The sequence below is a fragment of the Lentzea miocenica genome (assembly GCF_033949945.1).
GTDB lineage: Bacteria > Actinomycetota > Actinomycetes > Mycobacteriales > Pseudonocardiaceae > Lentzea > Lentzea miocenica.
Window position 1 is genome coordinate 1 of the sequence record NZ_JAXAVW010000010.1, and the last position, 115,343, is coordinate 115,343.

At 70.2% G+C, this 115,343-nt stretch carries 90 protein-coding genes and 2 pseudogenes (1 of these 92 running past the window's edge); 38 read left to right on the forward strand and 54 right to left on the reverse strand.

Annotation, left to right across the window (positions count from 1 at the left end):
• Both SK803_RS13550 and SK803_RS13555 read right to left on the reverse strand, forming a co-directional pair.
• Positions 1–1,590, reverse strand: a 1,590-nt coding sequence (locus SK803_RS13550; protein WP_319966314.1) for a PEP/pyruvate-binding domain-containing protein, incomplete at its 3' end; no start/stop codon positions are given.
• Positions 1,587–2,582 carry an Acg family FMN-binding oxidoreductase gene (locus SK803_RS13555; protein WP_319966315.1) on the reverse strand — a complete coding sequence of 332 codons (996 nt, stop codon included), beginning with the start codon at positions 2,580–2,582 and terminating at the stop codon, positions 1,587–1,589. The genes SK803_RS13550 and SK803_RS13555, both read right to left, overlap by 4 nt.
• A 261-nt stretch (positions 2,583–2,843) precedes the next feature.
• Between SK803_RS13555 and SK803_RS13560 the strand changes: the two genes are divergently transcribed.
• The 5 genes from SK803_RS13560 (at position 2,844) to SK803_RS13580 (ending at position 6,363) form a co-directional block, all read left to right on the forward strand.
• Positions 2,844–3,530, forward strand: coding sequence for a CBS domain-containing protein (locus SK803_RS13560; protein ID WP_319966316.1), 687 nt, complete (start codon positions 2,844–2,846; stop codon positions 3,528–3,530).
• 8 nt (positions 3,531–3,538) lie between these two features.
• On the forward strand, positions 3,539–4,159 hold the full coding sequence (locus SK803_RS13565) for a CBS domain-containing protein (protein WP_319966317.1): 621 nt from the start codon (positions 3,539–3,541) through the stop codon (positions 4,157–4,159).
• Positions 4,160–4,255: 96 nt separating this feature from the next.
• Complete coding sequence (locus SK803_RS13570; protein WP_319966318.1) at positions 4,256–4,432, forward strand: hypothetical protein; 177 nt, start codon at positions 4,256–4,258, stop codon at positions 4,430–4,432.
• 3 nt (positions 4,433–4,435) lie between these two features.
• Positions 4,436–4,768 (forward strand): ArsR/SmtB family transcription factor, encoded by a 333-nt coding sequence (locus tag SK803_RS13575; RefSeq protein ID WP_319966319.1) that lies wholly within the window; start codon positions 4,436–4,438, stop codon positions 4,766–4,768.
• Positions 4,765–6,363, forward strand: a complete 1,599-nt coding sequence (locus SK803_RS13580) for a SulP family inorganic anion transporter (RefSeq protein WP_319966320.1) — start codon at positions 4,765–4,767, stop codon at positions 6,361–6,363. The genes SK803_RS13575 and SK803_RS13580 overlap by 4 nt, the downstream gene beginning before the upstream one ends.
• An 83-nt stretch (positions 6,364–6,446) precedes the next feature.
• On the opposite strand, the gene SK803_RS13585 is transcribed toward SK803_RS13580, so the two are convergent.
• Positions 6,447–7,385 (reverse strand): LysR family transcriptional regulator, encoded by a 939-nt coding sequence (locus tag SK803_RS13585; RefSeq protein WP_319966321.1) that lies wholly within the window; start codon positions 7,383–7,385, stop codon positions 6,447–6,449.
• Positions 7,386–7,557: 172 nt separating this feature from the next.
• Between SK803_RS13585 and SK803_RS13590 the strand changes: the two genes are divergently transcribed.
• The 3 genes from SK803_RS13590 to SK803_RS13600 all read left to right on the forward strand — a co-directional run bounded on the left by SK803_RS13590 (position 7,558) and on the right by SK803_RS13600 (position 8,981).
• On the forward strand, positions 7,558–8,340 hold the full coding sequence (locus SK803_RS13590; RefSeq protein WP_406601529.1) for an aldo/keto reductase: 783 nt from the start codon (positions 7,558–7,560) through the stop codon (positions 8,338–8,340).
• A gap of 88 nt (positions 8,341–8,428) precedes the next feature.
• On the forward strand, positions 8,429–8,614 hold the full coding sequence (locus tag SK803_RS13595; protein WP_319966323.1) for a hypothetical protein: 186 nt from the start codon (positions 8,429–8,431) through the stop codon (positions 8,612–8,614).
• A gap of 10 nt (positions 8,615–8,624) precedes the next feature.
• Positions 8,625–8,981 carry a hypothetical protein gene (locus SK803_RS13600; RefSeq protein WP_319966324.1) on the forward strand — a complete coding sequence of 119 codons (357 nt, stop codon included), beginning with the start codon at positions 8,625–8,627 and terminating at the stop codon, positions 8,979–8,981.
• Between the two features lie 98 nt (positions 8,982–9,079).
• On the opposite strand, the gene SK803_RS13605 is transcribed toward SK803_RS13600, so the two are convergent.
• Positions 9,080–10,123, reverse strand: a complete 1,044-nt coding sequence (locus tag SK803_RS13605) for an AraC family transcriptional regulator (RefSeq protein WP_319966325.1) — start codon at positions 10,121–10,123, stop codon at positions 9,080–9,082.
• A 126-nt stretch (positions 10,124–10,249) separates the two neighbouring features.
• Between SK803_RS13605 and fabG the strand changes: the two genes are divergently transcribed.
• Both fabG and SK803_RS13615 read left to right on the forward strand, forming a co-directional pair.
• Positions 10,250–10,954 carry a 3-oxoacyl-ACP reductase FabG gene (fabG, locus tag SK803_RS13610; RefSeq protein WP_319966326.1) on the forward strand — a complete coding sequence of 235 codons (705 nt, stop codon included), beginning with the start codon at positions 10,250–10,252 and terminating at the stop codon, positions 10,952–10,954.
• Positions 10,954–11,583, forward strand: a complete 630-nt coding sequence (locus tag SK803_RS13615; RefSeq protein WP_319966327.1) for a response regulator transcription factor — start codon at positions 10,954–10,956, stop codon at positions 11,581–11,583. Before fabG ends, SK803_RS13615 begins: the two co-directional genes overlap by 1 nt.
• A gap of 95 nt (positions 11,584–11,678) precedes the next feature.
• On the opposite strand, the gene SK803_RS13620 is transcribed toward SK803_RS13615, so the two are convergent.
• The gene (locus SK803_RS13620) at positions 11,679–12,923 is read right to left on the reverse strand and encodes a beta-ketoacyl-[acyl-carrier-protein] synthase family protein (RefSeq protein ID WP_319966495.1); all 1,245 of its coding nucleotides are present in this window, start codon (positions 12,921–12,923) and stop codon (positions 11,679–11,681) included.
• A 181-nt stretch (positions 12,924–13,104) separates the two neighbouring features.
• On the opposite strand from SK803_RS13620, the gene SK803_RS13625 reads away from it, so the two are divergent.
• Both SK803_RS13625 and SK803_RS13630 read left to right on the forward strand, forming a co-directional pair.
• Positions 13,105–14,787 (forward strand): fatty acyl-AMP ligase, encoded by a 1,683-nt coding sequence (locus SK803_RS13625; RefSeq protein WP_319966328.1) that lies wholly within the window; start codon positions 13,105–13,107, stop codon positions 14,785–14,787.
• Entirely contained in the window at positions 14,787–16,556 is a 1,770-nt protein-coding gene (locus tag SK803_RS13630; protein ID WP_319966329.1) for a fatty acyl-AMP ligase, read from the forward strand. Before SK803_RS13625 ends, SK803_RS13630 begins: the two co-directional genes overlap by 1 nt.
• 15 nt (positions 16,557–16,571) lie before the next feature.
• On the opposite strand, the gene SK803_RS13635 is transcribed toward SK803_RS13630, so the two are convergent.
• Positions 16,572–17,441, reverse strand: coding sequence for a helix-turn-helix transcriptional regulator (locus tag SK803_RS13635; RefSeq protein WP_319966330.1), 870 nt, complete (start codon positions 17,439–17,441; stop codon positions 16,572–16,574).
• A 127-nt stretch (positions 17,442–17,568) separates the two neighbouring features.
• Here SK803_RS13635 and SK803_RS13640 point away from each other — a divergent pair, with 127 nt between their 5' ends.
• The 3 genes from SK803_RS13640 to SK803_RS13650 all read left to right on the forward strand — a co-directional run bounded on the left by SK803_RS13640 (position 17,569) and on the right by SK803_RS13650 (position 19,713).
• Positions 17,569–18,264: an SDR family NAD(P)-dependent oxidoreductase gene (locus SK803_RS13640; protein ID WP_319966331.1), complete on the forward strand. Its 696-nt coding sequence runs from the start codon at positions 17,569–17,571 to the stop codon at positions 18,262–18,264.
• Positions 18,265–18,386: 122 nt separating this feature from the next.
• Positions 18,387–18,842: an Hsp20/alpha crystallin family protein gene (locus tag SK803_RS13645; RefSeq protein ID WP_319966332.1), complete on the forward strand. Its 456-nt coding sequence runs from the start codon at positions 18,387–18,389 to the stop codon at positions 18,840–18,842.
• A gap of 76 nt (positions 18,843–18,918) precedes the next feature.
• Positions 18,919–19,713 carry a coiled-coil domain-containing protein gene (locus SK803_RS13650; protein WP_319966333.1) on the forward strand — a complete coding sequence of 265 codons (795 nt, stop codon included), beginning with the start codon at positions 18,919–18,921 and terminating at the stop codon, positions 19,711–19,713.
• Between the two features lie 43 nt (positions 19,714–19,756).
• Here SK803_RS13650 and SK803_RS13655 read toward each other — a convergent pair whose 3' ends face one another.
• The gene (locus SK803_RS13655; protein WP_319966334.1) at positions 19,757–20,584 is read right to left on the reverse strand and encodes a class II glutamine amidotransferase; all 828 of its coding nucleotides are present in this window, start codon (positions 20,582–20,584) and stop codon (positions 19,757–19,759) included.
• Positions 20,585–20,627: 43 nt separating this feature from the next.
• On the reverse strand, positions 20,628–22,025 hold the full coding sequence (locus SK803_RS13660; protein WP_319966335.1) for a DUF2252 domain-containing protein: 1,398 nt from the start codon (positions 22,023–22,025) through the stop codon (positions 20,628–20,630).
• Positions 22,026–22,228: 203 nt separating this feature from the next.
• Between SK803_RS13660 and SK803_RS13665 the strand changes: the two genes are divergently transcribed.
• Positions 22,229–22,777: a hypothetical protein gene (locus SK803_RS13665; RefSeq protein WP_319966336.1), complete on the forward strand. Its 549-nt coding sequence runs from the start codon at positions 22,229–22,231 to the stop codon at positions 22,775–22,777.
• Between the two features lie 138 nt (positions 22,778–22,915).
• Here SK803_RS13665 and SK803_RS13670 read toward each other — a convergent pair whose 3' ends face one another.
• A complete protein-coding gene (locus tag SK803_RS13670) occupies positions 22,916–24,247 on the reverse strand; it encodes a diacylglycerol/lipid kinase family protein (protein ID WP_319966337.1) in 1,332 nt (443 codons plus the stop codon).
• 140 nt (positions 24,248–24,387) lie between these two features.
• Here SK803_RS13670 and SK803_RS13675 point away from each other — a divergent pair, with 140 nt between their 5' ends.
• Positions 24,388–25,221, forward strand: coding sequence for a glutaminyl-peptide cyclotransferase (locus SK803_RS13675; RefSeq protein WP_319966338.1), 834 nt, complete (start codon positions 24,388–24,390; stop codon positions 25,219–25,221).
• A 57-nt stretch (positions 25,222–25,278) separates the two neighbouring features.
• Here the strand turns inward: SK803_RS13675 and SK803_RS13680 are convergent, their stop codons facing one another.
• Positions 25,279–26,079 (reverse strand): RICIN domain-containing protein, encoded by an 801-nt coding sequence (locus SK803_RS13680; RefSeq protein WP_319966339.1) that lies wholly within the window; start codon positions 26,077–26,079, stop codon positions 25,279–25,281.
• Between the two features lie 129 nt (positions 26,080–26,208).
• On the opposite strand from SK803_RS13680, the gene SK803_RS13685 reads away from it, so the two are divergent.
• Both SK803_RS13685 and SK803_RS13690 read left to right on the forward strand, forming a co-directional pair.
• A complete protein-coding gene (locus SK803_RS13685) occupies positions 26,209–28,350 on the forward strand; it encodes a DEAD/DEAH box helicase (RefSeq protein ID WP_319966340.1) in 2,142 nt (713 codons plus the stop codon).
• A gap of 211 nt (positions 28,351–28,561) precedes the next feature.
• On the forward strand, positions 28,562–29,569 hold the full coding sequence (locus tag SK803_RS13690) for an RNA polymerase subunit sigma-70 (RefSeq protein WP_319966341.1): 1,008 nt from the start codon (positions 28,562–28,564) through the stop codon (positions 29,567–29,569).
• An 87-nt stretch (positions 29,570–29,656) separates the two neighbouring features.
• Here SK803_RS13690 and SK803_RS13695 read toward each other — a convergent pair whose 3' ends face one another.
• The 4 genes from SK803_RS13695 to SK803_RS13710 form a co-directional block, all read right to left on the reverse strand.
• On the reverse strand, positions 29,657–30,220 hold the full coding sequence (locus tag SK803_RS13695) for a dihydrofolate reductase family protein (RefSeq protein WP_319966342.1): 564 nt from the start codon (positions 30,218–30,220) through the stop codon (positions 29,657–29,659).
• 194 nt (positions 30,221–30,414) lie between these two features.
• Positions 30,415–31,623: a hypothetical protein gene (locus SK803_RS13700; RefSeq protein ID WP_319966343.1), complete on the reverse strand. Its 1,209-nt coding sequence runs from the start codon at positions 31,621–31,623 to the stop codon at positions 30,415–30,417.
• Between the two features lie 300 nt (positions 31,624–31,923).
• Positions 31,924–32,097: a hypothetical protein gene (locus tag SK803_RS13705; RefSeq protein ID WP_319966344.1), complete on the reverse strand. Its 174-nt coding sequence runs from the start codon at positions 32,095–32,097 to the stop codon at positions 31,924–31,926.
• Positions 32,094–32,738 carry a class I SAM-dependent methyltransferase gene (locus tag SK803_RS13710; RefSeq protein ID WP_319966345.1) on the reverse strand — a complete coding sequence of 215 codons (645 nt, stop codon included), beginning with the start codon at positions 32,736–32,738 and terminating at the stop codon, positions 32,094–32,096. The genes SK803_RS13705 and SK803_RS13710 overlap by 4 nt, the downstream gene beginning before the upstream one ends.
• Before the next feature lie 86 nt (positions 32,739–32,824).
• Between SK803_RS13710 and SK803_RS13715 the strand changes: the two genes are divergently transcribed.
• Together SK803_RS13715 and SK803_RS13720 are read left to right on the forward strand one after the other, a co-directional pair.
• Complete coding sequence (locus SK803_RS13715; RefSeq protein WP_319966346.1) at positions 32,825–33,427, forward strand: TetR/AcrR family transcriptional regulator; 603 nt, start codon at positions 32,825–32,827, stop codon at positions 33,425–33,427.
• Between the two features lie 55 nt (positions 33,428–33,482).
• A complete protein-coding gene (locus SK803_RS13720) occupies positions 33,483–34,529 on the forward strand; it encodes a HupE/UreJ family protein (RefSeq protein WP_319966347.1) in 1,047 nt (348 codons plus the stop codon).
• On the opposite strand, the gene SK803_RS13725 is transcribed toward SK803_RS13720, so the two are convergent.
• Positions 34,423–35,706, reverse strand: coding sequence for an MFS transporter (locus SK803_RS13725; protein WP_319966348.1), 1,284 nt, complete (start codon positions 35,704–35,706; stop codon positions 34,423–34,425). The genes SK803_RS13720 and SK803_RS13725 overlap by 107 nt on opposite strands.
• A 221-nt stretch (positions 35,707–35,927) precedes the next feature.
• Positions 35,928–36,284, reverse strand: coding sequence for an ArsR/SmtB family transcription factor (locus SK803_RS13730; protein WP_319966349.1), 357 nt, complete (start codon positions 36,282–36,284; stop codon positions 35,928–35,930).
• A gap of 20 nt (positions 36,285–36,304) precedes the next feature.
• On the opposite strand from SK803_RS13730, the gene SK803_RS13735 reads away from it, so the two are divergent.
• On the forward strand, positions 36,305–37,642 hold the full coding sequence (locus SK803_RS13735; RefSeq protein WP_319966350.1) for an MFS transporter: 1,338 nt from the start codon (positions 36,305–36,307) through the stop codon (positions 37,640–37,642).
• 175 nt (positions 37,643–37,817) lie between these two features.
• Here SK803_RS13735 and SK803_RS13740 read toward each other — a convergent pair whose 3' ends face one another.
• The 11 genes from SK803_RS13740 to SK803_RS13790 form a co-directional block, all read right to left on the reverse strand.
• A complete protein-coding gene (locus SK803_RS13740) occupies positions 37,818–38,357 on the reverse strand; it encodes a GNAT family N-acetyltransferase (protein ID WP_319966351.1) in 540 nt (179 codons plus the stop codon).
• A gap of 35 nt (positions 38,358–38,392) precedes the next feature.
• A complete protein-coding gene (locus SK803_RS13745) occupies positions 38,393–39,811 on the reverse strand; it encodes an ABC transporter ATP-binding protein (RefSeq protein WP_319966352.1) in 1,419 nt (472 codons plus the stop codon).
• Positions 39,808–40,581 (reverse strand): ABC transporter permease, encoded by a 774-nt coding sequence (locus SK803_RS13750; RefSeq protein WP_319966353.1) that lies wholly within the window; start codon positions 40,579–40,581, stop codon positions 39,808–39,810. Before SK803_RS13750 ends, SK803_RS13745 begins: the two co-directional genes overlap by 4 nt.
• On the reverse strand, positions 40,578–41,522 hold the full coding sequence (locus SK803_RS13755; RefSeq protein ID WP_319966354.1) for an ABC transporter permease: 945 nt from the start codon (positions 41,520–41,522) through the stop codon (positions 40,578–40,580). Before SK803_RS13755 ends, SK803_RS13750 begins: the two co-directional genes overlap by 4 nt.
• Positions 41,519–43,045 carry an ABC transporter substrate-binding protein gene (locus SK803_RS13760; protein ID WP_319966355.1) on the reverse strand — a complete coding sequence of 509 codons (1,527 nt, stop codon included), beginning with the start codon at positions 43,043–43,045 and terminating at the stop codon, positions 41,519–41,521. Before SK803_RS13760 ends, SK803_RS13755 begins: the two co-directional genes overlap by 4 nt.
• A gap of 11 nt (positions 43,046–43,056) precedes the next feature.
• Positions 43,057–43,842 (reverse strand): class I SAM-dependent methyltransferase, encoded by a 786-nt coding sequence (locus SK803_RS13765; protein ID WP_319966356.1) that lies wholly within the window; start codon positions 43,840–43,842, stop codon positions 43,057–43,059.
• The gene (locus SK803_RS13770; protein WP_319966357.1) at positions 43,839–45,011 is read right to left on the reverse strand and encodes an MFS transporter; all 1,173 of its coding nucleotides are present in this window, start codon (positions 45,009–45,011) and stop codon (positions 43,839–43,841) included. Before SK803_RS13770 ends, SK803_RS13765 begins: the two co-directional genes overlap by 4 nt.
• A 103-nt stretch (positions 45,012–45,114) precedes the next feature.
• Positions 45,115–46,197, reverse strand: a complete 1,083-nt coding sequence (locus SK803_RS13775) for a dipeptide epimerase (RefSeq protein WP_319966358.1) — start codon at positions 46,195–46,197, stop codon at positions 45,115–45,117.
• Positions 46,194–47,252: a PLP-dependent cysteine synthase family protein gene (locus SK803_RS13780; RefSeq protein WP_319966359.1), complete on the reverse strand. Its 1,059-nt coding sequence runs from the start codon at positions 47,250–47,252 to the stop codon at positions 46,194–46,196. Before SK803_RS13780 ends, SK803_RS13775 begins: the two co-directional genes overlap by 4 nt.
• A complete protein-coding gene (locus tag SK803_RS13785) occupies positions 47,249–48,043 on the reverse strand; it encodes a Rossmann-like domain-containing protein (protein ID WP_319966360.1) in 795 nt (264 codons plus the stop codon). The genes SK803_RS13780 and SK803_RS13785 overlap by 4 nt, the downstream gene beginning before the upstream one ends.
• Positions 48,040–49,290, reverse strand: coding sequence for an ATP-grasp domain-containing protein (locus tag SK803_RS13790; protein ID WP_319966361.1), 1,251 nt, complete (start codon positions 49,288–49,290; stop codon positions 48,040–48,042). Before SK803_RS13790 ends, SK803_RS13785 begins: the two co-directional genes overlap by 4 nt.
• 214 nt (positions 49,291–49,504) lie before the next feature.
• Between SK803_RS13790 and SK803_RS13795 the strand changes: the two genes are divergently transcribed.
• Together SK803_RS13795 and SK803_RS13800 are read left to right on the forward strand one after the other, a co-directional pair.
• Positions 49,505–50,329: an SAM-dependent methyltransferase gene (locus SK803_RS13795; protein ID WP_319966362.1), complete on the forward strand. Its 825-nt coding sequence runs from the start codon at positions 49,505–49,507 to the stop codon at positions 50,327–50,329.
• A gap of 55 nt (positions 50,330–50,384) precedes the next feature.
• Complete coding sequence (locus SK803_RS13800; RefSeq protein WP_319966363.1) at positions 50,385–51,281, forward strand: oxidoreductase; 897 nt, start codon at positions 50,385–50,387, stop codon at positions 51,279–51,281.
• Between the two features lie 41 nt (positions 51,282–51,322).
• Here the strand turns inward: SK803_RS13800 and SK803_RS13805 are convergent, their stop codons facing one another.
• Positions 51,323–51,484, reverse strand: coding sequence for a cupin domain-containing protein (locus SK803_RS13805; RefSeq protein WP_319966364.1), 162 nt, complete (start codon positions 51,482–51,484; stop codon positions 51,323–51,325).
• Between the two features lie 238 nt (positions 51,485–51,722).
• On the opposite strand from SK803_RS13805, the gene SK803_RS13810 reads away from it, so the two are divergent.
• Positions 51,723–52,373 (forward strand): hypothetical protein, encoded by a 651-nt coding sequence (locus tag SK803_RS13810; protein ID WP_319966365.1) that lies wholly within the window; start codon positions 51,723–51,725, stop codon positions 52,371–52,373.
• Here the strand turns inward: SK803_RS13810 and SK803_RS13815 are convergent.
• Positions 52,363–53,529, reverse strand: a complete 1,167-nt coding sequence (locus SK803_RS13815) for an epoxide hydrolase family protein (RefSeq protein WP_319966366.1) — start codon at positions 53,527–53,529, stop codon at positions 52,363–52,365. The two genes, SK803_RS13810 and SK803_RS13815, sit on opposite strands and share 11 nt — an antisense overlap.
• A 63-nt stretch (positions 53,530–53,592) precedes the next feature.
• Here SK803_RS13815 and SK803_RS13820 point away from each other — a divergent pair, with 63 nt between their 5' ends.
• From SK803_RS13820 to SK803_RS46510, 3 genes are all read left to right on the forward strand, one after another.
• On the forward strand, positions 53,593–54,552 hold the full coding sequence (locus SK803_RS13820; protein WP_319966367.1) for a helix-turn-helix transcriptional regulator: 960 nt from the start codon (positions 53,593–53,595) through the stop codon (positions 54,550–54,552).
• 35 nt (positions 54,553–54,587) lie between these two features.
• Positions 54,588–54,899, forward strand: coding sequence for an HD domain-containing protein (locus tag SK803_RS13825; RefSeq protein ID WP_319966368.1), 312 nt, complete (start codon positions 54,588–54,590; stop codon positions 54,897–54,899).
• A 160-nt stretch (positions 54,900–55,059) separates the two neighbouring features.
• Positions 55,060–55,329, forward strand: coding sequence for an alcohol dehydrogenase catalytic domain-containing protein (locus SK803_RS46510; RefSeq protein ID WP_406601530.1), 270 nt, complete (start codon positions 55,060–55,062; stop codon positions 55,327–55,329).
• Here the strand turns inward: SK803_RS46510 and SK803_RS46515 are convergent.
• Together SK803_RS46515 and SK803_RS13840 are read right to left on the reverse strand one after the other, a co-directional pair.
• A pseudogene (locus SK803_RS46515) lies at positions 55,274–55,396 on the reverse strand (sigma factor); the annotation flags it as partial. The gene SK803_RS46510 and the pseudogene SK803_RS46515 sit on opposite strands and share 56 nt — an antisense overlap.
• Before the next feature lie 60 nt (positions 55,397–55,456).
• The gene (locus SK803_RS13840) at positions 55,457–55,648 is read right to left on the reverse strand and encodes a hypothetical protein (RefSeq protein ID WP_319966370.1); all 192 of its coding nucleotides are present in this window, start codon (positions 55,646–55,648) and stop codon (positions 55,457–55,459) included.
• A 326-nt stretch (positions 55,649–55,974) separates the two neighbouring features.
• On the opposite strand from SK803_RS13840, the gene SK803_RS13845 reads away from it, so the two are divergent.
• Both SK803_RS13845 and SK803_RS13850 read left to right on the forward strand, forming a co-directional pair.
• Entirely contained in the window at positions 55,975–56,553 is a 579-nt protein-coding gene (locus SK803_RS13845; RefSeq protein WP_319966371.1) for a TetR/AcrR family transcriptional regulator, read from the forward strand.
• An 11-nt stretch (positions 56,554–56,564) separates the two neighbouring features.
• A complete protein-coding gene (locus tag SK803_RS13850) occupies positions 56,565–58,805 on the forward strand; it encodes a molybdopterin-dependent oxidoreductase (RefSeq protein WP_319966372.1) in 2,241 nt (746 codons plus the stop codon).
• 66 nt (positions 58,806–58,871) lie between these two features.
• Here the strand turns inward: SK803_RS13850 and catC are convergent, their stop codons facing one another.
• Genes catC through SK803_RS13875 form a run of 5 tightly spaced genes read right to left on the reverse strand, consistent with a single transcriptional unit; the run spans position 58,872 to position 63,222 of the window.
• Positions 58,872–59,159 (reverse strand): muconolactone Delta-isomerase, encoded by a 288-nt coding sequence (catC, locus tag SK803_RS13855; RefSeq protein ID WP_319966373.1) that lies wholly within the window; start codon positions 59,157–59,159, stop codon positions 58,872–58,874.
• Between the two features lie 2 nt (positions 59,160–59,161).
• Positions 59,162–60,280 carry a muconate/chloromuconate family cycloisomerase gene (locus SK803_RS13860; RefSeq protein ID WP_319966374.1) on the reverse strand — a complete coding sequence of 373 codons (1,119 nt, stop codon included), beginning with the start codon at positions 60,278–60,280 and terminating at the stop codon, positions 59,162–59,164.
• A complete protein-coding gene (gene catA / locus SK803_RS13865; RefSeq protein ID WP_319966375.1) occupies positions 60,277–61,104 on the reverse strand; it encodes a catechol 1,2-dioxygenase in 828 nt (275 codons plus the stop codon). The genes SK803_RS13860 and catA overlap by 4 nt, the downstream gene beginning before the upstream one ends.
• Positions 61,105–61,111: 7 nt before the next feature.
• Entirely contained in the window at positions 61,112–62,656 is a 1,545-nt protein-coding gene (locus tag SK803_RS13870; RefSeq protein ID WP_319966376.1) for a 4-hydroxyphenylacetate 3-hydroxylase family protein, read from the reverse strand.
• Positions 62,657–62,658: 2 nt separating this feature from the next.
• The gene (locus tag SK803_RS13875; RefSeq protein ID WP_319966377.1) at positions 62,659–63,222 is read right to left on the reverse strand and encodes a flavin reductase family protein; all 564 of its coding nucleotides are present in this window, start codon (positions 63,220–63,222) and stop codon (positions 62,659–62,661) included.
• A 110-nt stretch (positions 63,223–63,332) separates the two neighbouring features.
• On the opposite strand from SK803_RS13875, the gene SK803_RS13880 reads away from it, so the two are divergent.
• Positions 63,333–64,130 carry an IclR family transcriptional regulator domain-containing protein gene (locus SK803_RS13880; RefSeq protein WP_319966378.1) on the forward strand — a complete coding sequence of 266 codons (798 nt, stop codon included), beginning with the start codon at positions 63,333–63,335 and terminating at the stop codon, positions 64,128–64,130.
• 52 nt (positions 64,131–64,182) lie between these two features.
• Here SK803_RS13880 and SK803_RS13885 read toward each other — a convergent pair whose 3' ends face one another.
• Positions 64,183–64,755: a TetR/AcrR family transcriptional regulator gene (locus tag SK803_RS13885; RefSeq protein WP_319966379.1), complete on the reverse strand. Its 573-nt coding sequence runs from the start codon at positions 64,753–64,755 to the stop codon at positions 64,183–64,185.
• 213 nt (positions 64,756–64,968) lie between these two features.
• Here SK803_RS13885 and SK803_RS13890 point away from each other — a divergent pair, with 213 nt between their 5' ends.
• Positions 64,969–65,784, forward strand: a complete 816-nt coding sequence (locus SK803_RS13890) for an oxidoreductase (protein ID WP_319966380.1) — start codon at positions 64,969–64,971, stop codon at positions 65,782–65,784.
• On the opposite strand, the gene SK803_RS13895 is transcribed toward SK803_RS13890, so the two are convergent.
• The gene (locus SK803_RS13895; RefSeq protein ID WP_319966381.1) at positions 65,734–67,401 is read right to left on the reverse strand and encodes a SpoIIE family protein phosphatase; all 1,668 of its coding nucleotides are present in this window, start codon (positions 67,399–67,401) and stop codon (positions 65,734–65,736) included. The genes SK803_RS13890 and SK803_RS13895 overlap by 51 nt on opposite strands.
• Positions 67,402–67,744: 343 nt before the next feature.
• On the opposite strand from SK803_RS13895, the gene SK803_RS13900 reads away from it, so the two are divergent.
• Positions 67,745–68,239: a hypothetical protein gene (locus SK803_RS13900; RefSeq protein WP_319966382.1), complete on the forward strand. Its 495-nt coding sequence runs from the start codon at positions 67,745–67,747 to the stop codon at positions 68,237–68,239.
• 53 nt (positions 68,240–68,292) lie between these two features.
• On the opposite strand, the gene SK803_RS13905 is transcribed toward SK803_RS13900, so the two are convergent.
• Positions 68,293–69,162, reverse strand: a complete 870-nt coding sequence (locus tag SK803_RS13905; protein ID WP_319966383.1) for an alpha/beta fold hydrolase — start codon at positions 69,160–69,162, stop codon at positions 68,293–68,295.
• Positions 69,163–69,255: 93 nt separating this feature from the next.
• Between SK803_RS13905 and SK803_RS13910 the strand changes: the two genes are divergently transcribed.
• A complete protein-coding gene (locus SK803_RS13910) occupies positions 69,256–69,855 on the forward strand; it encodes a TetR/AcrR family transcriptional regulator (protein ID WP_319966384.1) in 600 nt (199 codons plus the stop codon).
• Positions 69,856–69,924: 69 nt separating this feature from the next.
• Here the strand turns inward: SK803_RS13910 and SK803_RS13915 are convergent, their stop codons facing one another.
• Positions 69,925–70,500: a ferritin-like domain-containing protein gene (locus SK803_RS13915; protein ID WP_319966385.1), complete on the reverse strand. Its 576-nt coding sequence runs from the start codon at positions 70,498–70,500 to the stop codon at positions 69,925–69,927.
• A gap of 146 nt (positions 70,501–70,646) precedes the next feature.
• Here SK803_RS13915 and SK803_RS13920 point away from each other — a divergent pair, with 146 nt between their 5' ends.
• Positions 70,647–72,446, forward strand: coding sequence for an ABC transporter ATP-binding protein (locus tag SK803_RS13920; protein WP_319966386.1), 1,800 nt, complete (start codon positions 70,647–70,649; stop codon positions 72,444–72,446).
• Between the two features lie 444 nt (positions 72,447–72,890).
• Here SK803_RS13920 and SK803_RS13925 read toward each other — a convergent pair whose 3' ends face one another.
• The 6 genes and pseudogenes from SK803_RS13925 to SK803_RS13950 form a co-directional block, all read right to left on the reverse strand.
• Positions 72,891–73,088: an MbtH family protein gene (locus tag SK803_RS13925; RefSeq protein WP_266032438.1), complete on the reverse strand. Its 198-nt coding sequence runs from the start codon at positions 73,086–73,088 to the stop codon at positions 72,891–72,893.
• Positions 73,085–74,290: an MFS transporter gene (locus SK803_RS13930; RefSeq protein ID WP_319966387.1), complete on the reverse strand. Its 1,206-nt coding sequence runs from the start codon at positions 74,288–74,290 to the stop codon at positions 73,085–73,087. The genes SK803_RS13925 and SK803_RS13930 overlap by 4 nt, the downstream gene beginning before the upstream one ends.
• The gene (locus SK803_RS13935; protein WP_319966388.1) at positions 74,287–92,313 is read right to left on the reverse strand and encodes a non-ribosomal peptide synthase/polyketide synthase; all 18,027 of its coding nucleotides are present in this window, start codon (positions 92,311–92,313) and stop codon (positions 74,287–74,289) included. Before SK803_RS13935 ends, SK803_RS13930 begins: the two co-directional genes overlap by 4 nt.
• Positions 92,314–92,327: 14 nt before the next feature.
• Positions 92,328–99,839, reverse strand: a pseudogene (locus SK803_RS13940) (amino acid adenylation domain-containing protein); the annotation flags it as partial.
• 36 nt (positions 99,840–99,875) lie between these two features.
• Positions 99,876–101,150, reverse strand: coding sequence for a serine hydrolase domain-containing protein (locus tag SK803_RS13945; RefSeq protein ID WP_319966390.1), 1,275 nt, complete (start codon positions 101,148–101,150; stop codon positions 99,876–99,878).
• Positions 101,151–101,659: 509 nt separating this feature from the next.
• Entirely contained in the window at positions 101,660–103,084 is a 1,425-nt protein-coding gene (locus SK803_RS13950; protein ID WP_319966391.1) for an FAD-dependent monooxygenase, read from the reverse strand.
• 102 nt (positions 103,085–103,186) lie between these two features.
• On the opposite strand from SK803_RS13950, the gene SK803_RS13955 reads away from it, so the two are divergent.
• Entirely contained in the window at positions 103,187–103,768 is a 582-nt protein-coding gene (locus SK803_RS13955) for a TetR/AcrR family transcriptional regulator (RefSeq protein ID WP_319966392.1), read from the forward strand.
• A gap of 43 nt (positions 103,769–103,811) precedes the next feature.
• Here the strand turns inward: SK803_RS13955 and SK803_RS13960 are convergent, their stop codons facing one another.
• The 3 genes from SK803_RS13960 to SK803_RS13970 all read right to left on the reverse strand — a co-directional run bounded on the left by SK803_RS13960 (position 103,812) and on the right by SK803_RS13970 (position 105,826).
• Complete coding sequence (locus tag SK803_RS13960) at positions 103,812–104,474, reverse strand: carboxymuconolactone decarboxylase family protein (RefSeq protein WP_319966393.1); 663 nt, start codon at positions 104,472–104,474, stop codon at positions 103,812–103,814.
• A gap of 61 nt (positions 104,475–104,535) precedes the next feature.
• Positions 104,536–105,354 carry an SDR family oxidoreductase gene (locus SK803_RS13965; protein ID WP_319966394.1) on the reverse strand — a complete coding sequence of 273 codons (819 nt, stop codon included), beginning with the start codon at positions 105,352–105,354 and terminating at the stop codon, positions 104,536–104,538.
• A gap of 16 nt (positions 105,355–105,370) precedes the next feature.
• Positions 105,371–105,826 (reverse strand): SAM-dependent methyltransferase, encoded by a 456-nt coding sequence (locus SK803_RS13970; protein WP_319966395.1) that lies wholly within the window; start codon positions 105,824–105,826, stop codon positions 105,371–105,373.
• Positions 105,827–105,957: 131 nt separating this feature from the next.
• On the opposite strand from SK803_RS13970, the gene SK803_RS13975 reads away from it, so the two are divergent.
• Positions 105,958–108,666, forward strand: a complete 2,709-nt coding sequence (locus SK803_RS13975; protein ID WP_319966396.1) for an ATP-binding protein — start codon at positions 105,958–105,960, stop codon at positions 108,664–108,666.
• A gap of 13 nt (positions 108,667–108,679) precedes the next feature.
• Here SK803_RS13975 and SK803_RS13980 read toward each other — a convergent pair whose 3' ends face one another.
• Together SK803_RS13980 and SK803_RS13985 are read right to left on the reverse strand one after the other, a co-directional pair.
• Positions 108,680–109,648 (reverse strand): alpha/beta fold hydrolase, encoded by a 969-nt coding sequence (locus SK803_RS13980; RefSeq protein WP_319966397.1) that lies wholly within the window; start codon positions 109,646–109,648, stop codon positions 108,680–108,682.
• A 99-nt stretch (positions 109,649–109,747) separates the two neighbouring features.
• Entirely contained in the window at positions 109,748–110,653 is a 906-nt protein-coding gene (locus SK803_RS13985) for an alpha/beta hydrolase (RefSeq protein ID WP_319966398.1), read from the reverse strand.
• Positions 110,654–110,747: 94 nt separating this feature from the next.
• On the opposite strand from SK803_RS13985, the gene SK803_RS13990 reads away from it, so the two are divergent.
• Positions 110,748–111,473: a TetR family transcriptional regulator gene (locus tag SK803_RS13990; protein WP_319966399.1), complete on the forward strand. Its 726-nt coding sequence runs from the start codon at positions 110,748–110,750 to the stop codon at positions 111,471–111,473.
• A gap of 189 nt (positions 111,474–111,662) precedes the next feature.
• Here SK803_RS13990 and SK803_RS13995 read toward each other — a convergent pair whose 3' ends face one another.
• The 3 genes from SK803_RS13995 to SK803_RS14005 form a co-directional block, all read right to left on the reverse strand.
• Positions 111,663–112,412, reverse strand: a complete 750-nt coding sequence (locus SK803_RS13995) for a GH12 family glycosyl hydrolase domain-containing protein (RefSeq protein ID WP_319966400.1) — start codon at positions 112,410–112,412, stop codon at positions 111,663–111,665.
• A gap of 277 nt (positions 112,413–112,689) precedes the next feature.
• Positions 112,690–115,053 carry an AMP-binding protein gene (locus SK803_RS14000; RefSeq protein WP_319966401.1) on the reverse strand — a complete coding sequence of 788 codons (2,364 nt, stop codon included), beginning with the start codon at positions 115,051–115,053 and terminating at the stop codon, positions 112,690–112,692.
• Positions 115,050–115,343 carry the 3' end of an ABC transporter ATP-binding protein gene (locus tag SK803_RS14005; RefSeq protein WP_319966402.1) on the reverse strand. It continues 708 nt past the right edge of the window, so 294 of the gene's 1,002 nt are visible here — the last part of the coding sequence; its start codon lies beyond the right edge, outside the window — the gene reads right to left on this strand; the stop codon is at positions 115,050–115,052. The genes SK803_RS14000 and SK803_RS14005 overlap by 4 nt, the downstream gene beginning before the upstream one ends.

Below are 115,343 nucleotides of genomic sequence, written 5' to 3' on the forward strand. Positions count from 1 at the left end.
TCGGTAGATGACCGGACGTGGCGCGAACGCGTGGGTGATCTGCAGCAGCGACGACGCCATGGCGCCGATGAAGTCCTCGGGACCGCGCCGCGCCAGGAACCGGCGTGGGTGCTCGGCACCGAGCGCTTCGGTGAGCATGAACTCCGCCCGCAGCAGACCGACGCCGTCCACCGGCATCGCGGCCACCTCGGCAGCGTGTTCGGGCAGAGCGAGGTTCACGTACACGCGCGTGCCGAGGGCTTCGTTCGCCTGCACCACCGGGGCGACGATGCGCGGTGCGGTGGTGATCGGCGCCGAGCCCGCACGGACCTCTCCGGAGCTGCCGTCGACCGTGATCAGCTGGCCTTCCTTCAACACCGTGGTCGCCGAACCGGTGCCGACCACGCACGGCACACGCAGTTCGCGCGCCACGATGGCGGCGTGGCAGGTGATGCCACCGCCATCGGTGACCACGGCGGACGCCCGGCGCATCGTCGGCACCCAGTCGGGGTTGGTCATCTCGGCGACCAGCACCTCGCCGTCCCGCAACCGGCCACCTTCGTCGGGGGAGCGCAGCACCCGGACGCGGCCTGAGGCGATGCCTGGAGACGCGGCTAGCCCGGCGACCAACGGACCAGTCGACGTCGGTGCCTCGTCCGGCAGGGTTGTGATCGGCCGGGACTGCACGAGCCATGTCTTGCCGTCGGCGACAGCCCACTCGGTGTCCTGCGGCTCGCCGTAGTGCCGCTGCACGCGCATGCCCAGCTGCCCGATCGCGACGACCTCGGCGTCGGTGAGCACCTGAGCGTGCGACTCCTCGGCGGTGAGTTCGATCCGCTCGTCGTTGCCGTTCGCGCCGCGCACGATCTTGTGCGTCTTGCGGCCGACACGAGTGTCCACAAGGGAGACGGCATCACCGTTGCGGCGCAACACGTACGTGTCCGGCTCGACGGATCCGCTGACCACCACCTCACCAAGTCCGAACGAGGCTTCGACGAGCATCTTGTCGCGGTCACCGCTGGAGGGATCGGCGGTGAACATGACACCGGAGCGTTCGGAGTTCACCATCCTCTGCACGACGACGGCGATCGCGGGTTCGTCGGTGATGCCCTGCTCGGCCCGGTAGGCGATCGAGCGGGTGCCGAACAACGAGACCCAGCAGTCCAGCAGCCGGTCCAGCAGGGCGTGCGCGCCTCGGGTGTTGGTGAACGTGCTGTTCATCCCCGCGAACGACGCACCGGCGGTGTCCTCCGAGGTGGCCGAGGACCGGACTGCCACGGACTCGTTCTGGCCGAGGTCGCGGTACGCCTGCAACACCGCGTGCCGCACGTCGTCGGAGACACCCGCCTTGCGCACCAGCTCACGCATCCGCTCGGCGCACTCCTCCAGCCGCTGCGGCGAAGTACCGCGGTCGAGCGCGATGGTGAGTTCCGCGGCGATGTCCTCGCGAACCTGCTTCATGGACGTGCGGAACGCCTCGGCGGTGACGACGAAGCCGGGCGGCACCGGCAGCCCCGCACGGGTGAGTTCACCGAGATTGGCGCCCTTGCCACCGGCGACGGCGGTGTCGCTCTTGCCGAGCGTGCTGAAGTCGCGGAGGTAGGTGGTCACTTCGGCTCCTGGCCGCGGAGGAGGTCGATGACGGGACGGCGGGGCGTGGCGGGCAGCGGGTCGGCGTTGAACGCGGTCCAGCCGACGCGGATCACCAGCTGCGGGCAGGAGGCGCCGCCGAGGACCTCGTCGCGCACCAGGTCCCTGGTCTCCAGGACCTCCAGCGGCTGGCTGAGCGGGCAGCTCGCCAGACCCGCGGCGGTGGCTTCCAGCAGCACCGCGCTGGTCGCTTCGCCGGCCCGCAGCCGGGACAGGTCGTCGTCGGACGAGGTGCTCAGCACGAGCAGCGTTCCCGCGTCCTCACCCAGCAGGCTGGGACCGCCTTGCGGCAACGATCCCGGCGCGAACTCGCGCATCCGGAGGTCGCCGTACTGGTGGGACCCCGCGGGGATGTTGGCGGCGGGAACACCGGCCGACGCACCGGGATGGACGCCGCTCCATTGCCGGATCTCGGCCTGGTAGGCGGGGTCGGCCTCCTGGATGCCGGCGGCCTTGCCGATCGCGATCAGCAGTTCGTCGTGCGCCTTGCCGGTGAGGATGTGGGCGTCGACTCCTTCGGCGCGGGCGTTCATCACGAGTTGCTGGAGGATCTCGTCGGGGGCGGGCCAGGACGAGAAAGCGCGCCGATCGCTGCGCCTGCGCGGGATCGCGGCGGCGAGAGCGACGTGCGACTCCTTCGGTTCGAACGGCTGGAACTCGATCGCCGCGAGGTGGTCGGGCAGGGCGGGGTTGGGCAGCCGGTGGACCCTCGCACGCCAGCCGAGCGCCGCGAGCCCGACCCGCAGGTGGTGCAACGCCGCCCCGCAGCTGATGATCAGGTCTGCGCCCAGCGGATCGGTCGCGGGCAGGCCGCGCGTGCGGTCGGCGTGCAGGTGCAGGCTGCGCGCACCGACTTCCCAGCGCCACGGCTGGGAGTTGTGCACGGACGGCGCCCGTCCTGCCAGCGCTACCGCCGCTCGTACCGTCGTCTCGTCGGGCTGACCGCGGTCCATCCCGCTCACCTCCACGTTGAAGTCCTGCCTTGAAGCTCGCAGCACGGGCGCCCGCTGGAGAGGGGCCTACGTCCCGGCCTGGCCGGGACCCGAGGCACTCACCCGAGCTGAACACCACGAGATCCCGCTTACGCAGGGTCCTTCGGTCCTCTCGCCAGGATCGGAACGTCCCGTCCCGCCCACGCCCTTGGCGGGTGTTTGACCGCTACGTCGCCGACAAGGCTTGGTCACACAACGAACCGAGGATCGCCGGAGGGTGTCATGCGTGAACCGACAGTCGCCTCGCTGATGACACACGAGGTGATCACCGCAGACGTCGAGTGCCCGTTCAAGGGCCTCGTGCGGCTGCTGGAGGACAACGGGATCAGCGCGGTCCCCGTGCTCGACGGCGGCTGTCCGGTCGGTGTCGTCTCGGAAGCCGATCTGCTGCCCAAGGAGGAGTTCCGCGGCGGCACCGCGGAAGCGCCCGGTGTGTTCGCGGGCCGCGCGACGAAGCACCGCTGGGAGCAGGCGAGCGGGGTGACCGCCCGCGACGTGATGACGTCGCCGGTCAGGACCATCTCGCCGGACCTCGCCGCCAGCGCGGCCGCCCGTGAACTGCCAGCCGCCGGCGTGCGCAGGCTCTTCGTCGTGGACTCCGACGGCGCGCTGGTCGGCGTGCTGTCCCGCCGCGACCTGCTGAAGCTCTTCGTGCGTGAGGACGACGAACTGCGCACGACGATCCGCGACGAGGTCTTCGGCCGGATGCTGTGGGTGGATCCCGACCCCCTCTACATCGCGGTGACCGGCGGTGTGGTGACGCTGCAAGGGAAGTTGGAGCGGCAGAGCGAGGTCGAGATCGCCGGACACCTCGTGCGCGCCCTGCCGGGCGTGGTGGAAGTGCACAACCGACTGCGGGCTGGGTGGAACGACACCACGCACACCCGTCAGACCGAGATTTTCGGCTGAGGAGCGTCATGAGGACTCGAGATGTGATGACGACGGACGTCGTGGTCGTCGAACAGGGCACGCCGGCGCGCGATGCGGCCCAGCTGCTCGCCGAACGTGGGTTCACCGCCCTGCCCGTGGTCGACGCCTCGGGCACGCTGGTCGGCATGGTCAGCGAGGCCGATCTGCTGCGAGATCGCCTGCCTCAGGATCCGAGGGGGCTGGTGCACGGCGAACCCGTCAAAGCCAGGCAGGTGCCCGCGGACGCGGTCGCCCAGGTGATGACGAAGTCCCCGGTGACCGTGAGCCCGAACACCGATCTGGCCGAGGTCGCCGCCCTGATGCTCGACCACGGTGTGCGCAGCGTGCCGGTCGTCCGTGAGGGCCACCTCGCCGGCATCGTGACCCGCCGCGACATGCTGCGCTCCATCACCCGCGCGGACTGGGTCGTCGAGGCCGAGATCCACAACCGGCTCGGCATGGTCGGTGGCGCGCAACGGTGGCAGGTCGCGGTGAGCGACGGCAAGGTGTCCATCCTGGACAAGGGCAACAGCGCCACCGAACGGCACGTGGTCGACGTGCTGGTCCGCGCGGTCGCAGGCGTGACCGACGTCGAGTTCACCACCGAACCCGTGCGCGCGGGGAGCTGACCGCCGGTTCGCCGAGCGTCCTGCCGGCGCACTGGAGCCGGCGGAGTTGTAGAGTGTCGAATTGAAGAATTCTTCAATTCGACAGGTTGTGGTCGCGTGAACGAGTTCGTGGACAGCCTGCTCATCCGCGTTGAGCAGGCGGAGCAGGCAGTGCGGCGGGCGGTGGAGCAGCAGGACGAGTACGCGGCGGAGGTGCACGGCGCTGACCTCGCCAACCTGCGGCGCTTGGCGGCTGAACACGGGGTGCCGGTCGACGCGCCCGAGGAGGGCTGAGCGGTGCCGGTTCCGCTGTACCAGGCGAAGGCCGAGTTCTTCCGGATGCTCGGCCACCCGGTGCGCATCCGGGTGCTGGAGCTGTTGCAGGACGGCCCGAAGGCGGTGCGTGACCTGCTGACCGAGATCGAGGTCGAGGCGTCCAACCTCTCCGCGCAGCTGGCCGTGTTGCGCAGGTCCGGCATCGTGACGGCGACTCGCGAGGGTTCGACGGTGGTGTACGCCCTCGCGGGCGCGGACGTGGCCGATCTGATGAAGGCGGCCAGGAGGATCCTCACCGAGCTGCTGGTCGGGCAGAACGAGCTGCTCGCGCAGTTGCGCGAGGACTCCGCGTGAGAGCTTTCCTGCCGGTCAAGGCGGACTGGTCGGCCGCGACGCCGAGAGATGTGGTCGCTGGTCTGACGGTCGCGGTCGTGGCGTTGCCGCTGGCACTGGGATTCGGGGTGGCGTCGGGCCTCGGTGCTGCCGCCGGACTGGCGACCGCGATCGTGGCAGGCGCCCTGGCCGCGGTCTTCGGCGGCTCGAGCCTGCAGGTGTCCGGGCCGACCGGCGCGATGACCGTGGTGCTGGTGCCGATCGTCGCGACGTTCGGGCCGGGCGGTGTGCTGACCGTCGGCCTGCTCGCCGGCGTGCTGCTCCTCGCCCTGGCGGTGGCCAGAGCCGGGCGCTACATGCGGTACGTGCCGGCTCCGGTGGTCGAGGGCTTCACCCTCGGCATCGCCGCGGTCATCGCGTTGCAACAGATCCCCGCGGCACTCGGTGTGCCCACTCCCGCCGGGCACAACGTCGTGGTGAGCGCTGTGAAGGCGTTCGGGTCCGGCCCGGCTCTGCCTGCCGTCGCCCTCGCGGGCGGAGTCGTCGTGATCATGCTCGTCGGCGCGCGCTGGAAACCGGCGATTCCCTTCTCGCTGCTGGCCGTGGGGGCGGGAACAGCGGTGGCGGAGATCTGGTCCCTGTCCGTGCCCCGAATCGGCACGTTGCCCGCGTTGCTGCCCGCGCCGTCACTGTCCTTTCTGGACCTGGGCGCGCTGTGGTCGCTGCTGCCGTCCGCGATCGCCGTGGCCGCGCTCGCCGCCCTGGAGAGCCTGCTGTCAGCGACGGTCGCCGACGGCATGAGCGTGAACCAGCGGCACGACCCGGACCGCGAGCTCTTCGGCCAGGGCATCGCGAACGTCATCACACCGATGTTCGGCGGCGTGCCCGCGACCGCGGCGATCGCGAGGACGGCGGTCAACGTCCGGTCGGGTGCGAGCTCGCGACTGGCGGCCCTGGTGCACGCGGTGACGCTGGCCGTGATCATGCTGGTGGCGGCGCCGGTGGTCGGACGCATCCCGTTGGCCGTGCTGGCCGGCGTTCTGCTCGCCACCGCGGTGCGGATGGTCGAGGTCGGTTCGGTCCGGGTCCTGATGCGCGCGAACCGTTCCGACGCGGTGGTGCTCGCCCTCACCGCGATCGCGACGCTGGCACTCGACCTCGTCACCGCCGTGATCGTCGGCCTCGTCGTGGCGGGAGCACTGGCACTGCGCGCCGTCGCCAGGTCGGCACGGATCGACGAGGAACCGCTGGAGCCCGGCGATCACACCGTGGAGGAGCATGAACTGCTCGCCCAGCACATCGTCGCCTACCGGTTGGACGGACCGCTGTTCTTCGCCGCCGCACATCGCTTCCTGCTGGAACTCACCGAGATCGCGGCGGTCTCCGTGGTGATCCTGCGCATGTCCCGCGTGTCCACAATGGATGGCACCGGGGTGCTGGTCCTGCGCGACGCCGTCGAGAGGTTGGAACACAGGGGCGTCACCGTGCTGCTCTCCGGCGTGCGCGAGGAGCACCGCCGCCAGCTGGAAACCCACGGGGTGCGCACGTTCGCCAGCACGCCCGAGGCCATCGAGCACGCGCGAAACCACCTGCGCCGCAACGGCACCCTGCCGTGACGTATTCGATGGCCGAGATCGGTGCCGTCAGCTGACGAACTTGTCGAGGACCGCGTTGAACGCCGCCGGGTTCTCCAACCGGGTCATCGGCTCGGCGACCCGCGCTCGGCCACGTTGTCGGTGTCGCACTGCCGGGCGGCGTCCTGCAGGGCGCGCAGCGCCGCCCGGCAAGCGGGGCGGTTCGTGGTGCTGTTGCGCCACAACGCGAACACCCGTCGCCGGGGTGGCGGGTGCAACCGCACGAACCGGACACCGACCGGTGCGGGGCCGCGCCCGAGCCGGGGGATGATCGCGGCGCCGAGCCCCGCCGCCACCACCGCGAGCTGGGTGGAGTGCTCCGAGGCGGTGTGCCTGACTCGGCGCTCGATTCCGTTGCGGCGCAGGGTGTTCTCGAGCCAGCCGTGGCAGATCTCGTCGCTGGGCCAGCCCACCCAGTCCTCATCGCCCAGCTCGTCCAGGGTGACGGTGGCCCGGTCGGCGAACGGGTGTTCGGCGGGCAGGGCCACATCGAGAACGTCTTCCAGCAGCGGGGCGCAGGAGATCCCGTCGGGCACCGTGAGGGGCTGCTCAGGCCAGTCCTGCACGACCGCGATGTCGATGTCGGCGTGCCGCAGCTGTGCGATCGACTCGGTGGGTTCCAGTTCCGCGAGCCGCGCGGACAGGTCCGGGTGCCGCTGCCGCAACGTGTGCAGCACCGTCGGCAGCAGGCCGCGGGCGGCCGTGGCGAACGCGGCCACGGTGAGCGATCCGGCCACCGCGCCGCGGTGCCCGGCGAGGTCCATCTCGACGAGTTCGACCTGCTGCAGCAGCCTGCCCGCGTGCTCCGCGAGCAGTTCGCCGGCGTCGGTGAGGCGGATGCCGCGCCCCTGCTTCTCCAGCAGGCGCTGGCCGACCTCGCGCTCCAGCCTGGACAGTTGCTGCGACACCGCCGAGGTGGTCACGTGCAGCGCCTCGGCGGCGCCGCGGACCGATCCCGTGGTGGACACCGCGTGGAGGGTCCGCAGGCGTTCCAGGTTCAACACATTAGCGATGCTACGCGGTCGCGCGAAGAATGTTTCGATTGTCTTAGCAACGCTGGGACGGCAGTGTCGGTGCCGCAGGAACCGACACTCGCGAGGAGAATCTGTGCATCCCGACCGTCACCACCTCGTCCTCGGCGGCGACCTTCCGGTCCACCAGCTGGGTTTCGGCGCCATGCGGCTGCCGGCGGACGACCCGGCCGCCGCGCACGCCCTGGCCCGCCGCGCGGTCGACCTCGGCATCACCTTCATCGACACCGCCGACTCCTACGACCTCGGCCGCAACGAGGAGCTGCTGGCCGAGGCCCTTCACCCGTACCCCGACGGCGTCGTGGTGGCCACCAAGGCCGGCCAGTGCCACCCCGGCGACGAGTGGATCCCGCTCGGTCGGCCGGAGTACCTGCGCCAGCAGGCCGAGCTGAGCCTGCGCCGGCTGCGGGTCGAGCGCATCGACCTGTTCCAGCTGCACCGGATCGACCCCGCGGTGGCGCTGGCCGATCAGATCGGCGCGTTGAAGCAGCTGCAGGACGAAGGAAAAGTGCGGCACGTCGGGCTGTCCGAGGTGTCCGTGGAGCAGATCGTCGAAGCTGGGCGGATCACCCCGATCGTGAGCGTGCAGAACCGGTACAACCTCGACGACCGGCGCTCGGAGAACGTGCTGGTGCACTGCGAGCGGCACGGCATCGCGTTCCTGCCCTGGCTGCCGATCGCGCCAAGCGTGCGGTCGCACTCACCCGTGACCGAGGTCGCCCGCCGGCTCGGAGTCACCCCGGCGCAGGTCGCACTGGCGTGGCTGCTGCGCCGGTCGAAGGTCATGCTCCCCATCCCCGGCACGTCCTCCCTGCGCCACCTCGAGGAGAACGCCGGCGCGGTGAACGTCGATCTGCCAGACGAGGACTTCGACCGCCTCAGTCTGCTCGGCCTGCCGACCCGGGGTCACGAGATGTCGCGCGCTTGAGCCCAGCCCGGTCAGGATTCCATCCAACCGCGGATCTGGTTGACGTCGCGCCTGGGCGATGCTCGTCCTTGGTCGAGGTGTGCGGTGGATGCAGAAGGTGCTGGCCGAGCTGAGCACCGCCCGTCGCATGCTCGCGGGCGCCGCCCCGTACGAGGTGCGGACGCGCTTGTGCAACGCCGTGGCGGATCTGCACAACCTCGCGGGGTGGACCTGCTTCGACACAGGCCGCCCTGGCCCATTTCACGCGGGCACTCGAGCTGGCGTCGTCCGGTGACGCCGGCGACTTGACCGCCAACATCTACTACCGGATCGGCAGGGTCCACCTGCACCACAACGATTCTGCCCAGGCCCTGACCGACTTCCAGAGGGGGGAGCACGTCGCGCGCGACCGCCGTGCGACGTTGGCGACCTCTCTCCTGCTGGCCAACCAAGCCTGGGCGCACGCCACGCTCGGCCGGGCCGACGACGCACTGCGGCTGCTCGGCCGAGCCGTGGACGCCTTCGACCAGGCCGCCCCGGCCACACCGCCGTCCTGGCTGGCCTTCTACGACCGAACCGACCTGTCCGGGCTCACCGGCGTCATCTACACCGAACTCGCGCAGCGAGCCGACACCACCACAACACGGACGCACAGCACCTGATCGACCGGGTGGACTCGCTCGCCGGCCCGTAGTCCCGGAGCCGGCCGGTGCTGCCCGGGGAGACTCGCGGTGCGGTGATCGAGCGGCCGGCGACTCCCTCAAGACCATTTGTGGCGGCTCGGATGGGCACCGGGCGTGGTGCCCGTCCATCTGCGGAACGCGCGGATGAACGTGGCGGCGTCGGCATAGCCCAGGCGCAGCGCGATCTGCTCGACGCTGAGGCGGTGCATGGTCATGAGCTCGATCGCCTTGGCGCGCCGGACCTCGTCCAGGAGGTGGCGCAGTGACGTCCCTTCCCCGGCGAGATGCCGGCGCAGCGTGCGGGCCGACAGGTGCAGGCGTGCGGCGATGAGTTCGGCGTCGGTCACTCCTTCCGCGATGATCGTCCGCACGTTCTGCGCGACGCAGGGGGAGCAGCGTTCGCTCAGCAGCGAGCGGCACGCGCGCTCGCACACCGTCATGGTGAGCGGATCCGACTGGGGCAGCGGAAGATCCAGCACGGCGATGTCGGTGACGATCGCGTTGTGCGGCGCGTCGAACCGCACTGGTGTCCTGAGCGCCTTCTCGTAGTCGACGGACACCGCACGGGGGACGCGGAACTCCACGCGCATCGACGGGGGCGACTCGCCGAGGATGGTGCGGAGGATGCCCGCCGTGACCGCGATCTCCCGCTCGACGAGGAACGGCCTCAGCGCCGCCGAGGAACCCTCGTCGTCCACGATCAGACTGGCCTCGCCGCCTGACACCCGCATGTCCAGACCGGTGACCGCGTAGGTGAGCGGCAGGTACCGCATGCCGAACTCGACGGCACCGCGGACCGTCGGGCAGGTCAGCATCGCGAAGCCCCAGACACCATAGGCGCGCAACGAAAGGCGCTCGCCGACCGCGAGTCCGACGCCGGACGCGCTGCCGGTCGCCGTGACGAGGTTGGCCGCGACGGCGAGTTCCTGCGTCCCGCTCACCACCGTGTCGCCGTGCAGCATCGCGGGCGAGATCCCGGTGTCGTGCAAGCACTTCCGCGCGTCCACGCCGTGCTCGGCGCCGACCTCGACCATCGCCCGCACGCCGGCCGCGCCACGACGGAACCGCTGCGGATGGCCGGAAAGGTCAACAGGTCGGCCGTGACGGCCAGCAGGCGGCACCGTTGATCTCCCTAACCTCGAACCAGGTTGAGGGCGCCGGTGCCCGAATCCGATCCCACGATAGGGGCGGCCGGGACACCGACCTGCGGCATCACCCGGACGCCGATGATCCAAAAGGAGCACACGATGACCCGCACAGTGCTGGTGACCGGAGGCAACAGGGGTATCGGCAGGGCGATCGCGGAGGCGTTTCTCTGCGACGGCGCGAAGGTGGCGGTGACCCATCGAGGTGGCGAGTGCCCGACGGGCGCGTTCGGCGTGAAGTGCGACGTGACCGAAGGAGAGCAGGTCGACGCGGCGTTCACGGCGGTCGAGTCGGAACTGGGACCCGTGGAGGTGCTCGTGGCCAACGCCGGGATCACCGACAGCACCCTCATCACCCGGATGACCGAGGACAGGTTCACCTCGGTGCTCGACACGAATCTCACCGGTGCGTGGCGCTGTGCCCGGCGGGCCGCCACGCCGATGACGCGGGCCCGGAACGGCCGGATGATCTTCATCTCCTCGGTGGTCGGGATGTACGGCAGCGCCGGTCTGACCAACTACGCCGCGAGCAAGGCGGGGCTGATCGGCCTCGCTCGCTCACTCGCCCGTGAACTGGGCAGTCGCGGCGTGACCGCGAACGTCGTCGCGCCGGGGTACGTCAACACCGACATGACCTCGTCGCTGCCCGAGCAGTACGGCAAGCAGTACCGGGACTCGATCCCGTTGCGCCGCTTCGCCGAACCCGAGGAGGTCGCCGCGGCGGTGGTGTGGCTGGCCGGTGACTCGGCGCGGTACGTGACGGGGGCCATCCTGCCCGTCGACGGTGGCATGGGAATGGGGCACTGATGCTCGTCTCCGTGCTGCTCATCGATGACGAGGTCCTGGTCCGCACCGGGTTCCGGCACGCGTTGGAAGAGGACGCCGACGTGGTCGTGGTGGGGGACACGGCTCGTGCGGCCGAAGGACTGCTGCTCGCGCAGAGACATCGGCCGCACGTGGTGATCACCGCAGACGTCACCGCGGTAGCGCGACTCCGGACGTGCGCAACCGGCGTCATCGTTCTTGCTGTGGAGAACACCGACGAGCAGCTGCACCGGGTGCTGAGCGACGGCGCGCGAGGCTTCCTGCTCAAGCGGTCGAGCCGGGAGGAGCTGCTCGCCGCGGTGCGTGCTGTGGCGCGGGGCCACGCCTACCTCTGCGCCGAGGTGACGGGACGTCTGCTGGACCGGTTCGAGATCGTGCCCCCGGCCGAGGAGCTGGACCGTGGGCTGGGGCTGCTCAGCGACCGGGAACGCCAGGTGCTCGTCAGGATGGCGCGCGGCCGCAGCAACGACGAAATAGCGCGCGAGCTCTACCTCACCTGCGCCACCGTCAAGTCCCACGTCTCGCACGTCCTCGCGAAACTGGGACAGCCCAACAGGATGCACGCGGCACTGCTCGCCCAGCGCATGGGGCTGCTCAGCCGGGCCGGGTGAAGGCGAGCACGACGTTGTGGCCGCCGAAGCCGGGCGGGGGGGGTGGAGATCGCTGCCCTCGGTCCGCGGGTGCCGCGGCTGTGCGCTGGGTTTGTTCAGCCGGGCCGGGTGAAGGCGAGCACGACGTTGTGGCCGCCGAAGCCGAACGAGTTGGAGATCGCCGCCCCGATCCGCGCGTGCCGCGGCCGGTCCGCGACGATCTCCAGCTTCACGTCGGAGTCCTGGTCGTCGAGGTTGCGCGTCGGCGGGACGATGCCGTCCCGCACGGCTAGCACGGTGAAGATCGCCTCGACCGCGCCCGCGCCGCCGATCAGGTGGCCGGTCACCGACTTCGTCGCGGTGACCAGCGGGTGCGGGCCCAGCGCCTCCAGGACGGCGGCCGCCTCGACGCGGTCGCCGACCTGGGTGCCCGGTGCGTGCGCGTTGACGTGCGTGACGTCGTACGGGCTCAGCCCCGCCGACCGCAACGCGTGCCGGATGGCGCGGATCTGGCCGTCCGGTGACGGCGCGGTCATGTCGTGCGCGTCGGAGGTCATGCCGATGCCGGCGAGCCTGGCGGCGATCTTGGGTCCTCGCGCGCGGGCGAACGAGCCGCGTTCCAGCACGAGCGCGCCCGCGCCCTCACCCATGACGAACCCGTCCCGGCCGGAGTCGAACGGCCGGGACGCGCCCTCCGGCTGGTCGTGTCTGCGGGACAGCGCTCCCATTCGCGCGAACGCCGCGATCGAGAGCCTGCCGAGGCACGCCTCGGTGCCGCCGGCGACGACGACGTCCGCGAGTCCCCGGCGCAGCAGCGCGGCACCGAGCGCGATCGCCTCCGCGCCGGACGCGCACGCGCTGGTCGGAGCGTGCGCACCGCCTCGCGCACCGAGGTCCATGCTCACGGCGGCGGCCGGGCCGTTCGGCATGAGCATCGTGACGGTGAACGGCGACACGCGGTCGGGACCGAGCTCCTGGCAGCGGTCGTACTGCTCGACCAGAGTGCCGCCACCGCCCATCCCGGTGCCGAACACCACCGCCAGCCGTTCCGGCTCCACCTCCGGCGCTCCGGCGTCCGCCCACGCCTGCCGTGCCGCGACGACGGCGAGCTGCTGGCAGCGGTCCATCCTGCGGCGTGCCACGCGATCGAGCATCAACCCGGGATCCTCGCGCACCGGGGCGCCGAGCCGCACGGGCAGATCGGCCGCCCACGGCGCGTCGAGCAGGCGCACACCGGAGGTGCCGGCCATCAGTCCGTCCCAAGTGGACTGGACGTCGCCTCCCTGCGGAGTCGTCATGCCGAGGCCGGTGACGACGATCTCCTCCTCTCCTCCCGGCAACGGCGGCAGGGACGGGTGCATCAGGGCGAAGTCGAGGAACGTGTGTTCATGAGGCATACCACGAGGAGAACACCGCAACGTCCGCGGCGGCAGCGGTCGCGAGACGGATCCGCGCCTCCGTCGCGCGACCGATCACGGCGCCGCCTGATCTCCGTAACGTCCGCACCGCAAGGAAATCACCTCAGACAGGAGTTGATGCGCGGTGTCAGCGGAAACGGCGGCAGACGTGGCGAACCTGGCGGAGCTGTGTCGCAGACAGGCCGAGCGCAGAGGTGAGGAACGCGCGTTCGTGTTCCTGGAAAGCGGTGTCGTGGAATCGGCCTCGCTCACCTACGGAGAGCTGGATCGGCGGGCACGCGCGATCGCCGTGCGGCTGCGATCGCTCGCGCTACCGGGATCGCGCGCACTGCTGTGCCATCCACCCGGACTCGACTTCGTGGCGGCGTTCCTCGGTTGTCTGTACTCGGGAATCATCGCCGTGCCTGCCCCGCCGGTGCGCCGCGCGGCCGGCGATGCCCGGCACACCCGGTTGCTCGCCATCGCGGACGACTGCGACCCCGCGCTCCTGCTGTCCACATCGGACACCATCGCCGGCGTGCGGGCGGTGCTCGGCGACCGGCTGATCGTCCCGCTCGCCACGGACACCGTCACGGACGGCGAGTCCGAGTGGTGCGAGCCGGACCAGCAGAGCGAGATCGCCTATCTGCAGTACACCTCCGGCACCACGGGCAGGCCCAAGGGCGTGGTGCTGACCCACGCGGGCGTGCTGCACAACCTCGACCTCATCGTCCGGGGCGGCTCACGACCGGACGAGGACTACGGACGGCTCGCGCCGACGGTGTCCTGGCTGCCGGTGTTCCACGACATGGGGCTCGTCGGCGGCGTTCTGCAGCCGCTGTTCCTCGGTCAGCTGTCGGTGCTGATGTCGGCGCAGTCGTTCGCGCGGGTGCCGGCCAACTGGTTGCGGGCGATCTCCCGCTACGGCGCGGAGATCGCCGCCTCGCCCAGCCTCGGGTACGAGCTGTGCCTGCGCCGGGTGACCGACGACCAGCGGGACGGCCTCGACCTGAGCCGCTGGCGCATCGCCGCGATCAGCGACGAGCCGCTGCGCGCGTCGACGATCGACCGGTTCGCGGCCCGGTTCGCCCCGAGCGGGTTCCGCCGGACGGCGTTCTTCCCCAGCTACGGCATGGCGGAGTCGACCGTGCTGATCAGCGGTGGTCCCCTCGAGGGTCAACCGGTGGTGCGCCCGTTCGACTCGGCGGCGCTGGAACACGGCCACGTCGAACGGGCTTCGAGCGGCGCCGGCGCGCGGAGCCTGGTCGGCTGCGGCGAGCCGGACCCGTCGCTGGACGTGGTCATCGCGGATCCGGAGACCCGCGTGCCGCTCGGGCCAGGCGAGGTCGGCGAGATCCTCGTGTCCGGCCCGAGCATCGGCGCCGGGTATTGGAAAGACCCCGTCGGCACCGAACGCACGTTCCGCGCGGAGGTGGGAGATCGCCGCTTCCTGCGCACCGGAAACCTGGGCTTCCTGTTCGAGGGCCAGCTCTTCGTCACCTGCCGGATCCCCGACCTGCTGGAGGTCGACGGTCGTCAGCTCTACCCGTACGACATCGAGGCGACGGTGGTGGCGAGCCACGCCGGGGTGCGGACGGCGTGTGCGGTCATGGACGGCACGCACGTCGTGGTGTTCGCCGAGGTCGACCACCGGTACCGCGGCACGTCGCAGGACGAGATCCGGCATGCCGTCTCCGTGGCCGTGCACGCGGAGAACGGAGTGGTGCTCAACCGGGTCGCGCTGCTGTCACCCGGCGCGTTGCCGCTCACCACGAGCGGAAAGCTGCGCCGGGCCGCCTGTCGTTCGCTCATGCTGGGAGACAAGTGATGCACATCCGCAACGGGGTGCGGCTGCCGAAGGGGGTCGCGGGCGGCAGGCGCAAGTTCACCACGCTGGTCGACCTGTGCCAGGCCCGCGCCGCCGCCGAGCCCGACCTGCGCGCGTACACCTTCTACGCCGACGGGCGAACGGAGTGGGACGCGCTGACACTGGCCGACCTCGACCGCCGGGCACGGGCGCTGGCGGTGCAGCTCACCGGCCTCGCGCCCACCGGTAGCCGCGCGTTGCTGTGCTTCGAGCCCGGCCTGGACTTCCACATCGCGTTCCTCGGCTGCCTGTACGCCGGGCTGATCGCGGTGCCGGTCGCGCCGCTCGACGGCACCCGCACGAGTCTGAAGGTGGGCAGGATCGAGTCGATCGTCGCGAGCTGCGCGCCCGAGCTGTTGCTCTCCACCGGCCTCACCTTCGCCAAGTGCCTCGCGGTGGTCGAGGAGTCCCCGGCCCTCAACGGCCTGGTGCGGGTGGCGATCGACGAGACGGACCCGGCGCTCGCGCAGCGGTGGACACCACCCGGCATCGGCATCAACACGCCGGCCTACCTGCAGTACTCCTCCGGATCGACCGGTGAGCCCAAGGGCGTGACGCTGACCCACGGCAACGTCCTGCACAACCTCGCGCTGATCCACGACAATCTGTACCGCTCGTCCGACGAGGAAGGGCTGCCCCGCCCGCCGAGCGTGTCGTGGCTGCCGTCGCACTACAACATGGGCCTGATCGGCGGCGTGCTCGATCCGCTCTACGCCGGCCGGTCCGCGCTCCTGTTCCCGGCAGGGGTGTTCGTCCGCAGCCCGGTCAGCTGGCTGCGGCTGATCTCACAGCTCGGCAGGGCGGACAGCTGCGCGCCCAACTTCGCGCTGGACCTGTGCGTGCGGCGCATCTCCGAGGTCCAGATGGCAGGCCTCGACCTGAGCGGCTGGGAGATGGCGCTCCTCGGCGGCGAGCCGGTCAGGGCCGAGACGCTCGACCGGTTCTGCGAGGTGTTCGCTCCCAGCGGCCTGCGCAGGGGCACGCTCGTGCCGGGATACGGCCTCGCGGAGTCCACCGTGATGGTCACCAGCGCGGTGGTCGGCGAGGGGCCGGTGGTGTTGCGCTGCGACGCCGACGCCCTGACCAGGGGACGGGTGCGGCCGGTCGACCCGCCGGGAGGCAGGCGGCTGGTGAGCTGCGGTCCGATCTCGGCGTCGATCACCCTGGTGGTGGCCGATCCCGACACGCTGCAGGAGTGCGCTGAAGGCGAGACCGGCGAGATCTTCGTGCAGGGCCCGAGCGTGGGCACCGGCTACTGGAACCGGCCGGACGAGGTGTTCCACGCCGAGCTGCCCGGCAGGCGCGGCACGTTCCTGCGCACCGGCGACACCGGCTTCCGCTGGGACGGCGAGCTGTTCGTCACCGGCCGGGCCAAGGAGGTGATCATCATCGCCGGCGCGAACCACCATCCGCACGACCTGGAGGCGACCGCGGAGACCGCGCACCCCGCCGTGCTCGCGTGCTGCGTGCTCGGCGTCGACGACGGGCAACGCGAACAGGTCGTCGTGCTGGCGGAGGTCCTCGGCGAGGTCGACGCGGAGGAGATCGCGATGGCGGTGCGGCGGACCGTCCACACCGGACACGGCGTGCGGGTCGACGACGTCGCGGTGGTTCCGGCCGGATCGTTGCCGCGCAGCTCCAGCGGCAAACTGCTGCGCGCCGGATGCCGGGACGCGTACACGGCGGGTGCCCTCGGCTCGGCCGGCCTCGGATCCGGCACCGGGCGATGACGTGGCGTCGAACGGTCAGTTGACGGCGAGGCCGCCGGTCATGGTCTGGGTGCCGATGACGCTGAGGAGCTTGAGCTTGTCCGCCGCGTCGCTGCCGGGAGCGGCCGTGCAGGCGACGACCCGCAGATCGGTGCCGGGGGCGATGAGCACGTCGCAGTCGAGGGTGATCGTTCCGGCGTCCGGGTGGTCGACGGTCTTGGTGTCCGTCTCGTGGATGCCCACGATTCCGGTGTCCCACAGGCGGGCGAACGCGGTGCTGGCGGCGCGCAGGTCCCTGATCAGGGACAGCAGGCCGGAGTCGGCGGGATAGCGAGCGGTCGCCGCTCTGAGGTCGGCGACCACCGCCGCCTCGAACCGGGCGCGCTGCACGGGGGAGTGGGTGACCCTGTCCGGCAGCCCGGTGAAGTGGCGCCACACGACGTTGCGCTCACGGCCGCGCTGCGCGGACGGGTCCCCGAACAGCGCGGCCCACAGCGGGTTCCACAGGACCAGGTTCCAGGCGGCGTCGTGCACGCTCAGTGGTGCGCTGTCGAGCTGGTCGAGCAGCCTGCGCAACCCAGGGGGTATGTGGGTGGACAGTTGTCCGGGGCCTGGTGGCTGGTGCCCGCCGAGCAGGAAGAGGTGCTCGCGTTCGGCCGCCGACAACCGCAGGGCGCGCGAGATGGAGGACAGCACCTGCTGGGACGGCGACGTGGCCCGTCCCTGTTCCAGCCGGACGACGTAGTCCACCGACAGGCCGGCGAGCTGCGCCAGCTCCTCGCGCCGCAGGCCCGCCGCCCGGCGCGTGCCGCCGGCGGGCAGCCCGACGGCCGCGGGATCCGTCCGGTCACGCCAGCCGCGCAGCGCCCTGCCCAGACCCGTGCCCACGTTCCCCGATGCGCTCACGAGTTCAGTATCCGGCCGCCGTGCCCGGACAGCCTGGTACTGCCAGTCCACAGGCAAAGCACGGTACTGCCTGTCCGCTTCCGGTGCGGCGAGGGTGGAGTCATCAACGACTCCCCGGAGGGACGACATGACCACCACACTGATCACCGGAGCGAACAAGGGCCTGGGCCACGAGACGGCCCGCCGCCTGGTCGAAGCGGGACACACCGTCTACGTGGGGGCCCGTGACGCCGAGCGCGGACAGCAGGCGGCCGCGCGGCTGGGTGCCCGCTTCGTGCAGCTCGACGTGACCGACGAGGACTCCGTCAAGTCCGCTGTCGAGACCATCCGTGAGGACGCCGGCTGTCTCGACGTCCTGGTCAACAACGCCGGCATCGCGGGCGCCGGGAAGCCGGTCGGCGAGGTCACCGCGGAGGACATGCGGAACACCTACGACACCAACGTCTTCGGCGTTGTGCGTGTCACGCACGCATTCCTGCCGCTGCTCGAGTCCAGTGACGCACCGGTCGTCGTCAACGTCGGCAGCGGCCTGGGTTCGCCGGCGGCGACGAACGACCCGGACCGCGTCGAGTTCCACGTGACGCTGCTGGACTACAACTCCTCCAAGACAGCCCTCGTGATGATCACCTCGCAGTACGCCAAGGCCTACCCGTCGATCCGGTTCAACGCCGTCGACCCCGGCTACACCGCCACCGACCTCAACGGCCACCAGGGCAGCGGCACCGTCGAGGAGAGCGCGGACGTCATCGTCCGCATGGCCACCATCGGCGCTGACGGCCCGACCGGCGGCTTCTTCGACGAAGCCGGCCCGGTGGTCTGGTGACGCCGTGGTGTGGATCACCCGGATGACCGAGTCCGAGTGGCTCATGTCCGGGAACAAGCGCCGGCGCGACTTCGTCTAGAAGAACGGAAATTCGTTCGGGCTCTCATAGGAGGTGTGAAGCCATGGCGTTGCCTGCTGTGCGATCGTCCGGCCCACTCGGCCGGTGGGATCCGTTCCGCGAGTTCGAGGATCTTCACGGCCGGCTGGGCAGGTTGCTGGACTCGGTGGCCGGCTCCGTCGCCGACAGCGTGCGGGCGTGGGCCCCGCTGGCCGACGTGAGCGAGACCGGCGAGGCCTACCTGGTGGAGGTCGAGCTGCCGGGCGTCCAGCGGGACGACATCATCGTCGACCTCGCGGGCACCGAGCTGTCCATCAGCGGTGAGGTCAGGGAGAAGGAACGGCAGGGCCTGTTCCGGCACCGCACCCGCCGCGTCGGGCAGTTCTCCTACCAGCTGACCCTGCCGCAGGACGTCGACGCCGACGGGATCGAGGCCGATCTGGCCGACGGCGTGCTCACGGTCCGCGTGCCCAAGACCGAGGCGGCCAAGCCGCGCCGGATCATCATCAACGGCAAGTGACAACTCGACGCCACCGATCGCGGCATGACCGCGATCGGTGGCGTTGCCACGCCGGTGACAGGAGGGGAGAGCAAGAGTGGAGTTGTTGCCGCTGCGAACCGATTTCGACCTGCGGCGGCGCGGCTACGACCGCGACCAGGTCCAGCACTACGTGCGAGGGGTGGAGGAGGAGCTGAGGCTGCTCACCGCCGACCGTGACGCAGCCCTTGCGCACGCGGAAGCCCTTGCGCGGCAACTGGAAGACGCCCGCACGCAGAACGCGGAGCTGCACGCCCGCGTGGACCGGATCTGCCGCGCTCCGATCGCCGCGGACGCGCTCACCGAACGCCTGCGGCGCATGGTCGAACTCGCTCACGCCGAAGCGGAGGAGATCACCACCCGCGCCCGCGGTGCCGCCGAACAGCTCTGGGCGAACGCCGAGCAGGCCGCCGGCCGGCTGCGGCAGCGGGCCGAACAGCTCGTGACCGAGCTCGACCGGCGGCGCGCCGAAATGGAGACCGAGCACCGCGAGCTCATGGACCGTGCGCACCGCCAGATCGACGCGACGACCAGGCAGGCCGAACGCCGCCGCCGCGAGCTCGACGAGCAGGCCGCTCTGGTGCGTCAGCAGGTCGAGTCGGACTTCGGCCAGGCCATGGCACTGCGCCGGGCCGAAGCGATGCGTGCCCTCGCCGAGCAACAGCAACGCGCGCAGGCGCGGATCGACGCGCTGCGCCGGCAGCGTGACGGCATCGCCGAGGAACTCCGTGCGGCGCAGGCACTTCTGGCCGACGTCGAGCTGCTGCTGCGGCCGCTGCCGGAAGAGGAACCCGTGGTGCCGGTGCAGGTCGTCCGCGACGACCGGCGCACCCCCGAGCCTGTTCGCAGCTGACCCGCTGTTCCCGGTGAGGAAGTTGCGCCGGGCGCACTCGTCGTCACCGGCGGGGCCGGAACTCGTGGAGTTCCTCGACGCCGCCGCGCGCGACGACACAGGTCGACTCGGGCACCTCGCGCCAGGCGCCGTGCAGATCGCCCAGCGGCTCGGACACCACGAGCCGCGTGTCGGCGGAGAGCGAGTGCAGTGCGGGGTTGTCGGGGTACTGCTGCCGCAGCGTCGTGATGTCGGCACTGTGGAACAGGCTGCGCGACCGGCCTTCGCTGGAGTAGCGGAAGGCCCAGGTGGTCTCGCCGTCGGTCGTGGCGACCGTCATCTGGATCGGATGCCTCACACCGCGGTTCCTGCCGATCGCCTCGACGAAACCGACCGTGCGGGCCACCGCGGTGGGCGGGTCGTGCTCCAGGCCGAAGGTCAGCGCGAGGTAGAAGAGGATCTCCGAGTCGGTCGATCCCTCGATCTCGGCGTAGAGCGAGGGATCGACCACCAACGCGAGTTCCCGGCGCACCAACGGGAAGCCGGCGATGAGCCCGTTGTGCATCCACAGCCGGCGACCGTGACGGAAGGGATGGCAGTTCGTCTGCTGGATCGCGGTGCCGGTGGACGCGCGGACGTGCGCGAAGACGACAGCCGCCGTGGTCTGGGCCGCGAGCTCGCGCAGGTTGCGGTCGTTCCACGCGGGTTCCGTGCTGAGGAACAGGCCCGGCGCCGGCGTGGTCGAATACCAGCCGACACCGAAGCCGTCACCGTTGGTGGTCTCCACTCCCAGCCGGGAGTGCTTGCTCTGAGTGACGAGCGAGTTCGCCGGAACGTAGAGGAGCTCCTCCAACAGGACGGGGGAACCGGAGTACGCGAGCCATCGGCACATGTTTGGTCTCCTCGGACGAAAGTTCGGTTCCTGGCAGTGATCGTCACAGTCCACTTCGCACAGTTGTGCGTCCTGACCTCGCCGCCTGCGCCAGGAGCCGGTAGTCCTGCTCGTTGCGATCCGCGTAGCTCTCCGCGAACTCGACGAGCGCGATGTCGAAGGCCTTGCCGTCGTCGAGGTACGCGGCCATCGCGATCCGGTCGCCGGTGCGCGCGTGCGCTCTGGCCAACGTCCACCCGCACAGCGCGCCGTACAGCCGCAGACCGGCCGCGTCCATGGTCTCGACCGAGGCCGAGCCCTTCCAGTCGCGCAACTGCCGGACGTAGAAGTCCCTGGTGAGTCCGTCGATGCCCGCGACGGTCTGCCAGCCGAGGAAGATGTCGCTGACGGCCTGCATCAACCGCTGCCCGGCCACGACCCGCTCGCCGTCGCTGGGGTGGTTCGCGCCCGCGCCGGCGGGCAGGTGATCCGCGAGAACTGATCGCGACGCCTCTTTCACCTGCAGGAGCAACGGATCGTTCTCGTCACGCCCGTGCAGGAGCACGATCCAGCATCGGGTCCCGACACTGCCGACTCCGACGACCTTGCGCGCCATGTCGACGAACCGGAACCCGTTCATCAGATGACGCCGATCGGCGGACAGGGTGGCGGCGTAGCCGGCGAGCAGGTCCTGGATCAGGAACTCCAGGTCCACCCGGTCCGCGTCGGGAAGCAGGTGGCCGATCGGCACCAGAAGCGGCGGATCCGCGGCGATGCGGCGACGTCCGTCGACGACGGACGTCAGCTTGCGATAGGCCCGCAGGCTGTCCCGCGCGCGTGCCTTCGCCTGCTGCTGCGCGAAACGGCGCTGTTTGGCCTTGTCCCCGTGTTCCTTGAGGAGGGTCTCCACCTCGTCGACACCGGCGTGGGCGTACCACACCTCGAGATCGCCCTGCTCGGCGAAGCTGATCATCGCCGACCGGTACCGGCCGACGGCGGTGCGCACGGCGGTCGCCCTTGCCTTGCGCCCCAGCCCGTTCTCCCGGCCGGCGACGGCGAGGCTGGCCGCGAGGCGTTTGACGTCCCACTCCCACGGGCCGGGACATGTCTCGTCGAAGTCGTTGAGGTCGAACACCAGTTGCCGCTCCGGGGAGGCGAAGACCCCGAAGTTGCTCACGTGCGCGTCCCCGCTGAGCTGGCAGGTCAAGCCGGAGAACGGCGTCTTCGCGAGATCGCCGGCCATCACCGACGCCGCGCCGCGGAAGAACGCGAACGGCGAGGCCAGCATCCGGCCGTACCTGATCGGCACCAGCTCCGGCACCCGCGTGCCGTCCTGTGCGGCCAGCACCTCCACCGGGTCGGGCCGGCCACCGGGCTCTGGCAGCTCCGCGTGGGCGTCGAGCGGAACCTCCTTGCGGGCGGCCAGACCCGCGGCGACCCTGGTGGACACTGGACCGGTCATCGTGCACCTCCCCGGCGGAACCGGTGGCTCCGGTCCACCTGCGACGCAACAGCTTCCAGGCCGGCGGCACACCACCCGCCGCGTGCGACATCAATCGGGACCCGGACACCACCGTCGCCGTGCGTTCCACCCGCGGCGGATGAGGTGACCGAGGCCGGTGCGCCCCGACGATGGGACAACTGACCGAGTCGAGGAGGGGTCGTATGGCCATCGGGCCGATCCAACTGATCGTGCTGGGCTTCACCCACCCGGACTTCCGCGGTGAGGTGATCGCCGAACTGGAGAAGCTCCGCAAGACCGACGCCATCCGCGTGATCGACGCTCTCGCCGTGCACAAGGACCCGCGGGGCAACATCGCGGTCGAGCACCTGAGCACCCTGTCGCCCGCGGAAGCGGTCGAGCTGGGCAGCAAGATCGGCGCGCTGATCGGCCTCGGCGCCGCGGGGGAGGCAGGCGCGGAGGCCGGTGCGGTCGAGGGAGCCCGGTCGGCCGCGGAAAAAGGCGGCGTCCACCCGTTCGACGACGCGGACGCGTGGGACGTGCTCGCCGACATTCCCAACGACAGCGCGGCGGCGCTCCTGCTCATCGAGCACCACTGGGCCGTGCCGTTGCGCGACGCCGTCGCCCGTGCCAGGGGCTTCCGCGTCTCCGACGGTTTCATCAGCCCCTTCGACCTGATCGCGCTCGGGTTGGTGAGCGCGGAGGAGGCCGAGGCACTGCACGACCTGGAAACAGCAGGCTCGACGCCATGAGGAGGCAGACGTGTTCGGATCACGCCGCGTGGCCCGCCGCACCGCACGACGCACGGCACGGCGAACAGGAGGAGTGCCGGAGATGTTCGGATCCCGCCGGGTAGCCCGGCGTACGGCTCGGCGAGTCACCTGGCGCCGCTAGGACAGGGGCCGCTTGGAGAAGGGCCGCCGGGACAGGGCCAGTCCACGCAGCCGTGCCCAGTCCAGCTCGGGCCGGTGCGATGGCACCCCAGGCCGGTGGCGCGGCACCCGCACGCGCAGCGCACCCGGCTTGACCACACACCGCACGGGAGCCGGCATCGTGACCGCCTCACCGTCCACGCCGACCGCCAACGACGGTGTGTCCGCCGTGATGACGACCTCTGTCGCAGTCGTCCGGAACACGGCACTCGACCGCCGCCGGCCGCGCACCAGGCCGGCGGCTTCGGCCGCGTTGCGCACCGTCACCGCGAGCACGCCCAGCACGCCGCCGTCCAGCCGTGGCCTGCGTCCCAGCCCGGCCAGGTCGCCTGACCCGTACGGGTTGTTGCTGACCAGCACCGCCTGCGCCCCGACGAGCTCGGCCTCGTCCACCCGCACCCGCAGCACCGCAGCCCGCGGCCCTGTCAACAGGCCGGGCAACATGCTGAGCGTCGTCCGCGTCTTGCCGTCGCGGTAGGCGGGGCTCCGCACAACCTCGGCGTACGCGCCGAACGAGGCGTTGTTGACGAAGACGCGGTCCCCGGCCACGCAGAGATCCACCCGCACCTCGACGCCGTCGCTGAGCGCGTCGAGACAGCGGCGGGGATCGTCCCGGTCCAGACCGAGGTCGAGTGCGAAGTGGTTGCGGGTGCCCGCTGAGATGACCATGAAGGGCACCCCGCGTTCCGCCGCGACGCCCGCCACGATCGCCTGGGTGCCGTCACCCCCGGCCACCCCGAGCAGGTCGGCGCCGTCGTCGACAGCCCGCCGGGCGAGCACGGCGACGTCCTGCGGTCCGTCGAGCACGCAGACCTCCGCTCCGAGCACCTGGGCCAGTTCCGCGAGACCGAACCGCACGACCTTCCCACCGCCCGACTTCGGGTTCATGATCAGGTACGGCCGCCGGGGTGGTGGTACCTCTCGTTCGACCGGATGGCCCGACCCGCCGCCAGGAGCGAGCGCGCGCCGTCCACAAGCCAGCGCCACCAACCACAGCAGGGCACACACCACGACCACCCACGCCAGGCGAGCCTGCACGTACAGGACGACCACGGTCAGCGGCGCGAGCAGCACCAGCATCCCGGCCAGCCAGCGCACCAGGCCGCGGTGGGTGAGAAACCACCAGGCGCCCACCAGCGCCATCACCGTTCCCCCAGCACCGACCAGCACCAGCCCGGCGCCGGCACGCACCCCGGCCGCGACCAGGACGACCACGACAGCCGTTCCCGCCGCCACGAAGGCGAGCCGGGCCAGCAGGCGTTGTCCCGCCGGCACTGTCACATCGGTCACGGCAGCCTCCAAAGTGGATTGTCCGCCCAGCCTGGCCGCACACGTCACGGGCGGCCTCACCCGTGGCGGATGAACCGGCCCAGCCGGCTCACCTGCGACGGCGGAAGCGCCCCGGCCAGGCCGTCACGACGATCGGTGCAGTGAAACCGTTGCGCATCACCAGACTTCTCTGTCCCGTCGCCGCGGCACTGCTGACTCTCACCGCCTGTTCGGCACCCCACCGCGTCGCCCACGTCAGCCCGGCGCCGGCGACCACGGCCAGTCCCGCGCCGGCCGCCATACGTTCCACCTCGCGACACTTCCGCGCCCAGGTGCTCGCGCGTGTCCCCACCGACCGGGCCGACGCACGCGGTCTGGAACTGGTCGGTGATCTCCTGGTGGAGAACACGGGGCCGGTGATCCGCGCGGTGGCACCTCCCACCGGTGAGGTCCAAGCCCAGCGGAACGTACCGCCGGGCAACGGAATCGCCCTCACACCGGCCGGCCTGTGGCGTACCGGCGCAGGTGCCGCGGTGTTGCTGGATCCGCGGTCACTGGCGGAACGACACCGCGCGACGATCGCGGACGAGAGCTGGGGACTGTGTTACGACGGGACGAACCTCGTCCAGTCGGACGGCACCACCAGACTGCTGCTGCGCGACCGCGACACCGCCGCGTTGATCCGCGAGCTGCGGGTCGACAGCCGTGAATGGTCCACGGCACGGCTCGGCGAGCTCCACTGCGTGATCGTCGACGACCGCGCGCAGGTGTGGGCGGCGGTCACCGGCACGGACTGGATGATCCGCGTGGACCTCGCCACCGGCGCCGTCGTCGCGGACGCCGACCTCACCGCCATCACCATCGCCGAACTGCCGACGGGCCGCGACCAGGTGATCGGGGGCATCGCGGCGGTGCCGGACACGGCGGGGGAGCTGTGGCTCACCGGCAGGCATTACCACCACCGCTACCGGATCGGGCTGCAGCCCCGGCCGTGACGCCCGCCGCGGGTGGCGAAAACCGTCGCGCTCGCAGCGGTGTCGGGGACCGTCATCTCATGCCACCGTCCAGCGCTGGTTCGCCCCTCCGTGACACGGGTACTGCTGCAGCACGCCGTGATCGTCGAGGTCCCCGGCGCGGATGTCGAGGCACATCCCGCTGTGCCGCGCCACGATGCCCGTGGGCCAGATGCTCCACTGCTGGTTCGTGCCGTCGTGACATTGGAACTGCTGGACGATCTCCACGTTGTGACTCGCGTTCGGGATGTCCAGGCACCCGCCGGTCGCGACCGACTTGATCCGGTAGTAGCCGTCGGCGTTCTGCTGCAGCAACCACCGCTGGTTGGGCGCGCGGTGGCAGGTGTACTGCTGGATCTGCGTGTGGTCCGACGGGGTCGAGAACGGGATGTCGAGGCACTTCCCGCTGTGCTGGGCCATCAACGTGTACTCGGCCGGTTGCTGCGGGCAGCTCGCGCTCTGGTTCGTGACGACGATCCGGGTGGCGTTGTTCAGCGCGCTCACCACGATGGCGTGGTTGCCGAGGTCGGGGCGGACCTCTGCCTGGCCCGAGACGCACGCCTTGAGGTCCTCGCTCTGCGCCTGGAGGCGGTACCTGCTCTGCACGGCCTCGTTGTTCAGGTAGTGGTTGATCGCCAGGACGGTCTCGTCGGACGATCCCGTCAGCTTGGCGGAGGCCTCGAACTTGAAGGTGCCCAGCGGCGTCACCACCTGTGTGCTCCGGGAGACCGCGATCTCACCATTGCTGTTGACGGAGAACTCGATGGGCAGGGCGACGGGGTGGTACTTCACCGTGGCATCACAGGCGGCGAGCAGCATTACCAGGACGAGCCACCTCATGCGACGGGAACTTACGCCCTCGTGATCCGGCCCGGGTGATCGAGGAATACCGGTCCATGCGGTATTTCTATCGGACGCGACGGCAGGTCTGGTTTCGGTATTGTCGTACCGCCTGACGAAAGGACCTGGGTGGACGACTCGTCGAAGGTCGGTAGGCATGCTCGTGCGGTGCTGGCCGCCGCCAAGGCGTTCCGCGCCGAAGCGGCAGGGGTGCGCGCGGAACCGGATCGGCTGCTCGCGCTCGCCGCCGCGAAGTACCAGGCGGTCCGGGACTCGCTGGTGGCCGACCAGCTCCGTGCCATGCCGGTGGACAAGCTCCGGGACACCAAGGCGAACCTGCGGCTGAGCAAGCTGAAGGCCGCCGGGTACCGGACGGTCGCCGACGTCGCAGAGGCGCGCCCGGAACAGCTCGACGGCGTGCCCGGAGTCGGCAGGCAGTCCGCCGAGCAGATCGTGCGGGTCGCCCGCGCCGTCGTCGACGGTGTCGCGCGCGACACGACTGTCCGGCTGAACCCCGACCGCGCTGACCGCGCCCAGACCGAGCTGCTGCAGCTGATGTCCAAGCTGCGCAGGGCGAACCAGCTCGTCGGTCCGCTGCACGAGCCGCTCGGAGACGTGCTGGGCAGGGTCGACGCCGACGTGCGCGCCGCATCCCGTGCCTGGAGCCGGGTGCGGATGTTCTTCTCGTTGCGCAAGAACCGGCAGGCCGCCATCGATTCGCTCGACCGGCTCGAGGCCCTGCTGGCCAGCCGCGACGTGGCGGCGTTGCGCGCGGTGGGCACGCAGCTGCGCGTACCGGACCTGGATCACCGCGCGCTGTGGCGCGACTACGAGCTCGACGCGGCCGCCTACAACACGCTCCTCGCCGACCTCGCTGGTGCGGACGCGATGCCGGATCGCAGTGCCGCCAAGGGTTTCGTCCCGGCCGACATCGAGCACGAGGTCGACGCGACCACACTGGACACCAGCCTGCTGAAGGTGTCGTTGCGCGGGTACCAGGTGTTCGGAGCCAAGTTCGCGCTGGCCCGCAAACGCGTCATCATCGGCGACGAGATGGGACTGGGCAAGACGATCGAGGCCATCGCGGTGATGGCCAGCCTCGCCGCCGGCGGGCGGCGCGGGTTCCTGGTGGTCTGCCCGGCGAGCGTCGTCGTCAACTGGGTCAACGAGATCGCCAGGCACAGCGACCTCGTGCCGCACCGGATGCACGGCGCGGGCCGTGACGGCGCGGTCGGCGAGTGGCTGGCGCAGGGCGGCGTCGGCGTGACGACGTTCGGCACGTTGCCGAAACTGGTGCTGCCGAAGAGGTTCCGCCCGGCGCTGGTCGTGGTCGACGAGGCGCACTACGTGAAGAACCCGGACACGCAGCGCTCGCAGGCGGTCAACACGATCGTGCAGCGCGCGGAGCGGGCAGTACTCCTCACCGGCACGCCGATGGAGAACCGCGTCGAGGAGTTCCGCAACCTGGTCGCCTACCTCCAGCCGGGCGTCGCGTCCCGCACGGGCGCCACCGACGCCGTGGTGGGAGCGAAGGCTTTCCGCCGCGTTGTCGCGCCGGTGTACCTGCGGCGCAACCAGGAGGACGTGCTGGGGGAGTTGCCGGAGCTGCTGGAGATGGAGGACTGGGTCGAGTTCGGCAAGCAGGATCGCCGTGCGTACCTCGACGCGGTGCGCGAGGGGAACCTGATGGCGATGCGCCGTGCCGCCTACGCGCCGGGCACGCCCCGCGGTTCGGCGAAGCTGGAGCGGCTGCTGGAGATCATCGAGGAGTCGAGGGACAACGGCTGGAAGGTCGTGGTGTTCTCGTACTTCCACGACGTGCTGGACGCGGTCGCGGACCACGTCGAAGTCTTCGGTCCCCTGACCGGCGCGACGTCGGCGCAAGGCCGTCAACAACTGGTGGACGCGTTCACGGCGTGCGAGGACCACGCGGTGCTGGTGGCCCAGATCGAGGCGGGCGGCGTGGGCCTCAACATCCAGGCCGCGTCCGTGGTGATCATCGCCGAGCCGCAGTGGAAGCCGAGCACGGAGGACCAGGCGATCGCCCGTTGTCACCGGATGGGCCAGGTCCGCAAGGTCCACGTGCACCGGTTGCTGGTCAAGGACAGTGTGGACGCGCGGGTGCAGGAGATCCGCGACCACAAGACCCTGCTGTTCGACCACTACGCGCGCGAAAGCGACACGAAGCACTCGCACGCGAGCGCACTGGACTCAGCGGTGTCGGTGGAGCAGCGAGTGGTGCAGGCCGAGCAGCAGCGCCTTGGTCTCTAGGATCTGGTGCCAGGGCGGAATTCTGTTGTTCCAGCCATTTCACGTTGCGTGGCGCGCTCGCGGCGATGCGGTCACCACGCCGCAGCCTGTCGCGATGAACGCCGAGCCACCCCGCCACCGCGGACTTCTCCGTCACGACCAGGTCGATCAGGTCACCCGTCGGCCAGCACCGGCTTCGCGTCGGTCGACTTCGGTGGAAGGATTGATGACCATGACCGACGCCAGACCGCAGGCCGCCGACGAGGCCACGTTCATCGCGGCCGTCCGCTCAGGTGATGCGGCGCGGTTCGCACTCATGACGGAGCGTCACCGGCGTGAGCTGCAGGTGCACTGCTACCGGATGCTCGCGAACTACGAAGACGCTCAGGACATGACGCAGGAGACGTTCCTGCGAGCGTGGAACAAGCGGGAGTCGTTCAACGGCCACGCCGCGCTGCGGACCTGGCTGTACCGGATCGCGACGAACGCCTGTCTCGACTTCCTGGAGAAGCGCAACGACCGCACACCCGTGCCGTCCGGGCTGTCGGACTCCGGCTCCGAGGTGCTGTACCTGCAGCCGTACCCCGGCCGGATGCTCCCCGAGGACCCGCAGGAATCGGTGGTGGCGCGCGAGACGATCGAGCTGGCGTTCATCGTCGCCGTCCAGCACCTGCCGCCGCGGCAGCGGGCGGTGTTCATCCTGCGCGACGTCCTCGGCTGGCCGGCGTCGAAGGCCGCCGACGTCCTCGAGCTGACCGTCGCATCGGTGACCAGCGCACTGCAGCGGGCGCGCGTGACGATGCGCGAGCAACTGCCCGGCCGCCGCCTCGACTGGCGGACCTCCGTCACCCATGAGCTGTCGAATGACGAGCGCGGCGTGGTGAAGTCGTACATCGACGCCCATGAGCGCAACGACCTCGACGGGCTGATGTCCCTGCTGCGCGACGACCTGCGCTTCGCGATGCTGCCCGAGTCCGGCACCTTGACCACGACGGCCGAGGACGCGGTGGACGGCTGGGTCTCCGGTGGGCTCTTCCAGCGCGGCCACGACGACTGGCGCGGTGTCACCACGACGGTCAACCGCATGCCTGCCGCCGCGCTGTACCTCCGCACCCCCGACGACGCGGAGCACCGGCTGTTCGCCATCGCGGTCCTGCACATCGTGGACGGGAAGATCGCCGAGCTCACCGGATTCGACGCCACCGACAAACCATGGCTGGACCTGCCCCCGACACTGTGACCCCGACCAGCTGAACACCACCGCCCCGCCGGCGTTGCCGGCGGGGCCTCCTTCAACGCCCTCACGAGCCGAGCACGTGGCCCGTGCTCATCGCCTCGTCTCGTATCGGGTCAGCACCACGCCGCCGGAAAACGTCCGCGTCTCCACGAGGTCCAGGTTCACCCAGCTGTCCAGCGCGGTGAAGAACGGCGTGCCGCCGCCCACCAGGACCGGATGGGTGACCAGGACGTACTCGTCGATCAGCCCGGCCCGCATGGCAGCCCCCGCGAGCGTTGCGCCGCAGATGCCCATCGGCCCGCCGTCCTCGGCTTTGAGCCGGGTGATCTCGGCGACCGCGTCGCCGGTGACCAGGCGGGTGTTCCAGCCGACCTCGTCGATCGTCGAGGAGAACACCACCTTCGGCGTGTCCCGCCAGTTCCGCGCGTACTCGACCTGCGCGGGCGTGGCGTCCGGCTGCTGGTCGCCGGTCGGCCAGTAGGAGCTCATCGTCTCCCACAGCTTGCGCCCGTACAGCGACAGATCGATCGCCCGCTCCCGGTCCAGCCACCACCCGAACAGCTCGTCGCTCGGCCCGCCCCAGCTGATGTCGTCGCCAGGCGCGGCGATGTAGCCGTCCAGGGTCACGTTCATGCCGAAGATCAGTTTCCGCATCATGCCAGCCTCTCGTGAGTCGATCTCACACGTACAGACGGGTGCGGCGCGAAAAACTGATCTGTGTCGGCGGACTGGTCGGCGGCGTCACCGGTGCCGCGAGTTCGTCTCAGGGACGGGGATTTCTCTGATGTCGGAACGTGCGACAACGGCTCGGCGTGTGCGGCGTCGCGGCCGGTGACTCGATCGCTCCGTCAGAGTGCTCCGCTGGGCCGGCGTCCGGCTTGCAGCGCTTCGACCTGTTCCGCGGTGAACGGCGCGCCGAGCAGGTCGTCGCGCAGGGCGTGGCAGCGGAACATGTCCGTGATGTAGTGCATCCGGTCGGGCAGGTCGGCCCAGTCCCGCGCGGCCGTGCCGGCCAGGCTGTCCGGTGTCGGATCGACGATCTCCAGCAGTGCCAGTAGTTCCGGGTCGGACAGTTCCGCGAGCAGCGGCGGGAACGTCGCCGGCAGGTCGTCGGCCAGGTTGAGCAGTTCGCCGCCCGGCAGTGCCAGGGTCATGAGGTGCCGGGTCACCGCGACGCGGACCACCGTGCGTGCCTGGTCCGCCAGGTGTTCCGTGGCGATGCGCACGGCGGTGCGTCTGCCGAGCACGGTCAGCAGCGCCAGTCGCAGCCACTTCCCCACCCGGTTGCCTGGCAGGAGGAGGTCGAACAGGCGGCGTTCGAGTTCGCGCGGGTCGATGACCGGCGCCTGCATCGCGGCGGTGATCTCCGGTTGCAACCGCGTCTGTTCGTGCAGACCGACCTCGACGTTCGCCAGGAGGAGCAGTTCGGCGCGCCGCTTCTGGTCGCGAGTGGTCATGGCCCGGTGGTACCGGGTGAAGGCCTGCCGCAGGTAGCGCTGACCCTCCGGCGGCTCACCGGGTCGCAGCGCCTCGCGGAACTCCTGGATCCGCCGCTCGTCCTGGGAGGTGGCACCGTCGCCGAACTCCGCGAGGAAGCGGGCGAACTCGCGTGCGATCTCCTCGAAGACCTTGAGGTTGCCCTGTGCCGCGGCGGCACTGACGTCGTCGAGCCGCGCGGTCGTGACCACGGCCTGGCGCACCACCCCGTGGGCGTGGTCCAGCACCTCTTGGGGAACACCCCGGCGCAGACCGCGCAACACCAGATCGACGCTGGCCGCCACCTCGGGCGAGGACTTCAGCAGGTGTCCCACCGCGCGCGTCAGGTCCTCCTGCCGGATCGTCTGACCCACCTGCTTGGACGCCCACACGGCGAAGGTGCACCAGTTCGCGCCACCGCCGGTGCGGGCGGCCAGCACTCGTGACAACCGGTGGTAGCAGTGGGTGATCCGCAGGTTGCGGACGACGGGGTCGGCGTGTGCCGCGATCTCCTCGACCTCGCCGACCAGCGGGGAGATCTCGTCACCGAGCCCACGCACTTCCGCACCGGTCCGGGTCATGAGGCCGACCTTCCTCTTCGAGGTTCCACCCCTAGGTCGTCGGCGGAGCGGCGAACGTAACGCCCGTGCCCCAGTCCGCCCGTGGCGACCAGTCGATGTCGTCCCAGTCCACCTCGCGGGCGCCTTGGTGCAGCAGGCGGGAGAGTCGCTCGATCAGCAGCCGTCCTCGTCAGCGTGGCGTGACGGGCACTCGGAAGACTCGTGGCCGGCCTTCGGCGTAGGGTTCGGTGAGCAGGTCCGCCACGCCGCCGAGAGGGCGGCGGTGGCGGTCGTGGACGTCCATCACGTTGTTGTCGTGTGTCAGGTCGGGGTGCGGCGCCGCCACGCCCGGCGGACCACCACACCTATGAGCAGGTGCGCCGCAAGGGCGATTCCGGCGACCACGAGGCCTGCGCGGTAACCGAGTCCGATGTGAAGGACCAGGCCGGCGAGCACGGCCACGATGGTGAGCTTGCGTGCGAGCCGTTCCTTCACAGCGGCTTGTCCGCTCGAACGCAGTGCAGGAACCAACTGGCCCGCGCGGTTCTGCTGACCTGGAAGCCGGCGTCGCCGAGCATGGGGGCGATCCGCTCGACCGGGTTGTCGCGCATCGTCTCGCCGGCCGTCGCGCCGACCAGGTGCCTGGCCAGATGTCCCCGCGGTGGCTGGAAGTCCGCGATCAGCACGCGGCCTCCGGGCCTCAGGACCCGGAACATCTCCGCGAACGCTCGTGCGCGGGCGTCCTCGGGGATGTGGTGGATCGCCAGGCTGGACAGCACGACGTCGAAGGTCGCATCTGGCAGGTCCAGGGCTTCTGCTTTGCCGACCATGAACGAGCAGTTCGTGCTCGCCCGCTTGCGCCGGGCCTCCTCGATCATCGGCTCGGACACGTCGACCCCGACCGCGCGTCCTGCCGGCGCGGCCTGCGCGGCGAGCGAGGTGAGGTAGCCGGGGCCGCAGCCCACGTCGAGCACCTCGTCGTCCGCGGTGACCTCGGCGAGTGCGACTAGACGGCCGAAGATGCGGCGACGGCTTCCGGTGAACGCCAATGCGGAAAGCAGTTCGTAGGCGCGTGCGTGGTGGATCGCGCCGGGAGCGTCCTCTGGTGACTTTCCGTGCAAGCGGGCCTTGTGCATCGTGCCCCTCCTCTAACTTAGTGGCGACTAAGTAGTCGATGGCGCGAGCTTAGTCATGACTAAGTAGAGGTGTCTAGGATGCTTCCGTGACGGAACAACGCGAGCGCCGGACCCGGATGTCCGCCGAGGAGCGCCGTGCGTCGATCCTCGTGGCGGCGACAGAGCTGTTCGCCGAGGTCGGCTACCTGCGCGGCAAGACGTCAGCGGTCGCTCGCAAGATCGGCGTGAGCGAGCCGGTGGTGTTCCAGAACTTCGGCACCAAGGCGACCTTATTCGCCGCCGTGGTCGACCGGGCCGCCGACCACATCTGCCGCATGGTCGAACGCGTCACCACCGCCGACATCCCGGTCGCCGGCCTGCTCAAGATGATGCTGGACCCCGAGCACCTGCGGCACGTGCACAGCGCGGGTTCCGTGGGGGCGATCTTCGCCGACGCCTCCACCATTCACGATGAACCGGAGATCGCGGCCGCCACCCGCCGGGCCGTCCAGCGGTTCGCCGCCGCGATCACCGGCCTCCTCGACCGCGGCTGTGCGGACGGCGAACTCCGAGCCGATCTCGACACCGAAGCCGCTGCCTGGTGGCTGATCTCGTTGGTGGCCTCGCAGAAGTTCCGCCAGAGCACGGCCCCCGACCCTGAGGAGATCGAAGCGCGACTTGCCGAAAGCACGCTCGCGTTCTTGACCTAGCCGGGTGATCACCACTGACCAATGGCGCCATTTGCGCTGGGAGTTGATGTAAGAGGTGTGCAGGAAAGTCGTCGGCGCGCTGGCATTGGTGATGGCGATGGCGGGAATGCCTGGTCAGGCACTCGCGCACGGCATCACCGGGTCGGCCGCCGGGAAGAACGCCTGGGAGTTCATCCCGGTGGGCATCGAGCACATGCTGCTCGGCTGGGACCACCTGCTGTTCATCGCCGGCATCGTGCTGCTCGCGGGCGAGTTCAAGCGGGCGGCGCAGCTGATCTCGGTGTTCGTGGTCGGGCACAGCACCACGCTGATCATCGCCACGCTGGCCGGGTGGAAGCTCAGCGCGACGCTGGTCGACGTGGTGATCGCGTTGAGCCTGGTGTTCGTCGGCGTGGTCGGCTGGATCGGCAGGCCGCAGAAGTGGGGCTGGTTCGCTGCCTCGGTGTTCGGGTTCGGGTTGATCCACGGGCTCGGCCTGTCCACGCGGCTGCAGGACCTCGGACTGCCTGATGATGGCCTGCTGGTGCGGGTCGTCGCGTTCAACGTCGGCGTCGAGATCGGCCAGCTGATCGGAATCGTGATCATGGTCGTGCTCGGCCGGGTGTTCGCACGCCTGATCACCTGGGACAAGGCACCGAAGGTCGCCAACGGTGGCCTCGTGGCGGCCGGGATCGTGGCGGCGATCGTGCTGAGCGTTCTCAGCGTGTTCGCCCCGGCGCCGCCCGCCGACGCCTACGCGGCTGGGTGCTCGGTCAAGCCGCGCACGGAGACCTTCAAGGGCGAGGGCAACCATCCACCGAAGGACTTCTACGAGCCGGGTGAGACCGCGCCCGAGGCCGACTTCGGGCACGTCGCGGGTGACGGCTACCTCGTCGTGCAGTACTCGGGACTGTCCGAGGCAGAGGTGGGGCAGTTGCGGACGTTCATCACCGGTCCGGACGGGCAGAAGGTCGTGGGCGGGCTCAAGCAGGGTCAGGGCGAGCAGATCAAGGCCATCAACGCCTACGACACGATGAGCTGTCAGAAGTTCGACCTGGAGTCGTTGAAGAAGTTCGCCGACAGGTGGCTGACCGATCCGCGTTCGAAGAGTGCTGAAGGCTGATCGTGAAATGGCCGAGGGGAAGCGTCGCCAGCACGAGGTAAGCGACCGCGAGCGCGATCACGCCGGCGGAAACGGCTCCCGAGGACAACACACCACCCGCCGCACTCCCCAGCGGGAAACCCAACGCACACACGGCGGCTCGGGCACCCGTGACCTGGCCGCGCACGTCGTCGGGAACACTGCGCTGGAACAGGGAGCGTTCGATCGCGTAGTACGGGCCCCACAGGAACGACGCAACCGCGACGAGCACTGCCGCGACCGGAAGTGCGTCAGTGAGGCCCAAAGCCGCCAACGCCGGCGCCCCAGCGGCGATCACGACCGGCAGCCGTACGCGCATGGGAAGCTTGAGAAACATCGGGAGTCCACACAGGACACCGCACAACCCGCCTGCTCCCGCGGCACCGAGGAGCACGCCGAACGCGAACGCATCGTCGTGCAGGACGTTGAGCGCATACACCGGGTACAGCAGATCGGTGGCTCCGCTCAGAAACAGGAATCCCGCAGCACATGCCGTGAGCACCATCGCCGTCGGATACCGCGCCAGCACCACGAACGCCGGGCGGCCACGCTCTTCGCGTGCGGGCGCACGCAGATCCGGTAGCCGGAAGGAAAGCCGGCTCATGACGGCGAAGCTCGCCGCGTCGACCATCAGCGCCGTGCTGATCCCTGCCGTTCCGACGAGCAAACCGGCCGCGGGCGGCCCGACCACGTAGGCAAGCTCCCAGTTGGTCGACAGCAGGGAGTTGGCCGGCTCGAGGTCACCGTCCTCAACGACCCGAGGGACGAGTACGCCCTCGGCCACCTCGCTGACCGCCGCCAAAGCCGCGCTCATCGCCGCGACCGCGCAGATGTGAACAACGCGGAGCTGCCCGAAGTGATCGAGCACCGGCAACACCGCGATCAGCGTGCCGCGGAGCGCGTTGTCCCATCCCAGCAGCAGTCGGACCGGAAACCTGTCCAGCAACCGTCCCGCGACCGGACCGCACACCAGAATCGGCAGCCCCGAGCAGAGCAGCACCAGACCGAGCTCGCGCGGGCCCGCCAGGTCCAGCACCAGCCACGACAGGGCGACGACGGTGAACGCGCTGCCGCACCGCGACACCATCATCCCGAGCCAGAACCGCCGGAAAGCCGGTTTGCGGAGAACGCGCAGATACCCCCGGAAAGTGCGTCGCATGCACTCACGCTAACGGGCTGAAATGGAAAATGTTATTTCATCGTGCAAATTCCCTTTTTAATTAAACGGGGGAGGAGTGGGCGCGTGTCGAGCATCGGGTTCTTCGTCAGAAGTTCGCCACCGCCGCGTACAGCAGCGTCAGCACGATCGCCGTGACGACGACCGCCGCCACTATGCGGGTGATTGTGCGCCATCGTTGGTCCACCGCTGTCAACTCCCGGTCAGTCGTGGTCCGGTTTGCCGGTGATGTGGTGATCGGCGGCATTCACCGCTTCGAGCAACAACCGCCGGACGTGTCCTCCGCGAGCCTGGTAGAGCATCCGGCGGCCTTCGCGGCGCACGGTCACCAGTCCGGTCAGTCTCAATTTCGCAAGATGTTGCGAGACCGCTGGCCGCGCGATCCCGACCTCCGAGGCCAGCGTCGTCACGTCGTACTCGGCCCCGCACAGCAGCCACAACATGCGGAAACGCGTCGCGTCGGCAAGCATCCGGAACCCGTCGACAGCAGTTTCGACGTGTCCGCCAGAAGGTAGCTGTTGCCAGTGATGCGTTGTTGCAACGTCGTCGCGTGCGTACATGAGCACATATAGTGCCAGACATGCTCGTTGTTCTGCGCAATCGGACGTATCGCCACCTGTTCGGCGCACACGTCGTCGCCCTCACGGGCACCGGTCTCGCGACCGTCGCGCTGGGACTGCTGGCCTACGACCTGGCGGGCGCCGAGGCGGGCGCGGTGCTCGGTACCGCGCTGGCGATCAAGATGATCGCCTACGTCAGCGTGGCTCCGATCGCCGCGGCGCTGCTCGGGGCGTTGCCACGGCGAGCTGTGCTCGTGACGTTGGACCTCGTCCGTGCCGGGGTCGCGGTGACGCTGCCGTGGGTGGACGAGATCTGGCAGATCTACGTCCTGATCTTCTTGCTGCAGGCGGCTTCAGCGGCGTTCACGCCGACTTTCCAGGCCACGATCCCGGACGTGCTGCCCGACGAACGCGAGTACACGAGGGCAGTCACCCTCTCGCGGATGGCCTACGACCTCGAAGGCCTGCTGAGCCCGTCGCTGGCCGCGGCGTTGCTCGTGCTGATGAGCTACAACAACCTGTTTCTCGGCACGGCGATCGGCTTCGTCGGCTCCGCACTACTCGTGGTCTCGGCGGTGGTGCCACGACCGAAGCCGGTGAACCGCGACGAAAGCCTTTATGCGGCAACGACTCGCGGAATCCGAATCTACCTGGCGACACCGCGCCTGCGCGGGTTGCTGGCCGTGCACCTCGCTGCTGCTGCGGCGGGTTCGATGGTGCTGGTGAACACCGTCGCCTACGTGCGCGACGTACTCGGCCGCGGTGCCTCTGACGTCGCCGTCGCGCTCGCGTTCAACGGCGTCGGATCCTTGGCCGCCGCGCTGGTGCTGCCCAAGTTGCTCGACCGCGTGACCGACCGCGTACTGGTGTTGCGCGCCTCCGTGGCACTGGTCGTCTTCCTGCTCGCCGGGGCCTCGTTCGCCTCGCTGCTCGGCGGTACGCAGTGGCCGGCGCTGCTCGTGCTGTGGGCGTTGATCGGTGCCGGATGTTCCTTCGCGCTGACGCCGGGTGCGCGGCTTCTGCGCCGATCCGCTGACTCGTGCGATCGGCCCGCGCTGTTCGCCGCCGATTTCGCACTGTCCCACGCCTGCTGGTTGCTGTGTTACCCGCTGGCCGGGTGGGTGGCCACCACCGCGAGCATGACCACGGCATTCATCGTTCTTGGTGGTGTGACGGCGGTTGCGGCCCTGGTGGCCTGGCGCTCGTGGCCGACGCATGACCCGGAGGTGGTGGCGCACGTGCATCGCGACCTCGATCCCGATCACGACCATCTGCACGACGCGGTACTCGCGGGCGGCGCGTGGCGGCACGCGCACGAGTTCCGCATCGACGATCACCACGACCGCTGGCCGCGCTAGTCGAGCAGCGGCGGTACCACCGCTGGTTGTGCTCGGCATCGGGCGTCCGAGGCACTGCACGTCGCCGCGTGGCAGGTCCAGTCCCATCCGGGACTCCCTGGCAGACGACCGGGAGCGCACTCGGGCCGGCGGGTTCCAGCCGCCCGCCGGCCCAGGTGCGGGTAACCGCATCACATCATCTCGGCTCGACCAGGCCGGCGAGGGCCGGGACGGGGATCTCGAAGTGCACGGTCTGGTTGCGGTCGGGATCGCCGTCGCGGGCGTCGCACACCTCGACCGCGACCGAGCGCCAGAACCCTTCGGCGCCGGCCACGCGGGTGTCGGTGTGCAGGTAGATCTGTTCGTAGCCAGGGGTTTCGGCGATGAACCTGACTGCGGCGTCGACCAGCGCGCGCGCCAAACCGCGGCGCCGGTGTTCCGCCCGGACGTACACCCGGAACAGCTGCGCCGTCGTGTCACCGGAGTACCGCTCGGCGATCCAGGCCGGGTGAGGCGGGCTGGCGGGTCCCTGCGCCCGCACTGCGGTGGTGCCCACGACCTCGTCCCCGTCGACCGCGACGAACAGTGCGTGCCTGGGGGTTTCCAGGTAGACGCCGGCCAGGTCGATCACGTCGGTGTGCCACTGGGGGCGGTAGCCGTGGCCGAACTCGCGGTAGAAGGTGTCCAGCATGACGCTGCGGGCACCTGGCAGGTCGGCGTGAGTCGCCAACCGCACCTCATAGGATCCTGCTGGGTAGGAGTGGTGCTTGTTCACTTCATCCTCTCTTTCGCGCCGTCCAAAGTGGTCGCGACCGGACCGTGCACGACGACGCGTCCTTCGTGGAGCACGGCTACCCGGTCGGCCAGCCGGGCCACGACGTCGAGGTCGTGGCTGATCAGCACGAGCGCGCACGGCACGCTCGCGAGCAGGTCGAGCAGCCCGGCGCGGGTCACCGCGTCCAGGCCCGAGGTGATCTCGTCGCACACGAGCACCTCCGGTTCGGCGAGCAGGGCGCGCACGAGGGCGGCTCGCTGGAGTTCGCCGCCGGACAGGCCACGTGGCAGGCGCAGCACCGTGTCGGGGTCAAGGCCGACGCGGGCCAAGGCTGCGAGCGCCGACGCACGTGCTTCGGCTGGACGCACACCGCGCAGCCGCACCGCTGTCCGGGCGACCTGGTCCAGCACCGGACGGTGCTCGTCGAACGACCCCCGCGCGTCCTGGAACACGTACTGCACGGCGGCCAGCGCTGCCCGCGGCCGTCGGCGCAGCGATCGCGCGAGCGGCCGGTCGTGCAGCAGCACCTCGCCGGTGGCCTGCTGGTGCAGACCTGCCAGACAACGTCCGAGGGTGGTCTTGCCGCTGCCGGAGCGGCCGACGACCGCCAGGCGTTCTCCGACGTCCAGATCCACGTCGTGCAGGACGGTTGTGTTGCGGTATCGGGCGGTGAGGCCGCGAACCCGCAGGCGTGGCGCCCGCTCGGGGATCTCGGGAGAAACCAGCGGCACGGCGTCGAGCAGCGCGCGGGTGTAGTCCTCGCGGGGATTGGTCAACAGCTCACGAGCAGGCCCGGCTTCGACGACGCGTCCTGCGCGCAGCACCACGATCTCGTCGGCGAGTGCCCGCACGACCTCCACGTCGTGGGTCAGCAACACCAGCGCCACGCCGTGCGCGACGACGGCGGCGAGTTCGTCAACGACCTCGGCGCGCGTCAGGGCGTCCTGCCCGGTGGTGGGTTCGTCGGCGACCAGCACCGCCGGGTCGCCGACCAGTGCCTGGGCGAGCACGACCCGTTGCTGCTGGCCGCCGGACAGCTGGTGCGGGTAGCGGCGCAGCAGGTGGGCTGGGACTCGTGCCCGGTGCAAGGCCGTGGCCACCAGTTCGTCGGCATCGCCGTCGTGCAACGCGGCGATCTCGCGGAACACGGCATCCAGCCGTCGCACCGGGTTGAGCGCCGACGCCGGTTGCTGAGGCACGAATCCGACGCGTCCGTGCACCTCGACGTGTCCGCTGACCGACACACCGGGGGAGTGTTCGCCGAGCAGGGCCAGGCCGGTGGTGGTCTTGCCGCTGCCCGAAGCGCCGACCAGCGCCAGGACCCGGCCCGCGGACAGGGCGAAGCTGACACCGTCGAGCAGCACGTGCCCGCCCGCTTCGGCGCGCAGGTCCTCCACGTGCACGACCGGCGTCATGTCCGAACCTTCCGCAGCGCGCGGTCGAACACCAGGTTCAACCCGATGGACAGGGAGATGATCAGCAGCGCGGGCACGACCACGGCCCACGGTTGCAGGAACAACCCGCCGCGGTTGCGGTCCACCATCACGGCCCAGTCCGCCGCGTCCGGCGGCACGCCGACGCCGAGGAAACTGGCCGATGCCACCAGGTACAGCGCGGCGGTGAGCCGGACGCCCAGGTCCGCGGCCAGCGTGCGCAGCATCGACCGTCCGGTGTAGACGATCGAGGTCTGCCACCACGACTCGCCCTGCATTCGCATCGCCTCCAACGCCGGCCGTCCGGCGATCTCCAGGGCCGTCGCGCGAGAAAGGCGGGCGACGTCGGGGAAGTTGACGAGGGTGACGATGCCGACGAGCACCACGAGCCCCTGTCCGGTGATGGCGGCCACGAGGATCAGCACCAGCAACGACGGCACCGCCAGCAGCACGTCGAGCGGCCTCATCAGCACCTCGTCGACCAGCCGCAGCCGAGCGGTCGCGGCGACCACTCCGTAGGGCACACCGACCACATAGGACAAAGCGGTGGCGAGCAACGCCACCAGCACGACCGTCTGGCCGCCGGCGAGCACCTGATGCCAGGTGTCGCGGCCCACGAAGTCCGTGCCCAGCAGACCCAGCGGCATGAACGGGGCGCTGCGGGTCAGTTCCTCCGGCACGAACAACGGTCCCAGCAGTGCCAACGCCAGCGGTACCACGATCAGCAGCCCGCCGATGCCCACCCGCTTCACACGACCACCTCGGCGCGTGGTGCCAGGCGGAACCCCACCAGGTCAGCCAGCAGGTTCACCGCCACCGTGGTGACCGCGAAGACCACCGCCAGGCCCTGCACCACCGGCAGGTCGCGGGCGGCCACGGCGTCCACCAGCACGGTCCCGAGACCGGGGATCACGAACACCGCTTCGACGACGATCACCCCGCCCAGCAACCAGTCCGTGGTGCGCGCGACCTGTTGCACCGCCGGCGCCAGTGCGTTGGGCAGGGCGTGGGCGAACCGGACCCACGTCTCGCCGATCCCGAGGCGCCGGGCGTGACGTACGTAGTCCGATGCCAGCGCGTCCACCATGCCCGCGCGCACCAGACGGCTGATCGAACAGATCGGCCGCGCCAGCAGCACCACCAACGGCAGCACCAGCACGGCGGGCTCGGCGAGCACGTCCGCGCCGACCGCGGTCGGCGGCAGCCATCCCAGCTGCACGCCGAACACCGCGATCAGCACCACGGCCAGCGCGAACTCGGGAATCGAGTGCAGCGCCACGCTGACCGACGTCAGCGCCCGGTCCAGCAGGCTGCCCTCGCGCAGCGCGGCCAGCACACCGACCAGCACTGAAATCGGCAGCAACAGCAGGAGAGTCAGCACCGCCAGCACGACGGTCGGGCCGATCCCGGCGGACAGGAACTGGGCGACCGGTCGTCCCGAGACCAGGGACTCACCGAAGTCCAGCCGGGGCAACCCGGTCAGCCAGTCGGCGAACCGCTCGAGCGCGGGCCGGTCCAGGCCCATCGCCGCGCGGATCTGGGCGATCCGCGCGGGGTCGGGACTGTCGCCGGCCAGAGCCACCGCCGCGTCTCCCGGCAGAGCTTCCACCAGGAAGAACACGAGGGTGACCACGGCGAGCACCTGCATCAGCCCGAGCGTGGCACGTCGGGCCGCGTAGGACGCGAGACTCACCCCAGCCACACCTTGTCGAACCGCGCCCAGTCCAGCGTGTTGGCCGGCGCGGTGGAGATCCCGCCGACGTTCGGCTTGGCGCCCACGATCCAGTCGGCGAAGCCCCACATCAGGTAGCCGCCCTCGGTGTGCAGCACGCGCTGCATCTCTTGGTACGCCCGGGTGCGCGCGGTTGCGTCCGAAGTGGACACCGCCTTCTCGTACAGCGCGTCGAACTCCGGCCGGGCCCACTTGGTCACGTTGGTGCCCGATCCGCTGAGCAGGCGCTGGGCGACGTGGGTCTCGATGGGCATGGCACCGGAGCGGAAGCTCGACAGCGAGCCGTTCTTGAGCGTGTCGGCCCAGTAGCTGTCCTTGTTGCCCTGCACGACTTCGATGGTCAGCCCGGATCCCTTCGCCTGGTCGGCGAACACGGTGGCGGCCTCCACCATGCCGGCTGCGGCCGTGGAGGTGTCGAGCTTGACCACCAGGCCCTCGGCACCCGCTTTGCGGATCAGGAACTTCGCCCTGTCCAGGTCTCGCTGCCGCTGCGGGAGGTCGGCGTAGTGCTGGTAGCCCTTGCCGAACAGGTCGTTGCCGACCTGGCCGCTGCCCGCGAGCACCGACTCCACGAGCTGCGGCCGGTCGGCGAGCAGGAACAGCGCCTCCCGCAGGTCGCGGTTGTCGAACGGCGGCCGGTCCACCTTCATGGCGAACGCCTGCACGGCGCTGTTGGGGGAGCGGTGGATCGTCATCCGGTCGCCGGAAGCGTGACTGCGCGCGGTGGTCGGGGTCAGGTCGTGCGCGTACTCGACCTGTCCGCCCAGCAAGGCGTTGGTGCGCGCCGACTCCTCGTTGGCGATCACGAACTCCAGCTCGTCCAGCAGCGGCGCTCCCTCCCAGTACGCGGGGTTGCGCTTCAGCAGCACGGACCTGCCCGGCTCGAACGACACGAAGCTGAACGCGCCCGACCCGATCGGCTTGGTGAAGTCCTCGGCGCCCTCAGGAACGATGTACGCGCCGAACGCCGCAAGGGCGTTGGGGAACTCGGCGAAGGGCCGCTTCAGCGCGAACTCCACGGTGCGGTCGTCCACGGCCCGGCTGTTCGGCAGGTCGATCAGCGCGAGGCTTGACTTGGCCCGGAAGGCGCGGTTCGGGTCGAGGATGCGCGCGTAGCTCGCGAGCACGTCCTGGGCGCGCACCGGTCTGCCGTCGTGGAACACCGCTTCGCGCAAGGTGATTCGCCAGCGGGTCAGGTCGGCGTTCGGCTCCCACTTCTCCGCCAGGCGCGGCTGCGGCGACACGTCGCCGCCGAGGTCCGCGAGCTTGTCGAACATCGCCTTGGACCGCGCGGCTTCCACGAACAGGTTGGCCAGGTGCGGGTCGAGGACTTCCTTGGCGCCACCACCGGCGAACGCGGCACGGAGCCTGCCACCGGTGCGCGGCGTGGAGGAGGCCGACGTGGCGTTGCTGCCGCACCCGGCGAGGGTGACGACCGCCAGACCGGAGGTGAGGCCGAGGAAACCGCGGCGGTTCAGGGACATGCTGGTTCCTTTCACTGGCACCCGCTTCGGCGGAGGCGGGCCACGACGTGGAGGCGGTCGCCGGACAGCGCGCCGCTCAGCGGGGCGTCGGCGGACCAGGGCTGGTCGGTGCGCGGGCCGGGCGCGTCGAACAGGGCCAGGACGTCGAACCCGGCGAGGCCGAGCAGGTGGCGCAGCTCTTGGGGGAACAGCAACCGCCAGGCCGACCGCTGCACGAGCGGTTCGGCGCGCCCGGCCCATTCCCACGCGCGCCGGCGGCGCAACAACTGGGCGGCGTGGTCGATCCACAGCTCGGTGTGCGACGTGTACTCCGTGCCCCGCCACATCACGGAACGCGTGCGTACACCGTCCAGAAGTTCGGTGTTGCCGAGGAAGAACGCGCCGTTGCGCATCTCCGCGACGAACAGACCGCCGGGCGACAGGTGCGCGCGACAGCGGCCCAGGAAGGCGTCGAGGTCGGAGTTGGTGTGGCAGTACAACATCGCGCTGTCGAGGCAGGTGACGACGTCGAAACGGCGGCCCAGGTCGAACGAGCGCATGTCGCCCAACGTCACGTCGACCGCCGGGTGGTGCGCGCGCACGTACGCGAGCATGTTCTCCGAACTGTCCACCCCGGCGACGCGATAACCGTTGCGGGACAACCAACCTGCGTCCCGGCCGGTGCCGCAGCCGATGTCCAGCAGGTCCCGTCCGCCGCCGAACCGGGTCACCACGTCGTGCACGAACCGGGCCGCGACGTGCCCGGGATCCGGGAACTGGTGCTCGTACAGCTCGGGGTTGTCGGTCAGCAGGTTCATCGGACGACCTCCGGTTGTGACGGCGTCAGCGCGCCACGGCGGTGCAACAGGGCCACGCCAGCGGCGCTGGTGAGCCCGATCGCCACGCACAGCAGGGACGCGAGCCGGTCACCGAATCCGCTCACCCACCCGATCGCGGTGTTGCCCAGGGCTGCGGCCAGTCCGGACCCGAGGTAGAACACGCCGAACTGGGTGCCCGCCAGGCTTTCCGGTCCGAAGGAGGGGATCAGGTCGTAGACGAGGGGGTTCGCGATCATCACGCCGACGGCCAGCGCGAGCGTGGCCACCAGCACCGGTACGAGCCCGGACCACAACGCGGGGACGGCGAAGCCCGCGCCCATGACGGCGAGGCCGGCCGCGATCACCGGCCCTCGAGCCCGGTTCGACAGCAGGCGGGTGATGCGGACCTGGAACAGCAGCGTGGCGACCGTGGACACGATGAACAGCGCGGCGACGACACCCGCCGATCCGGTGGCTTCCCGCGCCTGGATGGGCAGCAACAGGTAGAGCTGGTTCTGCAGCACGAACATCCCGCTCAGCACGCAGGTGAACGCCACGAACCGGCGGTTCGCCAGGCACTCGCGCCAGTCGCCCAGCACCGACCCGCCCCGGCGGGTGGCCGGCCGCGCGGGCAGCACGACGGCCTGGGCGACGGTCAGCACCGCGAAGATCCCGGCCGCCACCACCGCGGCGATCCGGAAGTCCCACAGCAGCAACACACTGCCGAGCACCGGCCCGAACAACGCGCCCGCCTGGGCGTAGACGTTGAACCGGGCGAAGGCCTCGGTCCGCGCCTCGCCCGCCTCCAACGCGATGTACGCCCGCACCGCCGGGTTGAACAGCGCACCCGCGAGCCCGCTGAGCACCGACGCGGCCAGCACCACCGCGAGCGAGTCACCGATCGCGAACAGCCCGAACCCCAGCGCGCGCAGTGCACAGCCGGCGAGGATGACAGTCCGCGGCCCCAACCGGTCCGACGCGGTGCCGCCCAGCAGGTACAGGCCCTGCTGGCTCAACGTCCGCACGCCGAGCACCACACCGATCACCGCGGCGGACATGCCCAGGCCGCCCAGGTGCACGACGAGGTAGGGGATGAGCAGGTAGAAGCCGGTGTTCACGGCGAACTGGTTGACCAGCAGCAGCCGCACCGGCAGCGCGAACCTGGTCATCGCGGCACCACGCCCGGACTTGGCACGCCGGGAGACCGCAGGGGTGCCGTCACTGCCCCGCCACACCCAGACGCTGGCAGGCCGGACAGCTGCAGGGGTGTCGTCATCGCGGCACCACGCCCGGACTTGGCACGCCGGGAGACCGCAGGGGTGCTGTCAAGCGCCGCACCACACCCAGGCCCGGCACCCCGGACAGCCGCAGGGTGCCGTCCTCGCCACCGATTCCCGACCACGGGTCGTCGGCCAGCAGCAGGTGTCCGTCCAGGTCGACCCACCGGGCGTGCCCGGCGAGGTGGACCGCGGGCGCGATGCCGAGCGAACTGGCCACCAGACAGCCGAGCATCACGTCCAGTCCGCCGTCGCGGGCGGCCGAGACGATCTCCAGCGCCGGCCGCAGACCTCCGCACTTGGCGAGCTTGATGTTGACGCCGTCCACCGCGCCCGCCAGCTTGCGCACGTCGGCGACCGTGGCGGCGTCCTCGTCGGCGACCAGTGGTGCCGGGCAGCGCTCGCGGACCCACGCCAGCGCGTCCGGGTCGCCGGGCGGGATCGGCTGCTCCACCGCGTCGAGCACGACACCGGCGGCGGTGATCCGTTCCACCACCCGCACCGCGTCGTCCGGACTCCAGCCGCCGTTGGGGTCCAGCACCAGCCGGGCGTCCGGAGCGGCGGCCCGGACCGCGGCCACCGCGGCGACGTCCCGTTCCGGATCTGCCCCGGCCTTGACCTTGAGCACGGAGAACCCGCGTCCGGTCAGCGCGGCGGCCCTGGCTGCCGCGTCCTCGGGTGTCGTGATGCCGATCGTGTAGGCGGTAGGGGTGTCGTGCCAGTGCAGGATGCCGGTGAGGGCGTGCACCGGCACGCCATGACGCAGGCCCAGCAGGTCGTGCAGTGCGGCGTCGACGGCCGCCCGCACTCCCTCCGGGACGGTGGCGTCCGCGTGCAGGGCGTCGAGCGCGGTCTCCGGTGAGCCGGCGCCCGTGAGAACCGGCCGCAACCGGTTCAACTGCGACGTGATCGCCTCCACGTCGAGCCGGTAGTAGGTGCTGGTCACCACTTCGCCGTGGCCTTGTAAACCGTCGTGCGTCACGAGGACTCGCACGGCGTCCCGGCGGGACATGACCGACCTGGAGATGCGCAGCGGTGTGTCCAGTTCGAGGCCGTAGACCTCCCAGTCGATGTTCATGCGAGCACCGCCGCCCGTGGTGCGACGACCGAGCGGGACCGCGTCCAGCCTGTCGCCTCCACGCTGTGCGGGTCGCCGATCTCCACCGGCCGGTCGGCTGCTCGGCCGAGCAGACCTCGGGCGTGGCAGAAGTCGTCGTCGAAGATCGTGCCAAGGTAGCGGTGCGGGCCGTCGGGGAAGACGGTCGCGACCACTGCGCCGGGCTCGACTCTGGCCGCCCAGGCGGCGACCAGCGCGACGGCGCCGCTGCTCCAGCCGCCCGTGACGAAGGCGTCGCGAGCGAGCCTGCGGCAGGCGTCCACCACCTCGACCGGGCCCAGCCAGTGCACCTCGTCGAACTCGGCGTAGGCGACGTTGCGGGGGTGGATGCTGCTGCCCAGCCCGCGCATCACCCTGGCCCGCGCGGGCTGCCCGAAGATCGTGGAGCCGGTGGCGTCCACACCGATCAACCGCACACCGGGCCAGTACCGGCGCAGTTCCCGGACGACGCCCGCGCTGTGCCCGCCGGTGCCCACGCTGCACACCAGCACGTCGACGGGATCGAGTTGCTCCACCAGTTCCCTGGCCAGCTCCGCGTACCCGCTGGGGTTGTCCGGGTTGTTGTACTGGTCGGGCCAGTACACGTCGGGGTACTCACGCAGCACGGCTTGGAGCCGGTCCAATCGCGCCTGCTGCCATCCGCCGACCGGGTGTGGCCGGTCGACCACCTCCAGCCGGGCCCCGTGCGCGCGCAACAGGGCGCGCATCGACGGCTCCAGCTCGCTGTCCACGACGAGGACCACTTGGTGGCCGAACGCCTGACAGGCGAACGCGAGGCCGAGACCGAGCGTGCCGCTGGTCGACTCCACCACCACCGCGCCGGGGCGCAGCTCACCGCGTTCACGAGCGGCGCGCAGCATGGACACGGCACCGCGCGCTTTCATGCCGCCGGCGCTCAGACATTCCAGCTTGGCCCAGAACCCGCCGTGCCGGTGCGGCAGTGGTGTGTCGATGCGGGCGACCGGGCTCTGTCCGAGAAGACCGAGCAGGTGCCGGTTCTGGCGGGGGACCGTCACGACGGGCGCTCCGTGTAGTGGTGGATCGTGGTGGGACCACCGTCGAGCCAGAAGAACGGGTACGGCTCGGCTGACACGGCGCGTACTCCGTCGCCGATGAACCACGGCAGGATCGCGCTGGCCGTCTGCGCGAACAGGACCACCGGCTTGCCCACGTCGGCGGCGCGGCGCAGCAGCGGTTCGAACGTGCCGTTGCCGACCGTCATCCCCGAGGCCAGCACGAGATCACACCCGTCGAGCGCGCTCTCCGCGTCCGTGGCGATCGGTTCGTCCCACTCGGTGTGACCGCCCTTGAGATCGCACGGCACGTACGTCGCGCCTCGCTCTCGCAGGTGGTGCAGCAGCGAGTTGACCACCCCGACCACCAGCACCCGGTCACCCGGTGCGGGGTCAAGCAGGTCGACGACGGCCTCCGCCCGTGCCATGGACTTGGCCAGGGAACCGCCGGGACCGATCGTGAGCGACTTCGTGGCGGCCAGGTGGTGCGGGCGGACGTGCGCCAGATAGGCGTCGAGCGCGGCGGTGCGGATGGCCGGGTTCGGGTGGCCAAGCAGGTCTTGCACCGTCGCGCCGACGCAGGCGTGCACCTCGTCGTCGGCGATGTCCTCCACCGCGCAGGAGCCGATCGCCTCCTCCACGCGCAGGCTGACCACGGTGTTGCGGTACGACTGCCCGCGCGTGGCGTGCCGGGCGCCCTGCCTGGTGGTGAACCCGACGGACACGGTGCACGTCGCCGGATCGGCACCCAGCCCGCCGCCCCGGACGAGCTCGACGAGGTCGGTGAGCGTCACGCGGGCACCTCGGCGTAGTCGACGGACAGACCGCTCACGACCTGCTCGGCCCGCGCACGTGCGCCGAGACCGGTCGGGTCGGTCACGACGACGTGGCCGAGGTAGCTGTTGTTGCTGGTCGGGTCGCCCGCCCGGTGGCCGGGCTGCTTGATCGCCCAATCCACCACACCGGGCGCGGTGGCGAGCGTGTCGGCGCCGTGGACAGCGGCGACCAGCCCGGAGCGTTGAGGCAGCACGAAGGAGATCGCGGCGCTGCGCACACCGGTGTCCGCCGGGCGCAGCTCCGGCCGTTCGCCCACGGCCAGCTGTGCGTAGGCGGCAGGGAGGTCGATGCCGGTGACGCGACGGACGAGCTCGGTGATCTGGTTGCCGGCCGGGCGCGGGTTGACCTCGACGAGCTTCGGGCCGTCGGGGGTCAGCTTGACCTCCGTGTGCGCGACGCCGCGATCCAGGCCCAAGGCCTCGATCGCGGCGATGGCGACCGCCTCGGCCTCGGCGGTGGGCAGGTCGGCGGGGAACATGTGCCCGCTCTCCACGAACCACGGGTCGCCCGCGATGCTCTTGTCGGTGACGCCGACGACGTGCGTCGTCCCGTCGACCGTGACGGTTTCGACGCTCACCTCAGGCCCGGTCAGCAGCTCCTCCACCAGCACGGTCCGCACCCTGGGCTGGTTGCGGGCGTTGACCGGGAACGCCTCCATCGCGGCGAACGCCTCGCGCAGCTGCGACTCGCCGGCCACCTTGCGCACGTGCATCCCGGCGCACAGGTCGACCGGCTTGACCACCAGCGGATACCCCAGCTCCGCGGCGGCCTTGGCCAGCGCGGGCCAGTCGTCGGCGAGGGCGAAGCGGGGGCCGGGCACACCCGCCTCGCGCAGGGCGGTGCGGGTGAGGTCCTTGCGGCACGCCCGTTCGACGGCGAGTGGATCAGGACCTGGCAGGCCCAGGTGCGCGGCGACCCGTGCGACGGTCGGGAGGTAGTAGTCGCAGGAGGAGATCACGCCGTCGAAGCGCAGGACCGCGTGCAGCTGTTCGACGTGGTCGAGCAGGGCGGGCACGTCGTTGGTCTCCGCCGTCAGCACGTTGTCCGCGGCCAGCAACGGGTGTGGGTGCGAGGGGGCCGCGCGCAGGTAGTGGTGCAGATCGCGGGTCAGGAAGGTGAAGCGATGCCCCGACTCGTTGACCGCCCTGGGCAGCAACGAGCTCATGGCACCGACCCAGCTCTCGATCATCAACAGGTGACCCACCAGTCCTCCTCCTCGGTCGCGAGCCGTGCGGCCGAAACTAGAGAACATGGTAATCATTATCGATGTCGTTTCGACACCGCCCTCTCGGGGAAGGCGCCTGAGCCGGGTGTGGTGAGCCGGCTGGGCTAACGTCGAACCGTCACCGCGGCCTTGGAGTTGTCCGGTGGGGCAACCGCGAGGAAGCGCTCACACGCGTCGATCGGATGGGGGATGTATGGCGGACGACTCGGCTGTGCGGTCGGGCGAGGTCGATCTCACTCGGCCCAGCGCGGCCAGGGTGTACGACTACTACCTGGGCGGCGCGCACAACTTCGCGGTGGACCGGGAGATGGCCGAGCGGGCGATGGGAATGTGGCCCGACCTGCCGTTGATCATGCAGGCGAACCGGGCGTTCCTGCGCCGCGCCGTGCAGTTCTGCGTCGACGCCGGCATCCGTCAGTTCCTCGACCTCGGCTCGGGCATCCCGACAGCGGGCAACGTGCACGAGGTCGCCCAGGCCGCGGCGCCCGAAGCCCGGGTCGTGTACGTGGACAACGATCCGATCGCCGTCGCGTACAGCCGCACCATCCTCGACGGGAACGAGCGGACCGCCGCCGTGCAGGCCGATCTGCGCAAGCCGGACGAGGTCCTGGGCAACCCGGAAGTCCGCTCGCTGCTGGACTTCGACGAGCCGATCGCGGTGATGATGGTCGCGGTGCTGCACTTCGTGTCCGACGACGACGACCCGGCGGCCATCGTCGCCGGATACCGCGAGGTGATGGCGCCCGGCGGTTTCCTGGTCCTCTCACACGCCAGTCAGGACGGTCAGCCGCACCAGGCCGACTCGCACCAGGACCTCTACCGCCGCACCCCGACCCCGATGACCATGCGCTCCAAGGCACAGGTCATCGATCTGTTCGAGGGTTTCGACGTGGTCGAGCCCGGCGTGGTGTTCCTGCCGCTCTGGAGGCCCGCGTCGCTCGACGACGTAGACGAACACCCGGAGCGGTTCAGCGGACTCGCCGCCGTCGGCCGACGGACAGCGACCACATCCCGTTGAGCGTGCGCGGTGACGACGAGGTCCGGCAACGCGGCCCGGCCCTAAGCTGGCGATCATGACCAAGCACCGGTGGACCGCCGGCGACCTTCCCGACTTGACCGGTCGCAGTGTCGTGGTGACCGGCGCGGCCAGCGGGGTGGGCCGCGGCACGGCGACCGCGTTCGCCGCGGCAGGGGCGCGCACGGTGCTCGCGGTGCGCGACGTCGCCGCCGGTGAACGGGCGGCGGCCGCGATGCCGGGCAACACCGAGGTCCGTGAACTGGACCTGGCGAACCTGGCGTCGGTGCGCGCGTTCGCCGAGGGCTGGCAGGGTGGACTCGACGTCCTGGTCAACAACGCCGGGGTGGCGATGACCCCGCACGGTCACACGGTGGACGGGTTCGAGCTGCAGTTCGGCACCAACCACCTCGGCCACTTCGCGCTGACCAACCTGCTGCTGCCCTCGATCACCGGCCGGGTGGTGACCGTGGCCTCCGGCGCGCACAAGGCGGGCGTGCTCGATCTCGACGACCTCGACTTCTCCCGCTCCGGCTACACCCCGGTGAAGGCCTACGGCCGGTCGAAGCTGGCGAACCTGCTGTTCACCCTGGAACTGGAACGGCGCTGCCGCGAGGCCGGGTCGCCCGTGCGCGCGCTGTCCTCGCACCCCGGCTACTCGGCGACCAACCTGGGCACCAAGGGGCGCAACCGGTATCTCGTCAAGGTCGTGCACCTGGTCGGGCGTTACCTGGCGCAGACCGAGGCGCAGGGCGCGCTGCCGTCGTTGTACGCGGCGACCCAGGACCTGCCGGGCGCCGGCTACGTCGGCCCGGACGGACGGTGGGAACTCCACGGCCACCCCGCGCTGGTCGGCCGATCGGCGGCGGCCAGCGACCCGGTGCTGGCACGGCGGCTGTGGGAGACGTCGGAGCGGCTCACCGGGGTGACCTTCCCGCTGGCCGCGAGTTCCTGAGGTCGGCCATATCGCGCTCGTACTGTCCGCGTTGAGTCACCTCAGTGCCACCATGACGGCGCCGTCACCACGACCGCACAACTGTCCACGCCGGACACAGCGGCGGGGAGTTCCGCGGCTGTGCGGGCACCGGGGGAGAAGCGGACGGTGTTCACCGGGACGTGCGAGGGTTCCTCGCCCTTGGCGATGACGTCGAACCACACGTCCGCGCACGCGAACCGTTCGCAGATTCGTCCCCGATGGACTTTGCCGATGCCGGACCGGTGACCTCGACGGACAGTGCGAAGTGTCCGTCCACGACCCACCGGTCTCACTTTGTGTAGCGGCGCGCTCACCGGGGGAATTGTGAGCATGAACACTCGCCTGCGACGTTCTCGTGTTCGTTTCGTAATGTTGCGCGCCGTGTGAACATGCCTCGTCCCCAACGCAAGGTGTACCTGAATGCAGGGCCGACATAGACCGCCGCCGACAGCCAGCCGGAAGCTGCCCATCGCAGTCGCCGTCACCCTCGGCGCGGGCCTGGCCGCGACCTTCTGGGTCGTCCGAGGTTCCGACCAGCAGGTCGATCCAGCCGGCGCGGCCGCCCTGCTGGCGGCCCCGTCGACCTCTGTCAGCCAAGACCTGCGGCCTGCCACGTCATCGAGCACCGCGCCGCCGTCCTCGCAACCTCCGGCGACCACGACACCGCCTCCGGTGACCACGACCACCACGCCGCCTCCGCCACCGCCTCCGCCGCCCTGTCCGACCACCCTGGACGGAGTCAAGCCGCATGTGGCGCAGGTAGGCCACCACATCGCGGGCAAGTTCGGCGTCAAGGACATCGGCGGCGCCGCCGGCCGGGGCGGTTCCGGCGACCATCCCTCCGGCCTGGCGCTGGACTTCATGGTCGACACCGCCACCGGTAACGCCCTGGCCGACTACGTGCTGGCCAACCGCAAGGCGTTCGGCGTCACCTACGTGATCTGGCGCCAGCGCTACAACGACGGCAGCGGCTGGTCGCCGATGGAGGACCGGGGTAGTCCCACGGCCAACCACATGGACCACGTGCACGTGTCGTTCCAGGCGAACGCGACCGTCAACGTCACCTGCTGATCTCTTCGAGCGGCGTGGAGATGCCGCGGAAGAAGGCGCGGATGTCGTCCGCGAGCAGCTTCGGCGCCTCCATCGCGGGGAAGTGACCACCCTCGGTGAACTCGCTCCAGTGGCCGATCGCCTTCCAGGGGTCCATCGCGCGGCGCACGAGCGGGTGGGTGTCGAACACGGCCCATCCGGACGGCACGCTGGAGGCCATGACCAGGTCGAGTCCGGAGTGCTCGGACTCGTAGTAGAACTGCGCGCTCGACGCGCCGCTGCGGGTGAACCAGTACAGGCTGATGTTCGTGAGGAGTTGGTCGCGGTCGACCGACTCGTCCGGCGTCCGGTGGTCGCCGCTGGTCCGGGTCTTGAACTTCTCGGCGATCCACGCGAGTTGACCGACCGGCGAGTCGGTGAGCGCCGCGCCGATCGTGTCGGGACGGTGGTCCTGCATCAGGAGATACCCGCGGTCGGCCGCATCCTCGGTGCGCACTGCCTCGATCTGGGCGATCTCGTCGTCGGACAGGCCATCGGGGTAGGGGAACTTGTCGCCGAGAAGCCCGAGCCACCGCGGGTCGCTGCCGATGTGCGTGCCGATGACGCGCTCCGGGTAGAGCGCCGCGAGGCGACCGGTGGTGCCGGCACCGATGTCGGTGCCGTGGGCCGCGAACCTCTCGTAGCCGAGACGCGTCATGATCTCGGCGTAGGCGTCCGTCGTCCGCGCCAGCTCCCAGCCGGTCCCTGACAGCGGGGTGGAGAACCCGAAGCCGGGCAGGGACGGGATGACCACGTGGAACTCATCGGTCAGCAGCGGGACGAGTCGCTGGTACTCGACGAACGATCCCGGCCAGCCGTGGTTCAGGACCAGCGGGGTGGCCTCCGGGTTCGCCGATCGAGCGTGGACGACGTGGAACGTCTGGCCGTTGACGGCCGTCGTGAACTGTTCGTGCTCGTTGAGCTTCTCCTCCTGCGCACGCCAGTCGAATCCGTCGCGCCAGTACTCGGCGAGCTCCTTCAGGTACACCAGCGGGATGCCGCGGCTGAAGTCGGTGCGATCGTCCCGGCCCGGCACGGGGATCGGCCAGCGCGTGTGTGCCAGCCGGTTGCGCAGGTCGTCGAGGTCCGTCTGCGGGATGTCGATGCGGAACGGGGTGAGTGCGTTGTTCTCGTTCATGACCGGGACGTTTCCAGGCAATGCGGCAGGTTGGCTTCCGCAATTGCTGGAATGATCGAGAACATGTTGGAGACCTCGGCCCGTCTGCTCGAGCTGCTGTCGTTGCTCCAGCTCAAGCGCGACTGGACGAGCACCGAGCTCGCCCGACGGCTCGAGGTGAGCACGAGGACCGTGCGCGCCGACATCGGCAAGCTGCGGTCGCTCGGGTATCCCGTCGATGCGCGCCCCGGCGTCGCCGGCGGGTACCGGCTCGCCGCGGGGACGGCGATGCCCCCACTGCTGCTCGACGACGACGAGGCCGTCGCCGTCGCGGTCGGACTGGGCGCGGTCGCGACTCAAAGGCTCGGAGTCGAAGAGACCTCGCTCACCGCGCTCGCGAAGTTGGAGCAGGTGCTGCCCTCGCGTCTGCGTCGGCGCGTGGAGGCGGTGCGCGAGGCGATGAGCGTTGTTCCAGGAGCTGGGCCGCCGCTCGATCCCTCGGTTCTCGGCGCGGTCGCAGCCGCGATTCGCAGCCACGAACGGCTCCGCTTCGGATACACCAAGCCTGGGGGCGACGAAGAGGCGCGTCACGCAGAACCGCAACGGCTGGTGAGCTGGGGAGCGCTCTGGTACCTGCTCGCGTGGGATCTCGACCGTGACGACTGGCGGGTCTTTCGTGTCGACCGCATGGTTCCGCGCGCGCCGACGGGTGCGCGGTTCCGGCCGCGCGTGATCCCGGATGACAGCGTCGTCGAGTACGTCGTCAGACGCGTCAGCAAGGGAGCCTGGAAGTACCGCGCCCGGCTACTCGTGCACGCTCCCGCCGCCAAGGTCGCCGCGAAGATCCACATCCCGGTCGACATCGAGGTGGTCGACGAGTTCACGTGCCGTGTCGAGGTGGGTTCCGACGATCCGGACCGGCTCGCGCTGTGGATGGCACAGCTCGACGTCGACATCGAGGTGATCGACGGAGACGAGCTCGTGGTGGCGTTCGATCGCCTCGCGACGAGGTTCCGCCGCGCGGCCTGCTCGACGACGGTCTGAGTTCCTGTACGCACCTCGTCCTCTGCATCTCGGCCATGGGCTGGGGATCGCGAAGGCGGTTCCACGCTGACAGGCTCGGCGCGAAGCCGGACCCGGACTTGCTCTACCCGGCGGCCATGTTCCACGACACCGGTCTGTTGACTGCCTTCTCCGGTGCCGAGCAGCGCTTCGAGGTCGATGGTGCCGACCACGCGCGCAAGTTCCTCCTGGATCGGGATTTCTCGGTTGCCGCCGCTGAAACGGTCTGGACGGCGATCGCGCTGCACAGGCTCAAGAGCCGCCCCGAAACCACGAACGGCATCGTGAACTCCGACGTGCTCGACCACTTCGTTCCCGGCTTCCAGTGAACGACGACGGTCGAGCGCATCGCCGGGGCCCCTTGGCCGAGCTGACAACGTGCGCTCGCACGACCCAGCCACTCTGAACACTGCCCCGAAGGGATCGACCATGCGCGCGATCACCGTGCGAGACCGTGCCGCGGGTGCCGCCGGCCTCACCCTGACTGACATGCCGTACCCCCACGCCGCGGAGAACGACGTCATCGTGCGCGTGCATGCCGCGGGCTTCACCCCCGGAGAACTCGACTGGCCGGCAACCTGGACCGACCGTGCCGGCCGCGACCGGACGCCCAGCATCCCCGGACACGAGTTGTCCGGAACCGTCGCCAGCGCAGGCGTCTGCGCTCGGCGAGGAACGTCCGGACGTCGACCTGCCGCAGGTACGCCTCGATCCCGCTCCGGTCGGCCAGCCTCGGCCCGGCCTGGTAGAGCTTCATGAACGCCGACTGCATCACGTCCTCCGCCTCGTGCCAGTTGCCGCACAGCAGATAGGCGGTGAACCGCATCGAGTCCGCGTACCGGTCGAAGAGTTCGGCGAACTCGGTTTCCCAGCTCAGCGTTGTCCCCTATCCGATGAGCCGTGGTGGCGAGGACGGCACAGGCGAAGGCGTTCTCCGCCACGTCATGTCATCCGTGCGGACCACTGTGGGACGCTGCTCCGGACTTCGTTCGGCATCGCGGAGCGCGAGCACCGGAATCGCGATGACCGCGAGGGCGAGCAGGAACACCACCGCCGCGATCACCTGGCCCGCTCGCACCGCGACTCCCTGAGGATCAGTGGCGCCTGGCAGACGCCTTCACCTTTATCCATGCGATGGGGGACCGGTTTGGTTGCCCGTGTGCTCTGAATCGCACCACCGACACGTGCGGTTGTTGCAGACGATGGGCGCCCGGCGATCCTGGCGTCCACTCCAGACTGCGGAGAAATCGTCCTCTGTGGAGTGCGCGGTGACTCCGTCGGACGCGTGGGGTCCCTGACTCGGCCGGCACGAGGCTGGGGGCTCGCACACCCCTCACCTGCCCCCCCCGATGGCTACTGACACCGACTATGGTCTCTGTCATACTCCCGAGTAAGGGAGATGTGATGAGCAACGAAGGCAGGCGGGGCACCAAGCAGCGGATGCTGGACAGCGCGGTGCTGCTGCTGCGAGAACGTGGTGCGGCCGGTGTGACGGTCGACGCTGTTCTGGCGCACAGCGGTGCGCCGCGAGGTTCCGTCTACCACCACTTCCCCGGCGGCCGGAACGAGATGGTCCTGGGCGCTGTCCGCCAGGCAGGGGACTACATCGCCACCATGGTCAGCGAGTCGGCGGCCGAGAGCGACGTCCGGCAGATGATGGACCGTCTCGTCGCCTTCTGGAAGCGGGCGCTGACCAGGACCGACTACCGGGCGGGCTGTCCCGTCGCCGCGATGGCCATGGACAGCCGTGACCTCGTCCCCGACGCCGGTGACGTGGTGCGGGAGATCTTCACCAGTTGGCAGACCAGCCTGGCGAAAGCGTTGGCCGCCAATGGTTTCGCGGCACAACGCGCGCAGCGGCTGGCGACGTTGGTCGTGTCCGCGATCGAGGGAGCGATCATCCTCTGCCGCGCTCACCGTGACCTGGGCCCGCTCGACGACGTGCTCGTCGAGATCGCGCCCCTGCTGGAGCGACGAGACTAGGAGCCTGGCTCATGTGGAAACCCAGCGCCTGCATCCTCTGCGAGTGCAACTGCGGGATCGAGATCCTCGTCGGTGACGACGGCCGGTCGTTCGACAAGATCCGCGGCGACAAGCTCCACCCCGCGTCAGCCGGCTACACCTGCAACAAGGCGCTGCGCCTCGACCTGCACCAGAACGGCGACACGGGCCGGATCACGCACCCGTTGCGCAGGCGGCCCGACGGCACCTTCGAGGAGATCGACTGGGACACCGCGATCAGCGAGATCGCGGCGCGCCTGGGCGAGGTCCGCGACACCTTCGGCGGGGAGACGATCTTCTACTACGGTGGCGGCGGTCAGGGCAATCACCTCGGCGGCGCGTACTCGCCCGCCACCTTGGCCGCGTTCGGCGCGCGTTACCGCTCGTCCGCGCTCGCGCAGGAGAAGACCGGCGAGTTCTGGGTCAGCGCCCGCATGCTCGGCAACATGACCCGCGCGGACTTCGAACACTGCGAGGTCGCGCTGTTCGTCGGCAAGAACCCGTATCAGTCGCACGGCTTCCCACGCGCCCGTTCGGTGCTCAAGGAGATCGCCAAGGACCCGGCCCGGTCGATGATCGTGATCGACCCCGTGCGGACCGAGACGGCGGAGCTGGCCGACTTCCACCTCCAGGTGCGGCCCGGCACCGATCTCTACCTGCTGACCGCGCTGGCCGCCGTGCTCGTGCAGGAGAACCTGATCGCCGCTGACTGGCTCGCCGAGCACGCGGACGGCCTCGACGCCGTCACCGCTGTCCTGCGGCAGGTACCCGTCGGCGACTACTGCGTCATCGCCGACGTCGAGGAAACGCTGGTGCGGGCGGTCGCCACCCGGATCGCCGCCGCGGACTCCGTGGCCGTGTTCGAGGACCTCGGGGTCCAGATGAACCGCGACTCCACGCTGGTGAGCTACGTCGAGAAGCTGGTCTGGCTGCTCACCGGCAACTTCGGCAAACAAGGCGCCCAGTACGTGCCCTCCAGCCTGGTGCCGATCGGCCGTGACCGCGGGCACGCGGAAGGCGAGGGCCCGCGCAGCCCGGTCGCGGGCGCACGGATCATCAGCGGTCTCGTGCCGTGCAACGTGATCGCCGAAGAGATCCTCACCGACCACCCGGCCCGCTACCGGGCGATGCTGGTGGAGAGCGCGAACCCCGCGCACTCCCTGGCGGACTCGGCGCGCATGCGGGAGGCGCTCGCCGCGCTGGAACTCGTGGTCGTCATCGACATCGCGATGACCGAGACCGCGCGCCTGGCCGACTACGTGCTGCCCGCGCCGACGCAGTTCGAGAAGTTCGAGGCCACGTTCTTCAACTTCGACTTCCCGCGCAACATCTTCCACCTGCGCCATCCCGTCGTGCCCGCGCCGGAGGGCGTGCTGCCAGAACCGGAGATCCACGCCAGGCTGGTCGAGGCGACCGGCGCGCTCACCGAACATGACTACGCACCGTTGCGCGCGGCCGCGGCCGCCGGACGTGCGGAGTTCGCGCAGGCATTTCTCGCGGTCCTCGCGGACCCGGCGAAGCGGCGGCTCGCACCCGTCCTGCTGTACCGCACCCTCGGCCCGACGCTGCCGCACGACGCCTCAGCGGCCGCCGTGCTGTGGATGGCCGCGCACGAGTGCGCTCGCAAGAACCCGGCCGGTGTTGAAAAGGCCGGCTACGGGTCCGGGCTCGCGGCGGGGGAGCGGCTCTTCGACGCGATCGTCAACGGCCGGCACGGCGTGCACATCACCGACGACGAACACGACGTGTCATGGCAGCGCCTGCACGGTGACCGGATCAACCTCGCCGTGCCGGAACTGCTCGCCGCGGTGGCCGCACTGGGTGACAGGCCCGTCCCGCGGCAGGATCCGGACTGGCCTTTCGTGCTGTCCGCGGGGGAGCGACGCGCGTTCACGGCCAACACGATCATGCGTGACCCCAGCTGGCGGCGGCGTGACCCGGACGGCCGCCTGCGCATCAGCGTCACCGACGCGACACGGCTGGGCGTCACGACAGGCGACCGGGTCAGGCTCACCACCCGGCGCGGCACCGCGGACGTGTCCGTGGACGCCACGGACACCATGCGCTCCGGTCACATCTCGCTTCCCAACGGCCTCGGGCTCACAGTGCAGGAGCGCACGGGCGTTGCTCCCAACGAGCTCACTGCCGCCGAAGACCGTGACGAATGGGCAGGCACACCGTGGCACAAGCACGTGCCGGCCCGACTCGAACCGCTCGGACCGGAGGCCGGTTAGCAGCGAGGTTGTCGTCCGCCGGCACGTCGGCGAGCGACCGCCACACCAGGCCTTCACGAACAGCCGTCATGATTGGGCGGCGAGGTCCGAGGGATGCGTCGCCAGCGGCGTCACCTGCACCCGCATGTACTCCCACAACGGTAACGACGACAGGAACGCGTGCAGCTCGTCGTTGGACGGCACGTCGAAGACGCTGATGTTGCTGTACTGCCCAACGACGCGCCACAGATGTGGCCACACGCCCAGCTTCTGCAGCTCCAGCGCCCGTTCCTTCTCGGCGCGCACCAGTTCGGCGCGGTCGTTGGGTTCCATGTCGTGGGGCAGGGAGACGTCCATCCGCACGTGGAAGAGCACGGTCACCTCCTGGTGAAGGCCGCGACGGCCGCGGGGTCGAGCTCGACGCCGAGCCCCGGGCCGACCGGCAGGTGCAGGTTGCCGCCGTCGTACCGCAGTGGCGTGGCCAGCAGCTCCTCACGCATGAGCAACGGCCCGAACAGCTCGCTGCCCCAGGTCACGGCGGGTGAGGCGCAGGCGAGGTGCAACGACGCCGCCGTGCCGACCGGGCTCTCGATCGAGGTGCCGCCGTGGCAGGGAATGCCCGCCGCGGCCGCGATCGAGGCGATGGCCGCCGTTGCACGCAGCCCGCCGGACTTGGTGGTCTTCAGCGAGAACACGTCCGCTGCTCGCAAGCCCGCCAGCCGCAACGCGTCCGACGGCGTGCGCAGCGACTCGTCCGCCATCACCGGGATCGGCAGCGCGTGGTTGATCTCCGCGAGCCACTCGACCTCGGCACCCGGCACCGGCTGCTCCACCAGTTCCACGCCTGCGTCGGCCAGCTCTGGCAGGTAGCGCAACGAGGTCAGCCGGTCCCAGCGCGCGTTCAGGTCGACCCGCACGCCCGCGACACCCTGCAGCTTCTCCGCGATCACGCACACGCGCCGCACGTCGTCGGCCGGATCCTGCGCACCCATCTTGAGCTTGAAGCTGCGGTGCCCGGCGTCCAGCCTGGCCATCGCCTCCTCGATGACGACGGCGGCCGGTTCGGTGCCCAGCGCCCACGTCACGGGGATCGACGTGCGCGCGAGCCCGCCGAGCAACGTGTGCACAGGAACGCCCAAAGACCTGGCCCACGCGTCGTGCAGCGCGACCTCCACGGCGGCCTTCGCGTAAAGGTTGGCGTTCACGACGTCGTTGACGGCCTGCAGGATGCCCGCGATGTCGTCGACCCGGCGGCCCAGCAGCAACGGGGCGATGTACTGGTCGACGACCACCTTCATGGTCTCGACCGACTCCCCGCCCCACCACGGCCCGCCCGGCACGACACCCTCGCCGAGGCCGACCGCCCCGCCCGCGGTCCGGACGTGGACGAGCAGCACGGGCTGCGCGTCCATGCCGGTGCGGGCGAAGCGGTGCGGCCGGACGAGCGGGACGTCCAGCAGGACCGTGTCCACGCCGTCGATCAGCAGGTCGTTCATGCCGGTTCGAGCACGAAGTCGTACGAGACGCGCTGGTCGGAGGGGGTCAGCACGAGTTCGGGCTTCACCGCTTCGGCGACGTCGCTGTCGACGTACTCCCCGCCCGCGAAGTAGAGCTGCGTCGTGATCGGACGGTGTCCCGGCGCCCGCACGATGAGGTGCAGGTGCGCGGGCCGCCACGGGTGCCAGCCCGCCGCGTCGATCAACCGGCCGGTCGGCCCGTCGGTCGGGATCTGGTACGGCGCGGGCTGCACCGTGGAGATCTCGAAGCGGCCGTCCTCGTCGCAGGTCACGACCGCGCGCAGGTTCCCGTCCGGGATGCCGGGCGCGAACCCCGAGTAGTAGCCCTCGGAGTCGGCGTGCCAGATGTCGAGCTCCGCACCGGCCAGCGGCCGGCCCGCGAGGTCCGTCACGCGCCCGGAGAACACCAGTGGGTCGCCCTTCTCTCCTGGCCGCATCGGCAGCGTCGACACCGCCGGGAGCGACACCTGGTCCGGCAGGTAGTACGGCCCGAGGATGCTGCCCTTGGTGCCGTCCTGCGTGCGGGCGGCCACCTCCTCGACGACGTGCTCCACGAACACGTCCAGGAACAACGGCCACTCGCCGCCCTCGCCGAGATCCATCAGCCACTGCTTCGCGGCCTGGAACTCGGGATAGGTGACGTCGTGAGCGCGAATCACTTCGTGCACGCCCTTCAGGACAGCGGTGGCCACAGTGGACACCCGCTCAGCGGAGACGGCGACGCCTTCCCTTGCAGAGGAACGGAAGCTGGCGCTGGCGGACGCGCCGGAGTCGGCGGCGGTGGGGGAGTGGACGGCGGTCATCGGGAGGTCACCTTCCGTTCAGGGAGGTCGCGCCGGGGTTGAAAAGATCGGCAACGGTCCAGCCGTTCAGGTCGTACTCGGCCATGCACTGCTCGGCGAAGCCCTTCATGGAATCAGCCATGCCGGACTGCTGCGCGGCGAACAGCATCTCGGCGCGCACACCCTCGTGGTTGCCGGAGTAGTTGCGCTCGTACAGCTCGTGCCGGCCGCCGAACTCGCTGCCGATCGAGTCCCAGATCAGCTTCATCAGCTTCACGCGCTCGACGGCGTCCATGCCGTTCGAGCCGCGCACGTACTTGTCGAGGTACGGCCGCGTCTCCTCGGACTGGAAGTCCTTGGCCGACGACGGAAGGTAGATCAGCGCGGAACCCATGTCCTGCATGATGATCTCGCGGATCCGCGGGTAGCCGACGGTCATGAACCACCGGTAGGCGAGTCCGAAGTCGAGGTGCGGCAGCACCGCGCCGTCGACCCACGCGTCCGGCTTCGCGCACATCGCCTCGGACAGCGCGTGGAACAGGTTGCGCCACCCGATGACCTCGCCGACGCGGGTCTGGATGCCGCGGAAGTCCTTGACCCCGGTGGCTTCCACGCCCTTGAGCAGCAGTCCGGCGATGAAGTCGAGCTTGACCGACAGCCGCGTGACGCCGTGGAACGTGAAACGGTGCAGGAAACCGGAACCGGGGAAGAACGTGCTGGCCTTCTCCGCGTCGCCGTAGATGAAGACGTTCTCCCACGGGATCTTCACGCGGTCCAGCACGAAGATCGTGTCGTTCTCGTCGAACCTCGACGACAGCGGGTAGTCGAACGGCCCGGTGGTCTTGTCGACGTTGGCGGCGTAGGAGTTGCGGCAGATCAGCTTCATGCCCGGCGCGCCCATCGGCACCGTGCACACCAACGCGAACTCGCGCTTCTTGATCGGCAGGCCGTAGTGCGCGATGAAGTTGTAGTTCGTGATCGCCGAACCGGTGGCGACGACCTTCGCGCCGGACACGATCAGACCGTCGTCACGTTCCTCTTCGACGTGCATGAACACGTCGCTGACCTCGTCGGGGTTGCGGTCGCGGTCCACCGGCGGGTTGATGATCGCGTGGTTCCAGTACAGGACCTTCTCCTGCGACTCCTGGTACCAGCGCCGGGCGTTGTCCGCGAACGGGTTGTAGAAGTCGGCGTTGGCGCCGAGGGTGCCGAGGAACGCGGCCTTGTAGTCGGGGCTGCGGCCCATCCAGCCGTAGGTCATCTTCGCCCACTCCGCGATGGCGGCGCGGTCGGCGTAGAGATCGGTGCTGCTGCGGGGAGTGCGGAAGAACGGGTGGGTGAAGCCGCTGCTGCCGGTGTCGGTCGGCGCGGTCAGCACAGCTTGCTTGTCCGGGTCGTGCAGCGCGTCGTAGAGCCGGGCGGTCATCCGGACGGAGTTGCGGAACGCCGGGTGCGTGGTGACGTCGCCGACCTTCTCGCCGCCGAGGAAGACCTCGCGTCCGTCCCGAATGGACTCGATGTACTCCTCGCCGGTCATCGGCCGGGTCGTGCGTTGCTGCTGCTGCGTGGTCATGCCTAACCCTTCAGCGTTGAAGTGGTCCGCAGTGGGGCGAAATCGGATCCGAACCACCCGATGTCGGGGCAGTCGACGGAACTCATCCAGTGGTCCGCGGTGCGTGCCGCGATCTCGCGGAACGCGCCACCGAAGAACAGCAACGGATCGGCGTCGCTGGTGTGCAGGTGCGCGACCTCCCCGACGACGATCAGGTGGTCGCCGCCGTCGTACGTGCGCCAGGGCAGGCACGAGATGGTCGCGGCGGTGCCGAGCAGGACGGGGGCGGTCGGCCCGTCGGCCCAGCGGGGTGCGGGCCCCTGGGGGCGGCCCGCGAAGGTCCAGGCAGCGTCGATCTGGTCGGCGGCCAGGACGTTGACGGCGAACGGCTTGTCGTCGAGGAACCGGCAGGCCTTGGACTCGCGGGTCAGCGTGACCTGGCACAGCGCCGGTTCGAGCGAGACGGCGGTGAAGGCGTTGACGGTCGCGCCGTGCGGCTCGCCGTCGTCGTTGCGGCAGGTCACGACCGTGACGCCGGTGGCGAACCTGCCGAACCCGGTGCGGATTGTGCGGTGATCCAAGGTCATCTCCCGCTCCTCCTGTACGCTGTGCGTACAGCTTGTACGCTTTGCGGTTACATGAGGGTGCACCGACGTTGCGGGCATGTCAACGGGTGGTGGTGCGGAAAGATGGGGCGATGACCAGCGGGCCGGACGAGCGCGACTTCATCCAGAGCATCGAGCGCGGGTTCGCGGTGCTGCTCGCGTTCGACGAGGAACGGCCGAGCCCGAACCTGGCCGAACTCGCCGCGGCCACCAATCTCTCGCGGCCTGCCGTGCGCAGGATTCTCCTTACGCTGCAACGACTCGGGTACGTGCGCAACGAGGGCACGAGGTGGACGCTGACGCCTCGGGTGCTGAGCATCGGGCAGCACTACTCGGCGTCGCACGCGATGATCGAGATCGCGCAGCCGCACCTGCTGGAGCTGTCGGCGAAGACGGGCGAGTCGGCGTCGCTGGCGGAGCTCGACGGACGGGACGTCGTCTACGTCGCGCGCGTGCCGGTGCGGCGGATCATGAGCATCAACGTGTCGGTCGGCACCCGGATCCCGGCGTTCGCGACATCGATGGGCCGGGTGCTCCTCGCCTGGGCGCCGGACGCCGTGGTCGACGAGGTCGTCGCGGCCGGCCTGCCCGCGCTGACCAGGCACACGGTCACCGACGCCGAGGAGTTCCGGGCCGGCCTGCGACAGGTTCGCTCGGACGGGTGGTCGATCGTGGCGGAGGAGCTGGAGATCGGGTTGCTCTCGGTGTCCGCGCCGGTACGCGACCGCACCGGGGAGGTCGTCGCCGCGCTCGCGTCCTCCACCTCAGTGGGGCGGTCGTCTGTGGAGGAGCTCCGCGGAGAGGTGCTGCCGCTGCTGCTCGACGCCGCGGAACGGATCAGCGCGGACCTGGGCCACACGGGCTCGGCGCGGCGTGAGGGCTTCTACTGACGGCTGTTCAGGCAGGACGCATGTCCCTCGCCGCGAACGCGGGCGAACTGGCTCAGCCGCGTGGTCCTGCTCCGTGCAGCAGCGTGTCGATGACGAGCGTGGCCAGCGCGTCCGGGTCTTGTGCGGCGGGGTCGGTGCCGGGCTTGTTCAGGGCTTCGCTGAGGAGGGCGTAGTACACCTGCCGCGTCCAGTCCAGGTCCGCGTCCGGGGCGAGGAGTCCCTCGTGCTGGGCCCGGTTGAGGAGGTTCACGGTGTGGCCGTTGATCTCCTCCCAGAGAGCCGCCGCGGCGCTGGTGTGCGCCGTGGCGTGGCTGAGGGTGAAGCGCCAGGTGCTCTTGACCCGCATGACGTTCGCGGTCACCCGGTAAAGCGCCACGAGCGCGGGGGCGGAGTCCGGCCGGGCTTCCTCGATCGCGTCGATGAGCTGCTGCTTGGCGGAGACGGCGAGCGCGTCCACCAGCGCCTGCCGGTTCGCGAACCGGCGGTGCACGGTGATCCTGGTCAGGCCCGCCGCTTCGGCGATCTGCTCCATGGAGGCGTTCGGGTCTTCGGCCAGCACCCGCTCGGCCGCCTCGAGAATCGCGCGCACACTGCGCTCGGCGTCTGCCCGCAGTGCTCGGCTCATGTCTGTCTCCTGCCTCGGCGCTGCCTGATCTCCTGTAGAGGATACGGGACCGATACGGGTAACTGCCTAACTGATACTTCGATGTTGCTGTTCGTTGGACTAACTGATACGTTCGTGACACGGATATAGCCCGGCGGGTGCGGGTGGTCCTGCGCCGATCGCGGTCACTCCGCCACAGCAAGCCGACATCTGTCGCATCAGTCAGGAGCCGAGATGACAACGAACAAGCCGGTAGCCCTCGTAACGGGAGCGTCCTCCGGAATCGGGAAGGCCGCGGCCCTCGCGCTGGTCGGGGCCGGCTACGACGTGATCGGTACCAGCCGTGACGCGTCGAAGGCCGCCCCGCTGGGCGGCGTGACGTTCGTCGACCTCGACGTGGTCAGCGACGAGTCGGTCGACGCCGCGGTGGGACAGGTGATGGAGCGGTTCGGGCGGATCGACGTCCTGGTCAACAACGCCGGGTTCGGCGCGGGCGGCGCCGCGGAGGAGAGCTCCATGGCTCAGGACCAGCGTGTCTTCGACATCAACGTCTTCGGTGTCATCCGCATGACGAAGGCCGTCCTGCCGCACATGCGCGCTCAGCGCGGCGGGCGCATCGTCAACATCTCCTCGATCGTCGGGTTCATCCCCGTGCCCTACATGGCCGTCTACGCCGCGTCCAAGCACGCCGTCGAGGGCTACTCGGAGTCTCTGGACCACGAGGTCCGCGAGTACGGCGTCCGGGTCCTGCTGGTCGAGCCCTCGTGGACCAACACCTCGTTCGAGGCCAACGCCGCGCAGCCCGACCAGCCCCTGGAGGTCTACGCCCAGCATCGGCGCGCCTTCGACAAGCGGATGGCGGCGGCGGTCAAGGCCGGCGACGATCCCGCGGTCGTCGCCAAGGCCATCGTCGCGGCGGCCACCGACGCGAAGCCGAAACTGCGTTACCCCGCCGGCGCGCAGACCGGGCGCGTCCACACCATGCGCCGGCTCGTCCCGTCACGGATGTTCGACCAGCAGATCCGCAAGCTCAACGAACTCCCCGCCTGACCGGGTGCCTGGCGGTCTGTGGCGCAAGGCGAGTACGCAGATGTCGTCGCGACCCTGGTCGGGGGCGGCGGCGTTGATCACCGTCGGCACGAGGTGGTCAAGGCCCTTGGGCAGATGTGGCGCTGTCAAGGCGGCGCACAAGGTCTGGATGCTCGTGTCGATGTCCGCGTCGTGATGTTCGACCAGCCCGTCGGTGTAGACGAAAAGCACGTCACCTGGCCGAAGTGACGTCTCGAAGGCGAGATACTCGGCTTGTGGCACGGCCCCCGTGATCAGCCCGTGCCGGTGTGCCATGGGACGGGCCGTGCCGTCGTGGACGAGCAGCGGGTGGGGGTGGCCCGCGTTGGCGTAGCAGAGGGTGCCGTCCCAGGGGCTGTAGACGCCGTAGAACACCGTGGTCATCGTCATGTCCGCGCACGAGCAAACGAGCCGGTTCAGTTCACGCAGCACGCGGTCGGGAAGCGGGTTCTGCATCGCATAGGCGCGCAGGGCGCTGCGGACGCTGCCCATGGTGACCGCGGCTTCGACGTCGTGCCCGATCACGTCGCCGACCGCGATCGCGAGCCTGCCGTCCGGCAGGGGAAACGCGTCGTAGAAGTCGCCGCCCACCCCGGCCGCGCTGTCCGCGGGCCGATAAGCGGCGGACAGCTCGACGCCCTCGACGTCCGGGAGGCTCGGCGGCAGCAGAGCTCGTTGCAGTTGCAGCACGACCTGCCGCTCGTCCTTCAGCTGCGCGGTCATCTCATCTGCCCGCACCACGGCCGCCCGTGCGGTGGCCTCGGCGGTGCGGCGAGCGGTGCGGTCGACGCACATACCGCGCAGCGCCACCACTGTGCCGGCGGTGTCCGCGACCGGCTCGGCGATCGACGAGACCACGACCATCCGCCCGTCGGGCGTGCACAACCGGTACTCCACGTCCGACACCGGCGAGTGCACGGTGCGGCCGCTGAACGAAGCGCGAGCCACCTCGACGTCTTCCGGGTGCACCAGCGCGAGGACTTCCTCAACGGTGTTCGGCGACTGGGTCACACCGGCGATGCGGCACAGGTTCACCGACCACGCGACCCGGCCGGTGCGCAGGTCGATCTCCCACGACCCGGTACCGCCGGCACGTTGTGCCCGATCCAGCCGGTCGGTCCACTCGGCGTGCAGGCGCAGCCCTTCGAGCTCGGCGACCTCGTGCGACTCGGTGACGTCCTGAACCGCGATCACGGCGGCGACCACCTCGTCATCGCGGCCACACAACGGGAACAGGTTGAGCAGGAGGTGTTTGGCGGCGTCACCGGCCTCGCCGTGCGTCTCGACATCGCGGTGCACGGCGCCGGTGCGGAGCACGTCGACGATGAGGGGTTCCACGGCCGTCGCATGGGCAGGCGGAACGATTTCGCTGATCGTTCGCCCGACCAACTGGCGCGAGGGCAGGCCGTGCACCGATACGAACGCCGGATTGACGTAGAGGACCTGCATCTGCTCGCCCACGACCGCGAAGCCCACGGGCGCCCGTTCGAGCACCGTCGTGATCTCCGGGAGCGATCCACCTGAACCTGCGAGACCGCGTGCCAGTTCGATACTGCCCATCGGCGCGCCGTCGAGGAACTTCGAGGCTTTCCCGTCCACGGACCACATTGCTGCTTGTTCCTCCTGTCTCACCACACAGGCCTGACTCCAACTCCCTTGTCATGGCACTACTTCCGGACGATCTGTTACCCGATCGAGGGACCGGGTAAACATGGAAGTGGGTCCAGCGAAGGATTCGTGCCGTCCACAGAGGATCGGACAGGCCCGGTTCCGAGAGCCCAGGGCATGCAGTTCAACCGCACGGCGGCGCCAGCGCTCCCCGAGCCGCCGGCGCAGCTCGATCGACGCGGGCAGGGCTGCCGGCAGCGCACGTGGGAACTCCGTGCGACCATTTCAGCCCGCGCCGAACAACCAGGCGCCGGGGCAACGCATGGGGGAGCAAGTGAGAACCAGGTTCGCGGTCGCCTTGACGACGTTCGTGCTCGTGACCACGGCCGCGTGCGGCACCGACGTGCCCGCCGGCCTCGCCGACAAGGTCAAGTCGGGCTGTCCCGACCTGCTGAAGCCAGAACCGCTCGCGGTCATCACCAAGGGCTTCGAGGTCTCGGAGGTGAGCTCCTCGGAGGCCAACGGCTGCCGGGTCTTCGTCTCGACCGGACGCCAGGTGCTCAACGTGGGACTCGTCGCCTACTCGAGCCCGGCGGAGTCGGAACGGCTGACACCGATGCTCTGCCGCAGCGGGAAGCTGGACGCGAACACCAAGTCGTGCGCGGACGACGAGCCCGGCGGCGGCCTCACGGTGCGTGCCGCCGCCGGTAAGTGGAGTGTTGTGGTGTCGGTGTACGAGGTGCCGATGAACGACGACGTGAAGAAAGCCGCGCAGCAGATCGTCGAGGACCTCGGGAGCTCCGACAAGACCCGCGACCAGACGCCTTGAGGTTTGGACTCACCCCTGCACTGGACACACCGTGAATGCACGCTCCCAGGTGCTCATTCCGGTAAGTCCGCCCGGTCGTCCTCGACGAAGGTGAGGATCCGGGAGATCGTCAGCTCCGGTTCCTCCAGGGGCAGCGCGTGGGTGGTCTTCGGCACGATCTCCGCGTGGAGGCGGGGATTGAGCGCCTCGACGCGGGCAGTGACCTCGCGCGCGTCGTAGACGTTGTTGCGTTCGGCGAACACGAAGTGGACGGGCACGTCGATCGCGCGCAGTTCGTCGTCGGTGAACTCGTGCTGCGGCGGGAAGTGCGGTTTGTACTTGAGCCCGCGCAACACCAACGGGGCCAGGGTGCGGCGCACGTGGGGATCTCCGGACATGATCCGGCGCAGGATCGGCGCCGGCAGCAACCAGCGGTACATCTGGCCGAAGCTCCAGAGGACGAACCGCAGCCCGGCGATCCCGAAGCCCCCCGGTTCGAAGGCGATCACGCTCGCGATGCGGTCGCCGGAACGCATGGCGAGGTCCAGCGCGAAGATGGCGCCGCGGGAGATCCCGACGAGGTGGAACTTCTCGTGGCCGAGGCCGGCGAGCACGTCGGCGAGCCAGTCCGCCTGGTCCTGGCCGCTCTGCACGGGACGCGTCTGGACCGAGCGACCCGGTTCACCGATCGTGTCCACCGCGTACACCGTGTGCCGCTCGGCCAGTTCGGCGACGTAGGCATACCAGGACAAGGACGTGCCCATGACGCCGTGCAGCAGCACGATCGGCGTGCCCTGTCCGGTGCCGCTGCGCCGGACGCGGGTCGGTCCGAACCGCGTCTCGACGTCCAGCTCTTCAGCCGGAACGGGCCACTTCCGCAGGATCGCGTCGTACGTGGCGAAGTAGTTCTCCTGCGCCTTCTGATCCACGAACTTTCCGAGCATCTCGACCCCCCAGCCGGGTTTTCCAATGCAGACGCAATGTTATAGCAAACCGGCCCGTCAGGCCAACAGCGGCCGGTGTGGCACAGTGATCACGTGCCGAAACGCGTTGACCACGACGAGAGAAGGCGTGAGATCGCGGAGGCGCTCTTCCGGATCGCGGCGACGCAGAGCCTTCAGGCGGTGACGCTGCGGGCGGTCGCCGCGGAGGCCGGCATCTCGATGTTCCAGGTGCAGTACTACTTCCCCGCCAAGGAGCAGATGCTGCAGTACGCCTGGCGCCGCATCACCGAACTGGGCGCCGAGCGGGCAGGACGGGACATCGCCGAGGCGTTGCGGACAGGCGACGAACGCGCCGTCGTCCGCGCGTGCCTGCTCGCCGTGCTGCCGACCGACGAACGCAGCCGCATGCTGTGCGCGGTGCAGATCGCCTACTTCGCCGTCGACGTCACCCGTGGCGGCCAGGATCCGGACCAGCAGGCCATGCTGCCCCACCTCGTACGCCTGGTCGCCGGCCAGCTCGAACAAGCCCAGCAGCGCGGCGGCGTTCCGGCGCACTTCGACACCCGGCTGGAGGCCGACGCGCTCGCGACCATGACCGCCGGCCTGCTCAGCGCGATACTGGTCGAGGCCTATGACACCGAGCAGGCGACGCGGATCATCGACTACCGGCTCGGGCACCTGTTCACCGGCTAGTGGTCACGCCACGGGCATCAACGTCGACTCGGTGCCGCCGGTACCCGGTCTGTGTGGACCGCCAATCCCTCAAGGCGCGTCCGTGCGTGCAGGACGATGCGCATCGCCGCCCATTATCCTTTGCCGTCGAACGATTTCGAGCGTTTGCACGACGAACTGCCACCGCCCGACGCCGAGCTGTCGCAGCCCTGGCGCGTGGTCATGGGCGACCGTCACCACGGCCCCGACGAACAGCAGCCACCAGAACGCCCGTGCAGGCGGGCAAACCCGGCCGAGCCGGGCTTGGTGGAACGGAACATGCCGCTCCTCGTCCTGCAGAATCCGATCCGCGACGTCAGCGGTGAGCGGGTCACGACTGCCGTCCCGCAACGCCCGGTAGTACCGCAGCGCCACGGTTTCCGCGATGAGCAGCACCATCAGTTCCAGCCGGAGTCCCAGCGCACGGCGTAGCCGCACGAACACCGCGTCCGTCCAGTGCGAACTGATTGTCGGCTGCCCAGCAGCCCGCAGCAGATGCTCCAGCATCCGCGCGTGGTTCTGTTCCTCGGCGACGAACAACCGCACCGCCGCGCCGTACGCCCCGCCGCCCGCCTTGGCGATCAGGTTGGCGCCGTCGCCGGACTCGCCGACCTGGAACCGTTGCACGCTCTTGACGACGTCGGGGTGCAGCCGGGCGCCGACAGGCGGTGTCGCAAGGCATTCCGCCGACCGCGTCCACGCGGCGATATTCGATCGCTGCCACCCGACCCTCTACGGCAGCATGAGGAAGCTGAGGTGTCCGGAGGGGGCGGATGGTCGTGCCAGGATCGGAAAGGCCTGTCCGCAAGAACGCGGTGCCGCTCGCTCTGCGCCTGTACGGAAGGGAGTTGCGGCGCCACGGGTTCATGACCGTGGGCGCACTCGTGTTGCCCGCGTTGGGCGTGACGTGTCAGCTCTATCTCGCGCCGTTGGCGGTCGGCGGGCTCGTGGGAAAGCTTGCGGATGGTGGCGACACGAGGCTGGGCGCCGTCCTGCCTTACGTGCTGGCCTTCGGCGGTTTCATGCTGCTCTCGGAACTGTTGTGGCGCATTGGCCTGCACTGCCTCAACCGCGTGGACGGCCGCGGGATCGAGAACCTGTCCGCCCTCGCGATGGACGAGCTGTTGGGGAAGGACGCGGCGTTCTTCCACGACAACTTCGCCGGGTCGCTCACCAAACGGGTGCTGAGCTTCGCGTTCCGCTTCGAGGACTTCGTGGACACGCTGGCGTTCAAGATCTTCGCCAACCTCATCCCGCTGGGTTTCGCCTGCGTCGTTCTGTGGAGCTACCACCCGATGCTCGTCGCGGTGCTGGTCGGCCTGATCCTGGTCACGGGATGTGTGGTCGCGCCGCTCATCCGCCACCGCCAGCGGCTGGTCGACCAGCGCGAGGCCGCCATCGCCCAGGTGTCCGGCCACGTCTCGGACACGCTCATGAACATGGAGACGGTGCGGGCGTTCGCCGCCGAGCGGCGCGAGGGCGCGGAGCACCGGATCCGTGCCGCCAAGCAGCGAACGCTGGCACTGCGGTCGTGGGACTACAACAACCTGCGCATCGACACCGTGATCGCGCCGCTGTCCGTGCTCACCAACGTACTCGGCCTCGTGGTCGCGATCGGGGTCAGCGACGGGCTCGGCGTGGAGGCGATCGTGGTGACGTTCGCCTACTTCGGGAACGCCACGCGGATCATGTTCGAGTTCAACCAGATCTACCGGCAGGTGGAGAGTGCGCTCACCGAGGCGGCTCAGTTCACCGAACTGCTGCTCGACCCGCCGACCGTGCTCGACCCGAAGCACCCGGAACCGTTGCGCGTGAAGGACTCCCAGGTTCAGTTCGAGAACGTCGTGTTCACGCACGGCGGCGGCGAGCCGCTGTTCGACGGGCTCGACCTGGACATCGCGGCGGGCACGCGGATAGGGCTCGTCGGCCGCTCCGGCGGCGGCAAGACCACGCTCACCCGGTTGCTCCTGCGGCTGATGGACATCGATCGGGGCCGCGTCCTCATCGGCGGCCAGGACATCGCCCGCCTGAGTCAGGCCGACCTGCGCGGCCTGATCGGGTACGTGCCCCAGGACCCCGCCATGTTCCACCGGACGCTGCGCGAGAACATCGCGTTCGCACGGCCGGGCGCGACCGACGCCGAGATCCACCGCGCCGCGCATGCCGCGCACGTGACGGAGTTCGCGGACGCGCTGCCCGACGGGTTCGACACGATGGTCGGCGAACGTGGCATCAAACTGTCCGGCGGGCAGCGGCAGCGGGTCGCGCTGGCCCGCGCCATCCTGCGTGACGCGCCGATCCTGCTGCTGGACGAGGCGACCAGCGCGCTGGACTCGGAGAGCGAGGTACTGGTCCAAGAGGCACTGTGGCGGCTCATGGACGGCCGCACCGCGATCGTCGTGGCACACCGGCTGAGCACGGTCGTGCGGATGGATCGGCTGATCGTGCTCGACCGGGGCCGGATCGTCGAACAGGGCACCCACGCGGAACTGCTCGACGTCGACGGGACGTACGCGAAGCTGTGGCGCCACCAGTCCGGCGGCTTCCTCGACGAGGCGGTCGGTACTCGTTGATCAGTCCTCGCGGACTGATCGATCACCACTTGGAGTCAGTGCTGGACCGCTATGTGTTCCACTACAACCATCGTTGACCACGCAGAGCGCGGCACAGCACGCAACACGCCCTGACCACCCGACCGCCGGGTCGGGCATGAACAAGATGACTTCGCCGCGCGGGAACGACCAACTGCGAGTTGCCGCTCATCGCTGTCGGCGTACACGTGATGCTCGTGGACTACTTGCGCACGAGCGAGGCGGGCCGAGGCGACGCGCCAGCTCCGCTTGCTGCCGTGCACCGACCCGAAGGTCACCGATCTCTGCGGCGGCTGACCGTCCGGTCCAGTCCGACTTGCCCGCGCCACAGCCCAACGCGGCCGTCGGCAGCCGGGATCGGGTGGCCTGATCGACGGCTCCGCCCCGATCAGGCCGCCCAGCCGCGATGGCCGGGCGGCCTGTCCGTCATTCCGCGGCCATCCGCTCGCGCAGACTGCGCGGCCTCATGTCGGTCCACACCTCGTCCACGTGGGCGGAGCACTCCTCCTTGGTGCCGCGGAACCCGTCCGGGCGCCACCCGGCGGGCACCTCGTGCGTGGCGGGCCAGAGCGAGTACTGCTCCTCGTCGTTGAGCAGGACCTGGTACTCGATGTCGTCCCTCATGCCATGACGTCCTTTCGTGGATATGCGCGGAGAACTGGATGCACGGTGACCAGCACCGTGATGACCGCGATGCCGCCCGCACACAGCAGCACCGCGCCTGGTCCGGGGAGCAGTTCGGCCAGCACGCCGCCCAGCGCCGGGCCCAGGGCGGCGGCCGTGCCGACGGCGACGTTCATGACGCCGCTCAGCCGGCCGCGCAACGAGTCGGGTGTGCGCAGCAGCTGGTAGGTGGTGATCACCGTGTTGGCGGTGGGCGCGAGCAGTGCCATGCCGGCGAACAGCGCGCCCATCAGGTAGCCGTTGGAGATGAACACGGCCAGCGGTGCCAGAAGGGTCAGCGCCCAGAACACGCCCGCGATCGCCTGGTGCGGCGACAGCAGCGCACTCAGGCGCGGGGCGATCAACGCCCCCACCACACCGCCGGCACCGAGCATCGCGGCCATCACGCCGATCTCGCCCAACGGCACGCCGCGGGACTGCGCCAGGACGATGATCACCAGGTAGTACGCGCTGAAGAACAGGTTGAGCGTCATCGCGCACCACGCCGTCACGCGCATCTCCGGCCTGCCCAGCACCCACTTCAGGCCGTCGAGCAGTTCGCGGGCGAAGTGGCGGCGCTCGACCGGCGGCGAAGGCGGCACCCGCAGGAAGAACAGGCCCACGAACGCCAGCGCGTGCGTCACGGCGTCGACCGCGAACGGCACCCAGCGGCCGACCGCCACGAGGAAGCCGCCCAGCGCGGTGCCCGCCATCTGCCCGATGGACGACCGTGCGGCGTTGAGCGACACGGCGGTGGCGAGCTGCGACTCCGGCACGATCCGCGGCAGACTCGCGTCCTCGGCGGGTTCGAAGAGCGCCCGGCAGGCGCCCAGCACCGCGGCCACGGCCACCATGTGCGGCAGGGTCGCGGCGCCTTGCCACAACGCCACCGCGAGGCTGGCCACCGCGACCGCCTGCCCCGCCTCGGACCAGAGCATGACCCGCCGGCGGTCCCAGCGGTCGGCCAGCACGCCGCCGGGCAGCCCGACGACGAGCTGGGCCACCGCGTCCACGGCGAGCACCAGGCCCGATGCCGCCGCCGAGCCGGTGACCATCAGCACGACCAGCGGGAAGGCGATGAGGGAGGCGTTGAAGCCCACCTCGGACACCGCCTGGCTGCCCCACAGCAGCGTGTAGTTCCGGTTGCGCGACAACGGGGTCATCGCACCTCCCGGCAGTCGGCGGCGATGGCGCGCAACGCCGCGGCGAAGTCGTCGACCAGTCCCGTGACGGGGACGCGGTGCACGACACCGAACGTCATCCGCCCGTCCGCCACCTCACCGACCACCTGCACGACGTGCGGATCTTGGTCGACGTGGTCGCGGCCGACCGCGGGCAGCACCTCACCGAACAACGACTCGTCCTCGGCCCGCGCGTCGAACTGACCGAGGTAGTTGAACGAGACCGGCGCCTCGACGCCCGGCACGCGGCCCGTCCAGCGCAGCGCGCCGTATCCGAAACCGTTGCCCGGCACCCGGCGCAGCTGCTTGCGCGCGGACTTCACCCGGTCGCGCCAGGAGGAGCCGGTGACCTCCAGCTGTACGGGGAACATCGTGGTGAACCAGCCGACCGTCCGGGACAGGTCGACGTCGTCGAGCACGTCCTCACGGCCGTGCCCCTCCAGGTCGATCGTCACCGCCGGCGTGCCGGTCCACCGCGCGAGCGCCCACGCAAGAGCCGCGAGCAGCACGTCGTTGATGCCGGTGCGATAGGCGGTGGGTGCGCCACGCAGCAACGCGTCCGTGGCCTGCGCGCTCAGTTCGAACGACGAAGCCGCATCCTTCGCTGCAGCGTCGAGCGGCTGGGCGGTGATCGACCGCCAGTGCTCGATCTCGTGGTCGAGCGCGCCCGAGTCCACGAAGGACTCCAGTCGGGTCGCCCAGTCGCGCACCGAGGTGGACTTGCGGCCGAGATCGATCGGCTCGCCCCGCAGCGCCTGGTGGTAGGCGGTGTCGAGGTCGTCGAGCAGGATGCGCCACGACACGCCGTCCACCACGAGGTGGTGCGCCACCAGGAACAACCGCCGCGGCCCGAAGAGTGCCGCCCGCAGCAGCGGTCCGCGGGCCAGGTCGAAACCCGCGTGCAGTTCGTCCGCCACCCGCTCGAGATCGGCCGGCGGGTGCTCGGACAGCAGGTCGGCCGGTTCGAACGGCGGATTGTGCTGGTGCCAGCCGGACTCGCCGGACGTGAACCGCATCCGCAACGCGTCGTGGTGGCGCACCAAAGCCTCCAGCGCCCGCCGGAGCGCGGCGACGTCCACGTCCGAGGTCAGCTCCACCAGGTGCGACTGGTTGAAGTGGTGCGGAGCCGTCCGGTCACCCGCGAAGAACCACCGCTGGATCGGCAGCAGCGGCACGTCGCCGACGACGTCCGCGCGGTCACCGGTGTCGGTCTCCGCCGTGACGTGCGGCGCGAGCCCGGCGATCGTCTGGTGGGTGAACAGGTCCTTGGCGGTGAAGTGCAGACCGGCGCGGCGACCGCGGGCCACGACCTGGATGCTCAGGATCGAGTCGCCGCCGAGCGCGAAGAAGTTGTCCTCCACCCCGACTTCCGGCACGGCCAAGACGTCCGCCCACAACGAGCACAGGGCACGCTCCACGTCGTTACGAGGTGCGACGTGCGTGGTGGTGGCGGTGAACTCGGGCACCGGCAACGCCTTGCGGTCGACCTTGCCGTTGGGGCTCATCGGAACCTCGTCGATCGCGACGAACGCCGACGGCACGAGGTAGTCCGGCAGCGTCTGCGCCAGGAACTCCCGCAGGTCGTCCGTGACGCCGACGACGTAGGCCACCAGCCGCTTGTGGCCGCCGAAGTCCTGCGCCACCACCACGGCCTCCCGCACGGACGGGTGCCTGAGCAACGCCGATTCGACCTCACCCAGCTCGACCCGGAAGCCGCGGATCTTCACCTGGTCGTCGGCGCGCCCGACGAACTCCAGCTCGCCGTCGCGATTCCACCGGACCACGTCACCGGTGCGGTACATCCGTCCAGACCCGAAGGGATTCGCGAGGAACCGTTCCGCCGTCAGCCCCGGCCGGCCGAGGTACCCGCGGGCCAGCTGAGGACCGCTGACGTACAGCTCACCCGGCACGCCGACGGGAACTGGCCGCAGCAACGAGTCGAGCACGTACACCCGCGTGCCGGGCAACGGCCTGCCGATCGGCGGCACCCCGCCCGGTACCAACGGCCCGCTCCACGACGTGACCACAGTGGACTCGGTCGGCCCGTAGGCGTTGATCATGCGGCGTCCAGGTGCCCAGCGGGCCACGAGTTCCGCGGTGCAGGCGTCACCGCCGACGACCAGGGTGCGGAAGTCGGGCAGCAACCCGTCCTTCTGGGGCACGTCCGGCACGGTCGCCATCGCCACCGGCGGGATCAACGCGTGAGTGACCTTGTTTTCCCGCAACACTTCAGCGAGCTGCTCGCCCAGCAGCGGCCCCTCGGGCGGCACGACCAGTGCGGCGCCGGCCGGCAACGACATGCACAGCTCCAGCACCGACGCGTCGAAGCTGGGGGAGGAGAACTCCAGCACCCGGTCACCCGGCCGGACCTCGAAGTGCTCGATCTCGGCCGCGGAGAACGACGCGAGCCCGGCATGCGTGACCACCACGCCCTTCGGCCGTCCCGTCGAACCGGACGTGTAGATCACGTACGCGGGCTGTGCCAGGTCGACCGGCACGCCGAGGTGCGACGCGTCGTAGCCGCTCGCGTCCAGCGGACCGTCCACGACGACGACCGGATCGGAGTCGCGCAGCATGAACTCGACGCGCTCGGCCGGATAGTCCGGGTCGACGGGCAGGAACGCCGCACCGGTCTTCAGCACCGCCAGCTCGGTGACGATGATGTCCACCGATCGCGGCAGCCGCACCGCGACGATCCGCTCAGGGCCCGCGCCGCGCTCGACGAGCGCCCTCGCGAGCCGGTTCGCCCGCGCGTCGAGCTCGGCGAAGCTGATCTCGCCCTCGGCGTGGATCAGCGCGGGAGCGTCCGGTGTGCGGGCAACCTGCCGTTCGACGAGCTGAGCGAACGAGCAGGGCGCGACCTCCTGCGCGGTCTCGTTCCACGCCTCCAACTGGTCCAGTTCGGCCGGGGTGAGCATCGGCAGCCCGGCCATCGGGAGTTCGGGTGCCGCGACGGCGCCGTCCACGAGCACGCGCAGGTGCCGCGCCAACCTCTCGATCGTGGCGTGGTCGAACAGGTCGGTGTTGTAGGTGATGGCGCCGTACAGCTCGTCGCCGGCCTCGGTGAACTCGAACGCCACGTCGAACGACGCCGTGTGCACCGGCAGGTCGACGTCCTCACCCACCAGGCCGGGCAGTGAACCAGCCCGGCTGGGTGCGTTCTGCAACGCCACCAGCACCTGGAACAGCGGTGTTCGGCTCGGGTCGCGGTCGGGCTGCACCGCGTCCACGACCCGTTCGAACGGCACGTCCTGGTGCGCGAACGCCTCGCGGACCGTCCCGTGCACCGCGCCGAGCAACTCGCGGAAGTTCGACGACTCGTCCACTGTGGACCGCAGCGTCACCGTGTTGACGAAGAAGCCGACGAGCCGTTCCAGCTCGGGGTGCTCGCGCCCGGACGACACCGTGCCGACCGCGATGTCGTCCTGCCCGGTCCAGCGGCGCAGCAACAGCGTGCACGCGGCGACGAGCGCCGTGAACAGCGTCGTGTCCTGGCCGCGAGCGAGCTCGCGCAGGCCGCTGGAGGGCAGCGCGACTTCGACCGTCGCACCCTTCGTGGTGTGCGTGGGCGGGCGCGGGCGGTCGGTCGGCAACTCCAGCGCGGGCACGCCGGCCAGCTGCGTGCGCCAGTAGCCGAGCTGCTCGTCGAGCGGCAGGGATCGTTGCCACGCGGCGAAGTCCGCGTACTGCACGGGCAGCGGCGGCAGCGGCTGACCGGCGTAGAGCGCGCTCAGCTCCTCCATGATCAGCCCGCCCGACCAGCCGTCCGTGACGATGTGGTGCATCGTCAGCGCCAGCACGTGCTCGCGCGCCGACACCCGGATCAGCAACGGCCGCAGCAGCGGGCCGGTCGTGAGGTCGAACGGCGTGTTCGCCTCACGCGCCAGGATCTCCTCGACGTCACCGATGGCCACCGGGATCTCCACCGGTGCCGGCGGGTGCACCACCTGCACGGCCCGGCCGTCGACCTCGCGGAACGTCGTGCGCAGCGACTCGTGCCTGGCCACCAGCGCGGTCATCGCCGCGGAGAGTGCCGCGACGTCCAGCTCGCCGGTCAACCGGACCGCCAGCGGCGTCACGTACTCCGTGCCGCCGGGCGTGAGCTGGTCGAGGAACCACAACCGCTGCTGCGCGAACGACAGCTCCAGCTCGCCCTCCCGCGACACCACTGGAATGGTGGTCATGCCGCGTCCCGGCAGGACCTGCGCGAGGCCTTCCACGGTCGGATGGCCGAACAGGTCACGCGGGGTCAGGTCGACGCCGAACTCCGCCCGCAACCGCGAGATCACCCGGATGCTGCTGATCGAGTCACCGCCCAGCTCGACGAACCGGTCGGTCACACCGACCCGGTCGACGCCGAGCACGTCGGCCCAGATGCCGGCGATCGCGCGTTCGGCGTCCGTGCGCGGCGGCACGAACTCCTGCGTCGTGGCGGACTCACGGCCGGGTTCGGGCAGCGCTCGCACGTCCAGCTTGCCGTTGTTGTTGAGCGGCAAGCGATCCAGCCGGACGAACGCCGACGGCACCATGTGCTCCGGCAACGCCGCGGCGGCTCGGGCGCGCAGTTCGTCGACCGGGGTGTCACCCACGACGTAGGCGATGAGCCGCTGGTCCTTCGCGATGACGGCCACCTGGTCGACGGCCGGGTGCAGCACGGCCTCGATCTCGCCCAGTTCGATCCGGAAGCCGCGGACCTTCACCTGCTGGTCCGCCCGGCCCAGGTACTCCAGGCTTCCGTCCCCACGCCACCGCGCCAGGTCGCCGGTGCGGTACATGCGTGCCCCAGAAGAAACAACACTGCCGAACGGGTTCGCGACGAACCTCGACGCGGTGAGACCCGGCCGGTTGAGATAGCCGCGCGCCAGCCCTTCGCCGGCCACGTACATCTCGCCGACCACACCCGGCGGCACCGGCCGCAGGTGCTCGTCCAGCAGGTAGATCCGCAGGTCCGGAATCCCGGTGCCGATCAGGCTGCCCGGTGCGGATGCCGCCAGCGCGGAGTCGAGTGCCAGGTAGGAGACGTGCACGGTCGTCTCGGTGATGCCGTACATGTTCACGAGCTGCGCGTCGTGGTGCGTGTACCAAGCCGAGAGCCGCGACAGGTCGAGCGCCTCGCCACCGAAGATCACGTACCGCAGTGCCAGCGGCACCTGTTCCTCGGCCATCAGCTGGTAGAAGGCCGACGGGGTCTGGTTGAGCACCGTGACCTGCTCGTCGTGCAGCAACTGCAAGAACGCCCGCGGTGAGCGCGACACCTCGTGCGGCACCACGACCAGCCGGCCGCCGTGCAGCAGCGGACCCCACAGCTCCCACACCGAGAAGTCGAACGCGAACGAGTGGAACAACGTCCACACGTCGTTCTCGTCGAAGGAGAACCAGTCCGAGGTCTGCTCGAACAACCGCACCACGTTCGCGTGCGGCACGACCACACCCTTCGGTACGCCCGTCGATCCGGACGTGTAGATGACGTACGCCGGGTTGTCCGCCCCGAGTGCGGTGACCGGGTCGGTGTCCGGGAAGCCGCTGAGATCTGGCAGTGACTCGAGCAACGCCACTGGCGCGGTGTCGGAGATCATCCGCGCGACGCGCTCCTCTGGATAGCTCAGGTCGATCGGCAGATACGCCGCGCCGGACTTGAGCACACCGAGGATCGCGACCACCAGGTCGGTGCCGCGCGGCAGCCGCAACCCGACGAACCGCTCAGGCCCGGCTCCGTCCGCGATCAGCCTGTGCGCCAACCGGTTCGCGCGGGCGTTCAGCTCGGCGTAGGTGAGGTCGCCGACCGCGACACGATCCGGTGTGCGGGAGACCTGGGCCTCGAACAGCCCCGGCAGGGTGGCGGTGGGCCGTCCCGTGGCTGTGCCGTTCCACTCGACCAGGACGCGGTGGTCCTCTTCGGGCGTCGTCCACCGCACGTCCGCGAGCGACTGGTCCGGCCGCGAGACGAACTCCCGCAGCACCAACGCCACTCGGCCGGCCAGCGACGTGATCGTGGACGCGTCGAACAGGCGCGGGTCGTAGGTGAACTCGAAGTGCAACGCACCGTCGTCGGCATGGGCTCGCACGGCCAGCGGAAGTGTTGTGGTGTCACGACTCTCCACCACGTCGACCCGCAGGTCGTCGTCCGCGCCGACCGGGTAGTTCTCGAACGCGAGCAGGCTGTGGAACAGTTCGCCGCCCAGCCGTGCCAGGGAGACGTGGTCGTACGCACGCGCTTCGCTCTGCGCGGTCTGCAGATCGCGCAACCACTCCACCACCGGGCGGCCGAGGTCGACGACCACCCGCGACGGGACGGTGTTGATGAACATGCCGATCATCGAGTCGGAACCGGGCAGCTCGGCGGGACGCCCGGACACCGTGGTGCCGAAGACCACGTCCCGTTCCCCGCTCAACCGCGCCAGCAGCAACGCCCACGCGCCCTGCACCACGGTGTTGACCGTGAGCCCGTGCTCGCGCAGGTCGGCCGGCGGCAGGTCGAGCGCCAGCACGGCGCTGGACTCGACCGGCCCCTGGGACCTGCGGTCGAACGGCAGCGGCGTCGGTGTGGTGAACCCGTCCAGCACCCGGCGCCAGTACTCCTCGGCGGCCGCGGTGTCCTGTCCGGACAGCCAGCGGAGGTGATCGCGGAACGGCCTGCGGGCGACCGGCTGATCGCCCCGGTACTCGGCGATCACGTCCGAGAACACCTGTGCCGTGCTCCAGCCGTCCAGCAGCACGTGGTGCGTGGACCAGACGAGCCGCACCCGATCGCCGGCCTGGGAGAAGTCCAGACGCAGCAAGGGCGACTGTTCGGGCCGCACGACCTGCACCGGCTCGTCGACGCCCTGCCAGACGACGTCCGCGCGCAACGCCGGCGTACGCGCGATCACCCGTTGCCAGGCCCCGCGGAAACGGTCGAGGTCAACGTCGAGCAGCAGTTCCAGCCGGTCGACGTACGCGTCGCTGTCGCCGATGCTGTGGAACACCATGCCCGACTGCAACGGCGTCAACGGGTAGACGTCCTCGACCTCGCCCAGCGCGTCGACCTGCTCCTGGGTGAGCCGGACGAGCGGGAAGTCGGACGGCGTGCGCCCGCCGGGGCTGGTGCGGCAGTGCTCGACGATCTCCCGCAACGCCAGGAGCATGTCGTTCGCCTGGCGACGAGCCTCGGCTTCGGGCAGCCCGTGGTCCCAGTCCAGCACGAGCCTGCCGCCCTCGACCGCGGCGGTGATCTCCACCAGGTGAGTGGGAATCTCCGGGACGTCGGTGTCCAGGCGACCGCGGAACACCCCGTCGGCCTCGCCGTCGTCCCACTGACCGAGGTAGTTGAAGCACACCTCCGGCAGGTCACCGGTCAGGCCGCTGTCCGGCGTGAGGTGGCGCAGCACCTCGTACGACAGTCCGTCGTGCGGAATGGCCCGCAGCTGCTCCTTGACGGACTTGAGCACGACACCCCAGTCGCCGTCCGGGAGTTCGAGCGACACCGGGAACTGGCTGGTGAACCAGCCGACCGTGCGGGACACGCTGTCGTCACGGCCGTGACCCTCCAGCGCGAACACCGGCGAGACGGCCTTACCGAGGGCGCTGAGCAGCACGTCGTTGATCCTGGTGCGGTAGACGCCGGGAACGTCGCGGAGCAACGCCGCGGTGGTCGCCTCGTCCAGTTCCACGGTGAAGTGGTGCCGCTCGGCGGGCACGGTCGCCGTGCCGAGCGGGATCGACCGCCAGTACGGCAAAGCATCGGCGAACTCGGGAGCGCGGCGGTTCAGCTGGTGCGCCCACTGGGTGAACGGCAGCGTGGCCGGCGGCAGGGGATCACCGCGATAGGCGGTCTCCAGGTCTTCGAGCAGGATCCGCCAGGACACCGCGTCGATCACCAGGTGGTGCGCGACGAGCAGCAACGTGCCGTCCACCAGCGTGGCGCGGAACAACGGTCCTCGCGCGAGGTCAAATCCCTCCACAGTGGACTCGAACTGCGGCAGGGGAGCCGTGGTCTCCTGCCTGCCGTCGACGAAGCGCAGCCGCAACGCCTCGTGGTGCTCGGCGACCGCCTGGACGGCACGGGCGAGCGCGTCGACGTCGGTGCCGGGCGCGAGTTCGAGGCGCAGCGACATCGTGTAGTCGTCACGGCGGACCTTCTCGAAGAACCAGTGCTGGATCGGAGTGAGCGGCGCCGGCCCGGTGACCAGGTCGTGGCCCACCGGGGCCGGCGCCTCCTGCGCGGCGGCGGCGAGCGCGGCGACGGTCTGATGGACGAAGACGTCCTTCGACGAGATCATCAGACCGTGCGCACGGGCTCGGGCCACCACCTGCATGCTGAGGATCGAGTCGCCGCCGAGCGCGAAGAAGTTGTCCTCGGCCCCGACGGTCCCGAGCCCCAGCACCTCGGCCCAGGTCCGGGCCAAGAGGACTTCCCGCTCGGTGCGCGGCGCGACGAACTCGCGCGACGCGAAGTGCGGCTCGGGCAGCGCACGGCGGTCGACCTTGCCGCTCGGCGTGAGCGGCAACGACTCCAGCCCGACGAACGCCGACGGCACCAGGTGCGCGGGCAGGAACCTCCGCGCCCAGTCGTCGAGATCCACCGTGCCCACCACGTAGGCCACCAGTCGCGTGTCCCGGCCGACGACGACCGCCGCCGAGATGTCCGGGTGGCGCAGCAGCACGGCTTCGACCTCGCCGGGTTCGACCCGGAAGCCGCGGATCTTGAGCTGGTCGTCGGCCCGGCCGAGGAACTCCAGCTGCCCGTCGTCCGTCCACCGCACCCGGTCGCCCGTCCGGTACATCCGGCCCGCACCGAACGGGTCGGCGAGAAAGCGTTCCGCGGTCAGCCCGGGACGGCCGAGATACCCTCGCGCGACCTGTGCGCCCGCCACGTACAGCTCACCGGGCACGACCGCCGGCACCGGCCGCAGGTCGTCGTCCAGCACGTACGCGCGCTGGTTGGCGAGCGGCCTGCCGATCACGGGCCGCGGTCCGGCGATGCGGCACCAGGTCGCGTCGACCGTGCACTCGGTGGGGCCGTAGAAGTTGTACGCCCGCACGTCACCGAGCTGGTCCCACAGATCCGGTGGCACCGCCTCGCCGCCGACCGTGATGATCTCCGGCGCCCGCTCCAGCAGCCCGGAGGCGATGAGTGCCCGCATGTGTGCCGGCGTCGCGTCCAGCACGTCGATGCCCTGCGAGCGCACGTGTTCCACGAGTGCCACCGCGTCGAGACGCACGTCGTCGGAAACCAGGTGCAGCTCATGACCGCACGCCAGCAGCGCGAGACCTTCCAGCGCCGTGTCGAACGAGAACAGGGCGGTGTGCGCGACCCGGAGAACGCGCGAGCCGAACAGCTCCCGGTGGTGTGCCACCAGGTTGGTGAGGTTGCGGTGCTCGACCGCGACACCCTTCGGAGTGCCGGTCGACCCGGACGTGTAGATCACGTACGCGGTGCTCGCCGGGTCGATTCCCACGACGGGGTCCGTGCCGGGGAATGCGTCGAGATCACCGATCTCGTCCAGCACGACCACCGGTTGTGCGTCGCGCAGCAGCAGTTCGACGCGTTCGGCGGGCAGCTCCCGATCCACCGGCAGGTAGGCGGCGCCCGACTTGAGCACGGCGAGCACCGCCACCACGAAGTCCGCCGACCGCGGCAACCGCAGCGCCACCAGGCGTTCCGGACCCGCGCCCAGCGAGATCAGCCGGTGCGCCAAGCGGTTCGCGCGCTCGTTGAGCTCGGCGAACGTGAAGGACTCGGCGGCGACCAGCGCGGTGGCGTCCGGCGTGAGCAGCGCCTGCCTCTCGAACAGGTGCGGGAACGGCGGGTCGGAGACCTCCAGCGCGGGACCCGCCTGCAGCGTGCCGTCGTCGGCCAGGAACGGCTCCCGGCCCGCCGCGATCTCGCCGAGCAGTACCACGAGGTGCCCGGCCATCCGCTCGATCGTCGGCGCGTCGAAGAGGTCCGGGTTGTACTCGACCGCGCCGAGCAGCACGTCACCGCGTTGCTGGAACTCGAACGTCAGGTCGCACGTCGACGTGACGACCGGCAGCCGCACCTCCTCGACATCGAGACCAGTGATCGACGGCACCTCGTCCGCGGTGTTCTGCAGCAGCACCATCACGTCGAACAGCGGGTTGCGGCTCGGGTCGCGGTCCGGCCCGACGGCGTCCACGACCCGTTCGAACGGCACGTCCTGGTGCTCGAACGCGTTCAGCACCGTCTGCCGCACCTGGGACAGCAACTCGCGGAACGGCCTGCCGTCCACTGTGGAGCGCAGCACGAGGGTGTTCACGAAGAACCCGACCACGTTCTCCAGCTCGGCCCGCTCGCGCCCGGACGTCACCGTGCCGACCGCGATGTCGGACTGCCCCGAGTACCGGCTGAACAGCAGCTGGCAGGCCGCCACGAGCGTCATGAACAACGTCGTGTCGCCGTCGCGCAGTCCCGCGACCGGCAGCTCGAACTCGTGCATCGCACCCGATGTCGTGCGCACGGCGGGCCGAGGCCGATCGGTCGGCAGCTCCAGCGGCGCCACCCCGGCGAGCTGCTCCCTCCAGTGCCGCAGCTGTGCGTCGAGGTCGAGACTTCGCTGCCACACAGCGAAGTCCGCGTACTGCACGGGCAGCGCCGGCAGCTCCCGGCCCTCGTACAGCGCGGCCAGCTCGTCGGTGAGGACCGCGGTCGACCAGCCGTCGGTGACGATGTGGTGCAACGTCAGCACCAGCACGTGCTCGTCGGCACCGAGCCGGACCAGCCGCGTGCGCAGCAACGGTCCGGTGCGCAGGTCGAACGGCGCGGTCGTCTCCTCCAGCAGGATCGCGTCGAGGTCGCCGTGCTCGGGTCGCAGCCGCATCTCGTACGGCTCGCCGATGATCTGCAGGCCGTCGGTGAACGTCGTGCGCAGCGACTCGTGCCGCGCCACCAGCGCCGTCAGCGCCCCGCTCAGCCTCGGCACGTCCAGCGGACCGCGCAGCCGCAACGCGGTCGGCGTGACGTACTCCGTGCCGCCAGTCTCGAACTGGTCCAGGAACCACAGCCGCCCCTGGGCGAACGACTGCGGGACATCTACCCGCGACACCACCGGAATCGTCGCGGAGTCACCCTCCCGCAACGCTTCCGCCAGCTGCGCCACAGTGGAGTGCTGGAACAACACCCGCGGCGAAACCTGCACCCCGAACGCCGCCCGCAGCCGCGCGACGACCCGGATGCTGAGGATCGAGTCGCCGCCCAGCGCGAAGAAGTTGTCCTGGGCGCCCACCCGTTCCACGCCCAGCACCTCGGCCCACGCGGCCGCGACCACGCGTTCGGCGTCGGTGCGCGGCGCCACGAACTCCGCGGAGGCGAACTCGGGCGCGGGCAACGCCTTGCGGTCCAGCTTCCCGCTGGAGGTCATCGGCAGCTCGGCCAGCTCCACGAACGCTACGGGCACCAGGTGCGCGGGCAGCATGCGGCCCAACGCCTCCCGGACCTCGACCTCCGGCGTGCCGACGAGGTAGGCGACGAGGCGGTCGTCCACCGCCACCACGGTGGCCTGCCGCACCCCCGGCACGTCCAGCAGCGCGGCGACGATCTCGCCCAGCTCGATCCGGATGCCGCGGATCTTGACCTGGTCGTCGGTACGGCCCAGGTAGTCGAGCACACCGCTGGAGAGCCACCGGACGCGGTCGCCGGTGGCGTACATGCGGCTGCCCGTCTCGAACGGGTTCGCCACGAACCGCTCGGCCGTCAGCCCGGCGCGGCCGAGATAGCCGCGAGCCACCTGCGCGCCTGCCAGGAACAGCTCGCCGGGCACACCTACGGGCACCGGCCGCAGGCCGTCGTCCAGCACGTACGCCCGCACGTTGTGCCCAGGCCCGCCGATCACCGGCCGGTCGTGGTCGGCGAGCGCGCAGTACGTGGCGTCGACGGCGAACTCGGTCGGCCCGTAGTAGTTGAGGCCGATCTCCCGCACCTCTTGCCACAGCGACTCGTCCACGGCCTCACCGCCGAGCATCAACGTCCGCAGCCCGGCGTCGAGCAGGCCGGTCGGGAGGAGCTGGCGCGCGTAGGTCGGCGTCACGTCCATCACGCCGATGCCGTGCTCCCGCACGTACCGCACCAGCGCGGGAGGGTCGAGCCGCAGGTCCTCGCCGATGACGTGCAGCTCGTGCCCGGCGGCGAGGAACAGCAGGCCCTCCCACGAGGTGTCGAACGAGAACGCCGCGGTGAGCGCGAACCGCAGTGTCACGTCGGGGATGAGCGTCGCCCGGTGGTCGGCGTAGAGGTTCGCTAGCTGGGCGTGCTCGATCACCACACCCTTCGGCGTACCGGTCGACCCGGACGTGTAGATCACGTACGCGGGGTGCCACGGCAGCACCTCGACGTCCGGGGCGTGCGCGGGAAACGCGTTGGTGTCAGGCAGTTCGTCCAGCACCAGCACGGGCTTCGCGTCGGCGAGCAGGAACTCCCGGCGGCCGGGCGGCAGATCGCGGTCGATCGGCAGGTACGCGGCACCGGCCTTCATGACGGCGAGCAGCGCGACGACCATGTCCTGCCGCGGCAACGCCAGTCCGACGAGTCGTTCCGGACCGGCGCCGTCCGCGATCAGCCGGTGCGCCAACCGGTTCGCGGCGGCGTCGACCTCGGCGAAGGTGTGCGGCCACACCGCCACCGCGTCCGGTGTCGCGGCGGCCTGCCGGGCGAAGACCTCGTGGTAGAGCTCGCCGGACGTCTCCAGGTCGGTCCACGCCGCCATGTCGAGCTCGCCCGGCACCGTCCACGGGAGCGTGCCCACCGGGCGGCGAGGGTCGGTGGCGATCCCGCTGAGCAGGACGTGCAGCCGTTCGCTCAACCGCTGCGCGGTGTCGGCGTCGAACAGGCGCGGGTCGTACGCGAGGTCGAAGCTCAACCGGTCGCCGAGATGCGCGGTGAGCGTGATCGGCAGAGTGGTCGTGTCGGTCGCGGTGACCTCCACGACGCGCGGCGCGACCGTGGACTCGCGGTCGAACGGGTAGTTCTCGAACACCACGACGCTGTCGAACAGCCCGCCGCCGAGGCGTGCCAGCGAAACGTGCTCGAACGTCCTCGCCTCGCTCTGCGCCTGTTGCAGGTCCCGGAGCCAGGACGCGGCCGGCTGGTCGTCATCGACGGCCACCCGCGTGGGAACGGTGTTGATGAACATGCCGATCATCGACTCGACACCGGGCAGCTCGGCGGGACGCCCGGACACGGTCGTGCCGAAGACGACGTCGCGGGTGCCGCTGTGCCGGGTCAGCAGCACCGCCCACGCGCCCTGCACCACCGTGTTCACCGTGATGCCGTGCTCTCGCACGGCCGTACGCAACGCTTCGGAGTCCTCAGTGGACAGCGAAACGCGGATCGACTCGGTCGACTCGGCCTGATGGGCCTCCGCGGGTTTGCGGTCGTACGGCAGGGGAGTGGGCTCGGCGCCGTCCAGCACCTCGCTCCAGTACCGCTGCGCGGCCGACGTGTCCTGCTCGGCCAGCCACCGCAGATAGTCGCGGAACGGCCGGCGGGCGAACACGGGTTCGCCGCGGTACTCCGCGACGACCTCGGCGAACACCTGCGCGGTGCTCCAGCCGTCCAGCAGCACGTGGTGCGACTCCCACACCAGCCGCACGCGGGAACCGCTCGACGGCGTGATGTCGATGCGCAGCAACGGGGACGCTTCCCGGTGCACCACCTGCACCGGCTCGTCCACGCCCTCCCAGACGATGCTCGTGCGCAGGACCGGCGTGCGGGCGATCACCCGGCGCCAGGCGGCGCGCAGCGCCTCGGGATCGTTGACGCCGTCGAGCACCAGCTCCAGCCGGTCGACGTACGCGGCCGGGTCGAGCAGGTTGTGGAACAGCATGCCGGCCTGCAGCGGCGTGAGCGGGTAGACGTCCTCGACGTCGGCGGGCAGCGCGTCGACCTGCTCCTGGGTGAGGCGGGCCAGCGGGAAGTCCGAGGGCGTGTGGCCGCCCGGGCTCGTCCGGCAGTGCTCGACGATCTCCCGCAACGACACCAGCATCCGCTCGGCCTCGGCCCGCGGGCTTTCCCCGGCGTACGACCACGTGAACCGCAGGCAGCCGCCGGCCACCATGCCGTTGACCTCGACCGGGTGCCGGGCGAGGTCGGGTCCGGGGACTTCGTGGCCGCCTTCCCAGTGACCGTGGTAGTTGAAGCACAGATCCGGCAGCTCACCGCTCAGGCCGCTGTCCGGTGTGAGGTACCGCAACGCCTCGTACGACAGGCCTTTGTGCGGGATGGACCGCAGCTGTTCCTTGACCGACTTGAGGACGGCACCCCAGTCCCCGGCGGGGAAGTCGAGCGACACCGGGAACTGCGTGGTGAACCAGCCGATGGTGCGGGACACGTCGGCGTCGAGCACGTCGCGGCCGTGGCCTTCCAGCGTCAGCTCCCGGCGACCAAGCGCGGCGAGCAGCACGTCGTTGACCTGCGTGTGATAGACGCCAGGCACGTCGTGCAGCAACGCCGCGGTCGTCTCCGGGTCCAGACTCACCGTGAAGCTGTGACGTTCTCCCACCGCCACACCTCCGGTCGGCTGACGACGCCAGTGGGACAGCGCGTCGCGGAAGTCCTGGCGCGTCAGGTGGTGCGCCCACTGCGTGAACGGCATCGTCGGCGGGTCGAGCTGCTCACCGCGCCACGCCTTCGCGAGGTCCTCCAGCAGGATCCGCCACGACACGCCGTCGATCACCAGGTGGTGCGCGGACAGGTAGAGCCGCGATCCGACCAGCACCGCGCGCAGCAACGGCCCGTTCGCCAGGTCGAAGTCGTGATGCTCGAACGAGTCCGCGACCTCCAGCACCGGCCGTTGCGCACCGAGTTCCATCCGCCCGTCCACGAACCGCACGCACAGTGCCTCGTGATGCGTCACCACGGCGTCCAAGGCGTGCTGAACGTCCACACCGGACGGCACGTCGACAGCCAGTGACATCGCGTAGCCGGTGTCGCCGTCGTGCTCGAAGAACCACCTCTGGATGGGCGTGAGCGGCGCGGGCCCCTCGACGTGCGCGATCTCCGCCTCGACCGCGGGTGCCGCCGCGAGTGCCAGCTCCGCCACGGTCTGGTGGCGGAAGACGTCGCGCGACGAGAGCTGGAGCCCGCCACGGCGGGCACGGGACACCAGCTGGATGGCGAGGATCGAGTCACCGCCGAGCCCGAAGAAGTTGTCGTCCACGCCGACGCGCTCGACACCCAGCACCTCGGACCAGATGCTGGACAGGGTCTCCTCGGCCGGCGTGCGCGGCGCCTGGAACTCCTCCCGCGCCAGCACCGGCGCGGGCAGCGCCTTGCGGTCCACCTTTCCGTTGCTGGTCAACGGCAGCCGGTCGAGCGTGACGAAGGCGGACGGCACCATGTAGTCGGGCAGGCTGTTCTTCAGCCACGGCCGCAGATCGGCTCGCGTGCCGACGACGTAGCCGACGAGCCGGTCGTCCCGCGCCACCACCACCGCGTCGGTGACGTCCGGATGCCGCAGGAGAGCGGCCTCGACCTCACCGGGCTCGATGCGGAAACCGCGGATCTTCACCTGGTCGTCGACCCGTCCCAGGTAGTCGAGCTGCCCCTCGGCCGTCCACCGCACCCGGTCGCCCGTGCGGTACATCCGGCCGTCCCCGAACGGGTTCGCCAGGAATCGCGACGCGGTCAGGCCCGGCTGTCCGAGATAACCGCGCGCGACCTGAGCCCCGGCCAGGTACAGCTCGCCGGCCACCCCGACCGGCACAGGACGCAGGTCGGCGTCGAGCACGTGTGCCTGCAGATTGCGCAGCGGCCTGCCGATCACCGGCCGGTCGCCCTCGACCCGGCACGACACCGCGTCGACCGTGCACTCGGTGGGGCCGTAGAAGTTGCGGGCGTTGGTGCCGGCCAGTTCGCGCCAGAGCCGTTCGCCCAGCGCCTCACCGCCGAGCATCAGCACGCGCGGGTGGTGGTCGAGCAGCCCGGCCGGGATGAGCTGCTGCAGGTAGGACGGCGTCAGGTCGAGGAAGTCGATCCGGTGCCGGCCGACGTAGGAGACCAGGGCGTCCGCGTCGAGCCGCACCTCGTCACCCAGCAGGTGCAGCTCGTGCCCGGCGGCCATCAGCACCGGGCCCTCCCATGAAGTGTCGAACGAGAACACCGCGCTGAGCGCGACCCGCATCCGCTCGCCGCCCGCGAAGTCGGCGACGTGGCTGTGCAGGAGGTTCACCAGGTTGCGGTGTTCGACCACGACACCCTTCGGCGTGCCGGTCGATCCGGAGGTGTAGATGACGTAGGCGGCCTGGGACGGCAGGATTCGCACCTCTGGGCCGACTGCCGGCAGATCGCCGGTGTCCGGCAGCGCGTCGAGCACCCGTACGGCACCGGCGTCGGCGCGCAGGTGCTCCTGACGGTCACGCGGCAGACCGGGATCGATCGGCAGGTAGATCGCACCGGCCTTCAACACCGCCAGCAACGCTACGATCGCGTCCGCCGTGCGGGGCAACGAGACCCCGACCACCTGCTCGGGCCGCACATCCGCACCGATCAGCCAGTGCGCCAAGCGGTTCGCCCGCGCGTCGAGTTCGGCGTACGTCAACGTCTCCGCGCCGCAGACCAGTGCCGTGGCTTGCGGTGTGCGCCGGACCTGTTCCTCGAAGATCGCGGTGTAGGTCGTCACGGGCGCGTCGAGCGCGGTGGAGTTCCACTCCCGCATCCGATCCAGCTCGGCCCTCGTGACGAGGGGCAGAGCGTGCACCGGCCGCGACGGGTCCTCGACCACACCGCCGAGCAGCACGAGCAGGTGCTCGCCGAGCCGCCGCACCGTCGCCGCGTCGAACAGGTCGGTGCTGTACTCCAGCACGCACTCCAGCTCGTCACCGCGCGGCGTGAACTCCACGGTCAGGTCGAAGTCCGCCGCCCACCGCTCGACGGGCACGTCCTCGACGGTGAGCCCGGGGAACGCCGGCAGTCCCCGCTCGGTGTTCTGCAGCAACACCATCACGTCGAACAACGGGTTGCGGCTCGCGTCCCGGCTCATGCCGACCGCGTCCACGAGCTTCTCGAACGGCACCTCGTCGTGCAGCGCGTGGTCCTGCCGCAGCAGGTCGGTGAACCGGCCGTCCACAGAGGACCGTACGACCGCGGTGTTGACGAAGAACCCCACGACCCGGTTGAGCTCCGGGCGGGTGCGGCCGGAGGTGACGGTGCCGAGCACCACGTCGGACTGGCCGCTGTAGCGGGCGAACAACACCTGACAGGCCGCCATCAGCGTGCCGAACAACGTGGTGTCGTGCTCCCGCGCGATCTGTTCCAGCCCACCGGTGATCGCGGCCGGCACCACGAACCGGTGTGCCGCGCCGGCACCAGTGCGTTCGGCCGGACGCGGCCGGTCGGTGGGCAGCTCCAACGGCGACAGACCGGCGAGCCGGTCCTTCCACCGCCCCAGCGCGTCGTCCCAGCGCTGCTCCCGGTGCCAGGCCGCGAAGTCCGCGTACTGGATCGAGGGCTCCGGCAACCGCTCGCCGCGGTACAGCGCGGCCAGTTCGTCGGTCAGCACACCGAGCGACCAGCCGTCGGTGACGATGTGGTGCGCGCCGAGCAGCAGCACGTGGTCCTGCGGCCCGAACCGGACGATCAGCGCGCGGAACAACGGCCCGTGCTCCAGGTCGTACGGCCGCGCGAACTCCGTCGTCAGGTCGCACTCACCGACAACGGGCACGTCGATGTCCCCAGCCGGATGGACCACCTGCACGGCGGCGCCGTCGCGTTCGGTGAAGGTGGTGCGCAACGCTTCGTGCCGCTCCACCAGGCTCTGCACACACCGCACGAGCTTCGCCACGTCGAGCGGGCCGCGGAACCGCAGCGCTCGCCCGGAGTTGTGGTCGTTGCCGCCCGGACGCAACCGGTCGAGCAGCCACAGCCGGTGCTGGGCGGGAGAGGTGGGCAACGGTCCGGTGCGCGGCACCGCCGGGATCACCGGGGTGGCGGGCACGGCACCCGCGAGGCGCTTGCGCAGCTGGTCCCGCAGGTGTGCGGGCAGGGCGGAAGCGCGGTCCTGCTTGGAGGTGGTCATGTGCTTTTTGGTCCTCAGAGTTCGTTGAGGGAAGCGGTGTGCTCGAGCTCGCGCAGGATCAGTTCCTCGACGAGGTCGGCAAGTGCGGCGACGGTGCGTGCGGACAGCACGTCGCGTGGGCTCAGTTCGACGCCGAACGCGTCGCGCAGCAGCGAGGTGACGTGCATGCCGCGGATGGAGTCACCGCCCAGTGCGAAGAAGTCGTCCTCGGCACCGACACGGTCGACACCGAGCACCTGCGCCCAGACGGAGGCGACGGCCTCCTCGGCCGGCGTGCGCGGCGGGACGTGCTCGGCCGCTGTCCACTCGGGATCGGGCAGGGCGCGCCGGTCGAGCTTGCCGTTGGGACTCAACGGGAACTCATCCAGCCGCACGATCGCGGACGGCACCATGTAGTCCGGCAGCGCGGCCTCAGCGGCCTTGCGCAACGCGTCCACGTCCGGCGTCCTGACGTAGGCGACGATCCGTTCGTCCCGTACGACCACGACGGCGTCGCCCAGCACGGCCTCGATCTCGCCGAGCTCCACGCGCAGGCCGCGGATCTTCACCTGGTGGTCGGTGCGTCCGAGGTACTCGACGGAGCCGTCGGACCGCCACCGGGCGAGGTCACCGGTGCGGTACATGCGCGTGCCCGCCGGACCGAACGGATCGGCGACGAACCTCCCGGCCGTGAGTCCCGGCCGGTTCAGGTAACCGCGGGCCAGCTGGACGCCCGCCAGGTACAGCTCGCCCGGCACACCCGGCGGCACCGGCCGCAGTTCGGGGTCGAGCACGCGCAGTGCGGTGTTCCACACCGGCCTGCCGATCGGCACGACGTCCGCGCCAGGACAGGTCACCCAGCTCGTGACGTCCACGGACGCCTCGGTCGGCCCGTACAGGTTGTGCAGCGGCACGTCGATCGTCTCGTACCAGGCCCGCACCAGGTCCGGCGGCAGTGCCTCGCCGCTGCACAGCACCCGCCGCAACCCCGTGCAGCCCTTGGCGGCGGGCTCGCGCAGGAACGCTCGCAACATCGACGGCACGAAGTGCACGGTCGTGATCGACTCGCGCTGGACGAGGTCGGCCAGGTACGCCGGATCGCGGTGGCCCTCCGGCTTGGCCACGACCAGCGTGGCACCGGCGATCAGCGGCCAGAAGAACTCCCAGACCGAGACGTCGAAGCTCGCCGGTGTCTTCTGCAGCACCCGGTCGTCCGGGGTGAGCCCGTACTCGTGCTGTGTCCACAACAGACGGTTGACGACGCCCCGGTGCGGCACGACCACGGCCTTGGGCCTGCCCGTCGAGCCGGACGTGTAGATCACGTAGGCCGGGTGGTCCGGTGTCAGGACGATCTCGGGCGCGGTGGCCGGGTAGCCGGAGGCGTCGAGCGGTGCGTCGATCACGAGCACCGGGGCGGCGTCATCGGTCATGAACGCGACGCGTTCGGCCGGCAGTTCGGCGTCGATCGGGAGGTACGCCGCACCCGCCTTGAGCACGGCCAGCAGCGTCACGACCAGGTCGATCGACCGCGGCAGCGACACGGCGACCACGCGTTCCGGACCGGCGCCCTCGTCGATCAGCCGGTGTGCCAGGCGGTTCGCCCGCCGTTCCAGCTCCGCGCCGGTGATCGCCTCGCCCTCGAACCGCACGGCCTCTTCACCGTGGGGGGCCAGCAGATCCAGCAGGGTGCGGTCCGGCACCTCGTGCGCGGTGTCGTTCCACTCGACCAGCACCCGATGCCGTTCGGATGCCGTGAGCAGCGGCAGCGCACCGACCTGCCGGTCGGCGTCCTCGGCGATTCCGGTGAGCAGCACGCGGAGGTGGTCGCCGAGCCTGCGCGCCGTGGTCTCGTCGAACGCCGCCGGGTCGTACCCGAGCAGCACGGTCAGCTCGGTGTCCGGGTAGACCGTGGCGCTGAGCGGGAAGTTCGTCGTCTCCACGGCTCGCAGGTCGCGCAGTGGCAGTCCCTGCGCCGGGTAGTTCTCGAACACCAGCACGCTGTCGAACAGGTTCACCCCGCCCTCGACGCCGCTCCAGGCGCGCAGGTCGGTCAGCGGCGCGTGCTCGAACCGCCGCGCCTCGACCTGCGCCTGCTGGAGGCCGCGCAGCCACGCCGCGACGGGCGCGCGGTCGTCCACGGCCACGCGCACCGGCAGGGTGTTGATGAAGATCCCGGTGATGTCGTCGACGCCCGGCAGATCGGCGGGCCTGCCGGACACGGTGGCGCCGAAGCACACGTCGTCCCGTCCGCCGTAGCGGGCGAGCAGCACGGCCCACGCGCCCTGCACGACCGTTCCCGGTGTCAGCCGCTGCTCGCGGGCGAACGCGTACAACACCGCGGACTCCTCGGCGGACAACGAGATCCGCAGGTTCGCCGTGGTGCTGGAGTCGTGCTGTCCGGACGGTGTGCGGTCGAACGGCAGCGGCGTCGGCTCGGTGAAGTCGCCGAGCACCTCGCGCCAGTGCCGCTCGGCCGGCTCGTCGTCCTGGTGGTGCAGCCACTCGACGTAGTCGCGGAACGGCGGTCGTTCAGCCGGTTCGCCGAGAACGTCGGTCAGCACCTGGAAGACGCTCCAGCCGTCGAGCAGCACGTGGTGGAACGTCCACAACACCTGCACCTCGCCCTCTGGCAGGCGGGCCAGCGTCAGCCGCATCAACGGCGCGGTCGCGAGGTCCATTCCTTCAGCCCGGTCGGACTCCAGCAACGCCCGCAGCAGTTCCTCGCGATCCCCGCGAGTCCAGTCCAGGTGGCGGATCGGCACCGGTGCGTGCGCGTGCACGACCTGCACCGGTTCCGGCACGCCCTCCCAGACCACGCTGCTGCGCAACACCGGTGTGCGGTCCACGACCCGTTGCCACGCGGCCGCGAGCTCGTCCGGGTCCGCGGTCACGACGAAGCTGGTCTGCTGCACGTACACGCCGTCGAGGGAGTGGAACACCATGCCCGCCTGCATCGGCGTGAGCGGGTAGACGTCCTCGACGTGCGGCAGCGCGATCCGGTCGCAGGCGGCCTGGTCCAGCCGGGCGAGCGGGAAGTCCGAGGGTGTGCGGCCGCCGGCGTCCGGCTGCGCGCAGTGGTGCGCGATGTCCCGCAACGCCACCAGCATCTCGTCCGCCAGCCGCGTGATCGTCGCCTCGTCGTGCAGTTCGGTGCTGTAGAACCAGGTCACTTCGAGCTGGTCACCCTCGACGCGGCTGACCACGTCGATGGCGTGCGGGCGTGGTGCGTCCGGGTCGGCGTCGAGGTCCATCCCGCGCTGGTCGCCGTCGAACCGGCCGAGGTGGTTGAACCCGACTTCCGGCGTGACGTCCGGCAGGCCTTCGCCGGTGAGGTACCGCAGGGCTCCGTAACCGATGCCGCGCCGGGGAACCGCCCGCAGCTGTTCCTTGACCGCCTTGAGCGTCTCGCCCCAGCCCGCTTCGGGCATGTCGAGGGCGACCGGGAACATCGAGGTGAACCAGCCAACCGTGCGGGACAGGTCGACGCCGTCGAACAGCTCCTCGCGGCCGTGGCCCTCCAGTGCGACGAGCACCCGCGGGGAACCGGTCCAGCCGCTCAGCATGCACCCGAGTGCGGCCAGGAGGACGTCGTTGACCTGTGTGCGGTACACCGGCGGCACCTCGCGCAGGACGCGCCGGGTGTCCTGTTCGGACAGTCGAACCGTGACAGCGCGCTGGGAAGCGGTGGTGCCGGTCTTGGAGCTGCCGCCGGTGAGCTGCTCCCAATGCGGTCGTTCGTCGTCGAACCCGCCCGCTCGGGCGTGGCCGACGAGCCGGTGTGCCCACTCGCGCAAGGAGGTCGTCTTCGGCGGCAACGGTTCGCCGCGGTAGGCGGCGCGCAGGTCCTCGGCGATGATCCGCCACGAGATGCCGTCCACGACGAGGTGGTGCGCGGACAACCTGACCTGGCGCGGCGCCACGATCTCGGTCTCCAGCCGCGAGTGCCCAGACGGCTCGATGCGCTGGCGCCAGCCGTCGTCGAACGCGTACCGCGTCCGCAGGGCGTCGTGGTGCGCCACCACCGTGCTGACGGCCCTGGCCAGCCGTTCGGCGTCGACGTCCTCGGCGAAGTCGAGCACCACGGACTGGTCGAACCGGCTCAGCCCGTCGTGGTGCTCGAAGAACCAGCGCTGGATCGGCGTGAGCGGCACATCTCCCGTGACCGTGCCCTGCTCCGCGCTCGTCCGCCCGGCGGACCTCACGCGAGGGGCCAGCTCGGCGATCGTCTGGTGCTGGAAGACATCGCGCGCGGTCAGGTGCAGACCGGCGGCCCGTGCCTTGGTGACGACGCTGATCGCGAGGATCGAGTCGCCGCCCAGCTCCAGGAACCCGTCGCGCACCCCGACCTGGCCGACGCCCAGCACCTCGGCGAACACGGAGGCGAGCACGGCCTCGACCGGTGTGCGCGGCGCGACGAACCGGGCGCGCTCGATCCGTGGTGCCGGTGGTTCCGGCAGGTTCGCGCGGTCGATCTCGTCGAGCACCACCCACGCCGACGGGATGAGGTAGTCCGGCAGCACCTGGCTCAGGACACCCTTGAGCTCCGCGGGATTCGCTCGCGTGACGTAGCCGACGAGCCGTCCGTCGTGCACCACCACGTGCGCGTCGTCGACTACCCGGTGCAGGACCTCCTCGACCACCGCCGGGTCGACGCGGAACCCGCGGACGCGAGCCACGTCCTCCGCCTCGCCCGCGAACTCGACGAGGTCCCGGTCCGGGTTCGCGGTGACGGCCTCGCACAATGCGACGAGGTCGTCGGCCATGCGCTCGATCGTGCTCGCGTCGAACAGATCGGTGTTGTACTCCAGCGTCAGCGTGAGGTCGTCGCCCTCACCACGGTTTTGGGCAGGCCAGAACTCGGTGACGAGGTCGAACCGCGCGGCCGGCCGTGGCAGCTCGACCTCCTCGGCTGCCAGGTCGCCGAAAGCGGTGCGCGTGAGCAGCGGCTGCTGGAGCGCGACGACGGCCTGCACCAGCGGCGTCCGGCTCGGATCGCGGTCTGGCCGCAGCTCTTCCACTAGCTGGTCGAACGGCACGTCGTCGTGAGCGAACGCCTCCAGCACCGTGTCACGCACCTGGTCCAGGTAGGCGGTGAACGGCTGCTCGGGGTCGAGCCACGTGCGCAGCACCAGCGTGTTGACGAAGAAGCCCGTGACGCCGTCCAGCTCCGCGCGGTCCCGTCCGGCGTTCACCGTGCCGATCGCGATGTCGCGCTGACCGCTGTGCCGAGCCATGATCACCTTCACCAGCGCGGTGAGTGTCATGAACAGCGTCGCGTCGTGTGCCCGGCCCAACGTGGTCAGCCGCTGCACGAGCCCGGCTCCCAGCCCGCGCCGCAGCACCGCGCCCGCCGTCGAGCGCAGTGGCGGCCGCACCCGGTCGGTGCGCAGGTCGAGCGGTTCGAGACCGTCGAGCTTGTGCCGCCAGTAGTCCACGCTGGGCATCGGCTGTTCCTGTTGCCACAGCGCGAAGTCCGGGTACTGCAGGCGCGGCGGTGGCAGCTGTTCGCCCGCGTAGAGCCTGGCCAGCTCGTCGAGCAGCACGGTGACCGAACGGCCGTCGGTGATGATGTGGTGCTGGCACAGCACGAGCACCTGGTCGCGGGTGAGCAGCGCCCGTGTCAGCGGTCCGGTGCGCAGGTCGAACGGCTTCGCCAGCTCGGCCTCCAGATCGTCGGCGAGCTCCAGCCGCACCGTGCCGTGCGGACTGATCACCTGGACGTCACCGTGGACGGTGGTGCGCAGCGCGTCGTGCCGGGCGACCAGCAGGTCGAGCGCGTGCTGCAGCCGGCTGAGGTCGAGCGAGCCGGTCAATCGCACGCCGACGGCGGTGTTGCTGTCCGGTCCTTCCGCGCCCTGGAGTCGCTTCTGCGTGCGGGACAGCGGCACCGGTTGCCCGCTGTGGGTCGGCCGGATCTCGGCGGGTTTGTCGTCCGGCAGCACTTCGGCCAGCGCCGCGACCGTGCGGTGCTCGAAGAGCGCGCGCAACGGCAGTCCGCCGCCCAGCAACGCCAGAGTGCGCATGGCCAGCACCGAGTCGCCGCCGAGCCGGAAGAAGTCGTCCTCTGGCCCAACCGCGTCGAGCCCGAGCACCTCGGCCCAGACCTGCGCGACCCGGTGTTCGGCCGGGGTGCGCGGGGCCGTGGCCGTCTCCGCGTGGCCCGACGGCTCGGGCAACGCCGACCGGTCGAGCTTGCCGTTGGGGCTCATGGGGAACGCGTCCAGGACGACGAACGCCGACGGCACCATGTGCTCGGGCAGCCTGGCGGCCACCAGCGCCCGCAGTTCGGCCCGGTCGGCCTCGCCGGTGACGTAGGCGACGAGTCGCTTGAGCCCCTGGTCGGCGCGCGCGACGACGACTGTCTCGCGCACACCGGGGTGGTCGCGCAGCACCGCCTCGATCTCACCGGGTTCGATGCGGAACCCGCGGATCTTCACCTGGTGGTCGGCACGCCCGACGAACTCGAGCACGCCGTCGCGCCACCGCACGACGTCTCCGGTGCGGTACAGGCGCCCCGGCCCGAAGGGGTTGGCGACGAACCGTTGCGCGGTGAGGCCCGGCCGGTCGAGGTAGCCGCGGGCGAGACCCGTGCCGGTGACGTACAGCTCTCCCTCGGCGGTCGGCCGCAGGTCGTCGTCCAGCACGTGGGCGACGGTGCCGGGGATCGGCGTGCCGATCGGCGGGCTGCCGCCGGGCGTGAGCGGCTCGCTCCACGTCGACACGACCGTGGACTCGGTCGGCCCGTAGGCGTTGATCATCCGGCGACCGGGCGCCCAGCGCTCGACCAGTTCGGGCGTGCAGGCGTCACCGCCGACGATCAGCGTGCGGAAGTCGGGCAGCGGCACTTCCGGCACGGTCGCCATGGCCACGGGCGGAATCAACGCGTGCGTGATCCTGTTGTCCCGCAGCACCTCCGCGAGCTGCTCGCCCAGCAGCGGGCCCTCCGGCGGCACGACCAGCGCGGCGCCGGACGGCAGCGCCATGCAGAGCTCCAGCACCGAGGCGTCGAAGCTGGGGGAGGAGAACTGCAGCACCCGGTCGCCCGGCCGCACCTGGAAGTGCTCGATCTCGGCGCTCGCGAAGTTCGCCAGCCCGGCGTGCGTGACGACCACGCCCTTCGGTCGTCCGGTCGAACCGGACGTGTAGATCACGTACGCCTGGTGCGCCGGGTCGACCTCGACCTCCGGGTCGCTGTCCGGCATCCCGCTCGTGTCCACCGCGGACTCGAGAGTGAGCAACGGTGCCGCGTCGCGCAGCATGAAGTCGATCCGCTCGGCGGGATAGGCGGGGTCGACGGGCAGGTAGGCGGCTCCTGCCTTCAGCACGGCGAGCTGCGCCACCACGATGTCGGCCGACCTCGGCATCCGCAGCGCCACGATCCGTTCGGGACCGGCCCCTCGCTCGCGCAACCACCACGCCAGCCGGTTGGCGCGGGCGTCCAGCTCCGCGTACGTGAGCGTGCCCGACGGCGCGATGACCGCGGGTGCGTGCGGGGACGACGCCACTCTGGCGCGGAACAGTGCCGTGAGGAACATGACGGGGAGAGGCCTTTCCGGGGGATCAGTCGCAAGGGACGGGAATGATCAGGCGACGCGGCGGGCGAGCCTGCCGCCCACCTGCAACCACCCGATGTCGCGGCCGGGGGAACCGCGCAGAAAACGTCCGGCTTGCGAAGTGTCACCGGTGTCGACGTCGCGCATTCGGAACCGCAGTCCGTCGTAGAGCGTCAACTCGGCGAACGGCTCACCGTCCACGACGAGTCGCAGCGGCGCATTCTCGCCCGGCAGCACCGAATACTCGGTATCGCCGTTGTAGAAACGACCGACGCAGCCCGGCGGCGTCGCCGCCACGCGTTCTCCCAGCTCGCGACAACCGTCGTAGTCACCGACGCCGAGCGCGCGCGCCAATTCGTGCCACATCGCGAATCCGGTGCTGCCATTCGTCGTGAGCGCGACTACGGCACCGCTTTCCGGATGCACGCGCAGGTGGCAGGACGTGCCGTCGCCCGTGCCGTCGTGGCCGAACCAGCCACCCTCGAACAACGCCACGCCGAGCCCCCAGGCGTCGGCCATCCCGAAGGGCTCCGCACCGTCCACGGGGGTCCGCATCTCACGCAGCTGGGCGTCCTCCACGAGCGTCGGCCCCTCGCCGGCGAGCATCCGCCCGAGCCGCACCAGGTCGATCGCACTGGCCGCGACGGCGCCGGCGGGCGCGTCCACGAGCGTGAGCGACTGGTGCACCGGCACGACCCGGTGCCGTTCGGGATTGACTGCGTGCCCCGGCACCGAGTCGTGCGCTCCGTCCGGCGCCACCACGAAGTGCGCCTCCACGCCCAGAGGCCGCAGCAACACCGACGACATGGCCTCCCACCAGCTCATACCCGTGACGACCTCGATCAGGTGCCCGGCGGCGCTGTACCCGATGTTCGAGTAGGAGAACCCGTCACCGGGCTCGTGCAACGGGTCGGCGCGGCGCAGGCACTCGGCCACGTGCTTGCTCAACGTCGACGCCGTGACCTCGTCCGAATCGGACGGCAGACCACCGGTGTGGCTCAACAGGTGCCGGACGGTGAGCCGTTCGCTCAGGCTCGCGGCAGCGGGCAGGTACTCGGCGAGCGGCTCGTCGAGATCGAGATCCCCGTCCGACACGAGGATCATCGCCAGCGCCGCCGTGAAGGTCTTGCTGACCGACCCCACCGGCACGCGCGCGACCCGCGTCATCGGCGGCCCGCCGGTGTGCTGGACGCCGAACTCGACCGCGCGGGTAATTCCGTCGCGGTGCACGGCGAGTTGAGCGCCCGGAATCAGATGGCGTCTGGCGTGTCTTTCCAACAATGGCTGGAGCTGGACTTCGTGCATGTTCCCTCGCAGTACAAGTCGACCCCCAGAGCGATTTCGTCCCACGCTTTGTGTCAGGACTCCGAAATCAGTTCGGTTAGTCCGTTCAGCGGTTCGTACGCTGTCAAATCATCATCACACCGTGGGACCGCCAAATGGAGCACGTCCTTGGAGTGCCCCCGATAAGACGCCCTCTTGCGGTCGCCGGTGACGCTCTGTTGTTGGCCGCCGGAGGGCAACCACTCGAACGGGTGGGTTTGGACTGAAACGTCTCGAAAACCGTCTCAAAATGACGTGTATTTTCGGAAAATGTTTCGGATACGTATCGTCACAGGTCGTCACGGACTGTGCGAATGTCGATATTTCGAGAATTCTGGATGCTGTGAAATGCGCAGAAGCGGGCGGGCTCGGTCCTGCACCGAGCCCGCCCGCTTCAACTCCACCCGTCCTGCGTCCTGCACCTGCTGGTCATCTGTGGGGCCACCGGCATGAGACGAGCGCGTCGGCGCGCGGTGTCCATCCGGTCGCACCTAGACGGCGACCGACTTGCCCGCCAGTGCCGCGAGTGCGTCCCGCAGCGCGGCCGGGTCCGGGGTGCCGGCGAAGACCTTCGCCACGTAGCCGTCTGGGCGGACGAGAACCGTGCCGGCGCCCGGTTCGGCGGGGGCCGCGACCCGCGCGCGATCTTCCCAGCCGGTGACGTCGCCCGTGCCCACCACCACGAAACGGCCGCCGCGCAGGGCTTCGTACAGCCGGGTGCCGTCGGCGAGGGCCACGTCGGGCATCCGGGTGCCGGTCAGCCGGTGCTCGCCGCCGGGGGCGCGGTAGCGGAAACCCAGCGCGGACAGCCTGCCCGTGAGCCTGCGGTGGATCGCCGGGACGCGCAGTGCGGTGCCGCCGACCAGGCCGCGAAGCGCACGCGCGAAGCGGGACCGCGCCATCGCCAGCCGGATCATCGTGCCGCTGATCCGCAGGACCTCCTCGCCGACCGGGTGGCGTTCCGCCTGGTAGGTGTCGAGCAGCGCGTCCGGGGCGCCGTGGAGCACCGCCGCCAGCTTCCAGCTCAGGTTCGCCGCGTCCTGCAGGCCCGTGTTCATGCCCATGCCGCCGGCGGGGGAGTGGACGTGTGCGGCGTCGCCCGCGAGGAACACGCGGCCCACGCGGTAGTGCGGCGCCTGTCGTTCGTCGCTGTGGAAGCGGGACAGCCAGCGGGCGTCGTGCATGCCGAAGTCGGTGCCCAGCGCCCGCTTGGTGATCGCGCGGACCTCGTCCAGCTCCAGCGGGGTGTCGTCGGTGACGTCGGTGCGCCGGTCCCACGCGAAGACCCGCCACCAGCCGTCACCGAACGGGGCGATGAACGTGAACTCCGAGCCGGAACCGTTGACGGTCAACGTGTCCGGCGGCGTCTCGCGCAGCCGCACGTCCGCCAGCATGATCGACTTCAGGACCGACTTGCCGGGGAACGGCTGGCCGAGCGCGTGGCGGACCGCGCTGTGGAAGCCGTCGGTGCCGACCACGTAGCCGGCGCGGTACGTGCCCCCGGTCGTGTCGACCTCGGCGCCGGTGGTGTCCTGGCGCACCGCGGTCACCGCCGCGTCGTACACGATCTCCACCCCGGCCTTGACCGCCCGCGCCAGCAGCGCCCGTTCCACGTTGTACTGCGGGGTCACCAGCATGTACGGGAACCGGCTCGGCAGGGTGCCGAGGTTCACGTGCACCCGGTCGAACAGCCGGATGTCGGTGACGCGCCCGGCTCCGGTGCGGTCCAGCTCCTCGACCAGCCCGCGGGCGTCGAGCATTTCCAGCGTGCGGGCGTGCACGGCGAACGCCCGCGACAGATTCGACACCTGGCCGTCCCGCTTCTCCAGCACTGTCACCGCGACACCGGCCTCGGCCAGGTCGCCCGCCAGCAGCAGTCCGGTGGGCCCGGCACCGACCACGATCACCTCGGACATGTCCGTCTCCCTCTGGTCAACAGTTGTTTGCCAACGCCTGTTGGCAAACCGTAGAACGGCTGGGCTCGACATGTCAACAGGCGTTGGCCTACAGTTGTTGGCATGACGGGCAGCACGGATACCACCAAGGCGCGCCGCTCCGACGCGACCAGGGCCGCGATCCTCACGGCCGCGCGGGAACGCTTCGCGGCGGACGGTTATGAGCGCGCGACGATCCGGGCGATCGCCGCCGACGCGCACATCGACCCGTCGATGGTCATGCGCTACTACGGCAACAAGGAGAAGCTGTTCGCCGCCGCCGCGGAGTTCGACCTGCGGCTACCGGACCTGACCGGGGTGCCGCGCGAGGAGATCGGGTCCCGGCTGACCGCCCACCTCGTCGACCGCTGGGAGCACGACGACACCCTCATGGCGCTGCTGCGGGCGGCGGTCACCAACCAGGCCGCGGCCGAGCGCATGCGCCAGCTCTTCGCGGCCCAGCTCGGGCCTGTGGTCGCGGCGCTGGTCGAGGACCGGGCCGAGGCCCCGGTGCGGGCCGGGCTGGTCGCCACGCAGGCACTGGGGTTCGCGCTGACCAGGTACGTGCTGTGCCTGCCGCCGGTCGTCGCGCTGGACCGGGCCGCGGTCGTGGCGTGGCTCGGCCCGACGATCCAGCGGTACCTGACCGGCGAGCAGGGGGAGTAGGCGTGCGCTGTCACTGACCGGCCTGCCCGCCCGGGAAGTTGCGTCAATCCTTGGCACTGCTGGGGAACAGGGCCGCCGCGGCTGCCCAGGCTCGGGAAAGCCCGAACTCGGCGAGACCGCGGAGCAGGTCGTGCAGGGTCTCCTCGGTGGCGCCGGCGGCCAGGGCCAGGTCGGCGTGCAGTCGCAACGACGTGTCGAGCGTCCGGTAGAAGACGTCGACGACCAGGCAGGCGATCGCCCGTTCCCGGACGCTGAGGTGCGGGCGGGCCCAGCGCCGCGTCAGCTGGTCCTCGGTGAACGCGGCCAGTCCTGGTGCCACGGCCGCCAGATCGCGGACCGCGTGGTTCAGCGGCCCGGACAGGGGTACCGGCGTGATCGGCTCGGTGTCCCGCGCTTCGGGCAGGCCGAGCTCGGTCAGGCGTTGGAAGGCGGTGACGACGATCGGGTAGCCCACGTAGGGAGCCAGGTGGCGGTAAAGCTCTCTGATCGATTCGGCGTCCACACCGTTGGCCATGGCCATCTGCAGGTGCATGGCCAACGGCAGATCCAGGTGAGGATGGCACAGGTCGGCGGTCAGGCAGATGAACGCCTTCTCGCGCATGGTGATGTGCGGCAGGCCCCACAGGTTGTGCCCGGCGCTGACGGCGTACTGGGCGAAGACGGGGTCGAGCGCGGTGAGAGCGTCGGCTCCGGCGAGGTGGGTCATGATGTGTCCTTTGTGGACAATGGGTGACGGATGGCGGGGCGGTTCCACGACCTTCTCCCGGTCAGGACAGGCCCAGCGCGCGCAGGCGCAGGCGGTCCAGCGCGTACTGGGGAACGATGCGGCCGAGAGTGCTCATGAGCCGCGACTTCTTGCCGACCGGGTATCGGGAGCGGGGCCTGCGCGCGGTCAAGGCGTGCAGCACGGCACGTGCGACCACGTCGGGGCTGGACCCCGAGCGCTCCTCCGCCAGCCCTGTGGTGACCATGGTGCGGTAGGCGGCGCCGTAAAGCCGCCTGCCCTCGGGGCCGAAGGTGGCCAGCCGGGGTTCGATCTCGTCAGCGAGTTTGTCCACCGCGTCGGTGTGGATCGAGCCGGGTTCGATGAGGACCGCCCTCACGCCGTGCGGCCTGACCTCCATGCGCAGCGCGTCGTTGAGCGACCGGATGGCGTGTTTGGAGGAACACAGCGGTCCGCCGAAGGGCAACGTGATCCAGCTGCCCACCGAGCCGACGGTGACCACTCGGCCGCGTGAGGCCCGCAGCATCGGCAGCATCGCCTGGGTGACAGCGATCTGACCGAAAACGTTGACCTCGTACTGGTGCCGCAGCGCGTCCAGCGGGACGAACTCGACCGGTCCGGTGACGCCGATGCCGGCGTTGTTGACGAGGGCGTCGAGGCGGCCGAGGCGTTCGGCGGCGGCGGTGATCTGACCGGCGTCGGTGACGTCCAGCCTGATCGGTGTGACCGTCGGGCCGAGTGCCTCCCCGTCGACGTCCTTGCGCACTCCCGCGTAGACGGTGAATCCCTCGCGGGCCAGCAGCAGGGCGCTGGCACGCCCGATTCCGGTGGAGGCACCGGTCACCAGCACGGTCTTCGACATCAGAAGTCCTTCCAGATCAGTAGTAGGCGCGCATCAGCTCGGTGGTCCAATCGGGCTGGACCGTCGCGCCCTGTGGGCCGAACTCGGCCATGTACGGCTTGATGTCCAGGACAGGGCTGCCGTCGACGGCGTCGAGCCCGCGCACGTGGAGGTCGAGGCCGCGCACGGCGAGCAGGCGGCAGCGGGAGACGCCCAGCAGGTTCGGCCGGTTCCTGCCGCGCTGCGCGAAGATGCCGACCTCGGGCCAGTCCGGGTTCCCGCGAGGGCGGCGCGCGGTGGTGGTGATCGTGGACGGGTCGACGAGGTGGAACCGGAACACGATCTCCAGGTGCGAGAACGCGTCCAGCCCGGCGAGGGCCTCGGGACCGAAGCGGTCGCCGTCGAGGCGGATCAGCGCCTGCTCGGTGTTCCAGTCGTCGTCGAACGACTCCGCGCGTCCGCCGACGACGCTTCCCACGGGGTGCAACGTCATGCCCTCCACGGCATTCCTCCACTGTTCAGGCGACTGGTCATGACCGTATGGCTCGCGGGCCCCGCGCCGGATCAGTCACCGCGACTGAAGTCCTGAGCACTTCCCACCGGCCGGTTGGGTAGGGTTCGTCCGTGATCGGACGGAATGCGGAGATCGCGCTCCTGTCTGGACTGATCGCCGAGTCGCGTGCCGGGCAGAGCAGGGCGGTCGTCGTGCACGGCGAGGCCGGAATCGGGAAGTCCGTGCTGCTGGCCGAAATCGCGGGCAGGGGAGCGGACGACCTGCGGGTGCTGCGGGCGATCGGTGTCGAGGCCGAGGCCGAACTGCCCTTCGCCGCCCTGCACCTGCTCCTGCTGCCGGCCAGGCACCTGATCGTCCGGCTTCCGGCCACGCAGAGACAGGCGTTGCACCGTGCGTTCGGCGAGGAGGAAGGGCCGCCACCGGACCGTTTTCTCGTCGGTCTGGCCGTGCTGACCCTGCTCGCGGATCTCGCCGAGGAGCGGCCGCTGCTGTGTCTCGTCGACGACGTGCACTGGGTGGACCGCGCGTCGCTGGACGCGCTGTTGTTCGCGGCACGGCGGCTGGCCGCCGAACGGATCACCATGATCTTCGCCGGCCGGGACGAGCACGAACCGGCGGCGCACGGCCTGGCGAACCTGCGGCTGTCCGCACTGAGCAGGGCCGACTGCGAGCGGCTGCTCGCCGAGCGCGCGGCAGAGCTCAGCCCGCACGAGCGCGACCGCGTGATCGAGGACGCCGACGGCAACCCGTTGGCACTTCTGCACTTCGCCGCCAACCTCACCGTCGAGCGGCAGTCCGGGCAGCCGGGGCTCTCCGCGGCGAAGCGGCTCGAGCAGTCGTTGCGCACCGCGATCCGGGGGCTTCCCGACCGCACCCGACTGCTGCTCCTGGTCGCCGCTGCCGAGGGGTCAGGCGACCTGCGGCTCGTGCTGAAGGCGGCGCAGGCGCTCGGCGCCGGGCCGGAAGACCTGGCATCCGCCGAAGACGCCGCTCTGATCGAGGTCTCCGACGACCGGCTGCGCTTCCACCACCCACTGATCAAGGCCGCGGCTCACCAGGAGGCGCCAGTCGCCCGGCGGGCCGCGGTGCACCGCGCTCTGGCGGATCTCCTCGACGGCGACGACCAGGCCGACCGCAGGGCCTGGCACCTGTCGGCCGCCGCCCTCGGACCCGACGAGACGCTCTCGGCCGTCCTGGCCGCCACCGGCAAGCGCGCCCAGGCACGTGGCGGCCTCGCCGCAGCCGCCAACGCCTACGAGCGAGCGGCACAGCTCACCGTCGAACCGGAACTGCGAGCCCGATGGCTGGCCGCGGCGGCAGAGGCGGCGCTCGACATCGGCCGGCTCTCCCAGGCCGCCGCCGTGACCGAGCGGGGACGCCGGCTGACCACCGATCCGGTGCTGCTGGCCCGGTTGGCGCACGTGCGCGCGGCGGTCGACTCCGAGCAGGGCGACCCGGCAACGGCCGCGCACACGCTGATCTCCGCCGCCGCGAACGTCGCACCGGCGGTGCCCTCCCAGGCGGCGTCCCTGCTGGCGACAGCCGCCGGGGAAGCCTGGTTCGCCGGGGACCACGACGCGCTCCGGCAGATCGCCGATCTCATCTCCACCGTCGAGTCCCACCTGGTTCCCGTGGCGACGGCGGTGCACGGCATGGAACGGGTCGCCGCCGGTGACCCGGCCGCGGGCCTGCCGCTGCTCCGTGCCGCCCTGCCGGTGGACCGGACCGCGGCGACCGACCGGGTCACCGGGACGTGGGCGGTGTTCAGCGCTCTGATGACCGGCGACGACGATGCGGCCTGCGAGCTGGCCGCCACCCTGGTGGACGCGTGCCGCGACCAAGGGCACATCGGGGCCCTGGCACACGCGCTGCAACTGCTCACCCAGGCGCGCATCCTGCGGGGCAGGTACGCCGAGGCGGCCGAGTCAGGGGCCGAAGCCTGGCAGATCGCCCACGACACCGGTCAGGCCGGGCGACTGCGGTATCTGCACGGCATCCTGGCGCGCCTGGCCGCGATCCGGGGCGAGGACGACGAGTGCCGCCGGCTCGCCGGGCTCGCGGAGGGCGCGGTCGGAGAGCGCCACGGGACCGGCTGGGGCAGGTGCGCGCTCGCGCTGCTCGACCTGGTGCGAGCCGGGAACGCGGCGGCGGCCGACCGGATCGCCCAGGTCCTGGACGGCCCGCTCGGACACACCGTGATCGCCACCTTCACGATCGCCGACCACGTCGAGGCCTGCGCGCGGCTGAACGAGCCGGCTCGGGCGTCCACGGCGTTCTCCCGGTTCGAGGCGTGGGCCGCTGCGAGCGGCCAGCCGTGGGCGGCGGCTGTCGTCCATCGTTGTCGCGCCCTGCTGGCCCCACCGGGCGAGGCCGAGACGCACTACCGCGCGGCGCTCGACCAGCACGCCCGAGGCGGGCGCCCCTTCGAACAGGCCAGGACCCGGCTCCTGTACGGCGAGTGGCTGCGGCGGACCCGGCGCCGCGCCGACGCCCGCGCGCAGTTGGGTGCCGCGCTGGAGGAGTTCGCCGCCCTGGGCGCCACGCCCTGGGCCGAGCGGACTCAGCGGGAACTCGTCGCGACAGGCACCCGCCTCGCCGTGCCGGACTCACAGAGCGCGGCACTCCACGCGCTGACGCCACAAGAGCTCCAGGTGGTGCGGCTGGCCGCGACCGGGGCCACGAACCGGCAGATCGGCGCGCAGCTCTTCCTCAGCCCCAGAACCGTGGGTTCCCACCTGTACCGGGCCTATCCCAAGCTGGGCGTCTCCTCGCGCGAGGAGCTGGCGGACATCGACCTCGGCTCGGCCGCACACCGGTGACCCGGCACCGGGGTCAGCCGGCGAGGAAGTCGACGAGCAGGGGGTTCACCCGGTCCGGATCGTCCTCGTGCACGTTGTGTCCCGCACCCGGAACCACTTTCACCTCCGCGCCGGGGATGCGCCGGCCGTACTCGTGGGCGTAGGAGGCAGGCAGCCACCGGTCGTCCTGTCCCCAGATCACGAGCGTGGCGGCGGTGATCCGCTCCAGTCCTCGGTCGGTGGGGCCGTAGTCCTGGCTGCGGACGAGGTCGACGAAGGCACTGCGTCGTTCTGGTTTGGACAGCCAGGCCCACGTTTCGTCGACCACTTCCGCTGTCACCCGTTCCTGATGGGCGAACGCCGAACGCAGACTTGTCTCGAAGTCCGCGCGCCGCATCAGCTTCACCGCGGCCTCACCCACCACCGGCACGTCGAAAACGGCCGTCTGCGCCGCCGGTTTCTTGTCCAGGCCGGGAGAGTCCATCAGCACGAGCTTGTCGACCCGTTCGGGATGACGCTCCGCGAAGGACAGACTCCAAGCACCACCCCACGAATGCCCGACCAGCGACGCCTTCCGCAGACCCACGGCGTCCAGGAACGCCCCGATGGCATCCGCCATGGCGGGGATCTCGTACGAGAAGCCCTCCGCCGCCTCCGTGTAGCCCTGGCTCGGCAGATCGACGGCGTAGACCGTGTGCGTCTCGGCCAGCGCCGGGATGGTGTCGCGGTAGGAGTGCTGCCACTGGGCTCCGCCCGCGATCAGCACGACCGGTGAGCCCTGTCCGGTTCTGGTGTAGTGGAAGCGCGCCACAGGGGTGTCGGCGTACAGGGACTGGACGCGGCTCAGGTACGGCGAACGATATCCGTCCACAGCGGACGGTTGCCACACGTAGGCGATGAACAACAACGCGGCCGTCACCACCGCGACCGTGCCCGCCAGCCACCTCGGCCAGCGTCGCCGGCGGGCGGGTCGTTCGGGCGAGGTCTCGTCAACTGCGACCATGATCTTCCTCGATCTCGGGGAGTGCTACGCAGAACTGGACGAGGCAGCACGGTCCGGCGTGACAGGTGCGCCGGATGATCCAGATCACCCGAAGTGGCTTCAGTCTTCTAGAAGCTGAAGGCAGCGCCGGAAGAAGCCGACCTGGTCCGTGAGAGCGCGCTCGCGCGTGGCCGGGTCGGTGTAGAAGGTGAAGTGGGAGCCCGGATAACTGCGCAACTCCCCGCGCGGCGCACGCTCGGCGAGCTTCCGGGTCGTCTCTACGGGTGTCTCGCGGTCATCGGCCGCGACGCAGACGAGCAGCGGCATGGTCAGCCGGGCGGCAGCCTCGTCCGGGTGGTAGCGCATCATGCCGAGCAATGCCCGCGGCGCGACGCTGTTGCGCCACAGGGAGGCCGCTTCACCACTGGTGAGCGCCTGGATGTGCTGCTCCGCCTCGACCGTGGCCGCGACCGCGAGCTCGCCGGGCCGGCCGACCATGGGGATGTAGTACGGCCGCAGGCCGGCCTTGCCGCGCAGCGCGTCCCAGCCGATGGCCCCCAGCAGCCGCAGGGTCTGCCACGTCGACCGCTCCTCCACGCGCTTGGGAAACCCGTTGAACGGGATCTGCGCCACGACCGCGACGACGTCGACGTCACCCGCGGCGACGGAGATGACGTGGGCACCGCCGAGCGAGTTGCCCCACAGCACGACGGCGCCGCTGTCGACCTGGTCGTGGTGACGCGCGAACGCGATCGCCGACCGCAGATCCTCCTGCTGGCCTTCGACGTCGACGAGCTGGCGCGGCTCGCCGGCGCTCTCCCCGAAGCCGCGGTAGTCGAACACGAGCGCGGCCATCCCTTCGGCGGCGAACCGCTCGGCGTGCGGGAACAGCCGGTCCATCGTCCCGCTGAACCCGTGGCACAGCACGACGCAGGGCAGCCTGCCGGCCGGTGCGGCCGGCAGGTAGAGGTATCCCGCGCAGGTGGTGCCGCAGGACTCGAACGTGACCTTGATCCGCTTGTACATGGCTCCACTCCCCAGCAGACTGACCTGTGGTCAGTATCCTAAGCAAGAATTTGACCATCGGTAAGTAGATGTCGCTGATATCCCGAGGAGCCGGATGAGCGCCACACCAGAACGGATCCTGGTGTCCGCACGCGCCCTGTTCGCCGAACGCGGCTACCGCGCCACCTCGATGCAGGCCATCGCGGATCAGGTCGGCATCACCAAGGCGGCGCTCTACTACCACTTCGCGTCGAAGGACGAACTCCTCCGCCATCTCACCCTGCCGCTGCTGGACGAACTGGAGGGCGCGCTCGGCGACGCCGAGGCGGCCGGTGACCCGGAAGCGGTGCGCTGGCGTGCCATCGAGGGCTACGTCGACGTCTACCTGCGCCACCGGGAAACGCTGCTGATGCTGGTCAGGGACATGACACTGCTGGTGCAGGCGCCGGTGGCGGACCGGTTCCGCGCGGCCATCGCCCTCGCCAACGACCTGGTCTGCGGCCCGCGGCGCAGCCTGGAAGGGCGGGTGCGGGCGGCGCAGGTGGTCGCGGGGCTGGGTGATCCGGTCGTGCTCTTCCTCGACGTGCCCCCCGAGCGGATCAAAAGCCTCATCCTCGACGGTGCGAGGGCTCTGCTGGAGCCTCCCGGTCCCGCGGCTACAGCTGAAAGTCCACGCCCTCGCGGGCTTCCACGAGGGCGAAGCGGAGGCCGGCCCGCGGTGCTGACGGACCCGCAGGCCGAGCAGGCCCGGGAGATGTACGCGGCCGGTCGTCCGGTGCCGGAGATAGCCGAAGAGCTCGGTGTCTCACGCGCCACCGTCTACCGCTGTCTCAAAACCTAGGGCTTTGATTTTGAAATCAATGTGCGGTCAGCAACTGGGGCGTGTTGCACCAGACGGACCGGTGGACGCGCCGCCGGTCGTGCTCGCCTCCGGGTTGGCCGGCGCGATCACCGAGTGGGACGCCGTGACCCGGCTGTTCACGTCCTCGGCACGGGTGCGTAGCCGTTCGTGTGGTCCTGTTCCCGCGGCTCAGCCGCTCACCGAGGCCGAGAAGTTGTCGACCGCCAGGCCGACACCGCCGTTCCAGGGCTCGAACCCGGCCTGGATGCTGGTCAGGTACCAGGAGCTCGTGATCGCACCGCGGGCGCGCACGTCGTTGATGAAGTCGAGCACGCTGAACGACCACGAGTTGATCGGCGACGGCGCGACGTAGGAGATGACGTTGTTGGAACCGTTGCTGCCGCGCCACACCTGCCAGCTGCGGCCGCCGATCGTGGTCGTGCCGACGGCGCTGCCGATGGGCTGGATCGAGCCCTGGCGGTTGAACCAGATCATGATCTCCATCTGGTTCACGCCGTTGGTCTTCGGCGTGGGGTCGAGCCAGATGTCGTACGAGGCGTTGTAGGTGCCGCCGGCGTACCGGTAGTTGATCGACGACGTGGCATTGCGGATCCGGCTGACCTGCATCGGCAGGGTGGAGCCGGGGGAGCAGTTGGTGTAGTGGCAGCCGAGGAACACCGACGGGTACGACACCGGCGCCCCGTTGGTCGGTGCCGAGCCCTGCTGGGTGGTGAGCTGGAAGCCCGATGACGTGACGTTGATGCATTGCTGCGCCGAGGTGCCCCACCGGTTGTTCTGGACCACGTAACGGCCCTGGATGGTGGTCGACCCGTACTGGTCGCAGATGGTCACATCGGCGTGAGCCGGACTCGCGGTCGCGACGAACGTGCTCGCGGCCAGCAGGCCGGCGGCGGCGACGGCACGGAGGGTCCTTCGCATGATGACTCCTGTGACAGGGATATGGGAGCGCTCCCAATGTACCCGGGTGTCAATGAGCGGGCAGGTTGTCGAATGAGTGCGTGCACGTGCCGGCAAAAACAGAGACAGCTGGTCGCGCGGGTTTCCGCCGCGTTCATCCCGCCTTTTTCGGGCTCGCACGAGCTGTCGAACACCACGTCGAATCGACGTCGAAGTAGCGATCACCGTGGAAATCGTCGCCTCACGCGGTCGAATGACTTCGTCGACAATGTGAGGCTCTACAACGAGGGTTTCCGCATCAGCGCGCCACTTTGATCGCCCGGTCGATTCCCAGCCACACCGTGCATCCCACCGCGATGCACACGACCCACACGATCGGCGACGGCACCTGTGGTTGCAGGTGCGGGAAGACGGCGTAGTGCGTGAGGTAGATGGCGAGTGACGCGCTGGCCAGCAGGCTCACCGGGGTGAGCAGCCCGCGCGGCACCGGTACGCGGGCCAGCGACAGCAGCACGATCACACCGGCGATCACGACGATCTCGCGCGAGAGATCCTCCATCCGGCCGGGAACCATCATGACCATCACCACCACGACGAGGCACTTCTGCCACAACGCGGGGGAGCGTTGAGCGAGCCAGCCGAGGGCGACGAACCAGGCTGCGCCCAGTGTGGTCATGTTGCGAGCGAAGAAATCGCCGTCGACGGTGAACCTCAGCGCCAGTGTCAGGCCGAGCATCACGAAAGCGAGTGCGTAGCCGTGCCGTTGTTCCCAACGCCGGATCGCCGGTATGGCGAAGACCAACGCACACAAGAGAAGAATGTGCACGACGACCTCGACGAACCAGTACCCGGCAGCGCCGACGCGGGTGAAGTTGTTGACCAGCAGGACGTTGTCGATGGTCACGTCGTCGGTGACAGCCATCCGGTAGACGAGCCAGAGCGAGGTCGGTACCGCTATGAACGCCGCCGCCCGCAGGATCCGCAGTGGATCGGCGGGCAGCAGGAAGCGGGCGAGGTTCCAGCCCGCGACCACGAGCAGCAGGTGCGCGCCGCCGAGCAGTTTGAAGAAACCGACGTGCGAGCCCACGATGAGCAGGATCGCCAACGCCCGCAGCACGATCGTGGTGTCGATTCGCGGGACACGGCGGTGTCTGACTCGTAGCCGCTCCAACGACGACACCGGCATCGTCGGCCACGATGACGGCAGGTCGCCGAGCAACCGTTGCAGCTGAACGGTCATCTGGACGTAGCGCAGCGAGTCGCCGCCCAACGAGTTGAAGGTCGCGTCGGACGGCACCGACCGCACACCGAGAACGGAGCTGAACACCTCGCGCACGGAGTTCGAGTCGCGTCCGGATGGTGCCGCGACGGCCTTGTAGTCGACTTTGCCGTTGGACAGCAACGGAATGGCGGTCACGGCGTAGGTGTGAACGGCGGTCGCGGGCAGGCCGGTCAGGGCGCGGATCAGCCTCATCGCGCGGTCCGCGTCGCCGAGCACCGCGACGACGAGGCCGCTGTCGTCGCCCGTGCAGGCCACGCGGAGGCCGTCGGCGGCGAGCGAGCGTTCGACCTGGTCCAGATCGACGCGCAGCCCGAACGGCTTCACGAACCGGTTCTTGCGGCCGGTCACCGAGAACAGGCCGTGGGATTCAACTCCCAGATCACCGGTTCGCAGCTCGAATGTCGTGCGTCCCAATGCCAGGTCTTCGGGCGTGTGGGCGTAGCCGAGCATCACGTTGGGGCCGCTGTAGACGAGTTCGCCGTCGTCGACGCGCAGCTTTCCACCGGGGATCGCGACACCGATCGCGGACGGGTGCGAGGCGGCGAGTTCAGGCGGAAGGTAGGCCATGCGCGCGGTGGCTTCGGTCTGGCCGTACATCACGAAGAACCGCCAGCCGCGCGCGGCGCCCAGTTCGGCGTACCGGACCACGTCCGCCGGGGCCAGCCGGCCGCCGGCCTGCGTCACGTAGCGCAGGCTCGGAAGGTCCATGGACTCGAAGCCGACGCCGTCCAGCAGCCTGAACGTGTGCGGCACTCCGTGCAGGCTGGTCACGCCGTGGGAACGCACAAGATCCCAGAACTCCGGCTCGATCACCGATCGTCCGGTGAGCACCAGCCCGGCTCCGCGTGCGAGGTTGCTGTTCACGACCGACAGCCCGTAGCAGTAGTGCAGCGGCAAGGACGTGACGGCGCGGTCCGTGTCCCGGATGTTGAGGTACGAGCCGATCGAGGCAGCGTTCGCGGCGAGGTTGTCCGCGCTCAGCCGCACCAGCTTCGGTGACCCGGTCGTGCCGGACGTCGACAGCAGCAGCGCCAGCTCGGGGTGCAGCGCGTGCACGGTGCCCTCGTGCCGTTCCGTCCACGAGCCCGAGATCACCACGTCCGGGTCGTAGGCGGAGGTCAGAGCGGGAATCTGCGCCGCGGACGCGAGAACGACCGGGTGCTTGCCGCGCAAGGCGGCGAGGTACGCCACGATCGAGTCGATGTCGTTCTCCGCGGCGAGCAGCACCAGCCGCCGCGTCGTGCCGAGCCGTTCCGCCGCGGAGCTCACCCGCTGGTCCAGCTCGTGATAGGTCAGCGAGCCGTCGGGTGTCACGAGGGCGAGCCGGTCACCGTGCTCCGCGAGACGATCAGAGAACCCGAGGTCCGCGGTGGCCGTCACGGTGTGCCCGCGAAGAACAGGACGGTCCCGTCGACCGACACCGAGACCGCATCTCCGGCCCGCACCGAGATTCGACCCTGAACGCGCGACCGCACCCGTGTGCCGTCGGCGAGCCGCAGCAGAACCGTCGCGTCGTGCCCGTGGAACAGCACGTCGTCCACAGTGGACGGAACGCCGGTGCTGCCGAGGATCAGCTGCTCTGGCCGCAACAACACCGTGCCGGGACCGTCACCGGACGTCGGCAACGTCCCGAGCGGTGTCTCCACCAGGCCGGAGCGGGCGACGCCGGC

Coding starts and splice junctions, on each gene's coding strand:
- SK803_RS13775 (WP_319966358.1), bottom strand. CDS start 46,197: ATGAACATCGACTGGGAGGTCTACGGCCTCGAACTGGACACACCGCTG.
- SK803_RS13645 (WP_319966332.1), top strand. CDS start 18,387: ATGGCGTTGCCTGCTGTGCGATCGTCCGGCCCACTCGGCCGGTGGGAT.
- SK803_RS13725 (WP_319966348.1), bottom strand. CDS start 35,706: ATGCGACGCACTTTCCGGGGGTATCTGCGCGTTCTCCGCAAACCGGCT.
- SK803_RS13960 (WP_319966393.1), bottom strand. CDS start 104,474: ATGACCCACCTCGCCGGAGCCGACGCTCTCACCGCGCTCGACCCCGTC.
- SK803_RS13555 (WP_319966315.1), bottom strand. CDS start 2,582: ATGGACCGCGGTCAGCCCGACGAGACGACGGTACGAGCGGCGGTAGCG.
- SK803_RS13825 (WP_319966368.1), top strand. CDS start 54,588: ATGGGCTGGGGATCGCGAAGGCGGTTCCACGCTGACAGGCTCGGCGCG.
- SK803_RS13935 (WP_319966388.1), bottom strand. CDS start 92,313: ATGACCACCTCCAAGCAGGACCGCGCTTCCGCCCTGCCCGCACACCTG.
- SK803_RS13990 (WP_319966399.1), top strand. CDS start 110,748: ATGAGCGCCACACCAGAACGGATCCTGGTGTCCGCACGCGCCCTGTTC.
- SK803_RS13880 (WP_319966378.1), top strand. CDS start 63,333: ATGACCAGCGGGCCGGACGAGCGCGACTTCATCCAGAGCATCGAGCGC.
- SK803_RS13700 (WP_319966343.1), bottom strand. CDS start 31,623: ATGACCCGGACCGGTGCGGAAGTGCGTGGGCTCGGTGACGAGATCTCC.
- SK803_RS13615 (WP_319966327.1), top strand. CDS start 10,954: ATGCTCGTCTCCGTGCTGCTCATCGATGACGAGGTCCTGGTCCGCACC.
- SK803_RS13965 (WP_319966394.1), bottom strand. CDS start 105,354: ATGTCGAAGACCGTGCTGGTGACCGGTGCCTCCACCGGAATCGGGCGT.
- SK803_RS13890 (WP_319966380.1), top strand. CDS start 64,969: ATGACAACGAACAAGCCGGTAGCCCTCGTAACGGGAGCGTCCTCCGGA.
- SK803_RS13885 (WP_319966379.1), bottom strand. CDS start 64,755: ATGAGCCGAGCACTGCGGGCAGACGCCGAGCGCAGTGTGCGCGCGATT.
- SK803_RS13710 (WP_319966345.1), bottom strand. CDS start 32,738: ATGCACAAGGCCCGCTTGCACGGAAAGTCACCAGAGGACGCTCCCGGC.
- SK803_RS13950 (WP_319966391.1), bottom strand. CDS start 103,084: ATGTCCGAGGTGATCGTGGTCGGTGCCGGGCCCACCGGACTGCTGCTG.
- SK803_RS13845 (WP_319966371.1), top strand. CDS start 55,975: ATGAGCAACGAAGGCAGGCGGGGCACCAAGCAGCGGATGCTGGACAGC.
- fabG (WP_319966326.1), top strand. CDS start 10,250: ATGACCCGCACAGTGCTGGTGACCGGAGGCAACAGGGGTATCGGCAGG.
- SK803_RS13745 (WP_319966352.1), bottom strand. CDS start 39,811: ATGACGCCGGTCGTGCACGTGGAGGACCTGCGCGCCGAAGCGGGCGGG.
- SK803_RS13810 (WP_319966365.1), top strand. CDS start 51,723: ATGCAGGGCCGACATAGACCGCCGCCGACAGCCAGCCGGAAGCTGCCC.
- SK803_RS13630 (WP_319966329.1), top strand. CDS start 14,787: ATGCACATCCGCAACGGGGTGCGGCTGCCGAAGGGGGTCGCGGGCGGC.
- SK803_RS13770 (WP_319966357.1), bottom strand. CDS start 45,011: ATGACCAGGTTCGCGCTGCCGGTGCGGCTGCTGCTGGTCAACCAGTTC.
- SK803_RS13640 (WP_319966331.1), top strand. CDS start 17,569: ATGACCACCACACTGATCACCGGAGCGAACAAGGGCCTGGGCCACGAG.
- SK803_RS13930 (WP_319966387.1), bottom strand. CDS start 74,290: ATGACCCCGTTGTCGCGCAACCGGAACTACACGCTGCTGTGGGGCAGC.
- SK803_RS13945 (WP_319966390.1), bottom strand. CDS start 101,150: ATGCACGAAGTCCAGCTCCAGCCATTGTTGGAAAGACACGCCAGACGC.
- SK803_RS13760 (WP_319966355.1), bottom strand. CDS start 43,045: ATGTCCCTGAACCGCCGCGGTTTCCTCGGCCTCACCTCCGGTCTGGCG.
- SK803_RS13905 (WP_319966383.1), bottom strand. CDS start 69,162: ATGCTCGGAAAGTTCGTGGATCAGAAGGCGCAGGAGAACTACTTCGCC.
- SK803_RS13985 (WP_319966398.1), bottom strand. CDS start 110,653: ATGTACAAGCGGATCAAGGTCACGTTCGAGTCCTGCGGCACCACCTGC.
- SK803_RS13560 (WP_319966316.1), top strand. CDS start 2,844: ATGCGTGAACCGACAGTCGCCTCGCTGATGACACACGAGGTGATCACC.
- SK803_RS13815 (WP_319966366.1), bottom strand. CDS start 53,529: ATGAACGAGAACAACGCACTCACCCCGTTCCGCATCGACATCCCGCAG.
- SK803_RS13970 (WP_319966395.1), bottom strand. CDS start 105,826: ATGACGTTGCACCCCGTGGGAAGCGTCGTCGGCGGACGCGCGGAGTCG.
- SK803_RS13870 (WP_319966376.1), bottom strand. CDS start 62,656: ATGACCACGCAGCAGCAGCAACGCACGACCCGGCCGATGACCGGCGAG.
- SK803_RS13735 (WP_319966350.1), top strand. CDS start 36,305: ATGCTCGTTGTTCTGCGCAATCGGACGTATCGCCACCTGTTCGGCGCA.
- SK803_RS13800 (WP_319966363.1), top strand. CDS start 50,385: ATGACCAAGCACCGGTGGACCGCCGGCGACCTTCCCGACTTGACCGGT.
- SK803_RS13730 (WP_319966349.1), bottom strand. CDS start 36,284: ATGTACGCACGCGACGACGTTGCAACAACGCATCACTGGCAACAGCTA.
- SK803_RS13680 (WP_319966339.1), bottom strand. CDS start 26,079: ATGAGGTGGCTCGTCCTGGTAATGCTGCTCGCCGCCTGTGATGCCACG.
- SK803_RS46510 (WP_406601530.1), top strand. CDS start 55,060: ATGCCGTACCCCCACGCCGCGGAGAACGACGTCATCGTGCGCGTGCAT.
- SK803_RS13565 (WP_319966317.1), top strand. CDS start 3,539: ATGAGGACTCGAGATGTGATGACGACGGACGTCGTGGTCGTCGAACAG.
- SK803_RS13590 (WP_406601529.1), top strand. CDS start 7,558: ATGCGGCTGCCGGCGGACGACCCGGCCGCCGCGCACGCCCTGGCCCGC.
- SK803_RS13690 (WP_319966341.1), top strand. CDS start 28,562: ATGACCGACGCCAGACCGCAGGCCGCCGACGAGGCCACGTTCATCGCG.
- SK803_RS13660 (WP_319966335.1), bottom strand. CDS start 22,025: ATGACCGGTCCAGTGTCCACCAGGGTCGCCGCGGGTCTGGCCGCCCGC.
- SK803_RS13620 (WP_319966495.1), bottom strand. CDS start 12,923: ATGCACCCGTCCCTGCCGCCGTTGCCGGGAGGAGAGGAGGAGATCGTC.
- SK803_RS13820 (WP_319966367.1), top strand. CDS start 53,593: ATGTTGGAGACCTCGGCCCGTCTGCTCGAGCTGCTGTCGTTGCTCCAG.
- SK803_RS13955 (WP_319966392.1), top strand. CDS start 103,187: ATGACGGGCAGCACGGATACCACCAAGGCGCGCCGCTCCGACGCGACC.
- SK803_RS13860 (WP_319966374.1), bottom strand. CDS start 60,280: ATGAACGACCTGCTGATCGACGGCGTGGACACGGTCCTGCTGGACGTC.
- SK803_RS13925 (WP_266032438.1), bottom strand. CDS start 73,088: ATGAGGGACGACATCGAGTACCAGGTCCTGCTCAACGACGAGGAGCAG.
- SK803_RS13765 (WP_319966356.1), bottom strand. CDS start 43,842: ATGAACCTGCTGACCGACAACCCCGAGCTGTACGAGCACCAGTTCCCG.
- SK803_RS13695 (WP_319966342.1), bottom strand. CDS start 30,220: ATGCGGAAACTGATCTTCGGCATGAACGTGACCCTGGACGGCTACATC.
- SK803_RS13875 (WP_319966377.1), bottom strand. CDS start 63,222: ATGACCTTGGATCACCGCACAATCCGCACCGGGTTCGGCAGGTTCGCC.
- catA (WP_319966375.1), bottom strand. CDS start 61,104: ATGACCGCCGTCCACTCCCCCACCGCCGCCGACTCCGGCGCGTCCGCC.
- SK803_RS13655 (WP_319966334.1), bottom strand. CDS start 20,584: ATGTGCCGATGGCTCGCGTACTCCGGTTCCCCCGTCCTGTTGGAGGAG.
- SK803_RS13920 (WP_319966386.1), top strand. CDS start 70,647: ATGGTCGTGCCAGGATCGGAAAGGCCTGTCCGCAAGAACGCGGTGCCG.
- SK803_RS13995 (WP_319966400.1), bottom strand. CDS start 112,412: ATGCGAAGGACCCTCCGTGCCGTCGCCGCCGCCGGCCTGCTGGCCGCG.
- SK803_RS13850 (WP_319966372.1), top strand. CDS start 56,565: ATGTGGAAACCCAGCGCCTGCATCCTCTGCGAGTGCAACTGCGGGATC.
- SK803_RS13795 (WP_319966362.1), top strand. CDS start 49,505: ATGGCGGACGACTCGGCTGTGCGGTCGGGCGAGGTCGATCTCACTCGG.
- SK803_RS13665 (WP_319966336.1), top strand. CDS start 22,229: ATGGCCATCGGGCCGATCCAACTGATCGTGCTGGGCTTCACCCACCCG.
- SK803_RS13595 (WP_319966323.1), top strand. CDS start 8,429: ATGCAGAAGGTGCTGGCCGAGCTGAGCACCGCCCGTCGCATGCTCGCG.
- SK803_RS13980 (WP_319966397.1), bottom strand. CDS start 109,648: ATGGTCGCAGTTGACGAGACCTCGCCCGAACGACCCGCCCGCCGGCGA.